Consider the following 115,343-nt stretch of genomic DNA (forward strand, 5'->3'; position numbering starts at 1 on the left):
TCTGGCGAAGAGCGGGATGACGATGATCGTGGTCACGCACGAGCTGGGGTTTGCGCGCGAGGTGGCCGATCGCGTGGTGTTCATGGATGGCGGGCAGATCGTCGAGAGCGGTCCGCCCGAGCAGGTGCTGGCGCGGCCCCGGCACAAGCGCACGCAGGACTTCATCGCCGCCGTCATCGCGTGATGCGGATCGTCCGGTCCGCTCGCGCATTCGTTTCTTTCTACTGAGGTTTTCTTCATGCGCATCTCCGAACTCACGCGCGCGCTCGTCGCGCTGACCTGCGGCGTTGCCGCGTCCTGCGCATTCGCGCAGTCGTCCGCGCCGGTCAAGAACCCGATCATCGCGGCGATCGTGCCGAACTACCCGCCGTTCGAATACAAGGATCCGGCGACGGACAAGCTGTCCGGCTTCGACGTCGATCTCGGCGAAGCGCTCGCCGCGAAGCTCGGCGTGAAGCTGCAATGGGAGGAGACGAGCTTCGACCAGATGGTCAGCGCGGTCTCGACGAAGCGCGTCGACATGATCCTGTCCGGGATGACCGATACGGCGCCGCGCCACGAAACCGTGAGCTTCGTCGACTACATCACGACGGGCCCGCAGTTCTACACGCTGAAGACGAAGGCCGGCGACTTCCCGAACATGGACGCGCTGTGCGGCAAGCGCGTCGGCACGAGCCGCCGGACCACGTTCCCGACCGACATCGCGGCATGGAGCGACGCGCATTGCGTGAAGGCCGGCAAGCCGGCCGTCGTCGTGGTCGGCACCGACGGCTCGGCGGACGCGCGGCTGCAACTGAAGCAGAGCCGGATCGACGCGGCGGTGCAGGGCGGCGAGACGCTGCCGTACCAGAACAGCGTCGAGCAGAATGCGTACGCGCCGATCGGCAAGCCGTTCATCGCGCAGTACACGGGCATCGGCGTCGGCAAGGACAATCACGCGCTGCAGGGCGCGATGCAGCACGCGCTGGAGCAGATCATCGCCGACGGCACCTACGAGAAGATCCTGAAGAAGTGGGGGCTGCAGGAACATGCGGTGCAAAAGGCGATGCTCAATGCGGGCAACTGAGCATCGCGCGGCGCCGGCGGGCTCGCCCCGCTGGCCCGACGGCCGGCGTTCGTGCGTCGCGCTCGCGTTCGACCTCGACGGGCCGACCGGCGACGCGATGCTCGACGGCTCGATCTGGCGGAACCCCGCGTACTTCACGCTCGGCAGCTACGGGCCGTGGCGGGCACTCGGCCGGCTGCTCGACGTGCTCGACGCGCGCGGCGTGCCGGCGACGTTCTTCGTGCCGACGTGGGTCGTCGAGAACTGGCCCGAGCAGTGCGCGGCGATCGTCGAGCGCGGGCACGAGGTCGGCTATCACGGCGACCGGCACGAAGCGTTCTGGACGCTCAGCACGTCGCAGCAGCGCGACGTGATGGCGCGCTCGACCGAAGTGTTCGAGCGCCGTCTCGGCGTGCGGCCGGTCGGTTTTCGCACGCCGTCCGGCGACTGGGGCGAGGACACGATCCGCGTGCTGATCGAGGCGGGCGTCCGCTATTCGAGCTCGATGCGCGGCGACGACCGGCCGTATCTGCTGCACGCGGAACGCGTCGGCACGTTGGTCGAGATCCCGGGGCGCTGGGAGCTCGACGACTATGCGTCGCTCGCGTATCACCGCAATCCCGATTTTCCGGCGAGCCTCGACCGGATCGCGAGCTACGAGACGACGCTCGACAACTGGCGCCGCGAATTCGACGGTTCGCATCGCGAAGGGCTGTGCATGACGACGCTGTTCCATCCGAAGGTGTCGGGCAAGCCCGGGCGGATCGCGCTGCTCGAACGTCTGCTCGATCACATGTGCGCGCAGCGCGACGTGTGGTTCGCGACCTGCCGCGACGTCGCCGAATGGTGGATCGATCAGCATGGCGAAGCCAATGTGCTTCGCGGGGAGCACGCATGAGCATGACGTCACGCTGGCCGGACGGCGCGCGCTGCGCGGTCGCGATCACGGTCGACTTCAACGATGTGCACGGCATTCTCGCGCAGGAGCCGAGCATCGCCGGGCGCGAGAAATCGCTGTCGGTCTGGCGCTACGGCGCGAAGCGCGGCGTCGATCGCGTGCTGGACGCACTCGACGAATTCGACGTGCGTGCGAGCTGGTTCGTGCCCGGCATCGTCGCGGGCACGCATCGTGAATGGCTGCTGCGTATCGACGCGCAACGGCACGAGATCGGCAACATCGGCAATCGTTGCGAGAACTTCGACACGCTGTCGCTCGGCGAGCAGCAGCACGCGTTTCGCACCGCGCAGGCGGCGCTCGAGGACGCGATCGGCAAGCGCGCGGTCGGCTTCCGCTCGCACGCAGGCAACTGGGCGCCCGGCTTCGCGGATTTTCTGCGCGGCGAGGGCGTTACGTGGTCGTCGTCGTGGCGCGGCGATGATTTGCCGTACTTTCACGTCGCGGACGGCGAATCGACGAGTCGCGGCGCGCGGGCGAGCGAGCCTCGGCTCGTCGAGCTGCCGCTGCATTACGAGCTCGAGGACGAGCCGTACTTCGTGTACAACCTGTCGCCGGCGGTGCCGGTCGGGCAGCCGCGGATTCCGTCGTATCGCGAGGTGCTGAACAACTGGAAGCTCGATTTCGACGCGTTCCATCGCTTCGGCCTCTGCTACGTGATGCGGCTGCATCCGGAGATCATCGGTACCGCCGCGCGCATCGACCTGCTGCGCGAATTGCTCGACGAGATGCGCACGCGCGGCGGCGTCTGGTTCGCGACCGGCACGCAGATCGCGCAGTGGTGGCGCGACAGCGTTGCGCGCAACGAGGCCGGGCATCCGGTCGAGGTCTACGCGCGGCATTGGCGGGAGGCGCGATGAACGGGCCGAACGTGCTGGAGCGATCGCTGTCGTTGCGGCTCGCAACGTTCGTCGCCGACACGCGCGACGACGCGCTGCCGGCCGACGTCGTCGACAAGGCGAAGCGCCACGTGCTCGACACGCTCGGCGCGGCGCTCGCGGGCGCGGTCGCGACGGAGACGCGCGCGGCGCTCGATATCGCGCGCGCGGGCGGCGGCCACGGCGCGTCGTCCGCATGGGGCACCGCAACCACGCTCGGCGCGCGCGACGCGGCGTTCGTGAATGGCGTCGCCGCGCACGCGTTCGAGCTCGACGATTCGGGCGGCTGCGATCACTCGGGCGCGGTCGTGCTGCCCGCCGCGTTCGCGGCGCTCGCGTGCACAACGCGGCCAGTGTCGGGACGCGAATTTCTGCTCGCGGTCGTGCTCGGCTACGACGTCGGGCGCCGCGTGCTCGAGGCGTGCGGCGGCTACTCGGCGCACAACGGGCGCGGCTGGCATTCGACGATGACGTGCGGCGTGTTCGGCGCGGCCGCGACCGCCGCGCGGCTGCTCGGCCTCGACGCGCAGCGGACCGCCGCCGCGATCGGCCACGCGGGCAGCTTCAGCGGCGGGCTGTGGAACTTCATCCACGACGCGTCGCAAACGAAGCGGATGCACACCGGCCGCGCGGCCGAAGGCGGGTTGCTCGCGGCGCTGCTCGCGGAGCGCGGCGTGACCGGGCCGTCGCAACTGTTCGCGGACGTCTGGGGCGGCTTCTTCAACGCGTTCGCGCCGGAGACCAGCGAGCCCGACGCACTGCTCGCGGGCCTCGGCGACGCGTGGAAGATCATGCGCTGCTCGATCAAGCCGCATGCGTCGTGCCGCAGCACGCACGCGGCGGTCGACGCGACGCTCGCGCTCGCCGGCGACGCGCGCGGCACGCCGGAGCGCGTGCAGTCGGTGCGCGTGCGGCTCAGCGCATTCGTCGACGGGATGTGCGGCGGCCGCGACGTGAGCCGGCTCGCGTCCGCGCAGATGAGCCTGCCGTATGCGATCGCGTCGGTGCTCGTGCACGGCGACGCGTCGCTCGGCGCGTATCTCGACGCGCGCCGGCACGATCCGCGGATCGCGGAGGTGATGGCGCGCATCGCGCTCGACGTCGATCCGTCGATGTCGGATCTCGACGAGCCCGAAGTCACATTGACGCTGACGAACGGCGACACGCGCGCGGCCCAGGTGCAGGTGCCGCTCGGCGATCCGCACAATCCGGTGTCCGACGCCGCGCTGCTCGACAAGTATCGGCAACTGGCCGGCATCGCGATCGATGCCGCGCAGGCGGACGCGCTCGCGGACGCGGTGCTGCGCATCGACGCGCTGCCCGACGTGCGCGGCCTCGAACGGCTGCTTGCCGGCGACGCGGATGGCCGCGCGCTGCTCCGATAGCGGACAATCTCGTGCAATCGCGAGCGGGCCGGCGCCCGGCTCGCCGCTTCGACCTTCAACGACGGATGGGAACCATGAAGATTTTCCAGGCGGTAGCGGGCTTGACGGCATTGTGCGCGGCGATCGGCGCGTTCGGCACTTCGGCGCGTGCGGACACGCTGCCGGACGCGATCGCGAAGACGCGCGTGATCAAGGTTGCGGTCAATTCGATCTATCCGCCGATGGAGTACAAGGATCCGGACAGCGGCCAGCTCGTCGGCTTCGACGTCGATCTCGGCAATGCGCTCGCGAAGGTGCTCGGTGTGAAGCTCGAATGGCAGGAGTCCGCGTTCGAGCAGCTGTTGCCGTCGCTCGCGACCGGGCGCGCGGACATGATCCTCAGCGGGATGAGCGACGTGCCCGGGCGCCGCGACGCGGCCGACTTCATCGACTACCTGAATTCGGGCGCGCAGTTCTACGTGCTCGCATCGGCCGCGAAGGACGTGAGGCAGCCGGCCGATCTGTGCGGAAAGGCGGTCGGCACGAGCCGTAGCACGTCGTTCCCGTCGGACGTCGCGACGTGGAGCGCGCACAACTGCGCGGCCGCGGGCAAGCCGGCGATCTCGGTCGTCGGCACCGAGGACACGGCCGCCGCGCGGATGCAATTGAAGCAAGGGCGGATCGTCGCCGGCGTGCAGGGCAGCGAGACGCTGCCGTACGCGATGAAGCTCGAGCCGAACACGTATCGGCCGGTCGGTGCGCCGTTCGCGGCATCGCCGGAAGGGATCGCGATCGCGAAGTCGAATCCGAAGCTGCGTGACGCGGTGCTCGGCGCGCTCGAAAAGCTGATGCAGGACGGCACCTACAGCGCGATCGTCGCGAAGTGGGGGCTGCAGAGCAGCGCGGTCAGGCAGGTTACGCTGAACGGCGGCGCGGCCGCGCACTGACGGTCGCGGCGGCGCGATGCGGGCCGGACGGGCCCGGCGGGTCGCGTCGCGCTGATCGATAGAAAATCGCCCGGCGTCCCGGGCGATCTCATCTCCTCTCCCCACTCCCTCCACTCACGCACTCGCGCGGCGTCATCCGCTATCGGATCTGCCGGCCAATCCCTTCAAGCCTTCGATCACGACAAGCAGCGCGCGCCCGTGCTCGTCCGAGCCGTCCCACGCCTGGACGATCGCGTTCCGCAGCCGGTCGTTATAGCTGCCCCCACCGCACCCGCGCACCGGACGCAAGTCGACACCATAGAAACTGCATAGCTTATTGAATGGTGCGCTGCGCCGCATTCGCCGTCCATCGGACAGGCGAAGGCGCGAGACCGTCGGCTGACTGACCCCGGTGAGCCTTGCTATTTCGCTGGATGAGCGCGTGTCTGCCCGCAATCGGCGCAACAGGTCTTGAACGGGAAAATCGGTGTCTGGGGCTTCCATGTCATGCATTATACCTATACAGTAACGACTATTGCATGACTCGCCGAAATGGGCGAACAGCAGCACCCGAGAAAGTTGATGACACTGAAACACCTGCCGCCCACGTTTTGCTGGACCAAGATCGGTCACGAGTCCGGCGAAGAATTGCCGACCGTCGTGCTTCGCAAGGAATGGGAGCGCAGGCTGGGCGGCGGGCGGTTCCTGTGGGGAATCGGCCAGTCGCTCGGCGGCAGCGCGCAGGTTGCCGCGCATCGCACCGGCTCGCTGCTCGCGCTGTTCTCGCCGGCCGCCGGCCGCGCGCGGCCCGCCGATCGCAAGCGCGAGGACATGCTGCTCTGGCATGCGTGGATCGACGCGAGCGGGCAGGTGCGCCAGCTTCCGCAGCATGCGTTCATCACGAGCCGCGCGACGCTGCCGTCGGGCCGGCCGCGGCAGCAGCATTACGCGCTCGTCTGCGCGTCGCCGACCGAGCTCGCGATCGGCACGCGGCTGCGCGTGTATCCCGAGCATCTGCGCAGTGTGAGCACCGGCAAGCCGCTCGGCGCCGCGCAGCGCGCGGTCGTCGTCGATTGCGTCGCGCGCGCGGCGCAGCAGTCGGGCAAGAGCTATCCGCTCGCGTTGTCGGTCGAGCTCGAGGCGCCGTATGTCGTGCGGCTCGCGCAGCCGAGCGTGCTGAAGGCGCGCGATCTCGCGGCGGTCAACAAGGCGGCGCGCGAAGGCGACTTCGGCACGTTCGTCGAGCTCGTCGCGCGTCTGCGGCATCGGCCGTCGGCCGAGCAGGCGCGAGGCTTCACGCGTGACCTGTTCGACGTGCCACCCGGTGAAGCGGCCACCGCGTATGCGGGCGCGGCGCAGGCGGCGCGGCTGCGCCACCGCGCGTCGATGGAGCATCTGCGCGGGCGCACGCTCGACATGTTCGAGCTTGCGCCCGGCGAAACGGCGTCGCTGTTCGGTGGCGCGACGTTCGGGCTGCCGTCGCGCGCGTGCTGATCGCATCGGGCGACATGGGCGAGCGCGCGGTTGGTCGGCGCAATGAATTGTTGCAATCTCGTCGTCGCGGACCGTCGGGTCGCGCGCGACAATCGGCATAAAGCGGACACTAAGCGAGCTCACAGCGGGCTCAAAGCGCGGCAGCCGATCGATGGGCAGGCGGTGATCGCGCCGATGCCGTTCGCGCGAGATGTGCGCACGGCGTCGGTTGGCTTCGGACGGCTACCAGAAGGAGAAGTGTCGATGTCGACTCATATCGGTTCGCGTGAGGCTCAGGCCGCGCAGCGCTTCGTCGAGGCGACGCGCAACGTCGATCAGGCATTTCGCGCGGTGCGCGGCGATGCGGACGACGAAGCGTCGACGGCTGAATATGCGGCCGCGATGTCGCGGCTCGATCGCGCGCTCGACGAGCTTGCGCGCGCGCAGGAAGTCTTCGATCGGATCACCAGCCGCGACGCCCGCCGCCGCAACTGAACACGGAATACCGAAGCGCCGGCTCAGCCCGCGCGCGCGCCGTCGCCCGGATGGCTCGCGATGTCGGTGCGCTTGCGGAACGCGTTCGAGAAGAACCGCACCTGGCGCAGGATCGCGTTGCGCCAATAATCCCACGTATGGCCGCCGGGGCGCTCGGTGTACGCGTGCGGCACGCCGAGCTGCATGAGCCGGTCGTGCAGCGTGCGGTTCGATCGCACGAACGGGTCGTCGGCGCCGCAATCGATCGTCAGCGCGATGTGCTCGCGCTCGAACGTGTCCGCATCCGCGACGATCGCGTTGCGATTCCAGAACGACGGATGGCGGACCGGATCGCCGAACACGTGATCGATCCCGGGTTCGTCCTCGCACGTGCGCGGATCGACGGCGCCGCTGATGCTGCCGACCGCGCCGAACGTGCCGGGCCGGTCGAGCGCGATGCGCAGCGCGCCGAAGCCGCCCATGCTGAGCCCAGTGATCGCGCGGTCCTGCTTCGCGGCGATCGTGCGGAAATGCGCGTCGACATACGACACCACTTCGTTCCCAACATAGGTTTCATAGCGGCTGCCCGAGTCGAACGGGCTGTCGATGTACCAGCTTTCGTGCCCGCCGTCGGGCATCACGAGAATCACGCGATAGCGATCGGCGAGCGCGCCGATCCGCGTGTTCGCGGTCCAGTCCGCGTAGCTGCCGCCGGAACCGTGCAGCACGTAGACGACCGGATAGCGCGCCGCGCGATCGTCGCGCGCGTAGTCGTCGGGCAGCACGACGGTCGCGTCGAACGATTCGCGCATCGCCGCGCTCGGGATCGTGACGACCCGCGACTGGAACGACCAGGCCGGGCTCGCGAAAAGCAGCAGCCAGATGAGCGGGAGGGCGCGCACGGGTTTCATCGATTGTCGTTGTCGTGTTCATTGCGCGCGCGGCGGGCGGCTGCCCGCGCGTCATGCGTCGGACGACTCTAGCAACGCGGACTTACAGCCAAATTTCGGCGAAGCCTACGGGATGTCAGCTTCGCCGGCGCGATCGCCGGGTGGCGATCGACACGGACGCCCTGCAGTTCTGGCTTATTTTCACCTTTCCGTGTCCCGGCCGATATGAAAAGATTTTCCCGATATCGGCGCGGCAGTCGCCGTTCAATTCACGGGAGAAGCGCACCTTGAGCACCTCGTCAGATCGAATCGTCGTCCTGAGCCTCGGGCGCGAATCCCGCGTCCTGTCCGTCGCGCCCGACGGCAGCGATGTGAAAGTCCTCATCGGCGGCCTCGAGTCGAAGCCGGACGGCGTGACCGTCGACGAGGCAAACGGCCATCTGTATCTGTCGTTCATGGGCGCGATCCGCGACGGCGACGACTTCTGGGCGACCGATGGCCATATCGAGCGCACGAATCTCGACGGCAGCGATCGCCGGGTGATCGTTCCGGTCGGCACGTTCTACACCGGCAAGCAGATCACGTTCGATGCGGCGAGCGGCCGGCTCTACTGGTGCGACCGCGAAGGGCTGGGCGTGCTGAGCTGCCGCACCGACGGCTCGGACCTGACCGTTCACGTGCGGACCGGCACGACCGCCGAGCATCGGAAGGAGCCTCGCAGGCATTGCGTAGGCGTTACTGTCGATCGGGACGGTGGGTATTTGTATTGGACGCAGAAGGGCAAGCCGAAGGGCGGCGAGGGGATGATCTTGCGTGCGCCGCTTGATGTCGTGCCGGCGGATCCGGCGGTGCGCGATGATATTGAGATGTTGTTCGATGGGCTGCCGGAGCCGATCGATCTTGAGTGGGATGGTGAGTCGGGGACGCTCTATTGGACTGATCGTGGCGCGGAGCCGGACGGCAACACGCTGAACCGCGCGAAGATCCGCGACGGCCGGGCGGTCGATCACGAGATCCTGCTGCATGGCCTCGACGAGGGGATTGGCCTGACTTACGACCGTGATCGCAGGCGCGTGTTCGTTAGCGATCTTGGCGGGAATCTGCGTGTCGTGAGCTTGGATCGGCCGGGGGTTGGCGAGATCGTGTTTCAGGGCCAGGGGAAGCTGACGGGGATCGCGTATTTGCACGGGGATTGAGTCGCGGTTGTTATCCGGATTTGGTATGGGGCGCTGGGTGATCGGCGAGCGGTCGCGTCGGGGCGATCGCATTGATCGTTGGCCGAGGCTTCGCGAGGTCGGTCTCGTCGTATGCGGCGCGGGCGCAAGGAAACGGAATCAGTGGGACTGCGATCCGCCAAGAATCAAGGACCTGACTATCACTTCGTCGCATTGCGCTCGGGCCTTGATGCGGAAGTCGCGAGATGTGCCGACTTGTGGAGCTATGGAATCGTGAGGCTGACGGGGCTGGCGGCGTTTCAGTTCGACTAGGAGCGGCCGATCGTTTCAGTAGATCGGGACGCCCGATACGTCCGTTCAACCCTTCATGGCGTCCAACCAACTGCCGTTATTATGTTGACATTCTGTAACCCGACGGGGTCAATTCATGAGCGCGACAGTTATTCCTAATGAGCCTCGCGTTGCCGTACTTGTTGATTGCGATAACACTCGTCCTGAGATACTGGAATACGCACTACGAGTCGTTGCTCAGTTTGGCCGAGTTGTTCTCCGTCGCGGCTATGGTAATCACAGCACGCTCAGCAAGACGTGGCAGGAGGCGCTGGTTCGTCAGGCTTTTACACCATGTCTTCAATATCAATACGCTCCCGGTAAGAATACCTCCGATATTGCGTTGGCGCTCGATGCTCTCGAAGCAATGTTTGATCATCGGGCCGAGAAGTTTTGCCTCGTAACCAGCGACTCTGACTTTGCCTATCTTTGTCGGAAGCTACGGGAGCGCGGAGCGACAGTGTGTATTGTCGGAGAATCAAAGACGCCGGAAGCGCTTCGCAATTCCAGTGATCAATTTTTTGAGTGGGCACCAGTTTCTACTGCGAATGATGAGATTCCAACTGATACGCCGGCGCAGGCGAAAGTAGAGAATTCAAAGCAACCGGCGATCAAGCGACGACCGAAATTCGTGGTGGACGCGGTGGCATTGCTTGCGAGTAACACACCCGAAGGTCAAGTACACCTGGGTGCGTTAGGGCAATACCTCAAGCGAACCGATCCCGGCTTTTCACCAGCTGACTATGGACATTCTGGGCTATTGGACATGTTAAAGGCATATGATCTTCTGGCTCTAAAAAAAGAGAACGGTGGTCATTACACGGTGGGGCTAGCTCATTCTGGACTGCGTGAATGCAGCGCTTCAAGTGCTGCTCCGACGACCGGCGTAAGCTCCGAATTGCCTGTATAGCCGTTTCACACATTCCGTCGCAGTCCGCTCCCAGGCGAACATCAGTCATTGCGGATGGCCGAGGCGGAACGGCAGCTCACGGTCAACGACTGCGGCCGACCGCATGGGGCAGCAATCGGCCAGCGGCCGACATTCGCCGATGCAGTCTCGCGGTCATTCGAACGTCGCCTCAGCACCGGAAAGCTGCCGCTAGACTCGTGAATACGTGAGCTCGCCACCAGCTACCTCAGTAAAAACATCGACTTGCAATATAAGCCGAACCTTATGTTTTCCTATAGATATCTAGCGCGCGCAACACCCGTAACGCCTTCGTCAGCTTCCCGAGCGAATTTGCGGCGTCGTCGGATTGTCTTATATACGCCTCTGCGTTCTTCTTGATGTCCGTTAGTGCTTCTCGCAACTCCACCAACTCATCGACGAAATCCTCGTCAATTTCTGCGGTCAGGAACTGGTGGTTGCAGGTCAGACACTCCCTGCCCCGTCGGAACCAATTGATATCACTGTGGACGGTTCTGGTCCAACGTTGACCTGACTCGTCGGCGATAAGTCTAGGGTCAACAGCCATACAAACGGTAATCGATCGGCAGGCTGGACACCACATTTTCGTACCGCCCTGATTTGCGCGCATCGCGCCTACCCCCTGTCAGTGCACCTGTCAGCATGCAGTTGCTGTTAGTAAAACACATGGCCGGGAAGCCCCACGCTCCCGGTCATGGAGCTCCGGCCCGCAATTGGCGAACTGGACGCCCGATGGGTCATTCCGCGACTTAATCGATCGATTGGCTCGTACGCGATAAAATCCGGCACAGTAACCAGCGAATCTCTTGGACACTGATCCACAACGCCTTCAAGAGTTTTTGCTCGCCGGATTGAAATCCTCACCCCAGAGTGTGCGCAAACGGAATTATTTTTCATTTTCAATAATGACGTTCGGTGCGTCTCTCACATCAGGACGACTATATGCTGGATCATCAGTCGAGAGACAACGGAAAGTCACGTTCGTTGTAGTGTCGATGCCCATTCTGGTGCGAGCCGTACTCTCATTGACTAATATGAAGTGCTTGCCTTCAGCATTACACTTCGCCGCGCCAGCCTGAAATGCGTGTTCCCGCGCAGCGGCGGCACTGCGGTATCTATCGGACGTCGAGGAAACAGAGTAGGTATCGCGTCCAACTTCCAGCACATCTGACGTGCTAACGCACCCAGCCAGTGTCACCACGCAAGCACTAGTTGCGCCCCATTTTTTCATTGCCGCCACTTTCCTTTTGATTGTTTGCCCGAAAAGACGCTGCTTATGGCCCAGAAAGTTTAGCGCATTGATCGGCTTCCTGCCACGGGATTCACGGCAGGCGTTTCGGCTATCAGCCTCGCTGCCTTCGCGTCGAGCAGGAGAGCTGGCAAGTACCGGTACTGCACCCACATTCCGAGCCATTTTGAGAGGTCTGCGGGGACTGTTGATGCATGGGGAGGCCTTTCCCTCTCTCTCGCCCAGCCAATACTAGTCGCCAACGCCTTGGCCGCAAGTTCAGCCGTTGGATAGCTTCCATAGTACATTTCGCCCCAAGCCAAATGGCTTGCGCCGTGGTATACGTAAATGCTGAAGATGCCACTTGGCGTTTCAAAGATGTATTTCAGCATTCCCGGAACCTCGGTGAAAACAGGGAGCCTATGCCCGGTCAAGTACGGTCAACACGAGCATACCGGTAAAGACGGTGCGAAGTTAATCGGATCGGCCCCTAGCCTGATTCGGTCAAGCCACCTAGCCCTGCAGAGGAAGACAAACGGCCCGTGCCGGCCATACACTAGGTCACTGCCGGCTCCGTCTCGGACCGGCCTGCACCCCGGGGCCGGATTCGTACTGTACGCTGGGCAAACGCAATCGACGCGAGCAGGATGGAGCGGACATGGATGAATCTACAATGAGCAATGGGAACTTCGAAGCGCGTGAGGGGCGACCGCCTCTTGAACGAGACGTACAGGAATTTTTGGCTGATTCGTTATCGGAGTCTATTGGTGAACCACTCACTCTTATTCAAACGGAATATCCGGTCTCGTTTGGAAGAATTGATATCCTTGCTAAGGACAAATTGGATCGATTTGTGGTTATCGAGTTAAAGCTGGGAACAGCAAGCCGTGATGCGGTTGGTCAATTGCAAAGTTACATGGGTGCCCTGGTCCAGGAAAATCCAGAGTCTTTTGTCCGGGGAATTCTCGTAGGCTCCGCGTTGGATGCGGGCGCTCAGGCGGCTCTTCTGGTGGCCAACGACATCCAGTTTGTTTCCTTCTCAATTGCTTTCACGTTTTCGCACGCACTAGCTTCTAAAAATACATACGACGAATGGATTGCGAGGAAGACGAAGAACGCAGTTACGTCCAAGAAGAATGTAGTCTCATCTGCGCCAGATAAGACTACCCCTGCAATATGGTTGCCCCCCGGCTTTAGGAAATGAACGGTCGGATGTCTCAAGTGTGGTCCCTGAGGACAGTAGGTGTCAGCCAATTTGGCTGAGAACTGGCCGCTACTTACAGATGAGGCGTCATTGATGTCAGCTGGCTCGAATGACAGCAACGGGTCGGGTTCGGCCGGTCGCGATCGTCGCAGACCGGCCAATTTTTGCCACTCGCCTCGAGTATAACGCTGCCATTCGAGCGGCCGTTTTAGCCCGAAATAGGCCGGATGCTCAGCTCGCGTCTATTGACCATAGGATGCGTTCGGCGTAAGAGCGGTGCTGCAGTTGTCGGATATCTCGCTGCCATTCGCAAACCGGCGTCGGCGAATGCGCGAAGACCCGAAGACCTGCGGTCACGGTCCGTTGCATTCAAGTCAATCGTGACGCGCACGGGGTTAAAGAGCAGGCACACTCGTGCCTCGTCTGTTCGTCCATAACCTACTCCATGTCCCATTCGAAGCGGTGCGACGGTATCCGACCGTGGAGGCCACGACAACCTATCGCGATTTTGATACCTAGTAAAAAGTTGTCACTCGCATAGGATAGCGGCAACTTCTCTTCAAGGAAAAACATGCGGCCCGCTATAAACCAGCTGCCGACCCTAGGCTACCTGCACAAAGTCGTCTGCGACTGCCTGGGACTATGGAACAGCGATAACGAAGACATAAACTTCCACGTGGCTGCCACGGAGAAAGATCGGCGCATCGCGTTGCGGCAGGCTTTCGAGGCAATCAAAAGAGATGATGGAGTGTATGGAACTCTAGACGATCTGATCGTCGTGGCTGCCCAGTTGGCTCCAAAGGACACACAGAAGGTAAAAAAAAGCAGAACAATCCAGGCCTATGTCAATCACCTGTCCAAAACCGACTTTGAATCCGTCCATGAGTACAACGAGTTACGCCAGTACATTGAGACGTTGCTCGCTGAGCGTTACTCCCGCTGGGGCGTATCGGGACTGGCGGTAAAATTTTACACGTCGGCGCTCGCCCACTACCGGGAATTTGTTAGAGAGCACGCCTGCAATGCTCAGAGTCAGACGTACAGCTATCAGTGTTTTCTCAGTCAAGATCTTCGCTTACTGACGAGGACTCTGATCCGCGAGTTGCTACCAGACGACACGTGGCCGGATGCCGCACCGGATGCGCCGTGGCCTTTGAGGGGGTTCGCTGATGCGGCTAGCCAGATCAGCGGCATCTCGCTGCATAAGCTTCACCAGTACCACGAGTTTCAGCAGGAGGGGCCACTCAACGAGCAAGCATGGTCTCGCGACTTCACTTCCCAGCAAGTCAATACTCGGTCCAAACAGGTGATCGAACGACTACGTAAGCCCGGCCGGATGAAGTGGGAAACCTTTTATCCAACCCTTCAACCGCTGGCGTACCACCTGCCGAAGGCTACCCGTGAAAACGCATTTGCGATTCACGCGTTTTCGGCCATGATCGCTCACAACCTCAATGGCCATGTGGCTGATTGCGGGCCATTCGAGCCTCCAACGCGGGAGAGCCTGGCGGCCGCTCAAGTTGCGCACAGTCATTCAGTACCCAGTAGCGACCTGCTTGATCGGCTGGTCAACGACTACTCCATCAATCATGAAGCCTTCGCTCAGCAGGTACGCTACTGCTATCGAGCTCTGCTCGACGGGATCAGGAGCTTACCCGGCTCACTGAACCTCGCTGTAGCCATTCCGGGTAGCCTAGACCTGGTTTACGGGGATGAACATAGGCAGTTCATCGAAGGGGCCTGGCCAGAAACGTTACTAAACGGCCCCAACTGGCTCAACGAATGGGCTCGCGCCCGGGATGCCATGTTCGCCGGTGACGGCCTGCTGGCTCTCACGCACTTCAATTCAGCACTTGAACAGGCAAAGTACGCCGCGGGTTCACTATTCGTCCCGTTTTACATCCAGGTCTGTGCCTTCTGTAAGTCGCAGTATCGGCTGCATTCAGCGCGAAACGAGGAGGAATTGTTCGAGCGGTTCTATGAAGGCTTGGGCGAGAATGCCGCGACCTATGCGGCAATGCTCGGCTATATCCCACAGCACGTCCGGGACCCCGTGACTCTGATGCCCCGCGTGACGGCACCCCGGAAGTTTGAATCTATTACCCGCGCTATCGACGCACTTGCAAAAGCCTTGCGAAGCTGAGCCGTCCAGACTTTCATCGGCACGTCCTATGTAGGCCAAGCTTTCAAACGCATCACTAAGCCGGAGAGTGATGCAACCCCAAGTGATCCGGCAAGGAGATAAAAATGAGCAAAAGTAGCGGTAGTGGCGGCCGTAGTGGTGGTTCCCACGGCGGTGGCGGTAATGGTGGCGGGGCTACCGGTGGTGGACGTGGCCAGGGGAATGGCGGTGGATGGCCAAGTGGAACGGGTAAGCCATCCGGCGGAGGGCGCAGCAATGCACCAGTCGGCGGTGGCAAAAAGTAGGTTTGGCGCTGGTTTGGCCTTTTGATTCCGTCGAGAGGGCCCGCAAACAGCTTGTGGGCTCTCTTCGCGGCTTCGCCGCTACGGCGGTCCTTCACGTCAAACGTTGGCTAGCAAGGAGGTTGCATGGCCTATCACTATCAATGTGCAGCGTGTTATTGCACTCTGCACCTAGAGGCAGCAGAAAACGACGAGCCCGTGTACAGCGTCGTAACCGGCGAGCTTTGTTTATCATGTCAATCTCAAAAAGATGCGCAGCGCTACGACGACGATGATGATTGAAGTTCGGCAGCCCAGCTAGCTAAACACTTCACTTTCGTCAAACGTTGATCGCCAAAATTGGCCGCTGATTAGCAACGCTCCGAGGCCGCCAAGGTCGATCATACTGGCTGACTGCTGCACTTAAATAGCGGCCATCGAACGAACGCTGCCCTGAACGGCGGTAGTGGGTCGTCTACAGCCGGCCGCGTCGGGCGAAAGTAGCCGTCGCATTTGGCTAAACGCTAGCGCCACGGCCGAAACCCAGAAAAGTCGTGTGTCGAAAACTGTAGTGCAATCAGACAAAGCAGTAATGAAACGATGGCCTGCTTCAACGCAATAGCTGCGATGGTATTGTCGGAGCTTTCATGTTTGGCAATACTCTAAAGCCAAAGCCTGAAGCTGCGCGAGAATCCAACTAGTATAGGCCCGGAGATGAGCGATCGAGGTCAATCGACCGACGATAAGAAACGGTGCGAGATAAGGACGGGATTTCTATAGCAGATCAAGTGATGCGGGCTTTTTTGTCGATGAACCTCGATACACGCGGCCGGTCCCATCAGGGAACTGGCCGCGTGCGCCTATCGGCACCCACCCGCCGCGCTAGAACGAGTCGGGTGCGCTGATGCTGTTGCGGAAGTTCTGGTTGTCCCAGAACCGCACGCCGTACGCGTTCCTGTCGCGCAACTGCACGAGCCGGAACGTGCCCGTGGACGTATTGGCCGCCTGGAATGTACTGCCCGACGGCGCGTTGACCGTCACCGACGTTGCGCCGGCCGGCACCGACGCAGTATTGAGCAACGCGCCGCTGTTCGTGCCCGTCTCGACCAGTGCTACAGACACGGGCGGCTGCCCCACCGCAGGCGTGAAGTCCACTGGCACCGACGCGACCGCGCCGGCTTCCGAGCCGTTCGCGCTCAGGAAGTTCGACACGACGTCCGAGCCAAGCGTCGCCCATGGCGCCTGCGCACCCAATGTCGCGTCGGCGGGCGGCGTCACGTTGACAACGCTCACCTGGTCGAGCTGATTCCCGCTGCTGTCGTATAGCGTGAACGTGTAGGTCGAATCCGCGGGCAACGTGCTCACGTCGAGCGGCGCCGCGCTCCAGTAGCCTCGCCTCGGCGGCGTGAACGTCGCCGACGGCGACACCGTCGCCCACGACCAGCGAAACTCATTCGTATCGTCGCCGGCGAGCGCCGGGCTCTTCGGCGGCGACGACGGCTGCGTGCCGGGAATCGTCAGCGAGTCGTCGCCGACGACGCTCGAGCGCATCATGTACAGGCCGCCAGCCGGCAGCCCCGGACCGGTCACGAGCGCCGAGTAGATATTCGTGCCGTTCGGGCCATTCAGGTTCACGTTCAGGTTCACGCCCGCATCATAGAAGTTCACGTCCGGATTGCCGGTGCTGTTCACGAATGAGTCATAGAATATCCGCCGCGTGACGCGCGTCTGCGCGGAGATGTCGTACTTCAGCTGGTTGCCGATCACGTCCCATGCGACCTGCGTGCCGCCCGGCAGCGTGATCGTCGTCGGCACCGCCTGCACACGCGTCGCGAACATGTACTGCGCGACGCTCGAGCCGCTGCCGATCGAATACGGAACGCGGATCGTCGCACTCGATCCGTCGGCGGCGATCGAAACGATCTGCGGCGTGCCGAGCGCGAGCGACGTCGACTTCAGGTCGGTATCGAACTGCTGGATGTTCGTGTAGCCGTTGTCCATGTACGCGGCATCGAACACCTCGGAGCAGGCCGCGCTGTTCGAGCCGGTCAGGCACGCGGTCATCGCCGGTGCGAGCGCGCTCAGGTATGCGGACAGGTTCGAGAAGTTCGTCGCGAACGCGCTGGATGGCGCTGGAATCGGCGGCGGTGGGCTGTTTGCGCCGGCGGTGCTGAGTGTCAGGAAGCCGGCGCCCTGCGTCGTGCCGGCGGGCAGCGGCAGCTTGCTCGCGAGATAAGTCGCCGCGCCCTGCTGCTCGATCTGCACGAGATCGATCACCGCGTCGGCACCGGTGTGGTTCGCGGTGAACGGCGTCGACACTGCGTCGAACGTGCCCGTCACGCCGTTCGCGGAGAGCAGTTTCCCGAGATACGTGTCGAGCGTCGCCGATGCCTTCTGCGCACTCGCCGACGTGACCGAAGACAGCGACACCGGCGCGCCCGGCGTCACAAAATCGAGCGCGTTACCGTCGGGCGTCTGCAGCGCGGCGATCGCGGTCGTCAGCGTCGTCACGTTCGCGACCGACGTGCTGCCGCCCGCCGGCAAACTCGGCAAGGCGGTGACGAGCTGGCTCACCTGCCCGGTCGGATCGGTCGCGACGAGCGCGACGGGCGCGGTCAGCTTCGTCGTGTCGAGCGTGTAGTTTCCGTTCGCGTCGGCAGTGGCGGAGGCGGTCGCGCCGTTGACGTCGGTCGCCGCGACGAGCGCGTTCGCGACCGGATTGCCGCTCGCGACCGTTCCCTGGATCGATGCGTTTTGCGCGGGCGTCGAGCCGCCGCCGCTGTTGCTGCCCCCGCCGCACGCGACGAGCATGCAGGCGGCCGCGATCGCGGTCAGAGTGCCGCGTGACTGGTTGGTGTAAGACATGACTCCCCCTGTTCATCAGGCAAATACAGACGTGATGTGCAATGCGCGTAGTTCTGAATCTAGTCGCCGCATCGAAGGGGAGTCATGCCTCATTTGCGGGGGGGAAAAGTCCTGATGCGGCGTGATATCCGGTTCTGTTTGCGTGGGCTCGCCAACATGGCGTCGGTTGTTTGAAATACAGCCGTCAGGGATTCGCATGATATGCGCTCCCGCACGCGTCGTGCCGATGCGGTGCGGTGTTAACGCGAATTGTCGACCTGATTTCGATGCGCGATGTACCGCCCAATGACGGCACCGCTCGCAAGGCGCTGCGCGACCTCACGATGAGGTCTTTGGGACCGACACACTCAGGGCGGCGGCACCATCGCGTACCTGAGCACGAGCGAGACGAGCTCGCCCTGGCGATGCGTGCTGGTCTTCAGCATCACTGTCTTCAACATGCTTCGGATCGTGTGCTTGCTGACACCCTTGCGAAACGCGATTGTGTCAAGATCGTCGCCGTTCGCAAGCTCGCTTGCGAGCCTCGCCTCGGCCGGCGTCAAGCCGAACAACGCCTGCAATGACTCGACCTGTGCGCTGCCTTGTTCCCCATCGGACACGAGTAGCATCGCCATCGGGACGCTCGCGATGGCGCCTAGCTCGCCGGCTTGCACGGGCGCAACGCGCACCGAGAGCGGTCGGCCGCCGGCTCGCGGCACTGCAAGCGCCCACAACTCGCTTGGGCGCCTGAAGATGATCTCGCGACGGGAATTCTCACCAATCCGCGCGAGCAACTTATGCGTCATTTCGGGCGACTCGCAGCACAGCCGCCCCTGACGTTCGAGCAGGCCTTGGTCTCTGCGCAGCAACTCGACGGCTGGCCGGTTCGCATACAACACCTTGCCACTCGCGTCAGTCAACAGCAGTGGCGTGACGAGGCTGTCGAGCGCTGCGAGTGCCATGTCGCGCCGGATCGCCTGTGTGAGAAACGTCGAGCGCATTTGCAGCGCGCGCTGCAGATGCGGAATCAACCGTTGCAGATGTCGCCTCTCGGGTTCGCCGAACTCGCCTGCCGTGCCGTTGTGATGAACGCCGATCAGCGCGACTTCGTTCTCGCCGACCGACATCGAAGACGCCACGACATGAACGATATCGGCCTTTCTGAAGAACGCATAGTGCTCAGTGCGATTGAGCGCGCGGGCCGTCATCAGCTCGTGCGAAATCCAGGCCTGACCGAACGGTCTCGTGAGCGCATAATTCGACCAGATATCGACACTCCGATAATGCTCACGATATTCGTCAACCATCGAGGGTTCGACATTATCAGTGATCCCAATGACACGAACGTCCCTGCCGTTCCTGACCTGTAGCGTGCAACTGTGTGTCGAGAAGGATTCTGCGATCAGGCGGCTGACATCGTTCCACCGCGTGTCATCCATCGCGGCACCGTAAAGCTCAGTTAAGAGTCGGCTGAATTCATCAAGCGCCATCATGTGGACACCCCGGGCTCAATCATTCCGACGTGCTCGATTTTTTGGATGCGGTCTGCCTCGTTCGACGGAGGCCTAACTCACTTGGATCATGCGACCCTTACGCATCGAGCCTAGCATGAAACTGGCTCGCGCTGCCGAACATGACTTTCCTGATGAGCGATGCGCACACCACATCTCGGATCTCGGGGCAGGCCATGAACGGCATCGACGCAAACGCGCTGTCGACGTTGATTCATCTGGTTTATGTGGTGGCATGGGCCCCGACGAAATGGCGGGTCTTTCTCGACCGGTTCGCGACGGCGGCCGGAGCCGAGGGTAGCGTGCTGTTTACTCACGATTTTTGCGACTCGTCGGTCGTGCTCGACGACGCTGCGCCGATGGAATACATGCGCTTTGATCCGGCCTTCAGCGAGCGGGAGCCGCGCGTCGGCACCGGGCTCTAGGTCGGGCGGCTGTGCTCGGTCACGCGGACTTCGGCGAGGGCCACGCTGGTGCACGAGGCAACCGGCCTCGCTGACGAGACGGCGGCGGATTCTATCGCAACAATTGGCTAGCCGAAACCGGTCGCGCGCATCGACGGAGTTCGGCCAGTTTGAAACATTCGACGACCCCGACCAGATTGCCAGCAATCGTTGGCATATAGTTGCAGCCGAACATCAGCGTAAGCCATCGGCCACCATTACTGCGCGAGCATCAGGTTCAGGTTCTGAACCGCAGCGCCGGCTGCGCCTTTGCCGAGATTATCGAAAACCGCGGATAGGAGAACGTGCCCGTGTTCCATATTAGGAAACACGCTTAAGCGCATATCGTCCGTACCGTTCAGTGCCTGCGGATCCAGCTGCTTTAAACCGCACGATTCGTGCAGCGGCAAGACATCTACATGGGCCGCCCCGGCATAGTGGCGTGCGAGGCACGCGTGTAACGTGGCGCCGTCTACATTGGGTGCCAGCAGCCGCGCATCCAAGGGCACCGTTAGCACGATACCCTGGCGGAACCCACCATACGCAGGGACGAAGATCGGACGCCGCGCGAGTCCGGCGTGCTGCTGGATCTCCGGGGTGTGCTTGTGCGCGAGCTCCAGACCATACACCTGGTACGACGGTGCGTTGACAGCACCCGGCCCCTCGTGTTCTTCCACGCCGGCACGCCCGCGTCCGGAGTAACCAGACACCGCGTAAATGCTGACCGAGTAGTTCCCTGGAATGAGCCCGGCGTGCAGCAGGGGACGCAGCAGGCCAATTGCACCGGTCGGATAGCAACCTGGATTGGTGACCCGACGTGCGGTCGCAATGCGCTCAGCCTGTCCCGGAGTCATTTCCGGAAAGCCGTATGTCCAGTCCGGCTGTGTACGATGGGCGGAACTTGCGTCGATTACTCTGACGGCAGGGTTCACAATGGCGTCCACCGCCTCGCGCGCGGCGTCATCGGGCAGGCAGAGGATGGCGATGTCGCAGGCGTTGATGGCTTCGGCGCGACGCCTGGAATCCTTGCGTTCCGCCGCGGGAAGCGTGACCAGTTTCAGATCGGTCCGGCCGCGAAGCCGTTCGTGAATTTGCAACCCGGTGGTGCCTTGGTCGCCGTCGATGAAAACAAGGGGAGAGCTCATGCGCGCGATACTCCGGTGACTGGTAACGGGTGGAACGAGCCTGTCATCTTCCGCACACCGCTAGAATAGCGAAAGTTGAATTTCATAACCTGAACATTCAGTTTTTCTGAATCGGGATGTCGACATGCGAGAGATCAGCCTGGACCGCTTGCGCACCCTGGTCGCTATTGCCGACCGTGGCTCATTCGCCGATGCGGCGCGTGCGTTGCATCTGGCGCCACCAACGGTCAGCCTCCACATCGCTGAACTGGAAGAGCGCATCGGGGCTCCACTCCTGTCGCGCAAGCGTGGACATGTTCGGCCGTCGGCAACAGGCGAGTTGTTGGTCGAGCGCGCACGTCGACTGTTGGCCGACGCGGAACAGGCGTTAGACGATGTTCACCGCCAGGTTCAAGGGCTTGTCGGCCGCGTTCGGCTCGGAGCATCGACGGGCGCGATTGCGCATCTTTTGCCGCAAGCGCTTGAAGTGCTGCGTCAGCACCATCCCGCTATCGATATTCAGATCGCGGTACTCACCTCGCATGAAACGCTAACCCGATTGGCGGATGGGACGCTGGATATTGGGCTGGTCGCACTGCCTCAGCCTCCGGTGGCTGGACTCGTGATAAAGCCTTGGCGCCGCGATCCCGTGATGGCCTTTGTGCCGGCGCATTGGCAGTGTCCGGCTCGCATTACGCCTGAATGGCTCGCCGCTCAACCTCTCATTCTCAATGATGCGACCACGCGTCTCTCGCGTCTGACTGCAGAGTGGTTTGCGACCGGAGGGCACCATCCCGCGCCGCGCATTCAGCTCAATTACAACGACGCGATCAAGAGTCTGGTAGCGGCAGGTTATGGCGCGGCGCTATTGCCTCATGAGGCCACTACGCCATTACCCGACAGGCGCATTGTCATGCGTCCACTGCGTCCGGCGCTGTGGCGTCGGCTCGGCATTGCGCATCGTGCGGGGCACGTCGAGCGTTCCACGCAACATGTACTCGATGCATTGTGGGATCTGCGATTAGTGTAGGAGTTTGCCCTTCGCGCTTGAGAGCGGCCAGGAGCGGCCAGTCGACATCACCGCGTAGATCGTCGACACCCATTAGCGGGCCTCTACGTTATGTGCGTCATGCCACATATCCGATTTCCGCGATCAGCGTACAATGAAAATGGCAGAAGGCCGTAGTCCACGTCTGACGCGAGGCTGTCGCACTCGCGTCCGAGCACTTCCGTCGTACCGACCTAAAAAGAAAATAAATCGGCACATCAGGAGCCTGACCATGAACAAACTGCTTGCCATCCTGCTCTTCATCCCCGCAGCCGTTTTTGCACAGGGAACGACGTTTCCCGAAGGTTCCACCGCGCCGAGCGCGTCCGACATCCAACAACACCTTTCCGGCAAGACATTCGACATCAAACTTGCCGATGGCACCATGTGGCATGTCCAATATGGTGCAAGCGGAGACTACGACTTCAAGTCGAGCAAGGGATTTTCCGATCACGGCGACTGGACGGCCAAGGACGGCAAGATCTGTAGCAAAGGCAACAAGATTCCCTACTCCTGTAACGACGTTCGCATGAAAGGCGACGACCTGTTTCTCAAACGCGACAGCGGCGAGATAATCCAGTTCGTCGAATCGCACTGAATCCCGCCGGGAGGAAGGCCACGGATCGGGCGGCTACAGTTCTGTACGCGTATCCCTACGGTGACCACGCTGACGAAGAGGGTCTGCCACATTCCAGTCGGCAGCGTCGGGTTGCCTGGTACAGCTTTGATTCGGCCGTGGCCGCCACCACATGATTGATCCCGTCATGAGCTCACGTCCCTGGTTTCTTTGCTTCCGTGTTGCCGCTGCGCGGACGCGATGCGCGGGTGCGTGGCTCCTCGCGATCGTGCTGGCACTGTACTGTTATCCGGCTTGCGCACAAAACCTCCCGAAGATAGTCGACCTCCCTACTCGTCCCGGTGTCACCCAGCGGATTCTTTTCATTTCGCCCGAAGCGCCAAAGGCGGCAGCAATTCTCTACGCCGGAGGGCATGGTGGCCTGCAACTGGACCGGGATGGAAAGTTTGGTTGGGGGGAAGACAACTTCCTCGTGCGTACCAGAATGCTGTTCGTCAACAATGGCATTGCCGTAGCAGTCATCGACGCGCCGAGTGACAGGCAGTCGGCGCCATATCTCAACGGCTTTCGACTCACGCGGGAACATGCCGACGATGCGCGCGCCGTCATCGCGTGGTTGAGGGAGCAGATGCACGTACCAGTCTGGCTTGTCGGAACCAGCCGCGGCACACAATCTGTAGCTTCCATCGCCATTGCGCTAGCCGACGGCGGCGGCGTAGACGGCATCGTATTGACCTCCACCATCCTTCGAGACGATAGGGGCGGCGATCCGGTCACGAACATGAATCTCGCTGACATCAAGATTCCGGTGCTGGTCGTGCATCACGAGGAAGACGGTTGTAAGTATTGTCCCGTGTCTGAAACGGATTCCCTCATGCGCAAGTTGACCCAATCGCCCAGAGCGAACTTGATGATCGTGTCCGGAGGCATGTCTCAAGGGGACCCATGCGAAGCGTTTGGCTATCACGGCTTCAATGGCATAGAGGGGGCCGTCGTCAATGCGATCTCCGCGTGGATGCTCGCGCGTTGAGCACACTGGGAGTGACACCGCACGTGTCCTGATTGCGGGGACTGTCAGCTTCTTCGCGACAACTCACTGAAATGGGTTAGCGATGATTTTCGGCCACCTGACTGTTCTCGCCGCGCTCGCGTATCAGGTCGTGACGGTCCACGGCTGACCGTCCGGTCTTCGGCCGGGCATGGCGGCGGGCCCCGCCGGTCGGCGCGAGCGCCGCCTCGTCTTGCTGCCGGCTGATACGGCGCCTAATGTTTAAAGCGCAGGTATCAGGCAAAGGATGGGGCCATATGCGCTGCGCAATCTGCGGATCCGACAATCCGGCCGGAGCCGGCTCGTGCGAGTCGTGCGGCGCGGCGCTGCCGCGCGCGTGCCCGCGCTGTGGCCACGCGGCGGACGCGTCGGCCAAGTTCTGCAGCGAATGCGGCGCGCCGCTGACCGATGCAAACGCCACGCGCCCCCCGAACCCGGCGTTCGTCACGCGGCCGTCTCCCGCGCCGGTCCACTACACGCCGCGCCACCTCGCCGACCGGATCCGCGCCGAGCAGGCGGCGATGCAGGCGCGCGGCGAACCCGCGGGCGAACGCAAGACGATCACCGCGCTGTTCGCCGACATGGCCGGCTCCACCGCGCTGATTCACAACCTGGATCCGGAAGAGGCGCAGCATCTGATCGAGCCCGTCGTCGCGCTGATGATGGACGCGGTGCACTACTACGACGGCTACGTCGCGAAGTCGCTCGGCGACGGCATCCTCGCGCTGTTCGGCGCGCCGATCGCGCATGAGGACCACGCGCAGCGCGCGCTGTACGCGGCGCTGCGGATGCAGGACGCGATGCGCCGCCACGGCGACCGGATCCGTCTGGAGAAAGGCATTCCGCTGCAGATTCGCGTCGGGGTCCACACGGGTGAGGTCGTCGTGCGCTCGATCCGCACCGACGACCTGCACACCGATTACGATCCGGTCGGCCACACGATCCACATCGCGTCGCGGATGGAGGGCATCGCCGCGCCGTCGTCGATTCTGGTCAGCGAGCCGACGTACCGGCTCGCCGACGGCTATTTCGAGTTCAAGGCGCTCGGCGCCGCGCAGGTCAAAGGCATTCCGGAGCCGCTCGTCGTGCACGAGGTGCTCGGCCCGGGCCCGCTGCGCACGCGCCTTCAGCTCGCCGCGCGTCGCGGCCTCGCGCGGTTCGTCGGCCGCGAGACCGAGCTCGAGCACCTGCACCGCGCGCTGGGCGAGACGGCGGCGGGGCGCGGACAGGTCGTCGGCGTCGTCGGCGAGGCGGGCATCGGCAAGTCGCGGCTCTTTCACGAGTTCGTCGAGCGGTCGCGGCGCGGTTGCCTGGTGCTGGAAACGTTCTCCGTGTCGCACGGCAAGGCGTTCGCGTATCTGCCGCTGATCGAGCTGTTGAGAAACTACTTCCTGATCGGCGCGCACGACGACGCGCGCCGCTGCCGCGAAAAAGTGATGGGCAAGGTGCTGGCGCTTGATCGCGCGTTCGAGGGGCTGCTGCCTTACCTGCTCTATCTGCTCGGCGTCGGCGCCGGCGCCGGCGCTGCGGGTGGCGCAGAGGCCGGCGCAGAGGCCGGCGCAGGCGCCAGTGCAGGCGCCAGTGCAGGGGCCAGCGCAGGAGCCAGTGCAGGAGCCAGTGCAGGAGCCAGTGAAGCGGCGCTCGCGGACATGGACCCGCAGATCCGCCGTGACCGGACGTTCGACGCGATCGCTCAGTTGCTCGCGCGCGAGAGTCGCGATCAGCCGGTCGAGCTGCTGTTCGAGGATCTGCAATGGCTGGACCGCGAGACCGAGGCGTTTCTCGCGTACCTGATCGAGCGCGTCGCCGACACGCGGATTCTGCTGCTCGTGAACTACCGGCCGGAGTATGCGCCCGCATGGGCGCAACTCGGCGCGCATGCGCCGCTGCGGCTCGAGCCGCTCGGCGCCGGCGATGCGCAGGGCCTGCTCGCGGCGCTGCTCGGCGACGACCGCACGCTCGCGCCGCTCACGCGTCTGATCCTCGAGAAGACCGAGGGCAATCCGTTCTTCATCGAGGAGGTGGTCCGGACGCTGGCCGAGGAGCAGGCGCTGCTCGGCGAGCCCGGCCGCTACCGGATCGAGCGCACGCCGGCCGCGCTGCACATTCCGGCGACCGTGCAGGGCGTGCTCGCCGCGCGGATCGACCGGCTGCCGATCGCCGAAAAGGAGCTGCTGCAGACTCTCGCGGTGATCGGCAAGGCGTTTCCGTTCAGTCTGGTTCAGCGCATTTGCGGCGGCCGGCTCGCGCGCACCGACGACGAGCTGCGCGGCCGGCTCGCGTATCTGGAGACCGCGGAGTTCATCGACGAGCGGCCCGCGTTTCCGGACGTCGAGTACACGTTCAAGCACGCGCTGACGCAGGAAGTCGCCGGCCACTCGCTGCTGTCGGAGCGGCGCGCGGCGCTGCACGAACTCACCGCGCAGGCGATCGAGACGCTGTTCGCGAATCGGATCGCCGACTATTGCAGCGAGCTCGCGCACCACTACAGTCTGAGCGGCAATATCCCGAAGGCCGTCGAATATCTGCATCGCAGCGCGGAGCAGGCGCTTCGGCATTCCGCGCATCTCGACGCGATGCGGCATCTCGGCGTGGCGGTCGATCTGCTCAAGCGCTTGCCGGACACGCCCGAGCGCGCGCGTCAGGAGTTGCCGCTGCTGCTGGCGCTCGGGCCGGCGTTGATGGTGTTGCGCGGTTTTGCGTCGTCGGAGGTCGAGGCGACCTACACGCGCGCGCTTGCGCTGTGCGAGCAGATCGGCGAGACGTCGCAGGTCTTTCCGGTGCAGCTCGGGCTCAGAACCTACTATCAACTGCGCGCCGAATACGTGACCGCGCGCGAGATCAGCAGGCGCTTGCTCCGCATCGCCGAGCAGGCGAACGATCCGGAACTGCTCGTCGAGGCGCACGGCGCGCTCGGCACGAACCTGTTCTTCCTCGGCGATCTCGGCGCCGCCCGCGCGCATCTGGAGCAGGCGCTAGCGCTCTACGATCCCGATGAGCACCAGACGCATATCTACGTGTCCGGCGTGGATCCGGGCATTCGCGCGATGAACTGTCTGAGCGGCCTGCTGTGGCAACTCGGCTACCCCGATCAGGGCGCGCGGCAGTGCGACGCGATGCTCGCGCTGGCGCGACGAATCGCGTATGCGCCGACGCTCGCGCTGGTGCTGACGTTCTCGGCTCTGATGCGTGTGCTGAGAGGCGAGGCGGCGCCGGCCCGCGAGAGCGCGGAGGCCGTGATCACGCTCGCGACCGAGCAGGGATTTCCGGTCTGGCTCGCATTGGGAAAGACGCTGCGTGGCTGGGCGCTGACCGAGCAAGGCAGCCTGCAGGACGGGATCGCGCAGATGCGCGACGGGCTCGACGCTTACCACGCGACCGGCGCCGAGATGCAGCGCACGCTGTATCTGGCGATACTCGCCGATCGCTACCTGAAAGCGGGCGACATCGACGCCGGACTCGGCGCGATCGACGAAGCGATGTCGATGGTGGGGCGATCCGGCGAGCATTGCTACGAGTCCGAGCTGCATCGTGTCAAGGGATGCCTGCTGCTGCGCGCATCCGCGCGCGACGAAGAGGCGGAGCGCTGTTTCGGCAACGCGATCGCGATCGCCCGCGATCAGCGCGCGCGGTCGTTCGAGTTGCGTGCGACGTCGAACCTCGCGCATTTGTGGCAGCGCAAAGGCAAGACCGCCGAAGCGCGGCAGAGGTTGACCGACGTCTATCGCACATTCACGGAAGGCTTCGACACCGCCGACCTACGGGAAGCGAAAGCATTGCTCGACACATTGCAGGCGCTCGCCTGACGCCGATCCGCACCGACGAGGAGAATGAAGATGGCAACGAACCCGACCGGACATCGGAGCCGTGAAGAACACAAGCCGGTCGCGCTCGCGTTGCAGGGCGGCGGGATGCACGGCGCGTTCACGTGGGGCGTGCTCGACCGGCTGCTCGAGGACGGCCGGCTCGACGTCGAAGGCGTGAGCGCGACGAGCGCCGGCGCGATGAATGCGGTCGTGCTCGCGTACGGGTTGCAGCAGGGCGGCGCGGACGGCGCGCGCGGCGCGCTGCACGATTTCTGGCTGGCCGTCGCGGAATCGGCCGAGCGCTACAACCCGCTGCGCTGGATACCGTGGCTGAAAGGCACGCACAGCTTCGGGCTCGACCATTCGCCGATGTACGCGTTCGCGGACATGATGCTGCGCATTTTCTCGCCGTATCAGTTCAACCCGGGCAACCTGAATCCGCTGCGCGAGGTGCTGGAGAGCAAGGTCGATTTCGCCGCGTTGCGCAAGCGTTGCCCGATCGGCCTCTATCTGTGCGCGACGAACGTCGAGACCGGCAAGATCCGGATCTTCACGGGCGACGACGTCAGCGCGGACGCGGTGCTCGCGTCCGCGTGCGTGCCGACGCTGTTCCAGGCGGTGACGATCGACGGCGAGCACTACTGGGACGGCGGCTTCATGGGCAACCCGGCGATCTTCCCGCTGATTTACCACTGCGATACGCACGACGTGGTGATCGTCCACATCAATCCGGTCGTGCGGCGCGGCGTGCCGACCACCGCGGCCGACATTCTGAACCGGATCAACGAGGTGAGCTTCAATTCGTCGCTGATGCGCGAGTTGCGCGCGATCGCGTTCGTGACGACGCTGATCCAGCAGGGCAAGGTCGATCGCGGCGAGATGAAGGAGATGCTGATTCATTCGATCCGGTCCGACGACACGATGAGCGCGCTCAGCGTGTCGAGCAAGTACAACGCGGATTGGGATTTCCTCTGCAAGCTGCGCGACAGCGGGCGGCGCGAGGCCGATGCGTGGCTCGCGAAGCACTACCATGACGTCGGCCAGCGATCGAGCGTCGATATCCGGCAAGCGTTTCTCTGAATCGATCCGCCTATTCCTCCCACGTTTTCCCCTATGGCCGGGGGCCCGTGCCCGTCGATAAATTCGGATCGGAACCCGATGCGGGGTCCGGTATCGATAACGACAGTCGGGAGACAAACAATTGAGAGCGACGTGGGCCAAAGCGTGGATTGCATCCGCGATGTTCGTCATGCTGGGTAGCGTGCTGACCGCGTGCGGCGACGGCACGAGCGACAACCGGACCGAGATCCGGTCCGTCACGGTGTTCGGCGACAGCCTGAGCGACGTGGGCACGTATCACGCGGCGACCGGAGATCCCGCGAATCCGGGCAAGTTCACCGTGAATCCGGGCAACGTGTGGGTCGAGAACGTCGCCGCGTTCTACGGCCTGACGGTCACGCCGAACCGTTCGCTGACGATGGACAAGGACGCCAGCGGCGGCGCGACCACGCAAGTGGGTACGGCCACCGTGATCGGCGGAAACGGTTATGCGGAAGGCGGCGCACGCGTGTCGCAACTCCCGAGCGAAAGCGGCGTCGGCAACAATCAGCTGGTCTCGCCGGTGACGCAGCAGGTCGCGCGTTACCTGGCCGCGCACGGATCGTTTTCGCCGAACGCGCTCGTGATCGTCGACGGCGGCGCGAACGACACGTATGCGCAGTTCAGCGCGATGTGCTGGGGGACCGACGACAACGGTATCGGCGCCGGCAACACGACGCTCGACGTCGCGACGGCCGCGATCGCGAAGGCCGCGAACGACGAGGTCGCGCTGGTCAGGCAGATCGTGAACAACGGTGCGCGCGCCGTGCTGGTCGCGTCCGCCGGCGACTGGAGCGTGAACCCGTTCGGCCGCCAGTATCTGTCGAGCGCGTACCAGAGCACCGGGTGCTACACGCCGGTGCCGGCGTCGCAGATCTCCGCGTGGACGACGCAGTTCGATCAGATCCTGTCCGCCGGCGTGGCGAACCTGCCGGGCGTGATCTACCTGGATACGTCGGCCGTATTCGGCGACGTGATCGCGAATCCGGCAAACTACGGCTTCGTCAACGTCACCGATCCGGCCTGCAACAACACGACGCCGACGAACAGCGCGGTATTCTGCACGGACGCGACGCTCGTGTCGCCGAATGCCACGCAGACGTACTTCTGGTCCGATGCGTTCCATCCGACGCCGCACGGGCACGCGATCCTGTCGGATCGGGCGCTGGCGTTGCTGATGCAGTACACGAGGCAGCCGGACTAATGTGAACCGCCACGGAATCCGCTCGATGAAAATCCTGATCGCCCGCATGTGTCACGAGACCAACACGTTCTCTCCGGTCGCGACGCCGCTCGCGTCGTTCGGCCTCGACGGCCCGGACTACGGCGAGCAAGCGTATCGCGCGAACAAGGGGATGCGCACCGCGATGAGCGCGTTCATCGACGCGGCGGAGCGCGAAGGCGCCGAGATCGTGACGCCGATCTCGGCGGTTGCGTATCCGAGCGGACCGGTCGCGGCCGATGCGTACGACGCGATCTGCGACACGATCGTCGCGGCCGCGCCGGGCTGCGACGCGGTGATGCTCGATCTGCACGGCGCGATGGTCGCCGAGCAGACGCCGGACGGCGAAGGCGATCTGCTCGCGCGCGTGCGGGCGGCATTGCCCGATGCGCCGATCGCGGTCGCGCTCGATCTGCACGGCAACGTCACGCAAAAGATGATCGATCACGCGGACGTGATCGTCAGCTTCAAGACCTATCCGCACATCGACATGTACGAGACCGGCGAGCACGCGGCGCGGCTGCTGCTCGAGCGCATTCACGGCCGCGCGCGGCCGGTGCTCGCATGGCGCCGGCCGCCGCTGATGACGTCGACGCTCCACAGCGCGACGGCCGAGGGCGCGATGCGGCGTGCGGTCGACGCCGCGCGCGCGGCCGAGGCCGACGGGATGCTCGCGGTGTCGATCCTCGCGGGGTTCTCGCTCGCGGACATCCCGGCGCCGTGCATCAGCGTCGTGGTGGTCGGCGACGGCGATGCGGCCGCGGCCGATGCGGTCGCCGAGCGGATCGCGCGGCAGATCTGGGACGATCGCGGCGACTTCGTCTATCCCAGCGCGCCGCTCGCCGAATCGGTCGCGCAAGCGGCGGCGCTCGCGCGCGGCGCGGACAAGCCGGTGCTGATGCTCGATCACGGCGACAACTGCATGTCCGGCGGCACATGCGACACGATGGATCTGCTCGAGGAAGCGCTCGCGCAGGGGCTAGACGGGATCGTCGGCGGGCCGCTGTGCGATCCGGAGGCAGTCGCCGCGCTGATCGCGGCGGGCGTCGGCGCGACGGCGACCGTGAAGCTCGGCAACAAGCAGCCGTCGCACGGCGGCGCGCAGCGTGCACCGTTCGACGCGACCGGCATCGTGCGCGCGATCACCGACGGCGAATACGTGATCAGCGGGCCGACCTACACGGGCGAGCGCGTCGGCATGGGGCGCGCGGCGGTGCTCGACATCGGACGCGCGACGCTCGTCGTCACCGAGCGCACGCACGAGCCGTGGGATCTGGGCGTGTTCGAGAGCGTCGGCATCGATCCGCGGCGCGCGCGCTTTCTGTGGCTGAAGTCGCGGATGTACTGCCGCCCGGTGTTCGTGCCGATCGCGTCGGCGCTCGTCGAATGCGACAGCCGAGGCATGACTGGCTCCGACTACGCGCTGTTCCATTTCGAGCGCGTCGCGCGGCCGGTCTATCCGCTCGACGCGCAGACGACCTGGAGCGCGTGACGCGCGGCGGCGATGCGCGATCGATCGGCGGTCGCGTGACGCATGCCCGATAAGCGAATCGGGCGCGATTCGAGATCAATGCGTGATCAATGCGCGATCAATGCGCGATCAATGCGCGCTGGCGGTGAGCCAACCGTGAATCGCATCGAGCACGTGCTGCTCGATGCCGAGATAGCCGTGCGGCGACTGCGCGCCGCATTCGGCGCGCGCGGTGCCGCCGCCGGCTGTGCTCGACACCGCGATGAAATCGAAATGGTTCGCGTCGGCGACCCGCTTCGCCGCATCGAACGGCGCGACGGCGCAGCCGTCGTGCTCGTTCGACAGCACGAGCACGCGCGCGCTATTACCGTCCCAGCTCAGCCCGGACAGGCCGGCCTGCCCGCCTTTCGCGATCGTGACGGGCGACGTCAGCACGTACGCGTCGGCGAGCGCGGGCGTGCGCTTCAGCACGTTGCCGACCGTGATCGTGCCGCGGCTCGTGCCGACGAGCACGATCTTCGACGACGGATAGCGCTTGCGCAGCTCGGCGACCGTCGCGGCGACGTCCTGCTGCGCGGCCTCGCTGAGGCGGAACACGTCGTTCATGCCGCCGGACTGGTCGGACGGCGCATCGAACAGCACGGCGGCATCGCCGGTGTTCGTCCAGTACGGGGCGGTGCGCACGAGGAAATTGCCGCCCATCCGGACGGCGCCGCCGCCGTTGATCCCGAGCGCGCCGTCGCCGCCGGCGAACAGCACGACGACCCACGGCGGGTTCTGCGACGCCGCGTCGACGTAGATATTTTCGGTGATGCCGTCGCGGCTCGGGATCGTCAGCAGTCCGGCCGCGTGCGCGGCTGCCGGTAGCGAAAGGGCGGCGAGCAGCGTCGCGGCTGCGGCAAGCGTGGCGGTTTTCATCGTGGTCTCTTCGTCGTGGGCGGTTTTCTGGCGGCGGGGCAAAGCGGTGCCGCTGAAATTATAGGCATGCTGAATTCGGCGGTGGACTGCTCTATGCTGTATTCAATCGCCGCATTCATTCACGACCGACGGGAGATCGCATGGAATCGACCGACAGGAAAATCTGGTTCCGGGCCAAGCGCTACGGTTGGGGATGGGGGCTGCCGGTTGCGTGGCAGGGGTGGGTGGTCCTGTTCGTGTACGCGCTTGGCATCGCCGCGATTGTCACGTGGCTGCCGCCCGAGAAATCACCGGGCGCGTTTGGGATCGGCGTGCTCGCGTTGTCCGTGGTTCTCGTCGCGATTTGCTGGATGAAAGGCGAAAAGCCGAAGTGGCGGTGGGGCGGCGACGAGTAGAAGCGACTCATGCTGCCTATTCCCATCAGAAACCCCGACTCGCGTGCGCGTCTTCCTTTTCCTTGATCCTCCTTGTCACCCGCATCCGACCCGGCGGCTCGAAGTACGTGCCGAATCGCACGAGCCCGGCCTTCTTCAGATGGCACGTCATCTCGAAGCTCACGAGCACGCCCGGGTCGTCGTTCTCGAGGATCTCGACGTCGATCGAATGGATGCGCGGCTCGTATTTCAGCAGCGTCGCTTCCATCTGCTCCTTGAGCATGTGCGCGGAGGCCGGCAGCGCCTTGTAGATGTTCGTCAGGTCCGGCAGGCCGTAGTCGGGCAGATGCTTGAGCGCGCCGGCGCGCGCGTTCAGAATGCGCCGCACGTTCTGCTGCACGCTCAGGCATTCCAGTGTCCGGTCGTCGTACGCATCGAGCGGTTCGCCGCCGATCTGCCCGAGCAGCATGTCGTAAAGGGAAGGGCCTGCCGGCACGGTGTCGCTCCAGTTACGCGGTGATTGGCGCAGGCGCCTGATTGCCGGCGACCGCCTCGTCGCGATCGACGAAGTCGATCGTCAGGTTGCCTTCGGCGGAACTCGCGAGCGAGATCCTGGCCGGTGCGTGGCCGGCCGCCATGCGCGCCAGCAGTTCGCGGGACACGGTGGGCAGGATACGCTGATCGAGGAACGCATCGACATTGCGTGCGCCGGATTCGCGGGCGAGGCAAAGCTCGGCCATCGCGCCGATCAGCGAGTCGTCGCATGTGAGCTCGACGTCATGCTGCCTGCGCAGGCGGTCAGCGACCTTCGCGAGCTTGAGACGCACGATCGACGCCAGCGCGGTTGCGTCGAGCGGCCGGTAGACCAGCGTCCGGAAGCGCGCGAGCAGGGCAGGCTGGAAGTGCGACACCAGTTGCGGATGAATGGCCCGGAGCAGGTCGGCTTGCGACATTTCGGCATCGTTGGCCGTCGCTTCGTCGATCCGGACGCTACCGAGGTTGGACGTCATCAGGATCACGCAATGGCGGAAATCGATCTTGCGCCCCTCGCCGTCGCGCATCATCCCGCGGTCGAACACCTGATAGAACAGGTCGAGTACGTCGCGGTGCGCCTTTTCGACTTCGTCGAGCAGCACGACGCCGTACGGTCGTTGCCGCACGGCTTCGGTCAGGATGCCGCCGCGGCCGTAGCCGACGTAGCCTGGCGGCGACCCCTTCAATTGTGAGACCGTGTGCGCTTCCTGATACTCCGACATGTTGATCGTCGTGAGCGCGGCTTCACCGCCGAAAAGCAGGTCGGCCAGCGCCAGCGCGGTTTCGGTCTTGCCGACCCCCGATGGTCCCGCGAGCAGGAAGACGCCGAGCGGTGCATGCTCGTTCTTCAGACCGGCCTTCGCGGTGCGCAGACTCTCGGCGAGCGAAGCGAGCGCATCGTCCTGTGCGACCACGCGCGTGGCGAGCCGGGCTTCGAGTGCGAGCAAGCTCTGCAGTTCATCCTCAACCAGATTGCCGACCGGCACGCCGGTCCACTCGGCAACCACGCGCGCGACCGCTTGTGCATCGACGTCGGCGAAGATCAGCGGCGTCTTGCCCTGCGCGCTGGCGAGCGCGTGGCGCGCGCGCGCCAGCGAGGCGTCGTCGCGCGCGGATGGATCGATGCAGCGTTGTTCATGCAGCGCCTGAACGAGCTTGAGTTCATGCTCGTAGCGCGTCCGCAGATCGGCCAGCGCTGCCTTCGCGTTCGCGAGCGCTGCGTCAAGTTCGGCACGGCGCGCTGCTGCGTCCTCGATACCGGCTTGCTGATCGTCTTCAAGCGTTTCGACCTCCAGTTCCAGCGCGCAGACCTCGGCCCGGGCGCGCTGCAGCTCCGCCGGCGGCGATTCCAGGCCCATGCGCACGCGTGCCGCGGCCGTGTCGATCAGGTCGACCGCCTTGTCCGGCAACTGCCGTGCGGGAATATAGCGGCGCGAGAGCCTGACGGCGGCGACGAGCGCCTCGTCCCGGATGTGGACGTCGTGGTATGTCGCATACCGGCTCTTGAGCCCGCGCAACATCAGGCACGCCGCGTCGTCGTCGGGCTCGTCGACCTTGATGATCTGGAAGCGGCGCTCGAGCGCGGCGTCGCGCTCGAAGAATTCCTTGTACTCGGACCAGGTAGTGGCCGCGATCGTGCGCAACTCGCCGCGCGCGAGCGCGGGCTTGAGCAGGTTGGCGGCGTCGGCGCCACCGGCGGTGTTGCCCGCGCCGATCAGCGTGTGGGCTTCGTCGATGAACAGCAGGATCGGCACGGGCGAAGCCTGTACCTCGTCGATGACGTTCTTCAGGCGCTGCTCGAATTCGCCCTTGACGCCGGCGCCGGCCTGCAGCAAACCCAGGTCCAGCGTGAGGATGCGCACATCGCGAATCACATTCGGCACGCTCCGTTCGGCGACGCGCAGCGCGAGACCCTCGACGAGCGCGGTTTTGCCGACACCGGGCTCGCCAACCAGGATCGGATTGTTCTTGCGCCGCCGGGCGAGCACGTCGACCATCTGCTGGATCTCGCGATCGCGGCCGAACACAGGATCGATGTCGCCACGACGGGCCTTGTCGGTCAGATCGATCGCGAAGGGGGCCAGCGCGTCGCCCGCGGTCGTCCGTCGGGGCGCTTGCGATTCCAAAGCCGTGGGCGCGGCCGCCGGCGCATCGCCCGGCGTCAACACGACTGACTTGCCGGCATCCGCTTCGGGTTCTTCGGAGGCGTTTTCGCAGGAGCGATGAGCGAGACGCGGCAGGAGCCGCTCGATCTGTGCGCTGCTGATCGACAGCAGCGACCATGCATGCTGCGCGCGCAGCACGTGCGGAGCATCGACGATTGCCTGCAACAGATTGCCCGACCGGATGGACGCGTCCTTCCCGTCCGGCGACGCGCGAAACCACGCATCCTGAAGCACGGTCGCCAGTTGTGGCGAGAGAGCCGGCTTGCCGCGCAGATTGCGGGGCAGGTGCTCGATCACGGCGATCAGCGCATCCCAGGCCGCGTCGACGTCGATCCCGTAGTGCCGCAGGATCGCCGGAATATCGCCGTCGCCCGCTTCGATCAGCTTCAACAGCCAGTGCTCGACGGTGATCTCGTCCGAAAGTCGTCCGTGGCATAGGCTCGCGGCCGCCTCGAGCGTTTTCGCGCAGTGCGGATCGAGCCGACGGAGCAGGTGGGTGGTGTTTCGAAGAGTCATGATGGAGTGGTCTGGATATCACGAGCGCTCGTTCCACGTATCCTTGTGGATGATGTTGCCGTCCTTGTAGGACCAGGTGATCGTCTCGTAGCGCAGTTCGATGTTCTCGAGATGGTTGTGCTTCTCGTAGTCCGGATTCTTGATGTCGTGCATCACCGGATTCACCGCGACAATCTTGACGTTGTCGAGCCGCGTGTTGAAGTATTCCTTTTCCTTGCCCGCGTCGTCGATCTTGTACCACTTGATTTCGACGCACTTGAGGGTCTGGCCGGTCGTTACCGCTTTATAGAGGTACGGCGTCGATGCATCGGTTTCCTTCGTCAGCGTGATCGGCTTGTGAATGCGCGTGCCGGTCAGCTTGCCGGTGTTGCCATCGGTCGGGATGTGCACGCCGTGACCGAATTCGACGAGCTCGACGCTGCCTTCACGGCCCTGAACGGTCACCGAACCCTTGATGTCGGCGCCGCCATCGTCCTTGAGCCACATGTAAGCCGGAATGGCCATCTTTCACTCCATTTTCGTACTACGACAATCGCCCGGAGCCAGCCGCCGAGCTTCAGAATCCCGAAGCGGATGGCTTCGGGGGTTAAAACCGTTCGTTACTTCCTCGCGTCAGGAACCAGCGTGATCTCCACTCGCCGGTTTCTGGCGCGCCCGTCGGGTGTGTCGTTACGCGCGATCGCCCGGGTATCGCCGTATCCCTGAATCGCAAACCGCGTCGCCGGCATACCGGACGCCTCGATCAGCCAGTCGCGCACGGCTTCCGCGCGCGCCGTCGAAAGCGCGAGGTTGCTATCGGGATGGCCGACGTTGTCGGTGTATCCCGCGACGAGAATCCGCTTGTCCGGATGCGCGTTGATCATGTCGAGCGCATCGACCATCGCACGCGTCGAGCCGGGCTTCAGCTGCGCGCGGCCGCTGTCGAACAGCGACATGCTGTCGAGCGTGACGACCGCGGGCGGTAGGGGCGGCGGCACATAGGACGCAATCGCGTCGTTGAGCGCCGGCATCAGCCGCACGCCCCGGTACATGCCGAACGACAGGCGCAGCGGAACACCCGTGCGCGCATACCGGTCGAGCTGGTCGCGATCGGCGACGAGCGCCTGCAACGCGTCGCGCTTGGCGGCATCGTGCGCGGCGGGGATCATCGAGTAGCGGCTGAGATCCGCGCCGATACGCGTGAGCAGCGCCTCGTTGTTCTTCGCGGCGCCCCAGAATGCAACGGCGGCCGCACAGGCCAGCAAGGCCAGAGCATGGGCAAGGGCAGTCCGGCGCGCGGACATCCAGTGCCGGCGGGGCATCGCTTCGATCAACGGCTGTGGCAGCGGCCACGGCAACGGCGAGGCGCTGGCATCCGCGCGCATCACTCGGGTCTGCATCTCGACATCACGCTCCCACGGGCTTCCTGATCCGCTCGCGGGGCCGCAATCGATCCAGCCGGTGCCGAACAGCGCCCAGGGCGTAGCCGGATGCCGCCGGTCCGAGAGCGCGCCGAGCACGACCCGCTGCGTCCATCCGATGATCGACGCGAGGGCCGCGGCACGGACCGCCGTGATCTGATCCCCGGCCGCGCGCTGCACCTCGTTCTGGGCAGCACGGATCATCGGTTTGAAACGGTCAGCGTCTGCCAGGCGAGTCGCGGAGGACACGCCGTACCATTGCGGCACGGCGAGACCGACAGGGCCGGTCGTGAGCCGCTGGTAGACCGCGACATACCCCGGCAGTCGCGCGCCAAGCAGGCGGGCGCCATCGGCGACCGCCTGTCGCACGAAGCGCAGTTGCTGCGTCAGCATGTCCGTTCCCGTGTGCAGGGCGGGCGCGACCGTTAGCACGACGCCGTCCGGCGCACGTCCATCGTGCCACTGCGTGACCGCCACGGCGAGTCGCGGCAGATCCTGTACCCGATCGACGCGCAGCCAGATCCCGCCGTCGCCGACGTGCGCATGCCGTACTTCCCCAGCCCGGTCGAACAGCGCAGACAGGCCGTCGCCGGTTACCAGCACGAGCGGCATTCGCGTGCGCAGCTTCACGGGGATGTCGGCCGTCGCCGCGCCCAGTGCAGTCAGCGCGTGCGCGCTCTGCTCACGCGCGCGGAAAAGTTGGCGAGTGCGCCACCCGACGAGCGCGATGGCCACGATTCCGACGCTCGCCGTGAGCGTCCAGACCGCGACACGGCCGAACGGCAGCACGAGCCAGATCACCGCGAGCGCCAGCGCGGTCGCGAACACGGTCATGACGGGATATGGGTGGCCCAACGCCTCGTGAGCATGATCGGGCATCGGCGCTGACGCAGTAGAAAGGACGGGGACGTCGGACTTCACGGTTGAACGACCTTTGCCGGCACGAGATGCTCGACCTGCATGTCGAGCCCAGCGGCCCAGGCACCCCATACGATCGCTGCGGCAACGCAGCCGATACCTGCGATCGCCCAAGGCGAAAGACGATAAAACCAGTCGGAAAGCCGACGTTCGGCACGATCGGCGTTGAACGGCTGCTCCCGCGACGGACGCAGCCTGTCCAACTGGGCATCCAGCGAGCGGATCAGTGCGGCGCGCTTCGCTTCGCCCTCGCGCGCGTAACGGGCGTATCGGCCGACGAAGCCGCACCCGAGGACGGCCGAATAGCACTCGAGCAGGTCGACCTGCGGCGGCGTCTCACGCATGCGTGCTTCGAGCCGGTCGAACACGCGCTCGCCGGCGTCGTGCAGGTTGAATTGCTCGACCTGCAACGGCTTCAGGGCCCATCCGGACCGGCTGTCAGTCGGCAGATACCGCAGCGCCGTTTCGTCCAGCAGGCCGCACTGTGCGACCAGCGCCTCGTTGCGCACGTCTTCCGGATAACCCCGTCGCTCCAGCGCGAGCGAGAAACTGTCGATGAGCTGCCGGCAGTGCTTGCGCAATGCGCCCGCATCACGCGTCTGCCCACCCGGCGCAAGCGTCGTGACGAGCAGCGCCGTGTTGCTCAGCAGGTCGCGAATACCGTCGCCAGATACGCGGCCGGCGCCCGTCGCCCCCTGCAAGAGGGCAGCTTCGTGTCGGTTGGGAGTCACGGCGTTCATGCGCGCAGCACCGCGTAGAGTTCGAGCGATGCGTCGGGCACTGACGCCGGCAGGTAGATCTGACAGGCGCGCGAGGCGAGCATCCGGGCGTGCGCCGGATCGTTCGAATCGAGCGCGAAATACTGGTTGTCGAGCCGCACCGGAATCGCGGCCGGCACGCGCTGCACCGCATTGAGCGGAATGCCTGGCAGCGCGGAATTGACGATGTGCTCGACGTCGTCCGGCGCGCCGATCTTGCAGAGCTTGGGGAACTGCTCGACGAGCTCGAAGGCGGACATCGGCGCATTGACCGACAGGTACCAGTCGACCGCATCGTCGACGATACGGGTGTCGAGGAACTGCCCGGTCCACGTTGTCGGCGTCTGGCGCGTGAGGCCGATCGACACGACCCGCGATGGAATGATCGCGTCGAGCAGATCGCGGATCGTCGACTCGAGTTTCGCGAACACCTCGTCGGCTCGACCATGGTCGTAGGCTGGAATGTCCGTGAGCTGCGCGGCAGTCGAGAAGGTCATTAGCGCGCTGGCCAACTGCGCGAGCGTGGCGTACAGATGCTCCGGCGAACGGCTCGGGTGCGTGGCAAACAGTCGCAGTTGCGGCCACGCCGCATGGATGCAGTGAAGCAGCCAAAACAGCTGCACGTCGGCCACACCGTATTCGACGACCCGCTCGATGCGCTCGCTGCGGCACGCGCCGAGCGCGAGGCTCTTTGCATGCAGGATGTCGGCCAGGCGATTGATCCGCTCAAGGTGGAGTGGGTGGCTGCCAAGCGTCAGGCACGGCGGCACGAACCGGTGATCGATCTGGAACTGGCCGCTGGTCGCACGGGTGAGCCGTGCGATCACGCAGTCCGTGTCGTCCGCATGCGACTCGAAGTCGAGCAGCAGTCGCACCGCGTGGCGTTCGGCCGCGATCTCGGTCTCGCCGGTTCCGTTCAGGTCCGTAACCGTAACGAATTCGCGGTATGAGCGGCGAGGGCGCGCACGCGTGGCCTCGTCGAAGCGGCAGTTGTTGCCGTTGGCATCCGGCAGCGCGAGCGCGGCGAGCACGACGACGCTCTGCCGATCGGCCGGCACGCCTTGCGTCAGATCGCGAGCGGGCGGCAGCGCATCGGCGATGGACGTATCGATCGGGGTGCCGTCCGGAAATCGCAACTTGAGTCGGGTGAGCTTCAAGCGTCCCGTTACCAGTGCTTCCTCGTCGATCTCAACGCCAAGTGTGCCCCACGGCTGAGCGAGTGCCGCCGAGGCGAGTTGATGTAGCGCAAATTCGCCCCAGCGCTGCTGCTGCTGGAAATGCTGCTGCGTCAGGATGAGCCCCTCGTGGAACAGCGGTTTGTCGATCCGCATAAGTGTGGTCTGTTTGTTCGTTATCGGTGCAAGGTCGTAAACCTATACACGATATTCATCGGTCGGCGCAATAAAAAAGTAATTTGGATTGCTAAATTAAATATTAATAATGGATGTTGATATCAAATTTATATTGACGAATTTCTTGATATTTGGATTGTTGAGATTGTGGCGTGGGGAGGATTTTCGAGATAGCGGAGAAGTCGCACATCAACCCCGCCGACAGTACCTAAGGGACGGGGTTGGAGATGATCTCAAGGCAAGATCTCCTGCTACGTGACGACAAAGCGTGTAAAAGTAGAAATAAGAAGACAGCAAATCTCAAAATAAATAATTATGAAATTTAACATTTGATTAACTTTCTAATGTGATTCGGATGTGCAACACGCTTTGACGAGTGTCGGGTTTACCATGTATAAGTGCCGTTCGCTTTCGCCGTACGAACGGAGGCCACCCGATGAAATATCGATCGGGATGCGCTGCGAATCATGTGTTTCGCCCACATGCGCAATGTGTCGAATGGGTTGGAATCGTGCCGGATGCGTTGTGCGCGTGCTCCGTGATTGGCTTTAAAAAAAGGATTACGAATGGATAGCTTTCAGAGAGAAATTCCGAAAAGTCGCGTTTCGATCACGCTGGATCTGCATACGGGTGGCGCCCAGAAGAAGGTCGAACTGCCGTTGAAGCTGCTCGTTGCGGGCGACTTCAGCGCGGGCCGGGAACAGGCGCCGCTGGCCGAGCGCAAGAAGATCAACATCGACAAGAACAACTTCGATGCGGTCCTGGCGGACTATGCGCCCGATCTGAAGGTCGCCGCGGAAAATATGCTGGCGGGCGATGGCTCGGAGCTGCCGGTGAACCTCTCGTTCCGCTCGATGAAGGACTTCGAGCCGGAACAGGTCGCCCGCCAGATTCCGGAACTGCAGGCGATGCTGGCGATGCGCAATCTGATGCGCGATTTGAAGAGCAACCTGCTCGACAACGGCACGTTCCGCCGTGAGTTCGAGAAGGTTCTGAAGGATAAGCGCCTGTCCGACAAGCTGCGCGGCGAACTGGCGCAGATCGCCACCGCGGCGACGCAGCAGGAAGGCCACGCCTGAGCGCGGCGGGCCCGAGCGTGCCTTTACCGCATTCCGCAACCAGATAGCGTTACAAACGCAGACAGGATAAGAAATGAAACAGAACGAATCCCGTCAGGGCGCAGCCGAGACCGTTGTGCTCGAGAACGAAAGCGTCTACGCCGCGCTGTGCAACAAGATCAACCTGAAGCCGGTCGCCGAGGCGCGGCCACTTGCAGCGTTTCGCGATAACGATACGCTGTCGGAGGCATCGGCCGACGAACGCGTCGCCCGTGGCATGGACGCGCTGCTCAACCTGATCGCGAAGGAAAGCAAACCGGTCGACCGCCTGGACAAGTCGCTGCTCGACTTCCATATCGGCCAGCTCGACCGGCAGATCAGCCGTCAGCTCGACGCCGTCATGCACACGCCGGAGTTTCAGGCGCTCGAAGGCCGTTGGCGCGGTCTGAAGATGCTTGTCTCGCGCACGGACTTCCGCAAGAACGCGAGGATCGAGGTGCTCGACGTGTCGAAAGACGCGCTGCAGCGCGACTTCGAGGATTCGCCCGAGCTGATCCAGAGCGGGCTGTACCGCCTCACGTACATCGAGGAGTACGACACGCCAGGCGGTCAGCCGATCAGCGCAATGATCAGCGACTTCGAATTCGCGAATTCGCCGCACGACGTCGCGTTGTTGCGCAACATCTCGAAGGTCGCGGCCGCCGCGCACATGCCGTTCATCGGTTCGGTGGGCGCCGCGTTCTTCGGCAAGCACTCGATGGAGGAAGTCGCCGCGATCCAGGACATCGGCAACTACTTCGACCGCGCCGAATACATCAAATGGAAGAGCTTCCGCGACACGGACGATGCGCGCTACGTCGGCCTGACGATGCCGCGCGTGCTGGGTCGCCTGCCTTACGGCAAGGACACGACGCCCGTGCGCGCCTTCAACTACGAAGAAGCGGTGAAGGGTCCGGACCACGACAAGTACCTGTGGGTCAACGCGTCGTTCGCCTTTGCGGCCAACATGGTGCGCAGCTTCGTGCAAAACGGCTGGTGCGTGCAGATCCGTGGCCCGCAGGCGGGCGGCAGGGTCGAGGACCTGCCGGTGCATCTGTATGACCTCGGCACCGGCGTGCAGCCGAAGATCCCGACCGAGGTGCTGATTCCGGAGACGCGCGAATTCGAATTCGCGAATCTCGGCTTCATCCCGTTGTCGTTCTACAAGAACCACGACTTCGCGTGCTTCTTCTCGGCCAGCTCGACACAGAAGCCGGCGCTGTACGAAACCAGGGAAGCGACGGCCAATAGCCGCATCAACGCGCGCCTGCCGTACATCTTCCTGCTGTCGCGCATCGCACACTACCTGAAGCTGATCCAGCGCGAGAACATCGGCACGACCAAGGACCGGCGACTGCTCGAGCTCGAGCTGAATAGCTGGATCAAGGCTCTGGTGACCGAAATGAAGGATCCAGGTGACGAGCTGCAGGCCTCGCACCCGCTACGCGACGCCAAGGTGACCGTCGAGGACATCGAAGACAACCCGGGCTTCTTCCGCATCAAGCTCTTCATCATTCCGCACTTCCAGGTCGAAGGGATGGACATCGGGCTGTCTCTGGTGTCGCAGATGCCCAAGGCGAAGAACTGATCCGACATCGGTTCAGCGCATCCGCCGGGGTCATGGAGGCCCCGGCGTCGCCATTCGTTTTCCTCGCTCGCTCAACGGAGTTTTCCGCATGTCGTCGATCCTGCCTACCCAGGCCTACGAGTTGAAGCTCGCGCCGCATCCGGCGCCGTTCTCCGTGCTCAAGTTCAGCGGCCGGGATGCCGTGAGCGAGCTGTATCACCACGACATCGAGTTCACCAGTCCGACGGCCGGTATCCCGATGGACCAGGTGGTCGGCCGACCCGCGAAATTCATCATTACCCCGGTTGATCCAAACATGGACTATCTGCGCCGGATGTTTGGCGAGAACGCGGAAAAGTTCAGCAAGATGCCGCCCACGCACACGATCCACGGCATCATCACGGCATTCGACGAGTTCGCAACGTCGGCCGACCAGACGCGCTACCGGGTCCGGCTCGAGCCGGTACTTGCCGACCTGAACCGGGGCGTCACGAGCCGGCTGTTCCAGAAACAGTCGGTCGAGGAGATCATCACCGACACGCTGCGGCACTATGGCTATCGGGCGGGTGTCGACTTTGTGTTCCAGTTGCGCGGCCAATACAAGCGACACGAATACGTTACTCAATATCATGAGACAACGTTTGCCTTCATCCAGCGCCTCTGTGCGCAGGAGGGCATCTGGTTCCGCTGGGAGCAGAGGAAGGATCACGCCGTGATCGTGTTCGGCGACGATCTCGATGCGTACGCGCGCAAGCAGCGCACGGTCCCGTACCGGCGTGACTCGGGGCTTGAGAGTTCCGGTACCGATTCGATCAAGACGCTCGAGAAGCGGACCCGGCGCGTGCCTGAAGCGGTGCGCTTGCACGACTACAACCACCGTCAGGCGGGCGTATCGCTCCTCGTCGAGGAAAACGCCGCGCGCGCCGACAAGTCGACGAACGGGGTCGACTACTGCTGGGGGGAGCATTACGAGACGCCCGAGGAGGGCAAGCAGATCGCCCGTCGGCGCCACGAGGCATATCTGGCGAACCAGATCACCTTCGAGGGCACCGGCAATCCGTTCTGGCTGGAGGCGGGCGAGGTCATGCGCGTCGACCCGAACCCGTCCGACGCGAAGCACGGGATCTTTGTCACCGCGGTTGAATCGAGTGGTGGCCGTGGCGAATCGTATTGGGTGACCTTCGAGGGGATTCCGTCGGACCGGGTCTGGCGTACGCCGATCGCCTCGATCAAGCGACCGGCCATCGACGGCATCCTGCCGGCACGCATTATGTCGCCGGGCGACTACCAATACGCGTACTTGACCGAGCAGGGCTGGTACGTGATCAAGCTGCCGTTCGACCTCGATGAGTGGAGTCCGGGCGGCACGAGCCGGCCGGTGCGGTTTGCAAAGCCGTACAGCGGCGACAACTACGGTCACCACTTCCCCCTGATCGACGGGGCGGAAGTCGCCATCATCTTTACCGATGGTCATCCGGACAGGCCCGTGATCATCGGGGCCATGCATGACAGCCTGCATCCGGACCTCGTCAACAACCTGAATCACACACGAAATCTCATCGTAACGGCTGCGGGCAATACGCAGCGGATGGAGGACAAGGGAGGCGTCGAGCACGTCCACCTGATGACGCCGTTTCAGGGCAGCGAGCTCAATCTCGGGCACATGGTCGATGAGAACCGCAAGGAACGAGGGCAAGGCGCCGAATTGCGCACCGACGGTCACCTGGCTGCGCGCGGGCCAAAGGGCATGTTGCTCAGCACCGAAGCCCGGATCGGCGCGTCGGGCCACCAACTCGACATGAAGGGGGCCCAGGAGCAGTTGCAGCGGGCGATTGATCGCATGGATTCTTTGACCAAGGCTGTGCAGGCAGCGGAAGCCACGGTAGCCGAATTGAAAAAGCAGAAAGCGCTTTATGCGGAAGCACTCGACGGTCTGAAGCGGGCCGCAATTCTCATGAGTGCTCCGTCTGGTATCGGACTTACGTCGGGTGAGCATCTGCAGGTCAACGCCGACCAGAACCTCATTGCCACTGCGGGTGGAAACTTCGACGTCGGGATCATGCGGAACTTTACCGTCGCGGCCGGTCGACAGGTGTCACTCTTCGCACAGGCGCAAGGAGTGAGGGTCATTGCGGCCAAGCAGGATGTTGTCGTCCAGGCTCGGACGGGCGCGGTGGCCCTGTCGGCATCGAAGGACATGCACTTGCGCAGTGTCGAAGGCTCGATCGTCGCGGCGTCGCGCGGCGCGCTGACGCTGACCAGCGGCGGAGCCTATATCAAGATCGACGGCGGTAACATCGAACTGGGTTGCCCGGGCGATATCACGCTTAAGTGCGGTAACTTTCACTGGACCGGCCCCGGCAATCTGTCGATTCCCTTGCCGGCGATGCCGATTGGACCGTGCAAGGAATGCCTGCTGGATGCCCACCGAGGTGTGGAAGCGATGACGGAGGTCGCGTAATGCCTGACCTGGTCAGACCGGCTTCGGCTCAGGACGTTGAGTCTGCCTGGGAACAGTGGCGCGAGCGTCTGCTGGCGCAGTTTGAAATACTGTCCGACGAGGAACAGCGAGTACAACTCTACGTCCTTGTTGATTCTCGGGCCAATCCCGGCGTAGACAAGCTTTTGCTTCAGGTGCCGGGTCTTGCATGGGTTTCTCTTTGGCAGGACTCGGTACTTGAATCCTATACGGATATTGCGCCGTATCTGATTCAGATCGATCGGACCTCCCTCAGCGATCCGCGCGATCTCCAGAGCCGGCTGGTCAGGCGCCTCTGGAAAGAAGCACGCGATTTGCACATGCTGACGTGGATCTGGTCACCGCTGACACTGGAGTCTTTGGGTTCGCACTTTCGGCACTACTGCAGATACACAACCCAAGACAAGCGCGCGTTCTTTCTGCACTTCTATGACAATCGCATCCTGGAGCGCTTGCGCGCGGTCTGGGCCGCGGAGCAGGCACGTGCGTTCCTGTCGCCGTGTGTAGAGGCCTGGTACCGCAATCGAGACCTGAACGAGGTCGTCTGGCGAGACGACGCTGCTGCCGGGGTTGCCGCTATCCCTGACGAGCAATGTCTGACGGTCGAACAACATACGAACCTGCTCCAGCTCGGCCGGGCCGATAAGCTGGCGATGCAGTTGCGAGAAATGTATGGCGCGATCCTCGACAGCGTATCGGACACGACACTGTTTCACCGCGTGTCTGAACAGCTTGGACGTGCCGCACGATACCGCATTGCCGACGACGAGGATCTCTTGAACTATGTTTCCAAGGGACTTGTAATTTCGCCGTGGTTTGACGAACACCCGCTCATCCAGGAGCGACTAACACGCGCGATGCAAGGTGAGACGACTTACCGCGATGCCTTGACCGGTATCGATCGTGAGGTACTGCACCAAGCTTCTCGCATGCATGAACAACCCAATTCACAAGCGAGCTAGACATGATGTTCGTGACCAAACGGATACTCCTCCTGCTAACGGTGTTGGCACTGGTTGGCTGCGACGCGTTTTCCTCTGAGCCGACCTATAGCGGAATTAGCGTGGAAGGGATGAATTACACCCCGTTCAATCTCACCCGATTCGTGATTCACGACAAGTACGGCAACACCGCCAGTGGTGGCGGGGATCTCATGCCCGGTGCTGGCGAGGGCCGGCTCAGCTGTTGCTACAAGTTGAAAGGGACAGACTTCACTGTCGATTGGGAAATTTACGATGCTGATGAAGCTGTCAAAAATATTTATGCGCCCATCAAGAAAATTCGCAAAACAACACAGGTGCATTTCCCCAAGACGAAAGTATCCGGTGGTGCCGGGGATGTGGTGTTGGCCGTGCACTTCTACCCGGATTATCACATTGAGTTTGAATTTAGGAATGACCTGAGCGGTAGCCGAATCGATTACTCGGCGGTCGATTACTGGTTCCAAACCAAATATGGGAAGGTGGCCAACCCTGACGTTTCCGAGGAGTTCGCGGCGTTCAGGAGAACCGCGCGCGTCGCGGCGCAAGGCTGGCTGAAATACCGGCTGACTGACTCGGCAGACCTGGAGCAATACGTGTACTACACGCTGCTCATCAACCCGGAGTTTGACGAGCATGCGGCCGTGCAACGCATCCTCCAGGAAACGAAGGGGACGCCCGGTGCATTCGGCGCAGCGATGCGGAAACTGCCCGATACCGTGGTTCAGGAAATTAAGAGTAACCGTTTTGACCATCAGCGGATAGGAGCCGAACATGGCTGATCCGATTCAACTCGATCCTGCTGACCAAACGCCCCGTGGGGTGCTGGCTGCAATCGGCGAAAACCGCAAGGCGTATCCCAGCGACACATGCATTCCATGCGGAGCAGTGGTCCATATCGGTTTCTTCTTCGACGGTTTTGGTCGTCACCGCGATCATGATGATCCTGCAACGTCGCGATACTCGAATATCTGCCGCCTGTGGGAAGCGCATCGAGACAACAAAGATAAGTGGCGAGAGAAAACACCAAACCAGTTCTGGTATCCGTTCTATTACTCTGGCCTTGGTACCGACCTGAACAAAGACGCTAGGGAAGGAGTGGTGACGTCGGCGATCCTGAAGGTCGGCAAGGAGGCCACCAAGGCTGCAGGGAAAAAGGCGGTCGATATTGGGAAGAAAGTGGCCGGCGTCGACCGTCTTTCAGTCAAACCGGAAAGCGCTCTTACTGATGGTGTGAAGAAGGGGCTTGAGGACTTTTCCTATCGTCCGGTCGTCAAGTCCTTTAATGACTTGGTCGATAAGGTCACGTCCGCGCCGAAGAATGTCGGCCGCGTCCTGACATTGGAAAGCGATGATCGCTGGGTGCGACGGGGGCGGGCAGCGGCGCGCGCGATTCTTTACGACGCGAAAAAGAACCCGCTGAAAGTGGGTTGGGATGTTGCCAAGGAGGTATTTGTCGGCGTCGCACTCGATTCAATTCCGTGGTGCCGCGACAACCGCGCGGTGGCGCGCCTGTTTGGAACCGGCGTGGAGGATCGCGTCGCCGCTGCGAAGACGCAGTTCGAAAAGGCCATCGAAGACACGAAGTTGAAGATGCCGAAGATCCAGCGGATTCAGGTCTCCATCTTCGGCGCTGACCGAGGTGGCGTGCTTGCGCGGGCGCTGGCAAACGAACTGACGGAGAAGTACAAGCATCCGAGTGGAGCGAAGCTCGCCCATGTCGATCCGAAGGATCCGAACCACACGGCCGTACCGATCGAGATCAAGTTCCTTGGCCTGCTCGATGCCGTGTCGTCGCTGATGGACGAGAACAAGGTGCTGGGCATGGTGCCGGTTCTCAACATGTTCAAGCAGAACTACGGCGACCAGAAACTCGCCGTGCCGGAGTCGGTCGAGCGGTGTGTGCATTTCGCCGCCGCTCACGAACTGCGCTTCTACCAGCGCCTCGACAACCTTGAGCAAACACGGGGCGTTCAGTACCTCTATCCGGGGACCAGCGAGGACATTACCGGCGGAGCGCCGGCCGGTACGCTGGGCGCCCGTGCCGAATTGCAGCGGGTGGTGCTGCGGGACATGTTGAATGAAGCGATCTCGCACGGGGTGAAGCTCGACACGATGGAAGATATGGCGGTCCCTAAGCCCGATACTTTCCAAAAATTCACGTTGGCCCACCCGATCTCCGACGGCAAAACGACGTACAAGATTGGAGAGTTGATCGAAGCGTATCGGGAGATCGTTCCCTACGTTGCCCGACTGAATTTCCTCGAGCACATGCAGGTGTTCCTGCGCTGGATGGCGGTGCGATATCGGTCTCCCGAGTTCCGTTCAACCGTGACAAGCCGCTTCAATACCCTGGATGCACAGCATCGCGCACTGTTGAAGGAAAGCAAAGACGCCGAGGCCGCTTACATCGCCGTCAGAAATCAGACCCCACCTGCGGACAGTGCAACACTCGCCAAGGCACAGGCACGTTGGCAGAACTCGATCATGCCCGAGATGGCTTCCGGTCGCGACGCGGGCATCGAAAAGCGCCGCCCTTCCGAGGGAATATGGGAGCGCATCCAGCGCGAATCTCAGGACATGATGAGCCGCGCGTCCAAACAGGCTGGTTTGCGGGAGTCTGCCAACAAGATGCAGGGCATGGCTCAGAGCAGTGATCTGCCTTGGGATGCGGACCCGGACTTCAGCGCCGGCGTGATACAGGCAATGATGATGTCGCCCGATCAGGAGACGCTCACCGAGGCATGGAAAATGGGCATGAACGGATCCAATCCGCTCCCGCCCAAGGTCATGGCGCTGTTCGATATGCTGGTTCACGACACGATGCTGACGAGCTGGCACGACCATTTGCTGTCGTCGAACCTCTACTTCCAGAAACGCGCAACCGATACGTTCGGCGTGAGCGACTACGTCAAGGAGGAAAAGCGGAGCAAACGCGACGAAAAAGCCGCGGAGCGCAGCAGGCAGATTGGCGATGCCATGACGCCAGCCCCCCGGATACCGGGTCGTCTTTGAGCGCATCTGAACTACGCACCTTCATCGAAGGCGCGGTGGCAGTTCAACACGGGAAACAATATGGCAGGCATCATTCGAGTAGGTGACGGACACACTGGTGGGGGCATTGTCTCGGCCGGCTCAGCGAAACGCTTTTTCATGGGGCGCACAATTGCGCGCCTTTACGATCCCGTCACTTGCCCGAAGCATGGGGACAACCGGATCGCTACCGCCACGTCCGGCGCATTCGACGATGGTGTGGAGGTCGCCCAGCATGGCGATCTGTGCGAATGCGGATGCCGACTGATTTCCTCGCTCCCGAACAGCGGACGCCGCTGAACGATGGCGCTTGATTTCGACAATCTTCCACCGGAAGATCCAGTTCCCGCTACACCGCCGTCTCGATTTGTGTGGACAGCGGTGTTCCTGGTGCTGACGCTGATCGGTATTTTTGCTGTTCTCATGCTCTGGCCGGCCGGCGAATCGACACACTCGCCGTGGTTCTGGATCTGCATCACTGTCTATCCGGCGGGTATCGCTGGATTCGTTGTCTCGCGCGTCTTCAGCGTCTACGAGGGGCGTCGTCTCGATGTACTCGCGTGGAATGCGGCGTGCAAACAATTTGCCGAGCAGGCGTTCACGAAGGAAAGCATTCCGCTCCGCATCCTGGGGGCGGCGATACGCGTGACGGAAGCCGACGCCGACAACCGCGTTGAGAAAATTGCCGATCAAACGTTAACGCTCGACGCCAAGTCGTCCGACCATGAGGCCGATGAATCGATTGCCGCACGCTGGTTTCAGCCGCTAGACGCACGCCTGGCCGTGGACGAAGCCGAACGCCACACGCTGATTCTCGAATGGCTTTACGACAAGCTGCTGGTTGATCTGACCGAGTCACTCACTAAGCTGCCAACTGAGGTTCCGCTTCGCGTTCTACTCGACGTGTCCGGCTATGTAGGGGACGCTGACCTCGTTGATCTCTGGCAAGCGCAATGGCGCAATCATGAGTTTAGGGACGCGCGCGCTCAGCGGGTTCCAGCGTTGCTCGATCTGATGAGCATCGATGCATGGCTCGACGGCCGGGACGGGGCGCCATCGTTAGATCGGTCCGCCGTCCTGCTCATCTCCGCGTCGCTCAGCGCCGTGCTCGACGAAGACCCGCCGCGAGGCGAGGCCGAGGCCGGTGTCGGCTTGCTCATTGCTTCGACCGTGCTCACAGACCGGTACGAGTTGTGCCCTGTTGCCTCGCTCCACCGTCCGTTGCGATCAAGCAGTGAGAATCTGAACCAGGCGCTGACCTATGCCCTTCGCTGGGGCCACGTCACCCTCAATTCTCTGGCATCGGTATGGATGACCGGGTTTGACGGAGAAACGGTCGGACCGCTGCATACCGCGATGAGTCATGTCGCGGCCGGCAAACCGGGAAATGACGCACTTCCTGAATTCGACCTCGACCGGACCGTTGGGCGAGCAGGTCAATCGGCCGGATGGCTCGCAGCGACTTGTGCCGTGCTTCACGCAGCCACGTCGACGTCTCCTCAGCTCGTCGCACAGCGTAACGATGAACAGACCATTGTTGCCGTGGCGACGACAGGCGATTACGAACTGAATGACATACGCGCTTTGGCATGAACAGGAAATTCAAGATCGACTTTTTCGGCACAATTGTTTGTGTCGTCCTGCCCGGCCTGATTATCTGGGCGAGGCCACAGTGGCTGGGAATCTCGGCGGCGCATCGTGGGCCTGCAATTGCCATCCTGTGTATCGTGTTCGTTGTGCTGTTACTCGCATTCAGCTTCAGCGACTCCTCACGTCCCGCGATTGCGTGGCGAGCCGTCAGGCAATGGGCACGTGACCGTGGACCTCATGATCGTTCCGCGTCGATGGCCGCAGAGCCTGACGAGGCGCGGTCGCGGGCGGCGGCGCTCAAGCAGTTGCTTGTCGACCGTCACGGTTGGCGCTGGCAATATCGCGAGCGATGGGTGCTGGTGACCGGCGACGAGCCTACGGTAATACGCCTGGCACCCGGCCTCATCGATTCCGGTTACGCTATCACTGACCATGCCGTTCTGCTGTACGCGAAGCAAACCCGCGACACGCTCGAGACCGAATGGCTCGACCAGATCCGCCGCCTGCGCCGCCGTCGCCCGGTCGATGCGATTGTGGCGGTGACGCGCGACCGCAGCTCGACCCATACGCCATTCGACACCGACGGGCTCGCTCAACGTCTCTCGCGCCATGCCCGTGCCCTGCGCTGGGCCGCGCCCGCGTATCTGCTCAACGTGACCGACTTTGGCGGCGAAGCGTCGAGTCCCGACGAGGCGATCGGCTTCACGTGGTCCAACGCGCGCGTCAGCGCGGACGAGATCGACACGTCGCTGCAAGACCTCACCTACAACCTGGCGGATGCCGGTGTCGTGCGCCTGACGAAAAATGCAGACGATCGCTATCCCGCCGAGCTGTCGCAGCATATTTCGAACCTTCGTCATGCGCTGTCGGGTCTGGTCGTGCAAACTGCCCAATCCCGTGTCTGGCGGCACGCAGTCCACGGGCTTCTTTTCGCACCGCTGTTCAAGGAACGGGATCTGGCGCCGCCGCCAGCCGACGCGAACGACGGCGAGCCGCCGGCCGGCCCGCAACACCGGACGATCTGGCAGATGGTCGCCGAGCACAGCCGCAAGATCCATGGCCGCCGAGTCGGCTTCTCGCTGTCGACGACGGCTGCGTGGCTGACCACGACCCTGATCGGTTTGTGGATCATCGGCACGATGGTATCGGGATTCACGAACCGTGCGACGATCCAGACTGCCGGGGATACGCTCACGAAACTGGCGGGAACGCAGGACCGCACGCAGGCCATGCTGACGCTGGACGGTCTCGACAAACAGATCGACACGCTCGAGGTCCATCAGCACGACGGCGCGCCCTGGCTGACGCGCTTCGGCCTGAACCGCGACGGCGCGCTGCTCGCCGCGCTGTGGCCAGGCTACGCGCACGCCGTGCGCCGCATTCTCGTCGATCCGATTCACCACAAATTCGAAGACCGTCTGCACCAGCTCGCGTCCCTGTCGGACGCCGAAATCGCCATCGGCGGTAATGCGCGGGTGCAGGCCGCCTACGACACGCTGAAGGCCTACCTGATGCTCGCAAGGCCCGAACGCGCGGTCGCCGCCTTCCTGACCCCGCAACTCGTCGCAACGGCGGCACCCACGCGGCCGGCCAACTCGCCGCTGCCGTCGGGCGCGTGGGAAGACCTGCGCCAGCACACGATCGCCTTCTTTGCGGACCATCTGGGCCGCGGTGCGTTGCCGGCGATCGCCCCGGATCTCGGGCTCGTTGCCTCGACGCGTCAGACGGTCATCAGCGTACGCGGCATCCAGAACTCGACCGACGCGGTCTATCAGCAGATTCTCGATGACGCGAAAGCCAAGTATCCGCCCGTCCTGCTCGCGACCCTGCTGGGCGACACGACGAGCCGCGGCCTGTTCAATACGTCCGCGGCCGTGCCGGGCGTGTTCACGCGTGCGGCGTGGGACGAGCGCATCTCGAAGGCGATCGACGACGCAAGCGAGCAGCACAACGTCGCGGGAGACTGGGTGCTGTCCGATGACAAAGCGACGCAGACCGCACCGTCAACGCTGAAGGCCGAGCTGCGCCAGCGCTACTTCGACGATTACGCGCGTGCCTGGGCGCTGTTCCTCAACAGCCTGCGCTGGCAGCCGGCGCCGACGCTGTCGGCCACGGCCGACCAGTTGACGCTGCTGGGCGATCCGCAGCGCTCGCCGCTCGTCGCGCTGATGAATGCGATCGTCTACCAGGCCGGCGCGGGCGCGACCGGCCAGTCGCTGTCGGACACCCTGATCAACAAGGCGCAGCAGCTCGTCGGCGCCGGCGGGAAGGATCCGTCGAAGCAGGCCCGGCCGCAGTCTGCACCGCTTGCCGCGGCCTTCGGCCCGATCCTGCGCCTGACCGGCAGCGATCTGGTCTCCGGCGTCCCCGCCAACGGCACGGCCGCCGCGCAGCTCGCTGCCACGGGCGATCTGAGTCTCGCGCGCTACCTCGAACGGGTCACGGCGATGCGCCTCAAAGCGTCGCAGATCGCCTCCAGCGCCGACCCGGACGCGATGGCGCGTCTGGCGGCGCAATCGGTCCTGCAGGGCAAGACGTCCGATATCGCCGACAGCCGCGACTACGCGAGCCGCTTGGCCGCGAGCCTGGGTGAGCAGTGGTCGGGCTTCGGCGAGCTGTTTCGCGCGCCGTTCGCCCAGGCGTGGCAGGTCGTCGTGCAGCCGGCCGCCTCGAGCCTGAACGAGATCTGGCGCACCGCGATCGTGGCCGACTGGAACGAGGCGTTCGGCGGCCGCTATCCGTTCGCGGACTCCGACAACGACGCCTCACTCCCGGAAATGGCGCGCTTCATGCGGCCGGACAACGGTGTGATCACGCAGTTCGTCACGACGCAGCTCGCCGGCGTCGTCGAGCGGCACGGCGACCGGTGGGTAGCCGCGCAGGGCGCCGACCACGGCGCGCTGACGATCGATCCGGGGTTCCTGAGCAGCCTGAACACGCTCACGCGCGTCTCGACGGTGCTGTTCCCGTCCGGCGACGCGCGCGTGCGGTATGAGCTGCAGGCCGTGCCGACACCGGGCGTCACCGACATGAAATTCGTGCTGTCCGGACGCGAGCTGCACTATTTCAACCAGAAGCAGGAATGGATGCCGTTCGAGTGGCCCGGCCAGTCGCTGGAAAACCTGTCGCACATCGAGTGGCGGACCGAGCAGGGCGGCCTGCGCACGGCGCTCGACTCGCCGGGCCGGCTCGGCCTGATTCGTCTGCTCGAGCGTGCGAAGGTGTCGCGGCAGGACGGCGCGCGCTATCTGCTGACCTGGACGCCGGACACGAGCCAGGAGATTCCGCTCAGGGTGCAACTGCGCAGCGAGGCGGGCGCGGGGCCGCTCGACGTGCTGCAGTTGCGTCACTTCGCGCTGCCCGCGCGGATTTTCCTGACCGGTTCGGCGCGGTCGGGGCCGATGCTCTCGGCCAGCAATCCGCCGCCGTTGCCGGCGTCGATGATCGCGGCGGCGAAGCACGCCGCAGTGCCGCTTCCGCGTGGCGCATTGCCGGAGGTCGAGTAATGCTGGGCGGACTGTTCAAGAGCCTCTTTCCGGCGCGCGACGACGCCGAGCAGCTGGTGCGTGCACGGCTCGACGCGTGGAATGCATGGCTGTTACCGCTTGCCGGCGACGGCGGTGTCGGCCGCGATCCCGGCTACGAGGACGTGTTCTTCGCGCTTCGGGAGGAAACGCAGAAGCTTTCCGGCATCGATGACGGACTGATCGTCAGGTTCTGCGAACAGCTGACCAAGGAAATCGGCAAGGATCTGCGTCTGGCGGGCTACTTCGCGTTCGCCCGGCTGCGTCAGGATGGTCCGGCCGGCTTCGCGGACGGACTCGAGCTGGCGGCCGCGCTCGTCGACCGGTTCGGCGAGGCGGTGCTGCCCGTGCGCGCCGAAGCGAAGAAGGGCGCACTCGAAATGCTGGCGACCTCGCGCGTTCTCGAGTTGCTCGACGACCGAGGTGAGTTCGCGTCCGCCGATCTCGAGCGGGTGCTCACCGCGCTCGATGTGCTGGTGGCCGTCACCGGCGCGTGGCCGGAAGCGGCTCGCCCGAACCTGCGGCCGCTCATTTCCCGTTTCGAGCGCAAAGATGAGCCGACCTGCGGGAGCGAACCCGAGGTTGCAATGCCCTCTTCGTTCGCATCGGCATCGGGTGCGTCCGGTGCGATCGCTTCCACGCGCGATCTGCTGGACCAGGCGCGCACGATGGCAGTCTGGCTTCGCGATCAGGAAAACGGCTATCTGCCGTCGGTGCGGCTCGTGCGCAGCGTCCGCTGGGATACGCTGCATGAGGTGCCGCCGGCGGACGCAGCATCGCATACCCGCCTCGCGCCACCTCGAAGTGAACTGCGTCAGCAGATGAAACGGCTCGTGCTTCAGAAGCAGTGGCACGAACTGCTCGAACGCGTCGAAGGCGCGTTCATGGAAGGCGTCAATCACCTGTGGTTCGACCTGCAGTATTTCCAGCACGTCGCCCTCGACCACGTCGGTGCGCCGTACACGACATGGCGCGGACTGCTGCGCGCGGACTTCGCGCTGCTCGTCGAACGGTTGCCGGGCATCGAGCGACTGGCGTTCAACGACGGTACGCCATTCGCCGATGACACGACGCTCGAATGGATCGCGCGGTACGCGGTCGTGCGCGACCTCGAAGCCGGCGAGGCCGTCGCACCGCTGCCGGTGTCGGCCGAGCGCGGTGGCGACGCCGCCGGCGACTGGCCGGAAATCGAGGCGCAGGCGCGGGATCTGGCCGCACGCGAAGGCGTCGAGGCCGCCTTCGCGTGGCTCGACGTGCTGCCCGGTATCAAGACCGACCGCCACCGCTACCTGCAACGGCTCGTGATGGTGCGCGTTGCCGATCATACCAACCGCCCGGATACCGCGCTGGCGCTCCTTGCCGAGCTCGATACGTCATCCCGATCGCTGCCGCTGATGCGCTGGGAGCCGGCACTGGTATTCGAGGTCAAGCAACAACTGGTTCGCGCGCTGAAGGCGATGAGCAACCGCAAGGATGCCGACAAGCCGGCGCTTGCACGCCGCATCGGCGAATTGCAGGCGGAACTGACCGTGCTCGATCCGGCGCGCGCGCTGACCCTGTCATAACAACGAAGAACAATGGAAAAAGACGATCCGATCCTGCGCTACTACGAAGCGGAAATGCGCTACCTGCGCGAGTCCGGCAAGGAATTCGCGAAGGCGCATCCCGACCGGGCGCGCATGCTCAACCTCGATCGCGTCGGCGATCGCGATCCCTATGTCGAGCGGCTGTTCGAAGGCTTTGCGTTCCTGACTGGCCGGCTTCGGCAGAAGCTCGACGACGAACTGCCGGAACTCACCGAAGGGCTCGTGAGCCTGCTATGGCCGCACTACCTGCGGATGATTCCGTCGCTGTCGGTGGTCGAGCTGATTCCGCTCGCGGAAAAACTGCAGAAGACCGAAGTGGTACCGGCCAGCGTGCCGGTGCGTTCCGCGCCGATTTCCGTGCCGATTTCCGTGCCACCAGCGGCGACCGGCGCCGAAGGCACGACACCGAAGACCGTGCGGTGCCTGTACCGGACCACGCAGGCCGTGACACTGCAACCGCTCTCGATCACCCATGCCGGGCCGGCCGTGCGTCACGATGGTCGCTCGGTGATCCGGCTCGGCTTCGCGTTGGACGGATCGGCGCTCCGCAAGGAAACGAATCTGTCGCGGCTGCGTCTGCACCTGAGCGCGGATCTGCCGACCGCATTCGCGATGCATCTCGCGCTTACGCGTCAGGTCGATGCCATCCACTGGCGCATTCCGCACATCCGCGACGGCGAAGCAGTGCCACTCGCCGGCGTGACGTTCGAGCCGGCGGGCTTCTCGACCGAAGAGCGACTGTGGCCAAAGGCCGATGCGGCATTCTCGGGCTACCAGTTGCTGCTCGAGTACTTCACGTTCCGCGAGAAATTCCTGTTCGTCGACCTGTGCGGACTGGATATCACGAGGCTGCCCGAAAGCGCCACTCGCTTTGAGCTGGAAATCATGCTGAAGCATGCTTATCCGTCGGACCAGCGGTTCAGCGCCGAGAACGTACGGCTGTTTTGCAGCCCGGTGATCAACCTGTTCGAGCTGGATGCCGAACCGATCGAGATCGACCACCACGAAACCGAGTATCGCGTGGTGCCGGCCGGCCATCAGGGCGAGCACGTCGAAACCTATTCGGTCGACGCGATCGCGACGTTCGACCACGACACGGCGCAGCGATACGAATATGTGCCGTTCGCGACCTTCCGGCACCGCGGCGGCATGCTGCGGCACGAGGCGCCGGAGCGCTATTTCCATACGCGCGTGCGACCGGGTGCGACGGGGCTGCACGAAACCTGGGTGGTTCTCGGCGGTCATGCATGGGAGACGATGGACACGCTGCCCGAGGAAAGTCTGTCGCTGCGCGTGACGGGAACCAACGGCCTGCTGCCGCGCAAGGGGCTGCGTGAAGTCAGTCTCGATGAGCTCGCGGCCAGCACGCCGAACGTCGCGGGCGTGCGTAATCTGGTGTCGCCAACATTGCCACTGTATCCGCCGACAGAAGACCGCTTCCAGTGGCGCGTGCTGTCGCACCTGGCACCGAACTTCCTGTCGATGATGAATGCGGAGGTGCTGCGGGGGGCGCTCGCGCTGTACGACTGGACCGACGACGAGCTGAACCGCCGGCGGCTCGAGGGCATCCTGTGGGTGTCGCAGGAACTGCTCGAGGAGGTGTCGGGTGGTTCGGTCGAGCGGGGCGTATTGATCGAGGTGACGCTCGATTCGCATGCGTTTGCGGGCGAGGGGGACGTGATGCTGTTCGGCGAGTTGCTGCATCGTTTCTTCGCGCAGTACGCGGAGATCAACCTGTTCACGAAGCTGTCGATCGTGAGCCTGCCGTTGCAGACCCGCACGACCTGGCCACGCAGCAAGGCACAACGGGGACCGCTATGACGCCGCGAGCGTTACCGAATCTCGAGCCGCTCGTCGCGTCGCTGCTTGCCCGTGCGCCCCGCATGAACTTCATGCAGCTGTGCCGGTTGCTCGAGGCGCGTGTGCCGGAAGCCCCCGGTTTCGGCACGCGCGACACGCTCGAGCATGAACGGGTGCGCTTTCGGCCACGGCCCCGCATGGGCTTTCCGGCGGGAGAAATCTCGGCGGTGGAGTTTGACGACGGGTCTGGCGCATTCGGCCCCGATGCGCCACCGACTGTGCGCACGACTTTCATGGGTTTGTATGGCGTCGACGCGGCGCTACCGTCGCACATGATCGACGAGATTGCGCTGCGCGAGGAGGGGCACGAGGTCGTCGAAGCGTTTCTCGACCAGTTCAATCACCGTTTCGTCACGTTGCTGTACCGCGCGTGGAAGAAGTACCGCTACCCTGAAAGCTTCCTTCCGGCCGGCAGCGACGCGCATTCTCGCAATCTGTTGTGTCTGGCGGGGTTCGGCTGGGGCGACAAACCTCGGCGCGCCGGTCTGCCGGATTCGCGGTTGCTCGCGCTGCTGGGGCTGCTGATTCAGCATACGCGCACGCCCGAAGGGCTCGCCGGCGTCGTCGCGCTTGCCGTGCCTGGTATCGGGGTACGCGTCGACGAGTTCTTTCCGGTCGCCACGCGCGCCGGACAGCCACAGCCGCTGACGTCATCCGGCCAGTGCGCCGCTTTATCGGAAGTGGGGGCGCGTCGGGGCCTCGGATGTGGCTACGTGCTTGGCCGGCGACTCGCCTATCGCGGCCGTGCGGTGCGCGTGACGCTGCGGCCGACGGATGTGCGGCAGGCTCACGATCTTTTGCCTGGCGCATGGCTGCATCGCGAACTGATGGCATTCGTGCAGCTGTATGTCGGTGTCAAGGCCGACGTGCACCTGCGCATGGAAGTGTCGTCACGACTCGCGCCGCGACCGGCGATTGGTCTGGCGAATTCCGGTCCGGTGCCGCGCCTCGGCTGGACGATCGTGCTGCCCGCCGACGAGGAGCGCCTGATCAATATTGCGCTGGGTATCTACGAAGCGTTCCCCACGCCGGGGCCCAATCCGCACCTGACTCAACCTGCCTGACCAGGGAAGATCCATGACTATCCGCTTCGCCATTTCAACCATTGTGTCCGTCCTGCTGCTGTCGGCCTGCGGCGTCTGGCAGACAGTCTCCGATGCGTCGTCGAGCGCCTATCACGCGGTCTTTTTCAAGCAGGTCAAGAGGCTCAACGTCGATCTTGCGGCGCGCGAAGCGTTGAATCCGGACGACGCTGGCCGCCCGACGTCGGTCGCGGTGCGCGTGTATCAGTTGAAGGGCCGCAAGATGTTCGATGGCGCCTCCTATGACGACCTGCTGAAAAACGACCGGACCGTGCTCGCGCAGGATCTGCAGGCCAATATGGCAACCGTCTTGAACCCGGGCGCGTCCGCGAGCCTCACGCAGCCGATGCAGCCCGACACGAAGTATGTCGCGATCGTTGCTTTCTACCGCAACCCGGGTAACGGTGATGGCTGGAAGTACGTGACCGAGAGAAAAAAGCTCGACGCGAACGATCCGTTGCAGCTCGAACTGGTCGACCAGCTCCTGCTTGCGGCCGGTCGTGCATCCACGAATGCATCTCGATGATGCTTCACCGTGCGGCCGAAATCATCGCGACGCGTCTTTGACCGCAGGCGGTACCACCGGCTCGACGGAATCGAAAACCTGATCCAGCGCATAGACCAGCACAAACGTGCAGCCGGTCGCGCTGCTGAACCCGGCATCGACCGTCCCGCTTTCCGCCACGCCCGCATATCCCGACCGTAGCCGTCGTCCATTCTGGACGACTTCGCCGTCCAGCACGTAAACGAATTCCGGACCGGTGTGAAAGTGATCCGGAAAGACGGCGCCCGGCGCGAACCTGACGAGCTGCATCCCACGTCCGTCGGCTTTACCGAGGTTTTTCACGTCGACACCCGGCGCGAAGCGAGACGGCGTCCACGGGATGCTCGCGGAATCGCAGCACGAAAAACATGGAGCGCACGGAGCCGGTGATCGATCGTTCGTCATACTGAATATCTCCTTGCGGTTTCTCCCCGCCGCAAGCATGCGAGCGCGGCGCCGCTCAAGCAGGCGGACCTTCGTTCTCCTTCCCAAGTCCGCCATCCCCATATCGATGGAATGCGTCGTCGTACTGACCGGCCCGAAAAATAAAGGTGAAAGCATACATGGGGCGGTTATTCCGGTTTTTCCTCGGCCCGCGCGAGCATCGCATCGCCGATCTCGACCTGCTCGCGCGCCAGCAGCGCTTCGCCGGCGCCGCGAATATCCCGCGCGTCCTTGTTCTGGCTCAGCTTGCTTTTGCCGACCAGCCGCGTGATGTCGATCTGCAGACCGACGATCGACTCGAGCATCTTGTCGATGTAATCCTTCGGCGCGTCGGCCATCTTCCACGGCTGCGGTTGCGATGCTTCGTGCGTGCGGGTCAGCCGGGCGACCACGCCGCGCACGTAGCGCTCGTCGTCGAGAATCGCGATGCGGCCGTGCGCGTGGACGACGACGTAATTCCAGGTCGGCACCTGCCGGTGGGTCTCATGCTTGCTCGGATACCAGTTCGGCGAGATGTACGCATCGCCCGCGCGAAAGATCACGAGCACGTCGTCGCCATTCGCGACGTCCCGCCAGACCGGGTTGGCCCGCGCGACGTGCGCGCGCAGCACGCCGAACTCGCCTTCGTCCGCCGCCAGCTCGAACGGCAGGTGATTCGCGTCCAGCCCGCTCTTCCCATGCGTGATCAGCGTGCCGAACGGATGCTGCGCGATGCACGCATGCAGCGCGTCGATGCGGGGTTCGTTGAAATGGGCGGGTATGTACATGTCGATTCCGCGAGTGGGGCGGGGCGCAGGCCCGCCGGCTCGAACGTCATCCGGGGGCGTTGCTCCGCATTGCTGCATATTGCTACGCATCGTTGCAAATTATCGCGAAAAACCGGTTCATTCAACAGATCCACTTTGGATCATTTTTACTGAACCGGAAGCCGCCTTCCCGCTAGATCGTGCCGAACAGCGCGCGCGGCCGGTCGCGCAGCGTATGCGCGAGGATCTGCAGCGCCCGCGTCAGCTGTTCGCGCGACTCGGCGCACGCGAGGTTGATCCGGACGCCGTGCTCGACCGTCGAGCGATCGACCGCAAACGCCGACGCCGGCATCGTGTTGACGCCGCGCGCGAGCGCGTTGGCCGCGAAATCGTCCGAGCGCCACGGCGCCGGCACCCTCAGCCAGACGAACATGCATGCCGGATCGCTCGCCAGGTGCTCCGCCGGCAGCAGTTCGCGCGCGAGCGCCTGGCGCGCGTCGAGCTCGGTGCGCTGCGCGTCGAGGATCGTCTGCGCGGTGCCGTCCTCGATCCAGCGCGTGACGATCAGCGTCGACAGCGGCGCGGGCATCCAGGCGGTCGTGCGCACGGCCTCCGCCGCGAGCGCGGCGCCGTGCGGCGGCGTCAGCAGATAGCCGATGCGCAGCCCCGGCGCGAGGATCTTCGACGTCGACGTGACGTGGAACGTCAGCTCCGGGCACAGGCTCGCGATCGTCGGCAGGCGCGCGCGCACGAGCGGGCCGTACACGTCGTCCTCGATGATCGCGATGTGATGGCGCCGCGCGATGTCGACGAGCGCCGCGCGCCGCGCGAGGCTCATCGTGACCACGGTCGGATTCTGCAGGTTCGGCACCGTGAAGATCGCCTTCACGCGCATGCGCCGGCACGCGTCCTCGAGCCGGTCCGGCAGCAGCCCCTCGTGATCGCTCGGAATGCCGACGAGCTCGAACTGGAACACCGGCGCGAGCGCCTTCAGCCCGTAATAGGTCAGCTGATCGGACAGAATCACGCCCTCGTGCCCCATCAGGCTGCTCAGCACCGCATAGAGGCCATGCTGCGCGCCGCTCGTGACGACCACGTTGTCCGGCGTCGGCGCGAAACCCGGCGCGGCGATCCATTGCGCGCCGGCGGCGCGCGCCCAGTCGGGCCCTTGCGGCGGCTGGTACTCCTGCGTCTGCGCATAGCGCGGGTCGCGCGCGAGGTTCGCCATCGTGCGCGTCAGCTGCGCGAGGAATTCGCCGGTGGCCGGGCGATTGACGGTCAGATCGATGACCGCGTTCGCGCCGCCGGCCGCGAGCGCGAGCGCGCCGCCGTCGGCCCGCGCGTGAACCGGCGGCATCGCGCCGCCGGTGACGATCGACCCGCGCCGCTTGCTCGCGACGATCAGCCCGCGGGCCTGCAGCTCCTTGTACGCGCGGGACACCGTCGACACGTTGATCCCGAGCTCCAGCGCCAGATCGCGTTGCGGCGGCAGACGGCTGCCCGGCGGGTAAAACCCGTTGCGCACCTTTTCCTCGAGGCTGCGCGACACTTCGAGATAGGTCGCCTGGCGTCCCTTTGTCTGGAGATTGTCTTCACCGCTTGCGCGGTTTGCTTCGATCTTCATTCAAGTAATAACTCCATACAAAAACTCGTCAGGCCACACAAACCGCTACGCGCGATGCAACACGAACGGGTATCGGTCAGATACTAAACCCTTTATGCAGCAAAGCGCCACGGGTATGTGCGCGCGGGCGCGCCATTGCGCCGCAACAGCGCCGCCGCCGCGCCGGGGAAAATACCTAGACTCACACAAAGACAAACTCATTGCACACAAAAAAACTTTGTGTGAGTATGTCTTCAATGTTTGTGTGGTGGCGCGCCGGTGGCGCGCCGCACGTTCCCGGCACCCGCTGCCGACTGGAAGAAATGATGGCCGAAGTCGCTGTTATCGGCGCCGGATTCGTCGGCTTGTCCAGCGCGTACTGGCTGATGCGCGACGGGCATCGCGTGACGCTGTTCGATCCGCTCGGCCCCGGCGAAGGCGCGTCCTACGGCAACGCGGGCACGTTCGCGAACTACGGGTGCATCCCGGTCAACAATCCGGACGTGTTCCGCAGCCTGCCGCGTCTGCTGTTCTCGGCCACGAGCCCGTTCAGGATTCGCTGGCGCTACCTGCCGCAACTCGCGCCGTGGCTCGCGCGCTTTCTGCTCGCGGCGACGCCTGGGCGCTACGAGCTCAGCGCGAAGGCGCTGGCCGGCATGCTGTCGCGCGCGTTCGACGGCTATCGGGAGATGCTCGCGAGCGACGCGCTGTCGCGCTTCGTTCGGCAGCGCGAGTGCGTGTACCTGTATTCGAACGCGGTTTCGTTCGACGCGGCGCAGCCATCGCTGGCGCTGCGTCGCTCGCTCGGCGTGCGGTTCGAGAACGTCGATCGCGACGGCATTCGCGCGCTCGAACCGAATCTCGCGCCGATCTTCGCGCACGGCACGCTGTTCCGTGACAGCTGGTTCCTCAGCGATCCATGCGGCTTCCTGTGCGCGCTGCATGCGTCGCTGATCGGCCAGGGCCTGCGGCACGAGCGCACCGCGATCCGCATGCTCGAGCCGCGGCCGGCCGGCGTGCGCATCGTCGACGAAGCCGGGCGCACGCACGGCGCCGAGCACGTGGTGGTCTGCGCGGGCGCGCTGTCCGGCCGCTTCGCGCGCCAGTGCGGCGATCGCGTGCCGCTCGACACCGAGCGCGGCTATCACGTGCGTTTTCCGGGCACGTCGTCGCTGATTTCGCGCCCTTGCGGCTGGGCCGAGCGCGGCTTCTACATGGTGCCGATGGACGGCGGCATCCGCGCGGCCGGCACGGTCGAGCTGGGCGGATATGGGCTACAAAAGAATCAGGCGCTGCTGAACCTGATCACGACTTCCGCGCGGCAGGCGCTGCCGGGCCTGCCGGAACCGGACAGCACGTGGCTCGGCTTCCGGCCGAGCCTGCCCGACGGGCTGCCGGTCGTCGGCGCGTCGAGCGCGTCGCCGCGCGTCGTCTACGCGTTCGGGCATCAACATCTGGGCGTCACGCTGGGCGGCGTGACGGGCAGCGTCGTCGCCGACCTCGTCGCCGGCCGTCCTTCCCCCATCGATCTCGAGCCCTACAGCCCGCGTCGTTTTTAGTCATCGCAACACTCTGCACGAATGAGGACGGACATCATGAAACGCCGAAACCTGGTTGTCGCACTTGCAGTTGGAGTTCTGTGTGCGCATGCGCCGTCGTACGGTGCGGAGCCCCAGACCGTCTTGATCGGCTTCGTCGGGCCGCTGACGGGGCCGGTCGCCCGCGTCGGCAAGGATCTGGAGAACGGCGCGCAGCTCGCGATCGACGAGGAAAACGCGCGGCACCCGACGATCGGCGGCAAGCCGGTCAAGTACGTGCTCGACGTGCAGGACGATCAGGCCGATCCGCGCACCGCGATGCAGGTCGCGCAGAAGATGATCGACGACGGCGTGGTCGGCGTGATCGGCCACTACAACTCCGGCTGCAGCATTCCGGCGTCGGCCGTCTACCACAAGGCCGGCGTCGCGATGATCACGCCGGGCTCGACCAATCCGGTGCTGACCCACCAGGGCTTCGAGAACGTGTTCCGCACGATGGGGCACGACGGTGTCGGCGGCGTGATCGCCGGCCAGTTCGCGGTGCAGCAGTTGAAGGCGAAGCGGATCGGCATCATCGACGACCGCACCGCGTTCGGCCAGGGCCTCGCGGATGCGTTCGAGAAGGGCGCGAAGCAGGCGAACGGCAACATCGTCGATCGCGAATTCACGAACGACAAGGCCGTTGACTTCCGCGCGATCCTGACTACGCTCAAGGAGAAGAACGTCGACGTGATCTTCTTCGGCGGGCTCGACGAGCAGGGCGCGATGCTCGTCAAGCAGATGCGCTCGCTCGGCATGCAGTCGCTGCTGTTCGGCGCGGGCGCGTTGAAGAGCAATGCATTCCTGCAGATCGCGGGGCCGGCGGGCAACGGCACGCAGGATCTCGAGCCGGGCCCGGCGCTCGACAAGCTGCCGGCCGCGCAGGCGTTCGCGACGCGCTACAAGGCGCATTTCAACCAGGACGTCGAGCTGTACGCGCCGTTCGCGTATGACGCCGCGCTCGCGATGCTGAAGGCGATTCACGACGCCGACTCGCTCGACCGCGCGAAGATCGTGGCCGCGTTCCCGAAGGTCGTCGTGTCGGGCGTGACGGGCAAGATCGCGTTCGACGCGAACGGCGACCTGATCAAGCCGCCGTACACGCTGTTCGAAGTGCAGCAGGGGCAGTGGAAGAGTCTGCGGACGGTCGGCGGCAACGGCGTCTGACGCGCTCCGCGCGACGTTCGCGGCAGGCTGAAGGTCGGCGCCCGATCCACGATCCACGATCCTCGAGCGAGAACGACAATGCATGAACGCGAAGTGAAGACGGTGGAGGATGCGATCGCGCTGGTCGAGGCCAGCGCGCTCACGCACATCAAGGTCGGGCTGTCGGACATCGATGGCGTGATGCGCGGCAAGTATCTGCGCCGCGACAAGTTCCTGTCCGCGCTGAAGTCGGGGTTCGCGTTCTGCAACGTGGTGCTCGGCTGGGACCTCGACGATCACCTGTACGACAACGTTCGGTACACCGGCTGGCATACCGCGTATCCGGACGCGCAGGTCCGGATCGTGCCGCAGAGCTGCCGCCGGCTGCCGCTCGAAACCGGGCCGGGCGGCGAGCGGATGCTGTTCTTCCTCGCGGAATTCGACGGCGACGCGGCGGCCGTGTGCCCGAGGCGCCTGCTGCACCGCGTGCTGCAGCACGCCGACGCGCTCGGCTTCGATGCGTACGCGGCGCTCGAATACGAGTTCTTCATGTTCAACGAGACGCCGCAATCGGTGCGCGAGAAGGGCTATCGCAACCTGCAGACGTGGACGCCGGGCAACTTCGGCTACTCGGTGCTGCGCAGCACCGTCGCGTCGGACTTCTACCGGCAGCTCAACGCGTTGTGCGAGACGATGGACATGCCGATCGAAGGGCTGCACACGGAGACCGGGCCGGGCGTGATCGAGGCGGCGATCGCGGTGGACCGGGCGGCCGACGCCGCCGACAAGGGCTTCCTGTTCAAGACGTTCGTGAAGGCGCTCGCGCAGCAGAACGGCCTGATGGCGACGTTCATGGCGAAATGGTCGCACGAGCATTCCGGGCAGAGCGGGCACATCCACGTGTCGCTGCGCGAGCGCAAGACCGGCAAGTCGGCGTTCTTCGACGCGAGCCAGCCGCATGGGATGAGCCGCGTCCAGGCGAACTTCATGGCCGGCGTGCAGCGCTATCTGCCGGAGTTCATGGCGATGTACGCGCAGACGATCAACAGCTACTCGCGGCTCGTGCCGGGCTACTGGGCGCCGCTCGACGCGACGTGGGGCATCGAGAACCGCACGACCGCGCTGCGGCTGATTCCGGGCACCGACAAGTCGCAGCGGGTCGAGGTGCGCATCGGCTCGGCCGACGCGAATCCGTACATCGCGCTGTCGGCCGCGCTCGGCGCCGGCCTGTACGGGATCGAAACGGGCCTGGAGCCGGCGCCGATGGTCGAGGGCAATGCGTATGCGCAGCAGTTCGAGCCCGCGCTGAAGCTGCCGAATACGCTGTGGGACGCGGCGCAGCGGCTGCGCGAATCGAGCACCGCGCGCACGCTGTTCGGCGATGCGTTCGTCGAGCATTTCGCGGCCACGCGCGAATGGGAGGAGCGCGAGTTCCGGCGTCACGTGACCGACTGGGAGCTCGCGCGCTATTTCGAAATCATCTGAGTCCCGAAGGCCTTCATGACACAGGAACTCGTCACCCTCAGCCCCATCGACGGCCGCGAGATCGTACGGCGTCCTTATGCAACCGAAACCCAGTTGGTGGCCACGCTCGCGAAAGCCCGGGCCGCGCAGCGCGCATGGGGCGTGCGCCCGCTGGCCGAGCGGCAGGCGCTGCTCGGCGCGGCGGTCGACCGGTTCGTCGCGATGCGCGCGCAAGCCGCGGAAGCGATCACGCGCCAGATGGGCCGGCCGCTGCGCTACACGCCCGGCGAAGTCGACGGCTTCGCGGCGCGCGCGCGCCACATGATCGGGATCGCCGACGCGGCATTGCGCCCGGTCGAGGTCGAGCCGCAGCCGGGTTTCACCCGATACGTGCGGCGCGAGCCGATCGGCGTGGTGCTGACGATCGCGCCGTGGAACTATCCGCTGCTGACTGCCGTGAACAGCATCGTGCCGGCGCTGATGGCCGGCAACGCGGTGATCCTGAAGCATTCGGAGCAGACGCCGCTGTGCGCGGAGCAGATCCATCTCGCGTTCACGGAAGCGGGCCTGCCCGACGGGGTGTTCCAGTTCGTGCACGCGAACCACGACACGACGCAGCGGCTGATCCGCGCGCCGGAGATCGGCTTCGTGTCGTTCACGGGATCGGTCGCCGGCGGCCGCATGGTCGAGCAGACGGCGGCGGGGCGGTTCATCGGCGTCGGCCTCGAGCTCGGCGGCAACGATCCGGCCTACGTGCGGGCCGACGCGAACCTCGAGCACGCGGTCGAGACGCTCGTCGACGGCGCGTTCTTCAATTCCGGGCAGTCGTGCTGCGGCATCCAGCGCATCTACGTCGCGCAGCCGCTGTTCGACGCGTTCGTCGAGCAGGCGGTCGCGCTCACGCATCGCTATGTGCTGGGCAACCCGCTGGACGACGAGACCACGCTCGGGCCGCTCGTGCGGACCTCGGCCGCCGACGGCGTGCGCGGCGTCGTCGCCGACGCGCTCGCGCGCGGCGCGCGCGACCTGATCGACGCCGGCCGTTTTCCGGCGAGCCGCGCGGGCACGCCGTACGTGGCGCCGGCGCTGATGGTCGACGTCGATCACGGCATGACGCTGATGAACGACGAGTGCTTCGGGCCGGTCGTCGGCATCATGCCCGTGCGCGGCGACGACGCGGCGGTGACGCTGATGAACGACAGTCCGTACGGCTTGAGCGCGGCGGTGTTCACGCGCGACGAAGCGGCCGCGGTGGCGATCGGCGAGCGCGTCGCGACCGGCACGTTCTTCATGAACCGCTGCGACTATCTTGATCCGGCGCTTGCGTGGACCGGCGTGAAGCATACCGGGCGCGGCGCGTCGCTATCGGTGATCGGCTACGAGCATCTGACCCAGCCCAAATCGTTCTATCTGCGCGCGCTGTGACGCGCGGTTCCGTCTCGAGGATGACGCTATGACTCCCGCTTCCGTCAACTGGAACTACCCGACCGCCGTCAAGGTCGGGCCGGGGCGCGTGCGCGAATTGCCCGAATGGTGCAAGAGCGTCGGCATGACGCGGCCGCTCGTCGTGACCGATCCGGGGCTCGCGGGCCTGCCGATGGTGTCGGCCGTGCGCGCCGCGTGCGAAGCGGCGGGCCTGCCGTGCGGGTTGTTCCGCGACATCAAGGGCAATCCGACCGGCGGCAACGTCGACGACGGCGTGCGCGCGTTGCGCGCGGGCGGCCACGACGGCGTGATCGCGTTCGGCGGCGGCTCCGCGCTCGATGCGGCGAAGGCGGTTGCGATGATGGCCGGGCAAACGCGCCCGCTGTGGGATTTCGAGGATGTCGGCGACAACCATCTGCGCGTGAACGTCGCCGGCATGGTGCCGGTCGTGGCCGTGCCGACCACGGCGGGAACCGGCTCGGAGGTCGGGCGCGCGTCGGTGATCACCGACGAGGCCGCGCACGTAAAGCGCATCATCTTTCACGCGCGCATGCTGCCGTCCGTCGTGATTCTCGACGCGGAGCTGACCGTCGGCCTGCCGCCGCGCCTGACGGCCGCGACCGGCATGGACGCGCTGTCGCACAACCTCGAGGCGTATTGCTCGCCGTTCTACCATCCGATGGCCGCGGGCATCGCGGTGGAGGGGATGCGCATGATCGGCGAATATCTGCCGCGGGCCGTCGCCGACGGCGGCGATCTCGACGCGCGCCAGCAGATGCTGGTCGCGTCGGCGATGGGCGCGACCGCGTTCCAGCGCGGACTGGGCGCGATGCATGCGCTCGCGCATCCGCTCGGCGCGCTGTACGACGCGCATCACGGCATGCTGAACGCGATCCTGATGCCGTACGTGCTGCGCGCGAACGCGGCGGCGATCGACGAGCGCATCGGCGCGCTCGCGCGCTATCTCGGCCTGCCGTCGGCCGGTTTCGCGGGCTTCCTCGACTGGGTGCTGAGCCTGCGCGCGTCGCTCGGCATTCCGCATACGCTCGCCGAGATCGGTATCGACGCCGGCGACGCGCGGCGCATCGGCGAGATGGCCGTGGCCGACGGGTCGGCCGCCACCAATCCGATCGCGTTCGACGCCGCGCAATACGCACGCCTGTTCGAAGCGGCGGTGCGCGGCACGCTCTGAGTCCGGTCATGGCGCGACACGCGCCCCTTCGGCAAATTACATCATATTGTGATATATATACGCTCCAGGTGCTACCGATCGTTGGCTGCCGAACAAGGGGAATCATGAGCGAGCACAAGGGCGATTTCGCGACGGACGTTCGACTCCTGCGCATCAGTGCGATCGCGGCGGTCGGCGGCGTATTGAGCACCGTCGCGGCCGATTTTTTGCTGCACCTGATCCGCTTCTTCACGAACCTGTTCTTCTTCCAGACGCTATCCGTCGCGAACCATTCGCCGTCGCGGAACGCGCTCGGGCTGCTCGTCGTCGTGGCGCCCGTGATCGGCGGCCTGCTGGTCGGATTGATCGCCCGGTTCGGCTCGGAGCAGATTCGCGGCCACGGGATACCCGAGGCGATCGAGGCGATCCTGTTCGGGAAAAGCCGGATGTCGCCGAAAGTGGCGGTGCTCAAGCCGCTCGCGTCGGCGATCGCGATCGGCAGCGGCGGGCCGTTCGGCGCCGAGGGTCCGATCATCATGACGGGCGGCGCGATCGGCTCGCTCGTCGCGCAGTATTTTCATCTGACGAGCGCCGAACGGAAGGCGCTGCTGGTCGCGGGCGCGGTGGCCGGCATGACCGCGGTGTTCGGCACGCCGGTCGCCGCCGTGCTGCTCGCGATCGAGCTGCTGCTGTTCGAGCTGCGGCCGCGCAGCCTGTTGCCGGTCGCGATCGCCTGCGTCGTCGCGGGCTTCACGCGGCCGCTGCTGCTCGGCAGCGGCCCGCTGTTTCCGCTGCAGACGGCGTCGCTCGGTCCGATCGGCATCGTGTCGTCGGCGATCGCGGGCGTGATCGCCGGTGCGCTGTCGTGGGGGTTGTCGACGTGGCTCTACAAGGTCGAGGACGCATTCGGCAAGCTGCCGATCCACTGGATGTGGTGGCCGGCGCTGGGTGCGGTCGCGGTCGGCATCGGCGGATATTTTCAGCCGCGCACGCTCGGCGTCGGTTACGACGTGATCGGCGATCTGCTGCAAAACCATCTTGCGCTGCACGCGGTGATCTCGATCGTCGTGATCAAGGCGATCATCTGGGTCATCGCGCTCGCGTCCGGCACGTCCGGCGGCGTGCTGGCGCCGTTGCTGATGATGGGCGCGGGCGTGGGCGCGATCGTCGCGCCGTACATGCCCGGCGGCGATCCGGCGGTCTGGCCGCTGATCTTCATGGCCGCCGCGCTCGGCGGGATGATGCGCGCGCCGGTGATGGCGGCAGTGTTCGCGTTCGAGCTGACGGGCGACGCGAATGCGTTGCTGCCGCTGCTGGCGTCCGCCGCGGTCGCATACGGCTTCACGGTGCTGCTGATGCGCCGCTCGATTCTGACGGAGAAGATTGCGCGGCGCGGCTATCACATCTACCGCGAGTACAGCATCGATCCGCTCGAACGACATTATGTCGACGAGGTGATGAGCCGCTCGGTCGAGGCGATCGATGCGCAGACCACGGTGGCCGACGTGCTCCGCGATTATTTCGGATCACGACAGAAATTTCGCGCGTATCCGGTGGTCTCGTCCGGGGCGCTGGTGGGCATGGTCGACCGGGCGCTGCTCGATCGGATTCCTCCCGAGAAAAGCGATGCGCCGCTCGGCACGTTCTTCGCGGCGCGGCCCGAATTCGCGCTGCCGGGAGAAACGTGCCGAAGCGTCGCGGCCCGGCTGGCGATCACGGGGCTCGACCGCGTGCCGGTGGTCGACGACGAGCACACGTATCGCCTGCTCGGCATCGTGTCGCGGCACGATCTGGTCAAGCCGTCGATGGCGGTGTTTGCCGAAGAGCACGAGCTCGAGCAGTTCCGCCGCGTGTGGAGCCCGGCGAGCGCGCGCTTCGCGCCGACCAGGAAGCGCGAGGCGGCGCCGGACAAGCACGCTGATGCGGATCTGTAGCGATGCGGGCCCGAGCCGGTCGTGGCGCCGGCATAGCGCGTTTTTGGGTGTCGCGGAGTATTATCATCAACTCAACCCGTCGATTTGCCCTGCGCTACATGGACCCGTTAAGCGAGTTTTTATCTGACTTTCATACGAATGCGGTGGTCACGGGGCATTTCACGCTGCATGAACCGTGGGGCATCGACAAGGAAGCGGTGAACGGCGTGCCTTTTAGAATCTGCGAGGGCGCTCCGTACTACCTGCAACCGGAAGGCCTTGAACCCGTCTGGGTCGAACCTGGCGATGTCGTGTTGCTTCCACACGGTACGCGGCATCGCATGGGCTCGGATCTTGAATGTCCCGTCAAGCCGTTCTTCGAACTCGTCGCCGAAAAGGGTGTGCAGCCTCGCTATGACACGCCTCTGGAGTTCGAAGCCGGTGGCAGCGGCAGGGTATGCGAAATGCATACGGCCATTGTCGGGTTTCCCGATCAGGAGCGCCACCCGCTGTTTTCGATTCTGCCTCAACTGATTCACATTCGCGACAACGATCCCGCCATTTCGCCGTGGCTCAAATTGACGCTTCGGGCCTTCATCGAGGAATCGATGTCTTGCCGGTCCGGTTGGCACATTACGGCAACGCGAGTATCCGAGGTGTTGTTGATACAGATGATCCGGGCCCACATTCAAATGCATATGGGCAACGATGCCAATTGGATCGCCGGACTCTTCGATCCACAAATTGGCACTGTGCTTCTCGCGATCTTGCGCGCGCCTGGAGAGGACTGGAGCCTGGAACGACTTGCGGATTTGGCGGCGATGTCGCGCTCGAGGTTCGCGAGCCGCTTTACGACGATCGTCGGTACTGCGCCCATGACGCACGTGACCCATGTTCGCATGCACGCGGCGGTCAAGGCCTTGACGACCCCCGGGGCGCGCGTTTCCGCGGTCGCCGCTCAGATCGGCTACGAATCCGAAAAGGCCTTCGCGCGCGCATTCAAGCGCTGGGCGGGCGTCGCGCCCCGCACCTATGTGCAGCGGCCGCTGAGCCGGCAGGAGCCCCACGCCAGCTGAACCCTGTCGCCAGCTTTTTCTGGCCGTACCGTCAAAGGTCCAGAACCAGTTTGCCGCCATTCCGGGATCCCGAAACACAGATCATCATCGTCTTGCCGGCCGCTTTCTCCGATTCGCTGAGCACGCAATCGCGATGCTCCGGAACACCGTCGAGCACGACCGTCTCACAAGCTCCACACAGACCCTCGCGACAGCTATATTCGCAGTCGATGTCCGCGGCGAGCAGCGCATCCAGCAGAGGGCTGCCGTCCGGCACTTCGATCGTTCGATCGCTGCGTTTCAGGTAAACCCGATACCCTCCCGCCGGAGCGCTGGTCGTCGCAGGGACGGCGGCGAACCGTTCCAGATGCACGTGCGCGATGCCGCACGCGGCACAGGCTGCCTCGTACGCAGACAACATCGGCAGTGGACCGCAGCAGTATGCGTGGATGTCCTTGGGTTGCGCGGCAAAGAATTGCCGAAGATCGAAAGGCTGGCCACCATGCTCGTCATCGAACCAGAGCTCGACATCGCCGCCCAGCGCGGCGAACTCGTCGAGAAACGCGGCCTGGTTGCGTGACCGAGCACAGTAGACCACGCGCGCGGACTTGCCTCGTGCACGTAGATGCCGGTACATGCACAGGATCGGCGTCACGCCGATGCCGCCTGCAATGAGCACCGTCTCATCGGCCGTTTCGTCGAGCTCGAAGTGGTTGCGTGGCGTGCTGATCGTCAGCACGCTACCGCAGCGCAGTTCTTCATGCACGAAACGCGATCCTCCCCGGCTATTCGGATCGAATAGCACGCCGAGCACGTACCGGTTGGAATCGCTCGTCGAATTGAGCAGCGAGTAGCTTCGCGATATGCCATTCGGCAAATGCAGATCCACGTGCGAACCCGCGGTAAATTCGGGAAAAGTGCTTCCGGCTACCGGCACGAGTTCAATACTGACGACCCGCTCCGACTCGTAACGGAGGGTACGTACGCGGGCTTGCAACATCGGTGAATGTTTCATGACGATCTATTCCAGGGGGACACCTGTACGGCGTGTCCGGACGTTTTCCCGCCGCGTTCGTTCAGAATTTGTGAATGATGGCGACACGCATCGAGGCCTGCTCGTGATTCGACGATGGTGTGTACCAGTAAAAGTCCTGCCCCTGCTGAGCGACGACCGGCCCCGACGCGATTTGATACGAGGCAGCGGCATAGAGGCTCGTACGTTTGCTCAGGAAATAGTACGCGCCGACAGTCGGCTGGTTCCAGTGAACGTCGTTGGTCTTTTCATATTCGTAGGCCGCGATGCCCTGAAGCTCCGGCGTGAACGAATAGATCAAACCACCTTCATAAATCCAAAGTGTCTGGGATTTGTCGTATCCCTTGAACGTCGTCGCCGTGACGTTGCCCGCTACAGTAAGCTGTCCGAATTTATACGATGCGCCGAGTTCGGCCGAAGACTGGCGATCGAGTGCGAAATTGCCTTCCCAATACGCATCCTGACCGTTCTGGGTCGTTGCCTGACCGAGAAAGGTCGAGACGCCCAATTGCCCATACGGATCGAAGAATGCCGGGTTATTGACGCTCGTATAGATGGCGGCCAGGTGCAGGTTGTCGCCGTCGTACTTGGCTCCCACGCTATACGCGCTACTCTTCGTGAACTGTCCAGGCACGCCGCCGAAGGAATAGAGCGCGCCGATCTGCACGCCGCCGAACGAAGGGCTCGTGTATTTGATCGCGTTGTTCAGGCGATCGCCGCCTTGCCGGTCGACGTCGCCGATGTGCCCGCCCGTGGCAAGGGCATAGGCCGCCGGGCTGAAGTAGCCGAGCGTCATGTAATCCCACGCAAAATCGTACTGACGACCTAGGGTAATCGTACCGTACGGGCTCGCGATTCCGACGTAGGCCTGACGTCCGAACAATGCAGGACCGATGCCTGCCACCGATGATCCCGTGTTGAGGTCGAAATCGCTTTCCAGATCGAAAATGGCCTTGTATCCATTTCCGAGATCCTCCGTGCCGCGCAATCCCCAGCGATTGCCGAAGTTTTCGCCCGCCACCAGACCGACGAAGCGTTTGCCGGCTTCGTTGCTGACGTAGGTCACCCCTTCGTCCAGCAAACCATACAGTGTTATCGAACTCTGCGCATAGCTCGACGTGTTCGCACATACCAGTGCCGCAGCCAGCATAATTTTGTATTTCATGGGACGGATTTCCATTTCCACACGCTTGATGACCATTGGGATCAGTGCTCGAGTGATACTTAGTCGTCGGTTTCGGCACCGTGAACCACGAAAAATTTTGCGCGCTGGGTCTTCTGGCCGATCGCTTTTTCATAGCTGCTCCGAACTTCTTCCGGCTGCCCCGCCTGACCGATGAAGTCGCGCAGGTATGGCCCGAGCAGCGGGTGCTTGTCCTGCTCCGCGCGCGGCAGGCCGTTCAGCATTTCTTCCCGGCAAGCGGAAGGCAGGCGCACGTTCTTGTTGGCGGCCTTGTCGGTAATCAGCCCTTTGGGCTGCGCGCCGCCCGCGACCGCGTCGAGTTCGTCGAAAAAGCGTTTGCGCATCATCACGATGCCGCGATCGCTCGCGCCCAGCGTCTCTTTGCTACGGTCGGCGATGGGCCCCTGACCGACCCAGGCAGCGAAATCCTGGTTCGCCACGTGGCTCGTGATCCAGTTGCCGTTCTCGTCGTGCAGCGGGCCGTACCATGACGGAATCCGGTCCTGCACATAAGGCTCCTGCTCTTTCGGTACGCGGCTGAATACCCACAGCACGCTCAATGTGTTTTCGTCGTCAATGGGCACGCGCCATTCAAAGTGGTGGCCGAGATAGAACGCGTTCGGCCAAAGCGTCACGCGGCCGACCGTCCACATCGGGTTTTGCTCGCTCTCCGACGCGCGCAGCCGCTTGTAGACGAAGCCGTACTCGAACTCCTCGTACAGTGTTTTCAGATGAGTCGGGACGTATTCCGCGTTGTCGTCCTGCTGGCGTGCCGTCCAGTTGTTGTGCGTCCACTCGAAGTGGATCGGATCGATCGAGTTCTCCTGGCATTGGAACCAGTTACACGGCAGTTCGGCGAAAACCGCTTGCGCGAAACCGTTGCTGTAGTTGAACAGATCCCAGTCCGGCAGCTCGGGAGCCGGCGCCGGCCCCATGTACGCCCACAACATGCCGGCCTTCTCGCGCACTTCGTATGCTTTTACCGCTGTCTTCTTGCGAAGGCGGGCCTCCGGGTCGACGATCTCCTCGTAGGGCTGGTGCACGCACTGGCCGCCCGACGCGAATTCCCAGCCGTGGTACGCGCAGCGCAGGCCTTCCTTTTCGACATAACCGAACGCGAGATCCGCACCGCGATGCGGGCAGCGGCGTTGAATCAGGCCGTACTTGCCGGACAGATCCTTGAACAGAACGAGATCCTCGCCGAACAAACGAATCGGACGCACCGCTTTGTCGTCGAATTCGGTGACGCCGGCAATCGGATGCCAGTAACGGCGAAGGTATTCGCCCATCGGGGTACCCGATCCCACTTGCGTCAGCGTCTGGTTCTTTTCGGGACTCAACATCTCTTTTCTCCTTGTTGCATCAACAGTGCTAGAGCCGGTTGCGCATTTTTTGTCGCCCAAATTCCCGGATCAACCTCCGAAATCATCAAAAAGGTAGCCGATCATCCCAAATGAAAGCACTGTTTCTCGATTTGATCGCAATGAATTGGGACGATCGGATCCCTTTTCGGGATGAGCGATCACTGACGCGACATGTGGGGGACGAGGCGCGCCTGCGCGAGATCAATGACTGGGTACGAATCGACGCCGACGGCCGGACGATCTTCGGCTTGTCGCAGGCGGAAGTAGGGTAGGTGGGCTACACCGGATTGCCGCCGGTGCTCGCCGATGAAATAGATGAGGATTGGCGCAATGCGTCGGTCGAATTCATCCCGGGCCGGGACGCGTACTGGATCAGCGCCGAGAACGAGGCGGCGAAGCAGTTCGTCGGCGCGTACGGCCAGACGTTCGGCCAGACGTTCGGCCTACAGACGATGGATGTGTTGCGTTGGCTCGCCTCGTCCACGCTGGGACGAGGCTCAATCGCGCGTCACGACACCTTGTCCGCCGCCACCGCATAGCCGGAGCCGCCGCGCCCGTCGTCGTCCGACGCCAGCGCTTCGAGCGCGAGCCCCTTCGTCTCGATCCCGAGCACCGCCACAGCGAGCGCGGCCGCCACGAACGACAGCGCGCCGAGCGTGAACACGCCGCCCTGGCCGAACACCGGCAGCACGACGCCGACCGCATAAGGCCCGATCAGCGACCCGATGCGCCCGATCGCCGACGCGAAGCCGGAGCCGGTCGCGCGTGCGCCGGTGTCGTAGAGCTCCGGCGTATACGTGTAGAGCGCTGCCCACATGCCGAACAGGAAGAACTGCATCACGAGGCCGGTGCCGACGAGCAGCGCGACGCTGCCGCCGTGCAGCGCGCTCTGGCCGTACAGATAGGCCATCACTCCGCCGCCGACCAGCGACGCGATGCAGGTCGGCTTGCGTCCCCAGCGCTCGACGAGCCACGCGGCGCACAGGAAGCCGGGCACGCCGCCGAGCGAGATCAGCACCGTATAGAACACCGATTGCGTGACCGCGAAGCCGGCCTGCTGCAGCAGCGCGCCGAGCCACGACGTGAGCCCGTAGAAGCCGAGCAGCGCGAAGAACCACAGCAGCCAGACCATCGTCGTACGGCGGCGATACGCGCCGCTCCAGATCTCGCGCAACGCGCCGCGGCCGCGCACGGGCGTGGCGGCGGCGATTGACGGCGAAGGCAAAGGCAGCGTCGCGACGCCCGCCGAGCGCATCACCTTCGCTTCGATGTCGCGCATCACCGTGTCGGCTTGCGCGAGCCGGCCCGCGTGCTCGAGCCAGCGCGGCGATTCCGGCACGAGGCGCCGCACGAACAGCACGAACACGGCCGGAATCGCGAGCAGCGCGAACACGGTGCGCCAGCCGAACTGCGGCAGCACGAAGTACGACACGAGGCCTGCCGTGATGAAGCCGAGCGGCCAGAAGCCGTCCATCAGCGCGATCAGCCGGCCGCGGTTCGCGGTCGGCACGAATTCGGACAGCAGCGTCTGCGCGACCGGAAACTCCATCCCCATCCCGATCCCGAGCAGCACGCGCCAGACGATCAGCGCGTCGACGCTCTGCGCGGTCGAGCACAGATACGATACCGTGCCCCACAGCACCATGCTCCACTGAAAAACCGGGCGGCGCCCGAACCGATCGGCGAGCAGCCCGGCGAGTGCGGCGCCGATTACCATCCCGAAGAAGCTTGCGCTCGCAACGAGTCCGGCGGCCGCGGTCGACAGGCCGAACTCCTTCCGGATCGAGCCGAGCACGAACGTCATCGTGCCAAGGTCGACCGAATCGAAGAAGAACGCGATCGCGACGATCACGAAGATCAGCCGGTGATAGCCGGAGAACGGCAGGCGTTCCAGGCGGGCGGCCGCGCTGGCGTGCGCGGGGGAGGCGGTGGCGGGCATGGCGTTCCCTGAATGAAAAAGGGGCCTCGAAGCGACATGCTTCGAGGCCCCGGTGCTTCAGTAGACGCGATCAGAATGGGCCGTATCGGAGAAAACCCGCCATCGATTAGATCAAATGCGCCATCGCCCGCGCGTCGGTTCGTCAGTTCTTCAGCCGATAGCCGGTGCGGAAGATCCACGCGACGATCGCGAGGAACAGCATCACGATGCGCCACGCGGGCGGAAGCATGTCGATCGGGTAGATGCTGCCGCCGAGGAACGTCAGCGGCGTGATGATCAGGAGCAGCACGAACTGCAGCTTCTCGAAGCTGTTGGACCAGATGCCGATCACGAAGTCGAACAGGCTGAACGTGACCGACGCGAGCACGAGAAACAGCACCACGCGGAGTTGACGAGTGGTGTGGGCAATTGCGTGGAAGCACGAGTTTTCGTTAGTAGATGGGGTGCGAATCTCGTCGGAAATTGATCTGGAACAAAGAGTGATCAAATTAAATCTTTCATTTTAATTAAATGAAGATTAATTTTTTATTTCGAGTGTGAGGTGCATTGTATCTCATATATCGATTTTTTGATGCGATGCGATATTAGGGCAGAGGATAACCGTCTGCTTTTTTGGAGAGCCGCACTAAGCATATTTCCCAACTGCTCGGAGATATACCTTGCGTGAATTGACAATCAAGGATTTGGAACTCGTTGCCGGTGCAGCCGGCGGATGGGCTGGCGAAATGATGCAATGGGGTCTTTCATGGGCTCCTAGCATGGGCGCTGGAGGAATTGCTGGAACGGTTGGATTTGCCGTCGGCGGCCCTCTTGGCGGGTTGGCCGGTGCGGCCGCGGGCGCTGCGGCTGGATATGCCACCGGAAAGATGTTTGATGCATCTGGCGGCTCGTTTGGGCGCATTGAACCAACTGGTGTTGATTATTGCGGTTGCAGTTACCAATAACCGTAGGCGTCCTATGAATATTCGTTTCAGCGTCCCATCTGGTGATTTCATCGAGCATATCCAAGAGCGAAAACCTTTGCTGATGAAGAGTGCTGCATTCACAGCGGGTTTCTCGTGGTGCGATGTCAATGAAATTATCGCGAGAAGTGATCCTGCATCCGAGGATTTTAAATTGACCTATGATGGGGTGCGCCCGAAAGCAGAATATGTCGAGAGTTATTTGGACGTTGGAATGCTTCGGCATCGTCTGATTAAACCGGTCGTGTACGATTATCTACGGAAGGGCGGGACGTTGATCGCGAACAAGATCAGTAACGAGGCCAAGGTTCATGCTTTCTCGAAATGCGTTGCGGATTATACGCATCGACGCGTGGTAAGCAGTCTCTATGTGGCGTTTGGGACAAAGAGCTCACATCGTTGTCATTGGGATACTCGTGACGTCTTCGCGGTTCAGCTAATCGGCCGCAAGCGCTGGACGTTGTACGAGCCGTCACTCGAAGCCCCACTCTACACGCAACAAAGCAAAGACTACGAACATCTGTATCCATGCCCGCCGGATTCCAAAATGGATGTCGTCCTGGAGGCGGGGGACGTCCTCTATGTTCCGCGCGGCTGGTGGCACAATCCGCTGCCGCTCGGCGAGGCCAGTGTTCATTTGGCACTTGGGACGTTCCCCGCGTATGCCGTTGACTATCTCGGTTGGACGCTAAGTAAGATGTCGGCCTTCCTTCCCGCAAGAAAAGCACTTCTCGATTGGCGGCAGGACGAAGATACGGTTTCCATGCTCGCGAGGCGGATCGCTGAATCCTTGCGCGATCGGGAGAACTACGATCGATTTATGGATTCGTTTATCGGGGCGGCACGTGTCGAGTCGCCATTAGCCATTGAAATATTCGCGGATGCGTCTATCGATGGCGTCGGCGAGCATGTTGGGTTGCGTATAGCATCGGATGCTTCTCCTTTTCGGCGCTCACTAGATTGCATCATCGCTAATGGTACGAAAGTGAATCTGGATGAACAAGGGCGGCGAATCATCCAAAGTATTGCGTCGACTCCGGGCATTACCTCTGCTGACCTGGTTGAGCAGCATCCGGATCTGGATGCCGATAAATTGCGTTGCGTCATCACGGAGCTCTGTCGCCAAGATGTATTGGAATTGATTCGTTAAATATGTGACAAGGAGCCCAGATGCTTGTCCCGTTCAAATTCGCGCTTGCATGGGTTATTCCGGAAATTCGAGGGCTTTCTCGCGCGCAGCTCGATTCGCTGATCGAGTTGGCTCGCCAACAATCCATCATTCGGATCAGGCGCTATGGCGGCTATGCATTCGTTGCGGCATTGGTTGGTCCGTTTCTCTTGTTCGGAGGAATGCCTGTTTTTGTCAGCGTTAAATGGAATGACGGAAATATTGTTCCTTCCTCGATCGGCCTCGCTGCGCTGCTTACGATCTTGTCAAGCTTTGTGCTCACTTCAGTTTTCAATGGCTTGATCCTGAAGCCTGCCATCTACGATCTGCTTCAATCGAAAAAAAAGAGCACAAAATCGTTATAAAGGTGGCGAAGCAGTCCTGAAGTCAGTTCTTCAGCCGATAGCCGGTGCGGAAGATCCACGCGACGATCGCGAGCAGGATCGCGAGGAACAGCAGCGTGGCGGCGAGGCTGATGCCGACGTGCACGTCGGCGAGCCCGTAGAACGACCAGCGAAAGCCGCTGATCAGATAGACGATCGGGTTGAACAGCGTCGCGATGCGCCACGCGGGCGGCAGCATGTCGACCGAGTAGAAGCTGCCGCCGAGGAACGTCAGCGGCGTGATGATCAGGAGCGGCACGAGCTGCAGCTTCTCGAAGCTGTCGGCCCAGATGCCGATCACGAAGCCGAACAGACTGAACGTGACCGACGTGAGCACGAGAAACAGCATCATCCACAGCGGATGCAGGATGTGCAGCGGTACGAACAGCCCGGCGGTCCCGAGGATGATGAGCCCGAGCAGCATCGATTTCGTCGCGGCCGCGCCGACGTACGCAACGACGATCTCCCAGTACGAGATCGGCGCCGACAGGATCTCGTAGATCGTGCCGGTGAAGCGCGGGAAATAGATGCCGAACGACGCGTTCGAGATGCTCTGCGACAGCAGCGACAGCATCACGAGGCCGGGCACGATGAACGAGCCGTAGCCGATGCCGTTCACCGCGCTGATCCGCGAGCCGATCGCCGAGCCGAACACGACGAAGTACAGCGATGTCGAGATCACCGGCGCGATGATGCTCTGCATCAGCGTGCGCCGCGTACGGTGCATTTCCGAGCGGTAGATCGCGCGGATCGCGTGAAAATTCACGATGCTCATGACGTTGCGCCTCGCTTGTCGTCGTTGCGGCGGTTGTCGATCAGGCTGACGAAGATGTCCTCGAGCGAGCTCTGCGTCGTCTGCAGATCGCGGAACCCGACGCCCGCCGCGCCGAGCGCCTGCAGCAGCGTGACGATGCTCGCGTCGTCGCGTTGCGAATCGTACGTGTAGACGAGCGCGTTGCCGCCGTCCGCGAGCTCGAGCCCGTACGGCGCGAGCGCGGGCGGCAGCGTCGCGACCGCATGCTCGAGCTGCAGCGTCAGCTGCTTCTTGCCGAGCTTGCGCATCAGCTCGCGCTTTTCCTCGACGAGCACGAGCTCGCCGCCGAGGATGATGCCGATCCGGTCGGCCATCTCCTCGGCTTCCTCGATGTAGTGCGTGGTCAGCACGATCGTCACGCCGCTCGCGCGCAGCGCGTCGACGAGCTTCCACATGTCGCGGCGCAACTCGACGTCGACGCCGGCGGTCGGCTCGTCGAGGAACAGGATGCGCGGCTCGTGCGACAGCGCCTTCGCGATCATCACGCGGCGCTTCATCCCGCCCGACAGCGTGATCAGCTTGTTGTCGCGCTTGTCCCACAGTGACAGGGCCTTCAGCGTCTTCTCGATGTGCGCGGGATTCGGCGCTTTGCCGAACAGCCCGCGGCTGAACGATACCGTCGCCCAGACGGTCTCGAACGCGTCGGTCGTCAGCTCCTGCGGGACGAGGCCGATCATCTCGCGCGCCGCGCGGAAATCGCGGCGGATGTCGTGTCCGCCGACCGTGACGCGGCCCTCGGTCGGCGTGACGATCCCGCAGATCGCGCTGATCAGCGTCGTCTTGCCGGCGCCGTTCGGCCCGAGCAGCGCGAAGAGCTCGCCCGCGCGGATGTCGAGGTCGATCTGCTTCAGCGCGCGGAAGCCGGAGGCGTACGTCTTGGACAGGTTCGAAACGGACAGGATCGGTGGCGGGCTCACTGGCGAGGTCCGGAATGGGCGGACCGCTATCTTAGCAATGGCTGGTGGAGTTTGCTGGCGCGTCCAACAGACGCCCGGAAAGCACGCGGATTAGACGGCGCAGATGAACAAACGCCGCCGATTGTGCAGATCGGCGGCGTTCTCGGGCAGCGTGCGGCGTGGGGACCGCGTTTTTCAGGCCGCTTATCAGACCGTCTCCGGCTGCCGCAACGCCTTCGCGACGTTGCGCGCCAGCGCGCCGTTCGCGACGTAGTACCGCGCGTTCGAACGCGCGAGCGGCTTGCGGCCGCGGATCCTGTCCGCGATCTTCTCGGCGATCATGATCGTCGGCGCGTTCAGGTTGCCGGTCGTGATGATCGGCATGATCGACGCATCGACGACGCGCAGGCCGTCGACCCCATGCACGCGCCCTTCGTTGTCGACGACGGCCATGTCGTCGTAGCCCATCTTGCACGAGCACGACGGATGGAACGCGGTCTCCGCGCGCGCACGCACGAACGCGTCGAGTTCGGCGTCGCTCTTCAGGTCCGCGCCCGGATTCAGCTCGCGGCCGCGATAGCGGTCGAGCGCGGGCTGGCGCATGATCTCGCGTGTCGCGCGGATCCCGTCGCGGAACTCGCGCCAGTCGAGCGCCTCGGCCATGTAGTTGAACAGGATGCTCGGATGCGCGTTCGGGTCGCGCGACGTCAGCTTCACGCGGCCGCGGCTCGGCGAACGCATCGAGCCGACGTGCGCCTGGAAGCCGTGCATTTCGATCGCGTTCGAGCCGTTGTAATTGATCGCGACCGGCAGGAAGTGGTACTGAATGTTCGGCCACAGGTCGTCGTCGCGCGTGCGGATGAAGCCGCCCGCCTCGAAGTGGTTGCTCGCGCCGAGGCCGGTGCCGTTGAGCATCCATTCGAGACCGATCTTCGGCTGGTTCCACCACTTGAGCGCCGGATACAGCGACACCGGCTCCTTGCATTCGTACTGGATGTACATCTCCAGGTGGTCCTGCAGGTTGTTGCCGACACCGGGCAGATCGAGCACGACCGGAATGTCGAGCGCCTTCAGCCACGCGCCGGGGCCGACCCCCGAGCGCTGCAGCAGTTGCGGCGACGCGATCGCGCCGCTGCACACGAGCACTTCGCGGCGCGCGTGCGCGTTCGCGCGCTCGCTGCCGCGCAGATACGTGACGCCCGACGCACGCTTGCCGTCGAACAGCACGCGGTCCGCCATCGCATGCGTGACGATCGTCAGGTTCGGCCGCGCGCGCGCCTGGTCGAGATAGCCGCGCGCGGTGCTCGCGCGGCGGCCACGCGGCGTGACGGTGCGGTCCATCGGGCCGAAGCCTTCCTGCTGATAGCCGTTCAGGTCGTCCGTGCGCGGATAGCCGGCCTGCACGCCGGCCTCGACCATCGCCTCGAACAGCGGGTTCGCGCCGGGCTTGCTGGTCGTGACCGACACCGGGCCGTCGCCGCCGTGATAGTCGTTCGGGCCGACGTCGCGCGTCTCCGCCTTCCTGAAGTACGGCAGGCAGTCGAGATACGTCCAGTCGTCGAGGCCCTTGTGCGTCGACCAGTTGTCGTAGTCGAGCGCGTTGCCGCGGATGTAGCACATCCCGTTGATCAGCGACGAGCCGCCGAGCCCCTTGCCGCGTCCGCATTCCATCCGGCGGTTGTTCATGTGCGGCTCGGGATCGGTTTCGTAGGCCCAGTTGTAGCGGCGGCCCTGCAGCGGATACGCGAGCGCCGCCGGCATTTGCGTGCGGAAGTCGAAGCGATAGTCGGGGCCGCCCGCTTCGAGCAGCAGCACGGTGACGTCCGGGTCTTCCGTCAGGCGCGTCGCAAGCACGTTGCCCGCGGAGCCTGCGCCGCAGATGATGTAGTCGTATTCGCGCGTCGTCATGACGGTACGCTCCTTTAGAACACCGGGTTGTAGCGGCCGAGCTCGACCTGCACCGATTTGATTCGAGTGTAGTGCTCGAGCGTCGTGATGCCGTTCTCGCGTCCGACGCCGGATTGCTTGTATCCGCCAACCGGCATTTCCGCGGCGGATTCGCCCCAGGTGTTGATCCAGCAGATGCCCGCCTCGAGGCGATGGATCGTGCGGTGCGCGCGCGACAGGTTTTCGGTGACGACGCCGGCCGCGAGCCCGAAGTGCGTGGCGTTCGCGCGCGCGATCGCCTCGTCCTCGGTCTCGAACGCGAGGATGCTCATCACCGGCCCGAAGATTTCCTCGCGGACGATGGTCATGTCGTCGCGGCAGTCGCCGAACACGGTCGGCGCGACGTACTGGCCGCGCGCGAAATGCCCGTCGGTCAGGCGCGTGCCGCCGGCGAGCAGCTTCGCGCCTTCCTTCTTGCCGCTCTCGATGAAGCCGAGCACCTTGTCGAGCTGCGCGGCGCTCGCGAGCGGGCCGAAATTCGTGTCGGGGGCCGAAGGCTGGCCGACGCGGATCCGCTTCACGCGTTCGAGCACCTTCGCGACGAAGGCCGCCTCGACCGCCTTCTGCACGAACACGCGCGTGGCGTTCGTGCAGACCTGGCCCGCGCTGAAGAAGTTCGCGGTGACCGCGATGTCGGCCGCGCGGTCGAGATCGGCGTCATCGAACACGATCAGCGGCGACTTGCCGCCGAGCTCCATCGTCACTTCCTTCAGCGACGACGCGCCCGCGAGCGACATCACCTTCTTGCCGGTCTCGACGCCGCCGGTGAACGACACCTTCGCGATCTCCGGATGGCCGGTGAGCAGCGCGCCGACCGAGCCGTCGCCCTGCACGACGTTGAACACGCCGGCGGGCAGGCCGGCTTCGGTGTAGATCTCCGCGAGCTTCAGCGCGGACAGCGGCGTGACCTCGCTCGGCTTGAAGATCATCGCGTTGCCGGCCGCGAGCGCGGGCGCGGTCTTCCAGCACGCGATCTGGATCGGGTAGTTCCATGCGCCGATGCCCGCGCAGATGCCGAGCGGCTCGCGGCGCGTATAGACGAACGAGTCGGCGCGCAGCGGCACTTGTAGCCCCTCGATCGCGGTCGCGAGGCCCGCGTAGTATTCGATCACGTCGGCGCCGGTCACGATGTCGACTGCGATCGTCTCGGCGATCGGCTTGCCGGTGTCGCGCATCTCGAGCTCGGCGAGCGCGTCGTTGCGCTCGCGCAGCAGATCGACCGCGCGGCGCAGGATGCGCGAGCGCTGCATCGCGGTCATCGCCGCCCATTCGCGCTGGCCTTCGCGCGCGGATGCGACCGCGCGCTCGACGTCGTCGGCGCTCGCCTGCTGCACCTGCGCGAGCAGTTCGCCCGTCGCCGGATCGAAGGTGTCGAAAGTCTTGCCGCTCGTGGCGTCGACGTAACCGCCGCCGATGTAGAGGCGCTGCAAACCGTATACGGACATGATGATCTCCTGAGGGGCCGCCGCGATGCGCGTCAAGGGTGCGACGCGAGCAGCAGGTCGATGTAATCGTTCGCGAGCTTCAGCGCCGCGCGCGTGTCGAACGGGCCGCCGGCGAGCGCGCCGCGCAGCCACAGGCCGTCGATCAGCGCGGCGAGGCCGCTCGCCGACTGGCGCGCTTTCGCGGGCGGCATCGCCTTCGCGAATTCGGCGCTGAGATTCGAAAAGAGCCGGCGCGTGTTCACGCGCTGCAGCCGCTTCAGCGCGGGCTCGTGCATGCTTTGCGACCAGAACGCGAGCCAGGTCTTCATCACCGGCGCGCTCGTCTGCGTATCGTCGAAGTTCGCGGCGACGATCGCGCGCAACCGCGCGCGCGGATCCTTGCGCGCGGCGACCCGGCGGCGCGTCGTCGCGCTGCGCAGATCGCGCAGCACGTGGCGCATCGTCGCTTCGAGCAGCCCGTCCTTGTCGCCGAAGTAGTGGCTCACGATACCCGTCGAGATGTTCGCGCGCTGCGCGACCGATGCGAGCGTCGTGCCGGGCAGGCCGGCCGCGTCGATCGTGCGCAGCGTCGCGTCGATCAGCTGCGCACGGCGGACTTCGCGCATTCCGACTTTCGGCATCACGGCTCCTTCGCGCCCGGCGGGTGAGGTGAACGGAAGCCCGAAGCTTATCTTTTTTTTATTGACCGTTCAATCAATAAAAAATGGGTTCGATTCGGACGCCGGACCGGCGGCGAACGGGCGGCGAACGGGCGGCGAGCGGGCGATGTCGGCGCCGATCAAGCGCGTGTCGGGTTTTGAACGCCGGGGGCACCGCGTTGCGGACTACTCTCGATGACGCCGCTGAGGCCTTGCGCCACGCCGTTCGGCGCGGCCGGCAGCACCATCCAACGAGACATGGAGACAGAGCGATGAGCAGCAATCGAGGTGTCGTATACATGGGGCCGGGCAAGGTCGAGGTTCAGAAGATCGACTATCCGAAGATGGTCGATCCGACTGGGCGTTCGATCGGTCACGGCGTGATTCTGAAGGTCGTCACCACGAACATCTGCGGGTCCGATCAACATATGGTGCGCGGCCGCACGACGGCGCCGGTCGGCCTCGTGCTCGGGCACGAGATCACCGGCGAGGTGATCGAGGTCGGCGGCGACGTCGAGACGATGAAGGTCGGCGATCTCGTGTCGGTGCCGTTCAACGTCGCGTGCGGACGCTGCGCGATGTGCAAGGACCAGAACACCGGCGTGTGCCTGACCGTGAACCCGTCGCGTGCGGGCGGCGCGTACGGCTACGTCGACATGGGCGGCTGGATCGGCGGCCAGGCCGAGTACGTGATGGTGCCGTACGCGGACTTCAACCTGCTGAAGTTCCCGGACCGCGATCAGGCGATGGCGAAGATCCGCGATCTGACGTGCCTGTCCGACATTCTGCCGACCGGTTATCACGGCGCGGTGACCGCGGGCGTGAAGCCGGGCTCGACTGTCTACATCGCGGGCGCGGGCCCGGTCGGGATGGCGGCCGCCGCGTCGGCGCGCCTGCTCGGCGCCGCGTGCACGATCGTCGGCGACATGAACGCGGAACGTCTCGCGCATGCGAAGGCGATGGGCTTCGAGGTCGTCGACCTGTCGAAGGATGCGACGCTCGGCGAACAGATCGCTGAAATTCTCGGCACGCCGGAGATCGATTGCGCGGTCGACTGCGTCGGCTTCGAGGCACACGGGCACGGCGCGTCGGGTCACGCGGAGGAAGCGCCGGCGACGGTGCTGAACTCGCTGATGGAGATCGTGCGGCCGGCGGGCGCGATCGGCATTCCGGGGCTCTACGTGACCGACGATCCGGGCGCGAAGGACGTCGCCGCGCAGCACGGTAGCCTGAGCATCCGCTTCGGGCTCGGCTGGGCGAAGTCGCATTCGTTCCATACCGGCCAGACGCCGGTGCTGAAGTACAACCGCAATCTGATGCAGGCGATCCTGCATGGCCGCCTGCCCATCGCAGATATCGTCAACGTGTCGGTGATCTCGCTCGATCAGGCGCCGGATGGGTACAAGAAGTTCGATGGCGGCGCACCGCGCAAGTTCGTCATCGATCCGCACGGGATGTTGAAGGCGGCGTAACCTGGCGGGAAGGTGACGGGAAGTGGCCAGCCCTTCGGGGGCTGGCCGCACACGCCTATGCGTGCATCATCAACGACGAGACCGGCGGCGAGCCCCCGGGCCCTGCCGCCAGCGGCGCGACCTGCTGCCGCCGCTCGCGCGTCGGCGCCACACCGAACGAATCCCGATAGCTCTTGCTGAAATGGCACGCCGACTGGAATCCGCACGCCATCGTGATGTGCATGATCGACATGTCGGTCTGCAGCAACAGTTCGCGCGCGCGGCGCAGCCTGAGCGTCAGGTAGTAATGCGTCGGCGTCATCCCGAGGTGTTCGCGGAACAGCCGCTGAAGCTGCCGCTGCGACATGCCCGCCAGCCGCGCGAGCTCTTCGCGCGACAGCGGCTCCTCGATGTTGTTCTCCATCAGCGAAATCACCTCGAACAGCGACTTGTTCGCCGAGCCGAGGCGCGCGACGAGCGGCATCCGCTGCTGTGCGCTCGTGTCCCGCACGTGCTCGACGATGAACTGCTCGGCGATCTGCGTGACACGCGCGGTGCCGACGCGCGCGGCGATCAGGTTCAGCATCATGTCGAGCGGCGCGACGCCGCCGGTGCACGTGATCCGGTCGCGGTCGACCACGAACAGTTCCTTCAGGAAGCGCGTGTCCGGGAACTCTTCCTTCAGCGCCGACATGTTTTCCCAATGGATCGCGCACGCATAGCCGGCGAGCAGGCCCGACTTCGCGAGCGCGTACGTGCCGGTGCACAGGCTGCCGAGCGGAATGCCGGAGCGCGCGAAGCGGCGCAGCGCCGACAGATGCTCCGCCTGGGTCGCGCGCTGCACGTCGACGCCGCCGCACACGAACACGATGTCGGGCTGCCCGATGCTGTCGGCGGGGCTCGTGTCGACGGTGAGGCCGTTGCTCGCGGTGATCGGCCCGCCGTCGGGGCTGACGACCGACCAGCGGTACAGTGTTTGCCCGCTCAGATAGTTCGCCATCCGTAACACTTCGATCGCATTCGTGAACGCGATCATCGTGAAATTCGGCAACGGCATGAACGCGAAGTGAGACAGCGACGCTGTGCGGTCGGGCGACATGGGGGAGTGATCCTTGAATCTAATAGCTTCTGCGCCCAGGGGCACGGACTGGGCTGCCGTATTGTGGGAGCGGGCGCAACAAGCGTGCCATACGGCTAAACCCTAGCTGTTACCGTTGTCACACCGTGCTCCGCGCCTGGAGACCGCACCGCGCGCGTGCGCCGGCGCCAGTTCCCCGGGCAGTCCCCGCACCGTGAAAGTGCCGCCACGCGGCGCGCACGGCGGGGTCGTATCCTCTGCCGAGCCGGATCCGGATCGAAAGCGCACGATCGTTCACTTGTATAAAACGGACGCGCATGGCGGAAAAGGCAAAGAACGCGTCTAAATTCATCAATCGACCGGAAATCCGAACGACAAGAATAGAGCCGTCGGGAGCCCTTGACCGGCAAGGCTTCACCAGCCGGGCGGGGCGGCCCTTCCGCCTTGTAAGCAGCCATTTCATTCAGCCACGGACGCTCTATGTCGAACACCCAGCCTTTCTTCTCGCAGCCTCTGGCCGAGCGCGACGCGCCGGTTCGCAGCGCACTCCTGAAAGAACTCGAGCGGCAGCAGTCGCAGGTCGAGCTGATCGCGTCGGAAAACATCGTGTCGCGCGCGGTGCTCGAAGCGCAGGGCTCGGTGCTGACGAACAAGTACGCGGAAGGGTATCCGGGCAAGCGTTACTACGGCGGCTGCGAATTCGCGGATGAAGTGGAGTCGCTCGCGATCGAGCGCGTGAAGGAGATCTTCAACGCCGGCTACGCGAACGTGCAGCCGCACTCGGGCGCGCAGGCGAACGGCTCGGTGATGCTCGCGCTGGCGAAGCCGGGCGACACGGTGCTCGGCATGTCGCTCGACGCGGGCGGCCACCTGACGCACGGCGCGAAGCCCGCGCTGTCCGGCAAGTGGTTCAACGCGGTCCAGTACGGCGTGAACCGCGACACGATGCTGATCGACTACGACCAGGTCGAGGAGCTCGCGCACCAGCACAAGCCGAGCCTGCTCATCGCCGGTTTCTCCGCGTATCCGCGCAAGCTCGACTTCGCGCGCTTCCGCGCGATCGCCGACAGCGTCGGCGCGAAGCTGATGGTCGACATGGCGCACATCGCCGGCGTGATCGCCGCGGGCCGTCACGACAATCCGGTCCAGCACGCGCACGTCGTCACGTCGACCACGCACAAGACGCTGCGCGGCCCGCGCGGCGGCTTCGTGCTGACGAACGACGAGGACATCGCGAAGAAGATCAACTCGGCGGTGTTCCCGGGCCTGCAGGGTGGCCCGCTGATGCACGTGATCGCCGGCAAGGCGGTCGCGTTCGGCGAAGTGCTGACGCAGGACTTCAAGACGTACATCGACAACGTGCTCGCGAACGCGCAGGCGCTCGGCGAAGTGCTGAAGGCCGGCGGCGTCGATCTGGTGACGGGCGGCACCGACAACCATCTGCTGCTCGTCGATCTGCGCCCGAAGGGGCTGAAGGGCGCACCGGTCGAGCAGGCGCTCGAGCGCGCCGGCATCACCTGCAACAAGAACGGCATTCCGTTCGACACCGAGAAGCCGACGATCACGTCGGGCATCCGTCTCGGCACGCCGGCCGGCACGACTCGCGGCTTCGGCGTCGCGGAGTTCCGCGAGATCGGCCGCCTGATCCTCGAAGTGTTCGACGCGCTGCGCACGAATCCCGAAGGCGACCACGCGACCGAGCAGCGCGTGCGCCGCGAGATCTTCGCGCTCTGCGAACGCTTCCCGATCTATTGAACGACGACCCGACAAGAATCATTGGAGCACACAGCCATGAGCACGCTGCACCAGGACAGCATCATCATCGACGGCCTGAACATCTCGAAGTTCGAGCGGCCGGTGTTCGAGGACATGCGCAAGGGAGGCATCACCGCCTCGAACTGCACGGTGTCGGTCTGGGAAAACTTCACGAAGACCGTCGACAACATCGGCGTGATGAAGAAGAAGATCCGCGACAACAGCGAGCTGCTGACGCTCGTGCGCACGACGGACGACATCTTCCGCGCGAAGAAGGAAGGCAAGACCGGCGTGATCCTCGGCTTCCAGAACGCGCATGCGTTCGAGGACAACATCGGCTACATCGAGGCGTTCGCCGACATGGGCGTGCGCATCGTGCAGCTCTGCTACAACACGCAGAACCTGGTCGGCACCGGCTGCTACGAGCGTGACGGCGGGCTGTCGGACTTCGGCCGCGAAGTGATCACCGAGATGAACCGCGTCGGGATCATGGTCGACCTGTCGCACGTGGGCGGCAACACGTCGTCGGAAGCGATCGCCTTCTCGAAGAAGCCGGTGTGCTACTCGCACATCCTGCCGTCGGGCCTGAAGGACCATCCGCGCAACAAGAGCGATGCGCAGATCAAGGAGATCGCGGACGCGGGCGGCTTCGTCGGTGTGACGATGTTCGCGCCGTTCCTGAAGCGCGGGATCGAATCGACGATCGACGACTACATCGAGGCGATCGATTATGTCGTGAACATCGCCGGCGAAGACACGGTGGGGATCGGCACGGACTTCACGCAGGATTACGCGAAGGAGTTCTTCGACATGCTGACGCATGACAAGGGCCGTTATCGCCAACTGACGAACTTCGGCAAGATCATCAATCCGGAAGGCATCCGGACGATCGGCGAATTCCCGAATCTGACCGCCGCGATGGAGCGCGCAGGCTGGTCGGAGTCGCGCATCCGCAAGCTGATGGGCGAGAACTGGGTGCGCGTGTACAAGGACGTCTGGGGCGCGTAAGCCGCCAGCCGCTCCCGCACGCCTGGACACTTAGACACTTAAACACGAACGAAACACCGGACGTGCCCGCGAGAACCGCGCGGGCACGCGGGCGATGCCGCGCCTCTCGCGAAGACGCAAGCGGCCCACTTTCCTCACGGAGTCACCACGATGCAACCGCAACTGCCGATCGACGTCGATCCCGATACCGGCGTCTGGACCACCGACGCACTGCCGATGCTGTACGTGCCGCGCCATTTCTTCACGAACAACCACGTTGCGGTCGAGGAAGCGCTCGGCGTCGACACGTATGCCGAGATCCTGTACAAGGCCGGCTACAAGTCCGCGTACCACTGGTGCGACAAGGAGGCGAAGCTGCACGGCCTCACCGGGATGGCGGTGTTCGAGCACTACCTGAAGCGCCTGTCGCAGCGCGGCTGGGGGCTGTTCTCGATCATCGAGGCCGATCCGGCCACCGCGCACGCGAAGATCGAACTGCGCCATTCGTCGTTCGTGCTCCAGCAGCCGGGCAAGGTTGGCAAGCTCTGCTACATGTTCGCCGGCTGGTTCGCCGGCGCGATGGACTGGGTCAACGACACGACGCCGGAAGGCAAGGGCGCGCCGCGCGCGTTTTCGAAGGAAGTGCAGTGCGCGGCGGAAGGCCACGACCACTGCGTCTTCGAAGTGTCGCCGATCGCCCACTGACCCCGAATCACACCGCAATACCAGACATACGAACGCCAGAGGTCGCCTGCGATGCGCTATCCCCACTTGTTCAAACCCTTGCAGCTCAACCAGCTGACGCTGCGCAACCGGATCGTCAGCACCGCGCACGCGGAGGTGTATGCGGAGCCGGGCGGCCTGCCGGGCGACCGCTACATCCGTTACTACGAGGAGAAGGCGAAGGGCGGCGTCGGCCTCGCGATCTGCGGCGGGTCGAGCCCGGTGTCGATGGACAGCCCGCAGAGCTGGTGGAAGTCGGTGAACCTGACGACGGACAAGGTGATCGATCCGCTGTCGCGCCTGGCCGAAGCGATGCACCGTCACGGCGCGAAGATCATGATTCAGGCGACGCACATGGGGCGCCGCAATGCGTACCACGGCGAGCACTGGCCGCACCTCGTGACGCCGTCGGGCGTGCGCGAGCCGGTGCACCGCGGCAACGCGAAGGTCATCGAAGTCGAGGACATCAAGCGGATCATCAAGGACTTCGCGGCCGCCGCGATCCGCGTGAAGAGCGCGGGGATGGACGGCATCGAAATCTCGGCCGCGCACCAGCAACTGGTCGACCAGTTCTGGAGCCCGCGCACGAACTTCCGTACCGACGAATGGGGCGGCAGCTTCGAGAACCGTCTGCGCTTCGGCATCGAAGTGCTGAAGTCGGTGCGCGAAGCCGTGGGCAAGGACTTCTGTGTCGGCCTGCGGATGTGCGGCGACGAATTCCATGAAAACGGCATCGATCACGAGCACGCGAAGGAAATCGCGCATGCGATGGAAGCGACCGGGCTGATCGACTACATCAGCGTGGTGGGTTCGGGTGCGGACACGCACAACACGCTGGTGAACTGCATGCCGCCGATGGCGCTGCCGCCGGAGCCGTTCGTGCACCTGGCCGCGGGCATCAAGTCGGTGGTGAAGCTGCCGGTGATGCACGCGCAGAGCATCCGTGACGCGGGCCAGGCCGAGCGCCTGCTGGCGAACGGGATGATCGACCTGGTCGGGATGACGCGCGCGCAGATCGCCGATCCGCACATGGTGATCAAGATCCGCGACGGGCGCGAGGACGAAATCAAGCAGTGCGTCGGCGCGAACTACTGTATCGATCGCCAGTACAACGGTCTCGACGTGCTGTGCGTGCAGAACGCGGCGACGTCGCGCGAGGCGACGATGCCGCACGTGATCGAGAAGTCGCGCGGGCCGAAGCGCAAGGTGGTGGTGGTCGGCGCGGGCCCGGCGGGCCTGGAAGCGGCGCGCGTCGCGCGCTCGCGCGGCCATGACGTCGTGCTGTTCGAGAAGAACACCGAAGTCGGCGGCCAGATCATGATCGCGGCGAAAGCGCCGCAGCGCGAGCAGATGGCCGGCATCGTGCGCTGGTTCGACATGGAGACGAAGCGGCTCGGTGTGGATCGGCGCCTCGGCGTCGCGGCGGACGAGAAGATGATCATGGCCGAGAAGCCGGACATCGTCGTGCTGGCGACGGGCGGCCACAGCTACACGGAGGAGGTGCCGGGCTGGGGCGTGGCGGAAGGCCTCGCGGTCAGCGCGTGGGACATCCTGACGGGCAAGGTCGAGCCGAAGCAGAACGTGCTGGTCTATGACGGCATCAGCACGCATGCGGGCTCGGGCGTGGCGGACTTCATCGCGAGCCGCGGCTCGAAGGTCGAGATCGTGACGCCGGACGTGAAGGTGGCCGACGACGTCGGCGGCACGACGTTCCCGATCTTCTATCGGCGCCTCTACGCGGTGGGCGCGGTCCTGACGCCGAACTACTGGCTCGATCGCGTCTATGAAGAGGACGGCAAGAAGATCGCGGTGCTGCGCAACGAGTACACGGAAGAGCTCGAGGAGCGCGTGGTCGACCAGGTGGTGGTCGAAAACGGCACGCGGCCGAACGACGAGCTGTACTGGAAGCTGAAGCCGGAGTCGGTGAACCACGGGCAAGTGGATGTGAACAAGCTGTTCGCGTCCGAGGCGCAGCCGTGCCTGTCCGAAGAACTCGGCAACGGCCGCTTCCTGCTGTTCCGCGTTGGCGACTGCATCTCGATGCACAACATCCACGGCGCGATCTACGATGCGCTGCGTCTCGTGAAGGATTTCTGATCCATGAATCCGGCCTTTCTGATTACCGCGTTGCTGTGGCTGTCGGTGGCGGGCCTCGCGTTCGCGGTCGCGAAGCGTTCGTCGTACTGGCGTCTCGGGCGCGCCGCCGCGCCCGGCACGGTCAGCCTGTCGAACCTGTTTGCGATTCCGAAGCGTTATTTCGTCGATCTGCACCACGTCGTCGCGCGCGATCCGTACATCGCGAAGACGCACGTCGCGACCGCCGGCGGCGCAATCGCCGCGCTCGTGCTCGTGTTCATCAACTACGGTCTCGCGATCTATTCGCCGTGGCTCGACAAGCTGATCTTTCTCGCGGCGCTCGCGATGCTGGTCGGCGCGGTGTTCGTGTGGCGCCGCCGTCACGCGAAGGACGTGCCCGCGCGACTGTCGAAGGGCCCGTGGAATACGCTGCCGTGGCTGCTCGGCTCGTTCGCGCTCGGCCTCGTGCTGTACATGCTCGTGCCGGCGTCCGCGATGTCGGGCGCGTTCGCGGTGTTCTGCGCGGTGCTGATCGGCGCCGGCGCGTTCGCGATGACGGTCGGCGCCGCGAAGGGCGGCCCGATGAAGCATGCGATCGCGGGCCTGCTGCATCTCGCGTTCCATCCGCGCCAGGAGCGTTTCGCGGCGACGCGTGCGTCGTACACCGGTGAAGGCACCGCCACGCCGCCGACCGCGCTGAAGCTGCCCGACATCGAGCATCAGCAGGAATACGGCGTCGCGAAGCCGGTCGAGTTCCGCTGGAACCAGCTGCTGAGCTTCGACGCGTGCGTGCAGTGCGGCAAGTGCGAAGCCGCGTGCCCCGCGTTCGCGTCCGGCCAGCCGCTGAACCCGAAGAAACTGATTCAGGATCTCGTCGTCGGCATGGCGGGCGGCACCGATGCCGCTTACGCGGGCAGCCCGACGCCGGGCATCGCGGTCGGCCAGCATCGCGGCGAGCCGAACGACCCGATCGTGTCGGGTTTGATCGAAGCGCAGACGCTGTGGTCGTGCACGACCTGCCGTGCCTGCGTGCAGGAATGCCCGATGCTGATCGAGCACGTCGACGCGATCGTCGACATGCGCCGCAACCAGACGCTCGTGCACGGCACCGTGCCAGGCAAGGGCGCCGAAGTGCTCGCGAACCTGCGTGAGACCGGCACGATGGGCGGCTACGACACGGCCGCGCGCTACGACTGGTCGGTCGACCTGAGCGCGCCGGTCGCGCAGCCGGGCAAGCAGGTCGACGTGCTGTTCGTCGCGGGTGAAGGCGCGTTCGACATGCGCTATCAGCGTACGCTGCGCGCGTTCGTGAAGGTGCTGAACAAGGCCGGCGTCAACTATGCGGTGCTCGGCGCATCGGAAACCGATACCGGCGACGTCGCGCGCCGTCTCGGCGACGAAGCGACGTTCCAGCAGCTCGCGAAGCGCCTGATCGGCACGCTCGACAAGCTGTCGTTCAGCCAGATCGTGACCGCCGATCCGCACGTGATGCACAGCCTGCGCAACGAATACCGCGCGCTGGGCCTGCGCGTGACGGTCAAGCATCACACGACGTATCTCGCGGAGCTCGCGTCGGACGGCCGCATTGCGCCGAAGGCGGTCGAAGCGCTGCGCGAGAAGAAGACCACGTATCACGATCCGTGCTACCTCGGCCGCTACAACGGCGAGACGGAAGCGCCGCGCCAGTTGCTGAAGACGATCGGCATCCAGGTCGTCGAGATGGAACGCAACGGCATGCGCGGCCGCTGCTGCGGCGGTGGAGGCGGCGCGCCGCTGACCGACATCCCGGGCAAGCAACGGATTCCGGATATCCGCATCGCCGATGCGCGCGCGATCGGCGCGGAAGTCGTCGCGGTCGCGTGCCCGAACTGCACGGCGATGCTCGAAGGCGTCGTGGGCCCGCGCCCCGATGTGCTCGATGTCGCCGAACTCGTCGCCGCGTCGCTGGAGTGAACCGATGAACACGATCAAACGAATCGATCCGCGCCGGCCGTTCGTCATCACGGCCGAGGGCCTGAAGCGCATCACGCTCGGCGAAATCGGCAGCGCCGACTCGAGCGCGGCGAACTGGGCCGCGCACGGCCACGCGGCTGCGGCCGCGAAGCCGCGCCGCACGCTCAGCGATCCGAAACATACGCTGCTCGTCGCCGCGCACAGCGACCGCGGCTCGCTCGACGATCACGCGCGCCAGGCGATCGCCGCCGCCGCGTTGCTCGCCGACGCGCACACCGAAGTCGCGCTGCTCGTGTTCGGCGAGCTGAAGGACGACGCGGCCGCGCTCGGCGTCGACAAGGTGATCGAGCTCGCCGAATTCGACCGCCGTACGTTCGCACCCGAAAGCGAGTTGCAAGCCTTGCAGGCATGCATGGCCGCGTTGTCCCCGAAGCACCTGTTCGTGCCGGACAACGCGACCGGCGATGGCGATCTCGGCCGCCGCTATGCGGCCTTGGCCGATGCGAGCGTCGCGACGCACGTCGTCGAGCTCGATGCGCGCCACGTCGGCGCGTACGTGCAAGCGAAGCGCGCGTTCGCGACGCGCGCGCTGCCGGACGTGATCCTGCTCGCGCTGAACGCGGTCGACGCGAAGCTGCCGTTCGTCGGCGCGGGCGAGCCGCTGTCGGCCGATTTCATCCGGCCGGCCGGCGGCGCGACGCAGACATATCGCGATCTCGGCCTCGAGGAACTCGACGCCGCGCAGGTTGCGCTCGAGGAAGCGGACTTCATCGTGTCGGCCGGCAACGGCGTGGCCGACATCGGCGCGTTCGAGCGGCTCGCGGGCACGTTCGGCGCGGCGATCGCCGCGAGCCGCGTCGCGGTCGACAACGGCCATTTCACGCGCGACAAGCAGGTCGGCGCGACCGGCAAGACGGTCGAGGCGAGCGTCTACATCGCGTTCGGCATCTCCGGCGCGGTCCAGCATCTGCAGGGGATCAAGGACTGCCGCCATGTGATCGCGGTGAACCTCGACGGCAGCGCGCCGATCGCGAAGCGCGCGAACCTGACCGTCGTCGGCGACGCGCAGGCGACGATCGCCGCGCTGATCGACGAAGTGCAGGCCGCGCGCGCGGCCCGCGGACAACAGCCCGCCCAGAGCGCGCGGGAACCGGAAGGAGTCGCAGCATGAACGCCCCCCGCCAGTTGCAACGCATCGCGGTGCTCGTGTCCGTCGGCCGGCACCCGGTCAGCGGCGTGCCGCGCTACAGCCGCAACGACGCGGCCGCGCTCGAGCTCGCGCGCGGCCTCGCCGAGCAGCATCACGCGAAGCTCGACGTGATTCACGCGGGCGCGCCCGGCGATCAGGCGCTCACCGAATATCTGGCGCTCGGCGCGCGCGAAGTCGAAGTGCTCGCGTGCCGGGACGGCGAGGACGCGGCCGCGATGCTCGCCGCGCGCGTCGAAGGCTACGACCTCGTGTTGACCGGCACCCGCGCGGAAGGCGCGTTCGATACCGGCATGCTGCCGTATCGGGTGGCGGCGGCGCTCGGCTATCCGCTCGTCGGCTCGGCCGTCGACGTCACGGCGGCCGGCGGGCGTGTCGCGGTTCGGCAATTTTTGCCGAAAGGCGTGCGCCGGCGCGTGGACGCGTCGCTGCCGGCCGTCGTCGCCGTGCATCCGCTCGCGAACGCGCAGCCGCAATACGCGTACGCGCGGCAGCGCGCCGGCACGATCCGGCCGGTGCTCGTGCCGCACGCGATCGACCGCGACGCCGACGCGTGGACGGTCGGCCCGATCGAGCGCAAGCCCGTGAAGCTGGTCGCTGCCGAGAAGCGCTCCGGGCATGCCCGGATGCTGTCGGCGGTGACGACCGAGAGCCGCGGCGGAAACGTCGTAATTGACGGGAGTTCGGTCGAAAAAGCACAAGTGATCCTCGCGTATTTGCGCGAGCATCAACTCATCGATTATTGATTTTCAGTTCAATGCCTGTCGGCAAGAACCCAGGGACGCAAGGAATCCGGAGCAAACGATGAAAGTATCGGCAGACGTTCGTGCGCTGATCGAACGGCGCAAAGAGGGCCACAGCCTCGAGGCGCCTTTCTACCTGAGCGAGGAGATCTTCGCGCTCGACATGGAGGCGATTTTCCGCCAGCACTGGATTCAGGTGGCGATCGAGCCGGACGTGCCGGAACCCGGCGACTACGTGACCGTCGAGCTCGGCAGCGATTCGATCCTGATCGTGCGCGACGACGACATGCAGGTGCGCGCGTTCCACAACGTGTGCCGCCACCGCGGCGCGCGCCTGTGCAACGAGGACAAGGGCACGGTCGGCAACATCGTGTGCCCGTACCACAGCTGGACCTACAACCTGAACGGCGACCTGATGTTCGCCGAGCACATGGGCGAGAAGTTCGATCGCTGCAAGCACAGCCTGAAGAGCGTGCACGTCGAGAACCTCGCGGGCCTGATCTTCGTGTGCGCCGCGGAAAAAGCGCCCGATTTCTCGGCGATCCGCGCGGCGATGGAACCGTACCTGCTGCCGCACGATCTGCCGAACACGAAGATCGCCGCGCAGATCGACATCATCGAGAAGGGCAACTGGAAGCTCACGATGGAGAACAACCGCGAGTGCTATCACTGCGTCGCGAACCATCCGGAGCTGACCATTTCGCTGTACGAATACGGCTTCGGCTACCAGCGCTCGCCGGCGAACGCCGACGGCATGGACGCATTCGCCGAGACCTGCATCAAGCGCGGCAAGGAGTGGGCGGAGATCGGCCTGCCGTCGGCCGAGATCGACCAGCTGCTCGACACGACCGGCTTCCGCACGCAGCGCCTGCCGCTCGACCGCAGCGGCGAATCGCAGACGCTCGACGCGAAGGTCGCATCGAAGAAGCTGCTCGGCGGGTTCGAGCAGGCTGACCTCGGCGGGCTGTCGTTCTGGACGCAGCCGAACTCGTGGCATCACTTCATGAGCGACCACATCGTCACGTTCTCGGTGATCCCGCTGTCGGCCGGCGAGACGCTCGTGCGCACGAAGTGGCTCGTGCACAAGGATGCGGTCGAAGGCGTCGACTACGACGTGAAGAACCTGACCGCCGTGTGGAACGCGACCAACGACCAGGATCGCGCGCTCGTCGAGTTTTCGCAGCGCGGCGCGTCGAGCAGTGCGTACGAGCCGGGCCCGTACTCGCCGTTCACCGAGGGCCTCGTCGAAAAATTCACGGCCTGGTATGTCGGCCGGCTCGCCGACAAGATCGGCGCATAGCGATAGTGCAAGTGGAGCGGAGTAAGAGATGATGCGAGATGCGGCCCAATTCGAGCCGACCGACAGCCGGGTCACGCGCCCGTCTTTCTGGAACGGACTCTCCGAGCGCTGGACCAGCGACGTCGAGGAAACGCTGACGTGCTGCCACGTGCGGCAGGAAACGCACGACGTGAAGAGCTTCTTCTTCCGTTCGCCCGAGGGCCGCACGTTCTCGTTCGAGCCGGGGCAGTTCATCACGCTCGAGCTCGACATCGACGGCGAGACGATCAATCGCTGCTACACGATCTCGTCGTCGCCCGCGCGGCCGCACACGATCTCGATCACGGTCAAGCGCGTGCCGGGCGGCAAGGTGTCGAACTGGCTGCACGACAACCTGCAGCCCGGCGCGTCGATCCGCGTGCTCGGGCCGGCCGGCGAATTCACGTGCGCGCGGCATCCGGCGCGCAAGTATCTGTTCCTGTCCGCGGGCTCGGGCGTCACGCCGCTGATGTCGATGAGCCGCGCGCATCACGATCTCGCCGAGGATCGCGACATCGTGTTCGTGCACAGCGCGCGCACGCCGGACGACATCATCTTCGCGCGCGAGCTCGACCTGATCGCGTCGAACCACACGAACTTCCGCACGTCGTTCGTCGTCGAGCGCGTCGGCGCGCGCACGAACTGGCCGGGCGTCACGGGCTTCCTGACGCTGCCGCTGCTGAAGCTGATCGCACCGGACTTCATGGAGCGCGAGGTCTTCACGTGCGGGCCGGCGCCGTACATGAAGGCGGTGCGCGACCTGCTCGACGAAGCCGGCTTCGATCGCAAGCACTATCACGAAGAGAGCTTCTCGTTCGAGACGCTCGCGGAAACCGCGTCGGCCGAACTGGCCGGCGAGCTCGCGCCCGTGGCCGACACGAACGGCGACGCGTCGGTCGGCACGCAGTTCACGGTCAGCTTCGCGAAGAGCAATCGCGAGATCGTCTGCGGTCCCGAGCAGCACGTGCTCGACGCGGCGCGCCAGTCCGGTGTGCGGCTGCCCGCATCGTGCACGCAGGGGATGTGCGGCACCTGCAAGGTGAAGCTCGTGTCCGGCGAGGTCGAGATGAAGCACAACGGCGGCATCCGCCAGCGCGAGATCGATCAGGGGATGGTGCTGCTGTGTTGCAGCAAGCCGCGCTCGGATCTCGTGATCGACAAGTGACCACGGCAACGCCGCGACGCAATGCCGTCGCGGCTGAACAAGCGTTTGTCGGAAATCCGCCAGACCGGCGAATTGTGGCTGATCAATCTTAAAGCGTCGCGTATCGATACGCGCTTACCCACCCAGGAGACCGATCATGAAGCCCGTTGGAAAACTCAGCAAACTGTTGTTGACCGGCGCGCTGTCCGCGCTGCTGACGCTCGGTGTGTCGTCCGCGTTCGCGGATGCGGCGAAACCCACGCTGAAGATCGGCTACGTCGAAGGCTGGGACGACAGCGTCGCGACGTCGAACGTCGCGGCGCGCGTGATCGAGAAGCGTCTCGGCTATCAGGTGCAGCTCGTGCCGGTCGCGGCGGGCATCATGTGGCAGGGCGTCGCGCGCGGCGATCTCGACGCGACGCTGTCCGCCTGGCTGCCGGTCACGCACGGCGCGTACTGGGACCAGTACAAGACGAAGGTCGTCGATCTCGGCGCGAACTTCAACGATGCGAAGATCGGCCTGATCGTGCCCACCTACACGAGCGCGAAGAGCATCGACGACCTGAATGCGCAGAAGAGTGCGTTCGAAGGCCGGATCGTCGGCATCGACGCGGGCGCGGGCGTGATGCGCAAGACCGGCGACGCCATCAAGGCGTACGGTCTCGACTACACGCTGATGCCGAGTTCGGGCAGCGCGATGACGGCGGAGCTCGCGCGCGACATCCATGCGAACAAGCCGGTGATCGTGACCGGCTGGGCGCCGCACTGGATGTTCGCGAAGTTCAAGCTGCGCTTCCTCGACGATCCGAAGAAAGTGTTCGGCGGCTCGGAGCACGTGGATAGCGTCGCGAACCCGACCCTCGAAACGAAGGCGAAGCCGGTCGCCGAGTTCCTGAAGAAATTCCAGTGGAAGCCGGGCGAGATCGACAGCGTGATGCTCGCGATCCAGAGCGGCGAGAAGCCCGACGCGGCCGCCGACGCGTGGATCGCCGCGCACGGCGATCGCGTGAACACGTGGGTCGACGGCGCGCAGTAATTAATCGGACGAAAACGCGCGCACACGGATTCGGGGCACGTTCGGTGGCATTCCGAAGCATCTTCGGAATGCACCGGGCGTGCCCCGAATTTTTTTGCGCTGCGAAAAAAAATCGTCCGTTGTTAAACTACCGCCCTCGTGCGGCACCGTTGAAGGAGGATCCGTAGGATGAGTCAAGCAGGACTGCGCACGCGCAGCACCGGCCAAGTCGGAACCACGATCTCACATGATACGAACGGCCACTCGCTGCAGCGTGGCCTGACCTGGAAGGACGCCTTCTAGGTGACGAGCGGCGTGCCCGCGGGCGTGCTGTTCACGATCGGCGGCGTGTGCGCGACGATCGGCCAACCCGCGTGGGCGATCTGGATCGCCGCGATCACGATGGGCCTGATTCAGAGCGCGACTTATGCGGAAATATCGGGGCTGTTTCCGCATAAGTCGGGCGGCGCGTCGGTGTACGGCGCGATCGGCTGGGTGCGCTACAGCAAGCTCATCGCGCCGGTCTCCGTGTGGTGCAACTGGCTCGCGTGGTCGCCGATGCTCGCGCTCGGCTGCGGGCTCGCGGCGAGCTATGCGCTGACGAGCCTCTTTCCCGCCAACGCGGCGGTGCTGCACTGGCAGTTCACGGTCGCGGATCTCGGTTTCATCAAGCCCGGCTTGTCGCTGCGGATCAACGCGACGTTCATCGTCGCGACGATCCTGCTGCTCGTCACGTTCCGGCTGCAGCACAGCGGCGCGTCGAAGGCCGCGCGCACGCAGCGCATTCTCGGCATCGCGTCGCTGACGCCGCTCGTGATCGTCGGCATCGTGCCGTTCGTGACCGGCGACGTGCCGATGTCGCATCTGCTGCCGTTGCTGCCGCTCGGCCACGACGCGCACGGCAACCCGACCGCTTCGGTGTTCGGCCACTGGAACGGGCAGGGCGCCGTGATGGCGATGGGCGCGATGTTCATGGCGGGCTGGGCCGCGTACGGGTTCGAGACGGCCGTCTGCTACACGCGCGAATTCCGCGATCCGCGCCGCGACACCGCGAAGGCGATCTTCTGGTCCGGCGCGCTGTGCCTCGTCGTGATGACGATCGTGCCGCTCGCGTTCCAGGGCGCGCTCGGCACGAACGCGATGCTCGATCCGGCGATCGGCGACGGCACCGGCGTCGGTGCCGCGATGGCGAAGATCGTCGGCGGCGGCGCGTGGGTCGCGAACGCGATCATCGTGATGCTGATGCTGTCGATCCTGCTCGTCGTGATGACGTCGATGATGGGCTCGTCGCGCACGCTGTACCAGGCGTCGGTCGACGGCTGGCTGCCGAAGTATCTGTCGCACGTGAACGAGCACGGCGCGCCGACGCGTGCGATGTGGACCGATCTCGGCTTCAATCTCGTGCTGCTGATGATGTCGGACTACATGACGGTGCTGTCGATCTCGAACGTCTGCTACATGCTGTTCGTATTCCTGAATCTGCAGTCGGGCTGGATTCACCGGATGGATCGCCCGGGCTGGGAGCGGCCGTTCCGCTGCCCGACGTGGCTGCTCGTGCTCGGCTCGCTGTGCGGTTTTGCGAACCTCGTATACGTCGGCGCCGGCGCGGACCTGCAGGGCGCGGGCACGCTGCGCAACGGGCTGATCGCGATGCTGCTGATCGTGCCGGTGTTCGTATATCGGCACTACTGGCAGGATCGCGGCCGGTTCCCGGGGCAGATGCAGCGCGACATGGAGCTCGAGGTGCCGAAGCGCGGCCCTTGGCTCGCGTTCGCGCCGTATGCGACGCTCGTCGCGGCGGCGCTCGCGATCGGGGTGCCGTATTACCTCGCGTGGGTGCGGTAGCATTAGCGGATGGACACCCAACCCACCGATCTTGCAGGACTGGCCGGCTACCTGCGCCGAACACAGGGCGCGGCGCGCAGAATCGTTGCAATCGCCGGCCCGCCGGGGGCCGGCAAGAGCACGTTCGTCGAACCGTTGTGCGCGCAACTGAACGGCGACGCGCACGGGTTCGCGCATCTGCTCGCGATGGACGGCTTTCACTACGACGACCGGGTGCTGGATGCGCGCGGCTGGCGCGCGCGCAAGGGCGCGCCGCATACGTTCGACGTCGGCGGCCTCGCCGCGATGCTCGACCGGCTACGCGCGGACGACGGCAGCGAGATCGCGGTGCCGGTGTTCGATCGCTCGATCGAGATCGCGCGGGCCGGTGCGGACATCGTGCCCGCGTCGGCGCGGCTGATCGTCGTTGAAGGCAACTACCTGCTGCTCGACGATCCCGCGTGGGCGCCGCTGCGTGCGCGCTTCGACGTGACCGTGATGCTCGACGTGCCGCGCGACGTGCTGGTCGAGCGGCTGACCGCTCGCTGGCGCGGCTACGGAATGGACGGTGCGGCGTTGCGCGAGAAGATGGAAGGCAACGATCTGCCGAACGTCGATCTCGTGCTGTCGCACTGCGTGCCCGCGGACTTCCGGGCACGAAACTTCTGACTTACTGAAACACCACCGTCCGATCCCCGTTCAGGAACACGCGCCGCTCGATGAACGCCTTCACCGCGCGCGCGAGGGTGATGCACTCGACGTCGCGCCCGGCGGCGAGCAGTTGCTCGGGTCGATACGAATGATCGACGCGCTCCACGACTTGCTCGATGATCGGACCTTCGTCGAGATCGTCGGTCACGAAGTGCGCGGTCGCGCCGATCAGCTTCACGCCGCGCGCGTGCGCCTGATGGTACGGCTTCGCGCCCTTGAAGCCGGGCAGGAACGAGTGGTGGATGTTGATCGCGCGATTGACGAGTTTTGCGCTCGTCTCCGGCGACAGCACCTGCATATAGCGCGCGAGAATCACGAGTTCCGCGCCGCTCGATTCGAACAGGTCGAGCCACTGCGCTTCCTGCTGCGCCTTCGTGTCGGCCGTGATCGGGAAGTGCTTGAACGGCAGCCCGTGCTGCTGCGCGAGCGGTTCGAAGTCCGGATGGTTCGACGCGATCGCGACGATGTCCATTTTCAGCTCGCCCATCCGCCAGCGGAACAGCAGGTCCGCAAGGCAATGCTCGAGCTTCGACACCATGATCAGCACCTTCGGCCGCGCGTTCACGTCGTGGATCGCCCACTGCATCGAGAAGCCGGCCGCGATCGGCGCGAACTCCTGCCGCAGCGCGTCGACGTTCACGCGTTCCGCGTCGGTCGCATGAAACACGCAGCGCACGAAGAAGTGGCCGCTCAGATCGTCGTCGAACACGGTCAGCTCGTCGACGTAGCAGCGGTGCCGGTCGAGAAAGCCGACGACGGAAGCGACCTGGCCCGCCGCGCTCGGGCACGACAGCGTCAGGACGAATTGTTCGGGATGGTGGGCGGCGGTCATGGGGCTCCTCGGGTCTTGGTGGGCGGGTCGCGGCATGAGGTATGCGGCGGCGTGATGTTGACGCCGCGCGCGGCCGGGCGACGCGCGATGCTGAAGTAAATCAGGCCAGATTCGGCGCGGATAGAACTTACCCGCCGTGTGGCTGGTATCGGCGCGTCAGCGCGCCGTCGGCGGAACACCGGCGGCGCGCTCGTCCCGCATGGGTCGGTCGCATCGAGCACAGTCGATGTCGCCTTAAGACGGGTCGCCTGAAATATGGGCCGTTATTTTTTCCGCTAATGGCTCGGTATTGCGGAAAACGAAATACCGAAGCCACACGGACGCGAGAATCGGGTGATGGCGGCGAATTCGCCGCTTCGAAGCCCGCGGTCCTTTTTCCAACGGATGGTCAGGGAGGGTGGTCGACAATGCAGAAATCGAAAGTTGCCGCAGCAGCCGCAATCATCGCGGGCGCATGTTTGCCCGCGGCGAGCCACGCGCAGAGCAGCGTGACGTTGTACGGGGTCCTCGATGCCGGCATCACGTACGTGAACAACACCGGCGGGTCGCACGTGATCAAGTTCGACGACGGCGTGTCGTACGGCAACCGCTGGGGCCTGAAGGGCACCGAGGACCTGGGCGGCGGCCTGAAGGCCGTGTTCGCGCTCGAGAGCGGCTTCCACCTCGGCAACGGCCAGCTCGGCTTCGGCGGCGCGCTGTTCGGTCGCCAGGCCTACGTCGGCCTGCAGAACGACTGGGGCACGCTGTCGCTCGGCGATCAGCTCGACATGACGAACGAGTTCATGACGAACTACAACATCTCCGGCTGGGCGAGCGGCTATGCGATCCACCAGGGCGACTTCGACCGTTTGAACGGCGACCGCCTGCCGAACGCGGTGAAGTACATGTCGAACGACATCTCGGGCTTCAAGTTCGGCGGCCTGTACTCGTTCGGCAACGTCGCCGGCAACTTCCACAAGAACAGCGCGTACAGCGTCGGCGCGAGCTACACGCACGGCGACCTGTCGCTCGCCACCGCATACACGCGCCTGAACAACCCGAACGGCATCTACGGGTTCGATCCGTACGCGATGATCGGCACGCGCACGTTCCTCGGCCAGGCGACCGTCAGCGTCGATCCGGCGACGGGCGCGGTGACGGACCTGTTCTCGAACACGTCGATGAACGTCGACAGCCAGGGCACCTTCGGCGTCGGCGGCAGCTACACGATCGACAAGCTGACGCTGTCGGGCAACTTCACGTACACGACGATCAAGGGCTTCGGTCAGTCGTCGCATATGCAGGTGTATGAAGGTGGCGGCTTGTACCAGTTCACGCCGGCGCTCAGCTTGATCGGCGGCTATCAGTACACGAACTTCGAAGGGCACCACTGGAACCAGGGCTCGGCGGGCGTGCACTATCTGCTGTCCAAGCGCACGGACGTGTACGTGTCCGCCGATTACCTGCGCGCGTCGCAGGGTGTCGATGCGGTGATCGGCTACAGCTTCACGCCGTCGACGACGCAGACGCAGGCCGACGTGCGGATCGGGATGCGGCATTCGTTCTGATCGCGACGGCGCAGGTTTCTCAGCGAGTCTCTGTTGGGCGCGGGCGAAAGCTCGCGCTTTTTTTATTTACGATTCGGCCAGACGGAGCGCATGAATCAGGTCGATGAGCGCGCGCAACCGCGCCGGCACGAAGCGGCGACCCGAGTAGTAGAGCCTCAGTCCGCCAAATGACGGGCACCATGGAACCAGCACGGGCTTCAGCGCACCGGACTTCAGTTCTTCCGTGATGAACCATTCGGTGATGAAGCCGATGCCCAGCCCCAGCAGGACCGCCTGCTTGATCGCCGGCAACTCGTTGAGCGCGATGCGCACGGGCAGATCCATCTGCAGCTTCTGACCGTTGCGCTCCAGCTCCCAGTGATAGATGCCGCCGTGCGCCATGCGCATGCCGATGCTCTGGTGCTCGAGCAGATCGCGCGGATGTCTGGGTGTGCCGTGGCGTTTCAGATACTCGGGCGTGGCCACGACGAGCATGCGGATGTCACGCGAGAGCGGCACGGCGATCATGTCCTGCGGCACCGATTCGGCCAGGCGGATGCCCGCATCGAAACCTTCGGCGACGATGTCGGTCAGGCGCGACTCGCTCACGATGTCGATGCGCACGTCGGGGTAGCGCTGCGCATACCGGCTGAACAGCGGCTCCAGCAGCAGCGATGCCGCGCCCTGCGGCACATTGATGCGCAACGTGCCGCTGGGCGTGTCGGGCCCGGTGCCGGCTTCTTCGCCGGCGCTCCTGATTTCGGCGAGCGCGGGCGCGATGCGCTCCACATAGCGCTGCCCGGCATCGGTCAACGCCACGCTGCGCGTCGAGCGGTTGAACAGCCGCACCTTCAGGCGCGCTTCCAGCCCGGCCACGGCGCTGCTCACGGCCGTGGTGGACATGCCCAGTTCCAGCGCCGCACCGCGAAAGCTGCTGCGGCGCGCGACGGCCAGAACCACTTCCAGTTCGGTCATTCCGGTGCGGTGCATCGATTATCCTGATTATCCGGATGCGTCATCATCAAAAAGACGGCTTATCAGAACAATAAACCATCCGTAGAGTGCATGGCATAGCGACCCCAAAGGAACTGTCATGCAACGCATTGAACACGTCTACATCAACGGCGAATTCGTCACGCCGCACGGCCAGGAATGGTTCGATCTTCACAACCCCAGCACCGAGGAAGTCATCGGCCAGGTTCGCCTGGGCGACGAGCACGATGCGCGGCGCGCGATCGCGGCGGCCAGCGCGGCGTTTCGAACCTGGTCATGTACGACGCGCGACGAGCGCATCGCCGCGCTCAAACGCATGCACAAGGCCGTTGCTGCGCGCGAGGACGAGTTGATGGACGCCATCGTCATGGAATACGGCGCGCCCTCGGAGCGCGGGCGCTGGATGGCGACCTATCCGGCCGACGTCATCGCGCAGGCGATCGACGCGCTGGAAGCGTTCGTGTTCGAGGAGCAGGCGGGCAGCGCGCGCGTGATCCTGACGCCCATGGGCGTGGCCGGCCTGATCACGCCCTGGAACAGCAACGCCGGCTTCATCTGCAACAAGCTCGCCACCGCGCTGGCGGCGGGCTGCACCGCCGTCGTCAAGCCCAGCGAGATGAGCGCGATGCAAACGCGGATCGTGACCGAAGCCTTGCACGAGGCGGGCCTGCCCGCCGGCGTGTTCAACATCGTCAATGGCCGCGGCGATGTGGTCGGCGAGGAGATCGCACGCCATCCCGACATTGCGAAGATTTCGTTCACCGGCTCGTCCGCGGTCGGCCAGCATCTGGTGACCGCCGGCGCCGCCACCATGAAGCGCGTGACGCTGGAGCTGGGCGGCAAGTCGCCTACCGTGGTGCTCGATGATGCGGATTTCGCCGGCATCATGCCGCTGGTGCTGCAGGCCGGGTTTATGAACAGCGGCCAGGCCTGCATCGCCGGCACGCGCATCCTGGTGCCGCGCCGGCGGCTGGCCGAGTTCGAACGGATCGCGAAGGACGCCGTCTCTCACGTCAAGTCCGGCGATCCGCGCGATGCGGACACCGCCATCGGTCCGATGGTGAGTGCCAGACAGTGGGAGCGCGTGCAGCACTACATCCGCATCGGCGTGGAGGAGGGCGCACGGCTGCTGGCGGGCGGCGAAGGCCGGCCCGATGGCTTGCGTGCGGGTTGGTTCGTGAAGCCGACGATCTTCACGGATGCCACCAACCAGATGCGCATTGCGCGTGAAGAAATCTTCGGCCCCGTGCTGACCGTCATCCCGTACGACGACGAGGCCGACGCGATTGCGATCGCCAACGACACGCGCTACGGCCTGAGCGCGGTGGTGCTCGGCCAGGACCTCGAGCGCTGCGAGCGCGTGGCACGCCGGATCGACGCGGGCCGCGTGCTGATCAATACGCTGGCCCATGAGCCACGTGCGCCGTTCGGCGGCTTCAAGCATTCGGGGCTCGGGCGCGAAATGGGCCGGTGGGGGATGAGCGCGTATCTGGAGCCGAAGACCGTGTTGATGGCACAGGGCTGACCGGACGTCGGCGCTGACGTGGATGCGGTTTGTCCGATGCGCTCAGGCGTCGCGTGTCACGCGTACCGCCGTGCCATAACAAATCACCTCGGTCACGCCGGCGCCGATCTCGGTCGAGTCGTAGCGCATCGCGACGATCCCGTTCGCGCCGAGCCGGCGCGCCTCTCCGACCATCTGCTCGTAAGCCTGCCGGCGCGCGCGTTCGCACATCGACGTATAGAGCGAGATGTTGCCGCCGAACAGCGTCTGCAGCGCGGCGCCGAACGAGCCGACGATCGAGCGCGAGCGGACGACGAGGCCCTGCACGACGCCGAGCGGGCGCACGATCGTATGACCGGGCAGGTCGAAGGCGGTCGTCACGCGATCGGGCGTGAGATCGTCGAGGGAGCGGGCAGTGTCGGTCATCGCGGGCAGCCGGTGGGTCAAGGGTGACAGCGATTCTATCCGTTACCGCGTCGCGCGCCGGTCGCCGCGCGGACTCACGCCGAACCGCGCGCGATACGTGCGCGAGAAATGCGACGGCGATTCGAACCCGCACGCGACGCATACCGACGCGACGCTCATGTCCGTCTGCTGCAGCAGCTCTCGCGCGCGGTCGAGCCGCAGGTTCAGATAGAAGCGCGTCGGCGTGTCGTCGAGCGTCGTGCTGAACAGCCGCTCGAGCTGGCGGCGCGTGATCGCGACTTCGGCCGCGAGCGCGTCGGGCCCGGGCGGGCTTTCCATGTTCCGCTCCATCGTGCCGATCACCTGGATCAGCTTGCGGTTGTGCACGCCGTAGCGCGCGGCGATCTCGAGCCGCTGGCTGTCCGAGCGCTGCCGGATCCGGCTCACGACGAACTGCTCGGAGATCGCGGCCGCGAGATCCGCGCCGTGGCGTCGGCCGATCAGGTCGAGCATCATGTCGATCGACGCGGTGCCGCCCGCGCACGTGATCCGCCGCTCGCCGGTCTCGAACAGCTCCTGCGTCGCGCTCAACCGCGGATAGCGCTCGCGGAACGCGGCGAGCGCCTCCCAGTGCAGCGTCAGCCGATGCGTCGGCGCGAACAGTCCGGCCTCCGCGAGCACGAAGCTGCCGGTGTCGATCCCGCCTAGCGTCGCGCCGTGCCGGTGCTGGCCGCGCAGCCAGTCGGCGAGCGCGCGCGTATAGCACGCGAGCGGATCGAAGCCCGCGACGACGAACACCGTGTCGACGCGCTCCACGTCCGCGCACGCGGCCTCCGCCGCGATCGGAATCCCGTTGCTCGCGGCGACCGGCGCGCCGTCGAGGCTCAGCACGTGCCAGCGGTACAACTGCGCGCGGAAGCGGTTCGCGACGCGCAGCGGCTCGACCGCGGACATGAAGCCGAGCGCGGAGAAGCCGGGCAGCAGCAGGAAGTGGAAATCCTCGGGCATCGGAACGGGCGGCGGGCGTGACGAACGCCACGAGCGTACCGCCGACACGGTTACGACGCAACGGGGCAAGCACGTGCGCGGCCCGATCGCGATCAAATCCGTTCTGCACAAGGCTCGGCGGCCATCTAGTGGTTTTTACGCATAGTCGCATCCAGTCAAGAAAGGGTCGCGCGCGGTCGTCTTGCGCGAAATATGGACCGTTACTTTTGAGTCCACGATGCAGGCCGGGACGCATTCCGCTGACCGCCTGTCCGAACCGTCGAACCGGAGGAATCATGAAGTCGAGAAAGATCGCGGTGCTCTGCGCGGCGCTGCTGGCTGCATCCACGTGGTCGACCGTGACGCGTGCGGGGCAGGACCCTGAGACCTGCCGCACCGTGCGCTTCGCGGACATCGGCTGGACCGATATCACGTCGACGACCGCGCTGGCGTCGACCGTGTTCGAAGGGCTCGGCTACAAGCCGACGACGACGATCTCGTCGGTGCCGATTTCATTCGCAGGCCTGAAGAGCAAGCAGATCGACGTGTCGCTCGGCTACTGGTGGCCGGTGCAGCAGAAGCAGCTTCAGCCGTTCCTCGACAGCAAGTCGATCGAGGTGCTCAATCCGCCGAACCTGTCCGGCGCGAAGGCGACGCTCGCGGTGCCGGGCTACGAGTACGACGCGGGCCTGAAGACGTTCGAAGACATCGCGAAGCACCGCGCGGAGCTCGACGGCAAGATCTACGGGATCGAGCCCGGCAGCAGCGCGAACGCGACGATCCAGAAGATGATCGCGACGAACCAGTACGGGCTCGGCGGCTTCAAGCTCGTCGAGTCGAGCGAGGCGGGCATGCTCGTGTCGGTCGACCGCGCGATCCGCGAGAAGAAGTGGATCGTGTTCCTCGGCTGGGAGCCGCATCCGATGAACATCGACATCAAGATGAACTACCTGTCGGGCGGCGACGCATCGTTCGGGCCGAACTACGGCGAAGCGCGCGTGTACACGCTGACGTCGCCCGACTTCATCGCGCGCTGTCCGAACGCGGGCAAGCTCGTCGGCAATCTGCGCTTCTCGACGCAGCTCGAGAACGAGCTGATGAAGGCGGTGATGAACAAGGAGAAGCCGGCCGAAGCCGCGCGCGCCTACCTGAAGCAGCATCCGCAGGTGCTCGATCCGTGGCTCGCGGGCGTGAAAACCTACGACGGCAAGGACGGCCTGCCGGCCGTAAAAGCATATCTCGGCCTGTGACGGCGCACGCCGATCGAATGGATAACTGAACGAATCGAGGCATTCCGCATGAATCACGAAATCATCATCACCTGCGCCGTCACCGGCGCGGGCGACACCGTCGGCAAGCATCCGGCGGTGCCGGTCACGCCGAAGGAAATCGCCGCGGCGGCGATCGAAGCCGCGAAGGCGGGCGCGACGGTCGCGCACTGCCACGTGCGCGATCCGCAAACCGGGCGCGGCAGCCGCGATCCGAACCTGTATCGCGAGGTCGTCGACCGGATCCGCTCGGCCGACGTCGACGTGATCATCAACCTGACGGCCGGCATGGGCGGCGATCTCGAGATCGGCCCGGGCGAGGATCCGATGCGCTTCGGCAAGGGCACCGATCTCGTCGGCGGGCTCACGCGGCTCGCGCACGTCGAGGAACTGCTGCCGGAGATCTGTACGCTCGACTGCGGTACGCTGAATTTCGGCGACGGCGACTACATCTACGTGTCGACGCCCGCGCAGCTGCGCGCGGGCGCGAAGCGGATCCAGGAGCTCGGCGTGAAGCCGGAGCTCGAGATCTTCGACACCGGGCATCTGTGGTTCGCGAAGCAACTGCTGAAGGAAGGGCTGCTCGACGATCCGCCGCTGTTCCAGATCTGCCTCGGGATTCCGTGGGGCGCGCCCGCCGACACGACGACGATGAAGGCGATGGTCGACAACCTGCCGCCCGGCGCGCACTGGGCCGGTTTCGGGATCGGCCGGATGCAGATGCCGATGGTCGCGCAGGCGATGCTGCTCGGCGGGCACGTGCGCGTCGGCCTCGAGGACAACCTGTGGCTTGATCGCGGCGTGCACGCGTCGAACGGCTCGCTCGTCGAGCGCGCGCGCGACATCGTCGAAAAGCTCGGCGGCCGTGTGCTGACGCCGGCCGAAGGGCGCCGCAAGCTCGGTCTGCCCGCGCGTGGCGAGCGTCCGCTCGAACGCCGCGTGCTGACCGAGTTCGCATGATCTTTTGTCGTACGACGGCGGCCGCGCACGTGCGCGGGCCGCATTCTCTCCCGATTTCAAGGAAGCATTTGTCATGGCAGTGACGACCGACATCAAAACGTTCGCCGCGATCGGCACCGGCGTGATCGGCAGCGGCTGGGTCTGCCGCGCGCTCGCGAACGGGCTCGACGTGGTGGTATGGGATCCGGCGCCCGGCGCCGAGCAGCAGCTGCGAGCGAACGTCGCGAACGCGTGGCCCGCGCTCGAGCGCGCCGGGCTCAAGCCGGGCGCCGATCCGGCGCGGCTGCGCTTCGTATCGACGATCGAGGCGTGCGTCGCCGACGCCGACTTCATCCAGGAAAGCGCGCCCGAGCGCGAGGCGCTGAAACTCGAGCTGCACGAGCAGATCAGTCGCGCCGCGCGGCCGGACGCGATCATCGCGTCGTCGACGTCGGGGCTGCTGCCGTCGGACTTCTATGCGCGCGCGACGCATCCGGAGCGCTGCGTGGTCGGGCATCCGTTCAATCCGGTCTATCTGCTGCCGCTCGTCGAGGTGCTCGGCGGCGAACGGACGTCGCCGGAAACGGTCGACGCGGCGATGCGGATTTACAGCGGCCTCGGCATGCGCCCGCTGCGGGTGCGCAAGGAGGTGCCGGGCTTCATCGCGGACCGGCTGCTCGAAGCGCTGTGGCGCGAGGCGCTGCATCTCGTCAACGAAGGCGTCGCGACGACGGGCGAGATCGACGACGCGATCCGCTTCGGCGCGGGGATCCGCTGGTCGTTCATGGGCACGTTCCTCACGTACACGCTCGCGGGCGGCGACGCCGGCATGCGGCACTTCATGCAGCAATTCGGCCCGGCGCTGGAACTGCCGTGGACGAAGCTCGTCGCGCCGCAGCTGACCGATGAGCTGATCGATCGGGTGGTCGAAGGCACGACCGAGCAGCAGGGCGCGCGCAGCATCAAGGCGCTGGAGCGTTATCGCGACGAATGCATTACCGAGGTGCTGCGCGCGATCGGCGACGTGAAGGCGCGGCACGGCATGCGATTCGAGGACTAGGGCGATGACCGACGCCACGCCGCTGACGATCTACCGCGACACCGTGCGGCCCGAATGGGTCGATTACAACGGGCACCTGCGCGACGCGTTCTATCTGCTGATCTTCAGCTTCGCGACCGATGCGCTGATCGACCGGATCGGTCTCGACGACGCGACGCGCCAGGCCCGTGGGCGCTCGGTCTACACGCTCGAGGCGCACGTGAACTATCTGCACGAGATCCGGGAGGGGACGCCCGTGCGGGTCGACGCGCGCGTGCTCGCGCACGATGCGAAGCGGATGCATCTGTATTTCGAAATGTTCGCGGACGGACACGATGGGCCGGTGTCGGCGAGCGAGCAGATGCTGATGCATGTCGCGACGCAGGACGGGCCGAAGTCGGCGGCGTTCGATCCGGACGTCGCGGAGCACGTCGCCGCACTGCATGCGCTGCAGCGCGACCATGCGCCGCCGGCTTTCGCGGGGCGCGTGATCGCGCTGCCCGCGCGGCGCTAGCGCGGGCGGGCGACCGATGATCGAACCCGAAATCGCGATGTTCGTCGCGGCGGTCGAAGCGTGGTATCCGGCCGATGCGGCGGCGCGCTCGCCCGACGAGCAGCGCCGGCTCTACGATCGTTTCGCGGCCGCGTGGACGCCGGCCGCGCTGCCGGCCGGCGTCGTGCGGGAGGACGGTTTTTTCGACGCGCGGGACGGCCGCCGGATTCGGCTGCGCATTTACCGGCCCGCGCACGCGCCGTCGCGCGGCACCGTGCTGTTTTTCCACGGCGGCGGCTTCGTCGTCGGCTCGCTCGACAGTCACGAGCTGATCACCGCGCGTCTCGCGGCGGAGTCGGGGCTGGCCGTGATCTCGGTCGACTACCGGCTCGCGCCCGAGCATCCGGCGCCGGCCGCGTTCGACGACGCGCTCGCGGTCGCCGAAGCCGCGCTCGACGCGCGGCTTCCGTTCGACGGGTTCACGCGGCCGGCGCGGCCGCTGACACTCGCCGGCGACAGCGCGGGCGGCATGCTCGCGGCCGCGGTCGCCACCGCGCTGCGCGACGCGTTGCGCGACGCGGGGCGCGATGGTATCGATGGTATCGACGGCGTCGCGCTCGTCTATCCGATGCTCGGCGTCGAGCCGCAGCGTCCGGCGCGCGACACCGAAGCGCATGCGCCGATGCTGACGCTCGACGACGTTTACCGATACCGCGCGCTGTACTGGGGCGACCGGCCGCCGCCGCGCGATACGGTGCCGCTCGACGCTGTGCGCTTCGACGGCCTGCCGCCGGTGCTCGCGATCGCGGCGGAGCACGATCCGCTGCGCGACGATGCGCGCGTGTACGTCGAGCGGATTCGCGCGGCGGGCGGCGCGGCGCGTTTCTGGCTTGGGGAGGGGCTGGTGCACGGCTGCTGGCGCGCGCTCGATTCGAGTCCGCAGGCCGCGCGGCTGCATCGGGAGGTCGCGATGTTCCTGCTGGCGCCGCACGCGTGAGGGGGCGGCTGGAAAACGCGATCGGACAGCGTGATCGGACGGCGCGACCGGAAAGCGTGACCGGAAAGCGTGTCGCCGATGCTGAAAAAGCACCCGGACGCGTGGCGCCCGGGCGAAGCCATCCCGGATGGGGTGGCGGAGGTATGTCGGACTTGTAAAGAAGAATGAGAAGCGAGACCGGTAAAACGGAGCGAGCCCGATGATCGGGCTCGTCTGTACTGCTTCTTGCTACGCGCGATGCGCGGCGCCCGCGAGGGCGCGGTCGGCCGGCTTAGTGACCGAAGAACAGCGAATCGCGTGCGTTGGGCGCGGCGGCC

Annotated in this window: 94 protein-coding genes and 3 pseudogenes (1 of these 97 running past the window's edge); 66 read left to right on the forward strand and 31 right to left on the reverse strand. The window is 64.7% G+C overall.

Features of this window, described 5'->3' with window-relative positions; all coding sequences use genetic code 11:
• The 6 genes and pseudogenes from HZI36_RS08550 to HZI36_RS08575 all read left to right on the forward strand — a co-directional run.
• Window positions 1-184, forward strand: a pseudogene (locus HZI36_RS08550) (amino acid ABC transporter ATP-binding protein); the annotation flags it as partial.
• A gap of 54 nt (window positions 185-238) precedes the next feature.
• The gene (locus HZI36_RS08555; protein ID WP_179402215.1) at window positions 239-1,066 is read left to right on the forward strand and encodes an ABC transporter substrate-binding protein; all 828 of its coding nucleotides are present in this window, start codon (window positions 239-241) and stop codon (window positions 1,064-1,066) included.
• Window positions 1,053-1,943: a polysaccharide deacetylase family protein gene (locus tag HZI36_RS08560; RefSeq protein ID WP_179402216.1), complete on the forward strand. Its 891-nt coding sequence runs from the start codon at window positions 1,053-1,055 to the stop codon at window positions 1,941-1,943. Before HZI36_RS08555 ends, HZI36_RS08560 begins: the two co-directional genes overlap by 14 nt.
• Window positions 1,940-2,860: a polysaccharide deacetylase family protein gene (locus HZI36_RS08565; protein ID WP_179402217.1), complete on the forward strand. Its 921-nt coding sequence runs from the start codon at window positions 1,940-1,942 to the stop codon at window positions 2,858-2,860. The genes HZI36_RS08560 and HZI36_RS08565 overlap by 4 nt, the downstream gene beginning before the upstream one ends.
• Complete coding sequence (locus tag HZI36_RS08570) at window positions 2,857-4,263, forward strand: MmgE/PrpD family protein (protein WP_179402218.1); 1,407 nt, start codon at window positions 2,857-2,859, stop codon at window positions 4,261-4,263. The genes HZI36_RS08565 and HZI36_RS08570 overlap by 4 nt, the downstream gene beginning before the upstream one ends.
• Window positions 4,264-4,337: 74 nt before the next feature.
• Window positions 4,338-5,189, forward strand: a complete 852-nt coding sequence (locus tag HZI36_RS08575; RefSeq protein WP_218883753.1) for an ABC transporter substrate-binding protein — start codon at window positions 4,338-4,340, stop codon at window positions 5,187-5,189.
• 132 nt (window positions 5,190-5,321) lie between these two features.
• On the opposite strand, the gene HZI36_RS08580 is transcribed toward HZI36_RS08575, so the two are convergent.
• Window positions 5,322-5,672, reverse strand: a complete 351-nt coding sequence (locus HZI36_RS08580) for a helix-turn-helix domain-containing protein (RefSeq protein WP_179402220.1) — start codon at window positions 5,670-5,672, stop codon at window positions 5,322-5,324.
• 78 nt (window positions 5,673-5,750) lie between these two features.
• Here HZI36_RS08580 and HZI36_RS08585 point away from each other — a divergent pair, with 78 nt between their 5' ends.
• Both HZI36_RS08585 and HZI36_RS08590 read left to right on the forward strand, forming a co-directional pair.
• Window positions 5,751-6,662 (forward strand): hypothetical protein, encoded by a 912-nt coding sequence (locus HZI36_RS08585; protein WP_179402221.1) that lies wholly within the window; start codon window positions 5,751-5,753, stop codon window positions 6,660-6,662.
• A 243-nt stretch (window positions 6,663-6,905) separates the two neighbouring features.
• Window positions 6,906-7,136, forward strand: a complete 231-nt coding sequence (locus HZI36_RS08590; RefSeq protein ID WP_179402222.1) for a hypothetical protein — start codon at window positions 6,906-6,908, stop codon at window positions 7,134-7,136.
• Between the two features lie 23 nt (window positions 7,137-7,159).
• On the opposite strand, the gene HZI36_RS08595 is transcribed toward HZI36_RS08590, so the two are convergent.
• Window positions 7,160-8,026 carry an alpha/beta hydrolase gene (locus HZI36_RS08595; protein ID WP_179402223.1) on the reverse strand — a complete coding sequence of 289 codons (867 nt, stop codon included), beginning with the start codon at window positions 8,024-8,026 and terminating at the stop codon, window positions 7,160-7,162.
• A 140-nt stretch (window positions 8,027-8,166) separates the two neighbouring features.
• Here HZI36_RS08595 and HZI36_RS08600 point away from each other — a divergent pair, with 140 nt between their 5' ends.
• The 5 genes from HZI36_RS08600 (at window position 8,167) to HZI36_RS08620 (ending at window position 15,576) form a co-directional block, all read left to right on the forward strand.
• A complete protein-coding gene (locus tag HZI36_RS08600) occupies window positions 8,167-9,201 on the forward strand; it encodes a 3-hydroxyacyl-CoA dehydrogenase (protein WP_179402224.1) in 1,035 nt (344 codons plus the stop codon).
• Window positions 9,202-9,607: 406 nt separating this feature from the next.
• Complete coding sequence (locus HZI36_RS08605; protein ID WP_179402225.1) at window positions 9,608-10,420, forward strand: NYN domain-containing protein; 813 nt, start codon at window positions 9,608-9,610, stop codon at window positions 10,418-10,420.
• A gap of 1,904 nt (window positions 10,421-12,324) precedes the next feature.
• Window positions 12,325-12,870, forward strand: coding sequence for an endonuclease NucS domain-containing protein (locus HZI36_RS08610; RefSeq protein ID WP_179402226.1), 546 nt, complete (start codon window positions 12,325-12,327; stop codon window positions 12,868-12,870).
• A gap of 571 nt (window positions 12,871-13,441) precedes the next feature.
• On the forward strand, window positions 13,442-15,013 hold the full coding sequence (locus HZI36_RS08615) for a hypothetical protein (RefSeq protein ID WP_179402227.1): 1,572 nt from the start codon (window positions 13,442-13,444) through the stop codon (window positions 15,011-15,013).
• Window positions 15,014-15,420: 407 nt separating this feature from the next.
• Entirely contained in the window at window positions 15,421-15,576 is a 156-nt protein-coding gene (locus HZI36_RS08620; protein ID WP_179402228.1) for a hypothetical protein, read from the forward strand.
• Window positions 15,577-16,155: 579 nt separating this feature from the next.
• On the opposite strand, the gene HZI36_RS08625 is transcribed toward HZI36_RS08620, so the two are convergent.
• Both HZI36_RS08625 and HZI36_RS08630 read right to left on the reverse strand, forming a co-directional pair.
• Window positions 16,156-18,138 carry a carboxypeptidase-like regulatory domain-containing protein gene (locus HZI36_RS08625; RefSeq protein ID WP_179402229.1) on the reverse strand — a complete coding sequence of 661 codons (1,983 nt, stop codon included), beginning with the start codon at window positions 18,136-18,138 and terminating at the stop codon, window positions 16,156-16,158.
• Window positions 18,139-18,485: 347 nt separating this feature from the next.
• Window positions 18,486-19,610 (reverse strand): helix-turn-helix transcriptional regulator, encoded by a 1,125-nt coding sequence (locus HZI36_RS08630; RefSeq protein WP_179402230.1) that lies wholly within the window; start codon window positions 19,608-19,610, stop codon window positions 18,486-18,488.
• Window positions 19,611-19,750: 140 nt separating this feature from the next.
• Here HZI36_RS08630 and HZI36_RS08635 point away from each other — a divergent pair, with 140 nt between their 5' ends.
• Window positions 19,751-20,053, forward strand: a complete 303-nt coding sequence (locus HZI36_RS08635) for a hypothetical protein (RefSeq protein WP_179402231.1) — start codon at window positions 19,751-19,753, stop codon at window positions 20,051-20,053.
• 236 nt (window positions 20,054-20,289) lie between these two features.
• Here the strand turns inward: HZI36_RS08635 and argC are convergent, their stop codons facing one another.
• Complete coding sequence (gene argC / locus HZI36_RS08640; protein ID WP_179402232.1) at window positions 20,290-21,216, reverse strand: N-acetyl-gamma-glutamyl-phosphate reductase; 927 nt, start codon at window positions 21,214-21,216, stop codon at window positions 20,290-20,292.
• A 124-nt stretch (window positions 21,217-21,340) separates the two neighbouring features.
• On the opposite strand from argC, the gene HZI36_RS08645 reads away from it, so the two are divergent.
• The 7 genes from HZI36_RS08645 to HZI36_RS08675 all read left to right on the forward strand — a co-directional run bounded on the left by HZI36_RS08645 (window position 21,341) and on the right by HZI36_RS08675 (window position 31,486).
• Window positions 21,341-22,225: a LysR family transcriptional regulator gene (locus tag HZI36_RS08645; protein ID WP_179402233.1), complete on the forward strand. Its 885-nt coding sequence runs from the start codon at window positions 21,341-21,343 to the stop codon at window positions 22,223-22,225.
• 250 nt (window positions 22,226-22,475) lie between these two features.
• Window positions 22,476-22,841, forward strand: coding sequence for a hypothetical protein (locus HZI36_RS08650; RefSeq protein ID WP_179402234.1), 366 nt, complete (start codon window positions 22,476-22,478; stop codon window positions 22,839-22,841).
• Window positions 22,842-23,007: 166 nt separating this feature from the next.
• Window positions 23,008-23,850: an alpha/beta hydrolase gene (locus HZI36_RS08655; protein WP_246327015.1), complete on the forward strand. Its 843-nt coding sequence runs from the start codon at window positions 23,008-23,010 to the stop codon at window positions 23,848-23,850.
• Between the two features lie 275 nt (window positions 23,851-24,125).
• Entirely contained in the window at window positions 24,126-27,674 is a 3,549-nt protein-coding gene (locus HZI36_RS26945) for an adenylate/guanylate cyclase domain-containing protein (RefSeq protein WP_246327016.1), read from the forward strand.
• Between the two features lie 30 nt (window positions 27,675-27,704).
• Window positions 27,705-28,754 (forward strand): patatin-like phospholipase family protein, encoded by a 1,050-nt coding sequence (locus tag HZI36_RS08665; RefSeq protein ID WP_179402235.1) that lies wholly within the window; start codon window positions 27,705-27,707, stop codon window positions 28,752-28,754.
• A gap of 160 nt (window positions 28,755-28,914) precedes the next feature.
• Window positions 28,915-29,976: an SGNH/GDSL hydrolase family protein gene (locus HZI36_RS08670; RefSeq protein ID WP_179402236.1), complete on the forward strand. Its 1,062-nt coding sequence runs from the start codon at window positions 28,915-28,917 to the stop codon at window positions 29,974-29,976.
• Window positions 29,977-30,001: 25 nt separating this feature from the next.
• Window positions 30,002-31,486, forward strand: coding sequence for a M81 family metallopeptidase (locus HZI36_RS08675; RefSeq protein ID WP_179402237.1), 1,485 nt, complete (start codon window positions 30,002-30,004; stop codon window positions 31,484-31,486).
• A gap of 108 nt (window positions 31,487-31,594) precedes the next feature.
• Here HZI36_RS08675 and HZI36_RS08680 read toward each other — a convergent pair whose 3' ends face one another.
• A complete protein-coding gene (locus HZI36_RS08680) occupies window positions 31,595-32,383 on the reverse strand; it encodes an alpha/beta hydrolase (protein ID WP_179402238.1) in 789 nt (262 codons plus the stop codon).
• Window positions 32,384-32,523: 140 nt separating this feature from the next.
• Here HZI36_RS08680 and HZI36_RS08685 point away from each other — a divergent pair, with 140 nt between their 5' ends.
• On the forward strand, window positions 32,524-32,778 hold the full coding sequence (locus tag HZI36_RS08685; protein ID WP_179402239.1) for a hypothetical protein: 255 nt from the start codon (window positions 32,524-32,526) through the stop codon (window positions 32,776-32,778).
• A gap of 25 nt (window positions 32,779-32,803) precedes the next feature.
• Here the strand turns inward: HZI36_RS08685 and tssE are convergent, their stop codons facing one another.
• The 6 genes from tssE to tssK all read right to left on the reverse strand — a co-directional run bounded on the left by tssE (window position 32,804) and on the right by tssK (window position 40,379).
• Window positions 32,804-33,253, reverse strand: a complete 450-nt coding sequence (gene tssE, locus HZI36_RS08690) for a type VI secretion system baseplate subunit TssE (RefSeq protein WP_179402240.1) — start codon at window positions 33,251-33,253, stop codon at window positions 32,804-32,806.
• Window positions 33,254-33,266: 13 nt separating this feature from the next.
• The gene (tssH, locus tag HZI36_RS08695; RefSeq protein WP_179402241.1) at window positions 33,267-35,972 is read right to left on the reverse strand and encodes a type VI secretion system ATPase TssH; all 2,706 of its coding nucleotides are present in this window, start codon (window positions 35,970-35,972) and stop codon (window positions 33,267-33,269) included.
• An 18-nt stretch (window positions 35,973-35,990) separates the two neighbouring features.
• Window positions 35,991-36,476, reverse strand: coding sequence for an Hcp family type VI secretion system effector (locus tag HZI36_RS08700; RefSeq protein WP_179402242.1), 486 nt, complete (start codon window positions 36,474-36,476; stop codon window positions 35,991-35,993).
• A 95-nt stretch (window positions 36,477-36,571) separates the two neighbouring features.
• Window positions 36,572-38,251 carry an OmpA family protein gene (locus HZI36_RS08705; RefSeq protein ID WP_425485209.1) on the reverse strand — a complete coding sequence of 560 codons (1,680 nt, stop codon included), beginning with the start codon at window positions 38,249-38,251 and terminating at the stop codon, window positions 36,572-36,574.
• 38 nt (window positions 38,252-38,289) lie between these two features.
• Window positions 38,290-39,030, reverse strand: coding sequence for a DotU family type IV/VI secretion system protein (locus HZI36_RS08710; RefSeq protein WP_179402244.1), 741 nt, complete (start codon window positions 39,028-39,030; stop codon window positions 38,290-38,292).
• Window positions 39,027-40,379: a type VI secretion system baseplate subunit TssK gene (gene tssK / locus HZI36_RS08715; RefSeq protein WP_179402245.1), complete on the reverse strand. Its 1,353-nt coding sequence runs from the start codon at window positions 40,377-40,379 to the stop codon at window positions 39,027-39,029. The genes HZI36_RS08710 and tssK overlap by 4 nt, the downstream gene beginning before the upstream one ends.
• A 587-nt stretch (window positions 40,380-40,966) precedes the next feature.
• On the opposite strand from tssK, the gene tssB reads away from it, so the two are divergent.
• The 13 genes from tssB to tssJ all read left to right on the forward strand — a co-directional run bounded on the left by tssB (window position 40,967) and on the right by tssJ (window position 59,724).
• Complete coding sequence (gene tssB / locus HZI36_RS08720; RefSeq protein WP_179402246.1) at window positions 40,967-41,479, forward strand: type VI secretion system contractile sheath small subunit; 513 nt, start codon at window positions 40,967-40,969, stop codon at window positions 41,477-41,479.
• Window positions 41,480-41,552: 73 nt separating this feature from the next.
• Entirely contained in the window at window positions 41,553-43,085 is a 1,533-nt protein-coding gene (tssC, locus tag HZI36_RS08725) for a type VI secretion system contractile sheath large subunit (protein WP_179402247.1), read from the forward strand.
• Window positions 43,086-43,173: 88 nt separating this feature from the next.
• On the forward strand, window positions 43,174-45,525 hold the full coding sequence (locus HZI36_RS08730; protein WP_179402248.1) for a type VI secretion system Vgr family protein: 2,352 nt from the start codon (window positions 43,174-43,176) through the stop codon (window positions 45,523-45,525).
• On the forward strand, window positions 45,525-46,505 hold the full coding sequence (locus HZI36_RS08735; protein WP_179402249.1) for a DUF4123 domain-containing protein: 981 nt from the start codon (window positions 45,525-45,527) through the stop codon (window positions 46,503-46,505). The genes HZI36_RS08730 and HZI36_RS08735 overlap by 1 nt, the downstream gene beginning before the upstream one ends.
• A gap of 2 nt (window positions 46,506-46,507) precedes the next feature.
• Window positions 46,508-47,305, forward strand: coding sequence for a DUF3304 domain-containing protein (locus HZI36_RS08740; RefSeq protein WP_179402250.1), 798 nt, complete (start codon window positions 46,508-46,510; stop codon window positions 47,303-47,305).
• A complete protein-coding gene (locus HZI36_RS08745; protein WP_179402251.1) occupies window positions 47,298-49,538 on the forward strand; it encodes a DUF2235 domain-containing protein in 2,241 nt (746 codons plus the stop codon). Before HZI36_RS08740 ends, HZI36_RS08745 begins: the two co-directional genes overlap by 8 nt.
• Before the next feature lie 60 nt (window positions 49,539-49,598).
• Window positions 49,599-49,856 (forward strand): PAAR domain-containing protein, encoded by a 258-nt coding sequence (locus tag HZI36_RS08750; RefSeq protein WP_179402252.1) that lies wholly within the window; start codon window positions 49,599-49,601, stop codon window positions 49,854-49,856.
• Between the two features lie 3 nt (window positions 49,857-49,859).
• Window positions 49,860-51,149, forward strand: a complete 1,290-nt coding sequence (locus HZI36_RS08755; RefSeq protein ID WP_179402253.1) for a hypothetical protein — start codon at window positions 49,860-49,862, stop codon at window positions 51,147-51,149.
• Window positions 51,146-54,652 carry an ImcF-related family protein gene (locus HZI36_RS08760; RefSeq protein ID WP_179402254.1) on the forward strand — a complete coding sequence of 1,169 codons (3,507 nt, stop codon included), beginning with the start codon at window positions 51,146-51,148 and terminating at the stop codon, window positions 54,650-54,652. The genes HZI36_RS08755 and HZI36_RS08760 overlap by 4 nt, the downstream gene beginning before the upstream one ends.
• Window positions 54,652-56,235 carry a type VI secretion system protein TssA gene (gene tssA / locus HZI36_RS08765; RefSeq protein ID WP_179402255.1) on the forward strand — a complete coding sequence of 528 codons (1,584 nt, stop codon included), beginning with the start codon at window positions 54,652-54,654 and terminating at the stop codon, window positions 56,233-56,235. The genes HZI36_RS08760 and tssA overlap by 1 nt, the downstream gene beginning before the upstream one ends.
• Window positions 56,236-56,247: 12 nt before the next feature.
• A complete protein-coding gene (gene tssF, locus HZI36_RS08770; protein WP_179402256.1) occupies window positions 56,248-58,077 on the forward strand; it encodes a type VI secretion system baseplate subunit TssF in 1,830 nt (609 codons plus the stop codon).
• Window positions 58,074-59,180, forward strand: a complete 1,107-nt coding sequence (tssG, locus tag HZI36_RS08775; RefSeq protein ID WP_179402257.1) for a type VI secretion system baseplate subunit TssG — start codon at window positions 58,074-58,076, stop codon at window positions 59,178-59,180. Before tssF ends, tssG begins: the two co-directional genes overlap by 4 nt.
• A 13-nt stretch (window positions 59,181-59,193) precedes the next feature.
• On the forward strand, window positions 59,194-59,724 hold the full coding sequence (tssJ, locus tag HZI36_RS08780) for a type VI secretion system lipoprotein TssJ (RefSeq protein WP_179402258.1): 531 nt from the start codon (window positions 59,194-59,196) through the stop codon (window positions 59,722-59,724).
• Between the two features lie 21 nt (window positions 59,725-59,745).
• Here tssJ and HZI36_RS08785 read toward each other — a convergent pair whose 3' ends face one another.
• From HZI36_RS08785 to HZI36_RS08795, 3 genes are all read right to left on the reverse strand, one after another.
• Window positions 59,746-60,147 carry a cupin domain-containing protein gene (locus tag HZI36_RS08785; RefSeq protein WP_179402259.1) on the reverse strand — a complete coding sequence of 134 codons (402 nt, stop codon included), beginning with the start codon at window positions 60,145-60,147 and terminating at the stop codon, window positions 59,746-59,748.
• A 167-nt stretch (window positions 60,148-60,314) separates the two neighbouring features.
• On the reverse strand, window positions 60,315-60,953 hold the full coding sequence (locus HZI36_RS08790) for an FMN-binding negative transcriptional regulator (protein WP_179402260.1): 639 nt from the start codon (window positions 60,951-60,953) through the stop codon (window positions 60,315-60,317).
• 172 nt (window positions 60,954-61,125) lie between these two features.
• The gene (locus HZI36_RS08795; RefSeq protein ID WP_179402261.1) at window positions 61,126-62,556 is read right to left on the reverse strand and encodes an aminotransferase-like domain-containing protein; all 1,431 of its coding nucleotides are present in this window, start codon (window positions 62,554-62,556) and stop codon (window positions 61,126-61,128) included.
• Window positions 62,557-62,861: 305 nt separating this feature from the next.
• On the opposite strand from HZI36_RS08795, the gene HZI36_RS08800 reads away from it, so the two are divergent.
• From HZI36_RS08800 to HZI36_RS08830, 7 genes are all read left to right on the forward strand, one after another.
• On the forward strand, window positions 62,862-64,094 hold the full coding sequence (locus HZI36_RS08800; RefSeq protein ID WP_179402262.1) for an NAD(P)/FAD-dependent oxidoreductase: 1,233 nt from the start codon (window positions 62,862-62,864) through the stop codon (window positions 64,092-64,094).
• Between the two features lie 36 nt (window positions 64,095-64,130).
• The gene (locus HZI36_RS08805; protein ID WP_179402263.1) at window positions 64,131-65,279 is read left to right on the forward strand and encodes a branched-chain amino acid ABC transporter substrate-binding protein; all 1,149 of its coding nucleotides are present in this window, start codon (window positions 64,131-64,133) and stop codon (window positions 65,277-65,279) included.
• Window positions 65,280-65,357: 78 nt separating this feature from the next.
• The gene (locus HZI36_RS08810) at window positions 65,358-66,743 is read left to right on the forward strand and encodes a glutamine synthetase family protein (protein ID WP_179402264.1); all 1,386 of its coding nucleotides are present in this window, start codon (window positions 65,358-65,360) and stop codon (window positions 66,741-66,743) included.
• Between the two features lie 15 nt (window positions 66,744-66,758).
• Window positions 66,759-68,147: an aldehyde dehydrogenase family protein gene (locus HZI36_RS08815; RefSeq protein WP_179402265.1), complete on the forward strand. Its 1,389-nt coding sequence runs from the start codon at window positions 66,759-66,761 to the stop codon at window positions 68,145-68,147.
• Between the two features lie 28 nt (window positions 68,148-68,175).
• Window positions 68,176-69,339 carry an iron-containing alcohol dehydrogenase gene (locus tag HZI36_RS08820; RefSeq protein ID WP_179402266.1) on the forward strand — a complete coding sequence of 388 codons (1,164 nt, stop codon included), beginning with the start codon at window positions 68,176-68,178 and terminating at the stop codon, window positions 69,337-69,339.
• 104 nt (window positions 69,340-69,443) lie between these two features.
• Entirely contained in the window at window positions 69,444-71,252 is a 1,809-nt protein-coding gene (locus tag HZI36_RS08825; protein WP_179402267.1) for a chloride channel protein, read from the forward strand.
• Window positions 71,253-71,254: 2 nt separating this feature from the next.
• A complete protein-coding gene (locus HZI36_RS08830; RefSeq protein ID WP_246327018.1) occupies window positions 71,255-72,307 on the forward strand; it encodes an AraC family transcriptional regulator in 1,053 nt (350 codons plus the stop codon).
• Between the two features lie 31 nt (window positions 72,308-72,338).
• Here the strand turns inward: HZI36_RS08830 and HZI36_RS08835 are convergent, their stop codons facing one another.
• The 3 genes from HZI36_RS08835 to HZI36_RS08845 form a co-directional block, all read right to left on the reverse strand.
• Complete coding sequence (locus HZI36_RS08835) at window positions 72,339-73,301, reverse strand: PDR/VanB family oxidoreductase (protein ID WP_179402268.1); 963 nt, start codon at window positions 73,299-73,301, stop codon at window positions 72,339-72,341.
• 61 nt (window positions 73,302-73,362) lie between these two features.
• A complete protein-coding gene (locus HZI36_RS08840; protein WP_179402269.1) occupies window positions 73,363-74,484 on the reverse strand; it encodes a porin in 1,122 nt (373 codons plus the stop codon).
• A gap of 59 nt (window positions 74,485-74,543) precedes the next feature.
• Window positions 74,544-75,905, reverse strand: a complete 1,362-nt coding sequence (locus HZI36_RS08845; RefSeq protein ID WP_246327019.1) for an aromatic ring-hydroxylating oxygenase subunit alpha — start codon at window positions 75,903-75,905, stop codon at window positions 74,544-74,546.
• 50 nt (window positions 75,906-75,955) lie between these two features.
• On the opposite strand from HZI36_RS08845, the gene HZI36_RS26950 reads away from it, so the two are divergent.
• Window positions 75,956-76,138, forward strand: coding sequence for a hypothetical protein (locus HZI36_RS26950; RefSeq protein WP_246327020.1), 183 nt, complete (start codon window positions 75,956-75,958; stop codon window positions 76,136-76,138).
• Window positions 76,139-76,405, forward strand: coding sequence for a hypothetical protein (locus HZI36_RS26955; protein ID WP_246327021.1), 267 nt, complete (start codon window positions 76,139-76,141; stop codon window positions 76,403-76,405).
• Here HZI36_RS26955 and HZI36_RS08855 read toward each other — a convergent pair.
• Both HZI36_RS08855 and HZI36_RS08860 read right to left on the reverse strand, forming a co-directional pair.
• Entirely contained in the window at window positions 76,375-77,805 is a 1,431-nt protein-coding gene (locus tag HZI36_RS08855) for an MFS transporter (RefSeq protein WP_179402270.1), read from the reverse strand. The two genes, HZI36_RS26955 and HZI36_RS08855, sit on opposite strands and share 31 nt — an antisense overlap.
• Before the next feature lie 142 nt (window positions 77,806-77,947).
• Window positions 77,948-78,208, reverse strand: a pseudogene (locus HZI36_RS08860) (ABC transporter permease); the annotation flags it as partial.
• Between the two features lie 371 nt (window positions 78,209-78,579).
• On the opposite strand from HZI36_RS08860, the gene HZI36_RS08865 reads away from it, so the two are divergent.
• Window positions 78,580-79,917, forward strand: coding sequence for a JmjC domain-containing protein (locus HZI36_RS08865; RefSeq protein ID WP_246327022.1), 1,338 nt, complete (start codon window positions 78,580-78,582; stop codon window positions 79,915-79,917).
• Window positions 79,918-79,937: 20 nt separating this feature from the next.
• Window positions 79,938-80,300: a hypothetical protein gene (locus HZI36_RS08870; protein ID WP_179402271.1), complete on the forward strand. Its 363-nt coding sequence runs from the start codon at window positions 79,938-79,940 to the stop codon at window positions 80,298-80,300.
• Between the two features lie 22 nt (window positions 80,301-80,322).
• Here HZI36_RS08870 and HZI36_RS08875 read toward each other — a convergent pair whose 3' ends face one another.
• The 5 genes from HZI36_RS08875 to betI all read right to left on the reverse strand — a co-directional run bounded on the left by HZI36_RS08875 (window position 80,323) and on the right by betI (window position 86,040).
• Window positions 80,323-81,093 carry an ABC transporter permease gene (locus HZI36_RS08875; RefSeq protein ID WP_179402272.1) on the reverse strand — a complete coding sequence of 257 codons (771 nt, stop codon included), beginning with the start codon at window positions 81,091-81,093 and terminating at the stop codon, window positions 80,323-80,325.
• The gene (locus tag HZI36_RS08880) at window positions 81,090-82,049 is read right to left on the reverse strand and encodes an ATP-binding cassette domain-containing protein (RefSeq protein ID WP_179402273.1); all 960 of its coding nucleotides are present in this window, start codon (window positions 82,047-82,049) and stop codon (window positions 81,090-81,092) included. The genes HZI36_RS08875 and HZI36_RS08880 overlap by 4 nt, the downstream gene beginning before the upstream one ends.
• Window positions 82,050-82,235: 186 nt before the next feature.
• Window positions 82,236-83,936 carry a choline dehydrogenase gene (betA, locus tag HZI36_RS08885; protein WP_179402274.1) on the reverse strand — a complete coding sequence of 567 codons (1,701 nt, stop codon included), beginning with the start codon at window positions 83,934-83,936 and terminating at the stop codon, window positions 82,236-82,238.
• Between the two features lie 14 nt (window positions 83,937-83,950).
• A complete protein-coding gene (gene betB, locus HZI36_RS08890; RefSeq protein ID WP_179402275.1) occupies window positions 83,951-85,420 on the reverse strand; it encodes a betaine-aldehyde dehydrogenase in 1,470 nt (489 codons plus the stop codon).
• A gap of 32 nt (window positions 85,421-85,452) precedes the next feature.
• Complete coding sequence (betI, locus tag HZI36_RS08895; protein ID WP_179402276.1) at window positions 85,453-86,040, reverse strand: transcriptional regulator BetI; 588 nt, start codon at window positions 86,038-86,040, stop codon at window positions 85,453-85,455.
• Window positions 86,041-86,330: 290 nt separating this feature from the next.
• Here betI and fdhA point away from each other — a divergent pair, with 290 nt between their 5' ends.
• The gene (gene fdhA, locus HZI36_RS08900; protein WP_179402277.1) at window positions 86,331-87,530 is read left to right on the forward strand and encodes a formaldehyde dehydrogenase, glutathione-independent; all 1,200 of its coding nucleotides are present in this window, start codon (window positions 86,331-86,333) and stop codon (window positions 87,528-87,530) included.
• Between the two features lie 55 nt (window positions 87,531-87,585).
• Here the strand turns inward: fdhA and HZI36_RS08905 are convergent, their stop codons facing one another.
• Entirely contained in the window at window positions 87,586-88,608 is a 1,023-nt protein-coding gene (locus HZI36_RS08905) for a GlxA family transcriptional regulator (RefSeq protein WP_179402278.1), read from the reverse strand.
• A gap of 459 nt (window positions 88,609-89,067) precedes the next feature.
• On the opposite strand from HZI36_RS08905, the gene HZI36_RS08910 reads away from it, so the two are divergent.
• The 12 genes and pseudogenes from HZI36_RS08910 (at window position 89,068) to HZI36_RS08965 (ending at window position 104,001) form a co-directional block, all read left to right on the forward strand.
• Window positions 89,068-90,342, forward strand: coding sequence for a serine hydroxymethyltransferase (locus tag HZI36_RS08910; protein WP_179402279.1), 1,275 nt, complete (start codon window positions 89,068-89,070; stop codon window positions 90,340-90,342).
• Between the two features lie 36 nt (window positions 90,343-90,378).
• Window positions 90,379-91,350, forward strand: coding sequence for a dipeptidase (locus tag HZI36_RS08915; RefSeq protein WP_179402280.1), 972 nt, complete (start codon window positions 90,379-90,381; stop codon window positions 91,348-91,350).
• Between the two features lie 150 nt (window positions 91,351-91,500).
• Complete coding sequence (locus tag HZI36_RS08920) at window positions 91,501-92,034, forward strand: DUF5943 domain-containing protein (protein ID WP_179402281.1); 534 nt, start codon at window positions 91,501-91,503, stop codon at window positions 92,032-92,034.
• 51 nt (window positions 92,035-92,085) lie between these two features.
• The gene (locus HZI36_RS08925) at window positions 92,086-94,149 is read left to right on the forward strand and encodes an NADH:flavin oxidoreductase (RefSeq protein ID WP_179402282.1); all 2,064 of its coding nucleotides are present in this window, start codon (window positions 92,086-92,088) and stop codon (window positions 94,147-94,149) included.
• 3 nt (window positions 94,150-94,152) lie between these two features.
• Window positions 94,153-96,081, forward strand: coding sequence for a (Fe-S)-binding protein (locus HZI36_RS08930; protein WP_179402283.1), 1,929 nt, complete (start codon window positions 94,153-94,155; stop codon window positions 96,079-96,081).
• 4 nt (window positions 96,082-96,085) lie between these two features.
• On the forward strand, window positions 96,086-97,252 hold the full coding sequence (locus HZI36_RS08935; RefSeq protein ID WP_179402284.1) for an electron transfer flavoprotein subunit alpha/FixB family protein: 1,167 nt from the start codon (window positions 96,086-96,088) through the stop codon (window positions 97,250-97,252).
• Window positions 97,249-98,034: an electron transfer flavoprotein subunit beta/FixA family protein gene (locus HZI36_RS08940; RefSeq protein WP_179402285.1), complete on the forward strand. Its 786-nt coding sequence runs from the start codon at window positions 97,249-97,251 to the stop codon at window positions 98,032-98,034. Before HZI36_RS08935 ends, HZI36_RS08940 begins: the two co-directional genes overlap by 4 nt.
• A 58-nt stretch (window positions 98,035-98,092) precedes the next feature.
• Window positions 98,093-99,331, forward strand: coding sequence for an aromatic ring-hydroxylating oxygenase subunit alpha (locus HZI36_RS08945; protein WP_179402286.1), 1,239 nt, complete (start codon window positions 98,093-98,095; stop codon window positions 99,329-99,331).
• Between the two features lie 28 nt (window positions 99,332-99,359).
• Window positions 99,360-100,514, forward strand: a complete 1,155-nt coding sequence (locus HZI36_RS08950) for an FAD-binding oxidoreductase (protein ID WP_179402287.1) — start codon at window positions 99,360-99,362, stop codon at window positions 100,512-100,514.
• Window positions 100,515-100,650: 136 nt separating this feature from the next.
• Window positions 100,651-101,529 carry a glycine betaine ABC transporter substrate-binding protein gene (locus HZI36_RS08955; protein ID WP_179402288.1) on the forward strand — a complete coding sequence of 293 codons (879 nt, stop codon included), beginning with the start codon at window positions 100,651-100,653 and terminating at the stop codon, window positions 101,527-101,529.
• A gap of 168 nt (window positions 101,530-101,697) precedes the next feature.
• Window positions 101,698-103,353, forward strand: a pseudogene (locus HZI36_RS08960) (trimethylamine N-oxide permease).
• 9 nt (window positions 103,354-103,362) lie between these two features.
• Window positions 103,363-104,001 carry a nucleoside triphosphate hydrolase gene (locus tag HZI36_RS08965; RefSeq protein ID WP_179402289.1) on the forward strand — a complete coding sequence of 213 codons (639 nt, stop codon included), beginning with the start codon at window positions 103,363-103,365 and terminating at the stop codon, window positions 103,999-104,001.
• A gap of 1 nt (window position 104,002) precedes the next feature.
• On the opposite strand, the gene purU is transcribed toward HZI36_RS08965, so the two are convergent.
• Window positions 104,003-104,875: a formyltetrahydrofolate deformylase gene (gene purU, locus HZI36_RS08970; protein WP_179402290.1), complete on the reverse strand. Its 873-nt coding sequence runs from the start codon at window positions 104,873-104,875 to the stop codon at window positions 104,003-104,005.
• Between the two features lie 407 nt (window positions 104,876-105,282).
• Here purU and HZI36_RS08975 point away from each other — a divergent pair, with 407 nt between their 5' ends.
• Window positions 105,283-106,422 (forward strand): porin, encoded by a 1,140-nt coding sequence (locus tag HZI36_RS08975; protein WP_179402291.1) that lies wholly within the window; start codon window positions 105,283-105,285, stop codon window positions 106,420-106,422.
• 66 nt (window positions 106,423-106,488) lie between these two features.
• Here HZI36_RS08975 and HZI36_RS08980 read toward each other — a convergent pair whose 3' ends face one another.
• On the reverse strand, window positions 106,489-107,391 hold the full coding sequence (locus HZI36_RS08980) for a LysR family transcriptional regulator (protein ID WP_179402292.1): 903 nt from the start codon (window positions 107,389-107,391) through the stop codon (window positions 106,489-106,491).
• A gap of 103 nt (window positions 107,392-107,494) precedes the next feature.
• Between HZI36_RS08980 and HZI36_RS08985 the strand changes: the two genes are divergently transcribed.
• Window positions 107,495-108,919, forward strand: coding sequence for an aldehyde dehydrogenase family protein (locus HZI36_RS08985; RefSeq protein ID WP_179402293.1), 1,425 nt, complete (start codon window positions 107,495-107,497; stop codon window positions 108,917-108,919).
• 42 nt (window positions 108,920-108,961) lie between these two features.
• Here the strand turns inward: HZI36_RS08985 and HZI36_RS08990 are convergent, their stop codons facing one another.
• Complete coding sequence (locus tag HZI36_RS08990) at window positions 108,962-109,324, reverse strand: YbjQ family protein (RefSeq protein ID WP_179402294.1); 363 nt, start codon at window positions 109,322-109,324, stop codon at window positions 108,962-108,964.
• Window positions 109,325-109,366: 42 nt separating this feature from the next.
• Complete coding sequence (locus HZI36_RS08995) at window positions 109,367-110,311, reverse strand: GlxA family transcriptional regulator (RefSeq protein ID WP_179402295.1); 945 nt, start codon at window positions 110,309-110,311, stop codon at window positions 109,367-109,369.
• Between the two features lie 275 nt (window positions 110,312-110,586).
• Between HZI36_RS08995 and HZI36_RS09000 the strand changes: the two genes are divergently transcribed.
• The 5 genes from HZI36_RS09000 (at window position 110,587) to HZI36_RS09020 (ending at window position 115,026) form a co-directional block, all read left to right on the forward strand.
• Window positions 110,587-111,540, forward strand: coding sequence for a choline ABC transporter substrate-binding protein (locus HZI36_RS09000; protein WP_179402296.1), 954 nt, complete (start codon window positions 110,587-110,589; stop codon window positions 111,538-111,540).
• Between the two features lie 48 nt (window positions 111,541-111,588).
• Window positions 111,589-112,518, forward strand: a complete 930-nt coding sequence (gene cdhC / locus HZI36_RS09005; protein WP_179402297.1) for a 3-dehydrocarnitine:acetyl-CoA trimethylamine transferase CdhC — start codon at window positions 111,589-111,591, stop codon at window positions 112,516-112,518.
• A gap of 73 nt (window positions 112,519-112,591) precedes the next feature.
• Entirely contained in the window at window positions 112,592-113,557 is a 966-nt protein-coding gene (locus HZI36_RS09010; RefSeq protein ID WP_179402298.1) for an L-carnitine dehydrogenase, read from the forward strand.
• Window positions 113,558-113,561: 4 nt separating this feature from the next.
• Window positions 113,562-114,050 (forward strand): thioesterase family protein, encoded by a 489-nt coding sequence (locus tag HZI36_RS09015; RefSeq protein ID WP_179402299.1) that lies wholly within the window; start codon window positions 113,562-113,564, stop codon window positions 114,048-114,050.
• 16 nt (window positions 114,051-114,066) lie between these two features.
• Window positions 114,067-115,026 carry an alpha/beta hydrolase gene (locus tag HZI36_RS09020; protein WP_179402300.1) on the forward strand — a complete coding sequence of 320 codons (960 nt, stop codon included), beginning with the start codon at window positions 114,067-114,069 and terminating at the stop codon, window positions 115,024-115,026.
• Window positions 115,027-115,297: 271 nt separating this feature from the next.
• Here HZI36_RS09020 and HZI36_RS09025 read toward each other — a convergent pair whose 3' ends face one another.
• Window positions 115,298-115,343, reverse strand: the end of a protein-coding gene (locus tag HZI36_RS09025) for a DUF4148 domain-containing protein (protein ID WP_179402301.1). It continues 266 nt past the right edge of the window; only the last 46 of its 312 coding nucleotides appear in the window; the start codon falls outside the window, past its right edge; its stop codon occupies window positions 115,298-115,300.

The organism is Burkholderia guangdongensis (genome assembly GCF_013403875.1).
Lineage (GTDB): Bacteria > Pseudomonadota > Gammaproteobacteria > Burkholderiales > Burkholderiaceae > Burkholderia > Burkholderia guangdongensis.

Bases quoted from the DNA above. Each gene is read 5' to 3' on its own strand.
- tssK (WP_179402245.1), bottom strand. From the start codon at position 40,379: ATGCGGATCGACAAACCGCTGTTCCACGAGGGGCTCATCCTGACGCAG.
- HZI36_RS08700 (WP_179402242.1), bottom strand. From the start codon at position 36,476: ATGGCCATTCCGGCTTACATGTGGCTCAAGGACGATGGCGGCGCCGAC.
- HZI36_RS08795 (WP_179402261.1), bottom strand. From the start codon at position 62,556: ATGAAGATCGAAGCAAACCGCGCAAGCGGTGAAGACAATCTCCAGACA.
- betI (WP_179402276.1), bottom strand. From the start codon at position 86,040: ATGCCGAAAGTCGGAATGCGCGAAGTCCGCCGTGCGCAGCTGATCGAC.
- HZI36_RS08990 (WP_179402294.1), bottom strand. From the start codon at position 109,324: ATGACCGACACTGCCCGCTCCCTCGACGATCTCACGCCCGATCGCGTG.
- HZI36_RS08555 (WP_179402215.1), top strand. From the start codon at position 239: ATGCGCATCTCCGAACTCACGCGCGCGCTCGTCGCGCTGACCTGCGGC.
- purU (WP_179402290.1), bottom strand. From the start codon at position 104,875: ATGACCGCCGCCCACCATCCCGAACAATTCGTCCTGACGCTGTCGTGC.
- HZI36_RS08815 (WP_179402265.1), top strand. From the start codon at position 66,759: ATGACACAGGAACTCGTCACCCTCAGCCCCATCGACGGCCGCGAGATC.
- HZI36_RS08630 (WP_179402230.1), bottom strand. From the start codon at position 19,610: ATGATGGCGCTTGATGAATTCAGCCGACTCTTAACTGAGCTTTACGGT.
- HZI36_RS08805 (WP_179402263.1), top strand. From the start codon at position 64,131: ATGAAACGCCGAAACCTGGTTGTCGCACTTGCAGTTGGAGTTCTGTGT.
- HZI36_RS09015 (WP_179402299.1), top strand. From the start codon at position 113,562: ATGACCGACGCCACGCCGCTGACGATCTACCGCGACACCGTGCGGCCC.
- HZI36_RS08575 (WP_218883753.1), top strand. From the start codon at position 4,338: ATGAAGATTTTCCAGGCGGTAGCGGGCTTGACGGCATTGTGCGCGGCG.
- HZI36_RS08820 (WP_179402266.1), top strand. From the start codon at position 68,176: ATGACTCCCGCTTCCGTCAACTGGAACTACCCGACCGCCGTCAAGGTC.
- HZI36_RS08830 (WP_246327018.1), top strand. From the start codon at position 71,255: ATGCGGGCCCGAGCCGGTCGTGGCGCCGGCATAGCGCGTTTTTGGGTG.
- HZI36_RS08810 (WP_179402264.1), top strand. From the start codon at position 65,358: ATGCATGAACGCGAAGTGAAGACGGTGGAGGATGCGATCGCGCTGGTC.
- HZI36_RS08675 (WP_179402237.1), top strand. From the start codon at position 30,002: ATGAAAATCCTGATCGCCCGCATGTGTCACGAGACCAACACGTTCTCT.
- tssJ (WP_179402258.1), top strand. From the start codon at position 59,194: ATGACTATCCGCTTCGCCATTTCAACCATTGTGTCCGTCCTGCTGCTG.
- HZI36_RS09020 (WP_179402300.1), top strand. From the start codon at position 114,067: ATGATCGAACCCGAAATCGCGATGTTCGTCGCGGCGGTCGAAGCGTGG.
- HZI36_RS08930 (WP_179402283.1), top strand. From the start codon at position 94,153: ATGAATCCGGCCTTTCTGATTACCGCGTTGCTGTGGCTGTCGGTGGCG.
- HZI36_RS08875 (WP_179402272.1), bottom strand. From the start codon at position 81,093: ATGAGCATCGTGAATTTTCACGCGATCCGCGCGATCTACCGCTCGGAA.
- HZI36_RS08785 (WP_179402259.1), bottom strand. From the start codon at position 60,147: ATGACGAACGATCGATCACCGGCTCCGTGCGCTCCATGTTTTTCGTGC.
- HZI36_RS08955 (WP_179402288.1), top strand. From the start codon at position 100,651: ATGAAGCCCGTTGGAAAACTCAGCAAACTGTTGTTGACCGGCGCGCTG.
- HZI36_RS08760 (WP_179402254.1), top strand. From the start codon at position 51,146: ATGAACAGGAAATTCAAGATCGACTTTTTCGGCACAATTGTTTGTGTC.
- HZI36_RS08620 (WP_179402228.1), top strand. From the start codon at position 15,421: ATGGCCTATCACTATCAATGTGCAGCGTGTTATTGCACTCTGCACCTA.
- tssC (WP_179402247.1), top strand. From the start codon at position 41,553: ATGAAACAGAACGAATCCCGTCAGGGCGCAGCCGAGACCGTTGTGCTC.
- HZI36_RS09010 (WP_179402298.1), top strand. From the start codon at position 112,592: ATGGCAGTGACGACCGACATCAAAACGTTCGCCGCGATCGGCACCGGC.
- cdhC (WP_179402297.1), top strand. From the start codon at position 111,589: ATGAATCACGAAATCATCATCACCTGCGCCGTCACCGGCGCGGGCGAC.
- HZI36_RS26945 (WP_246327016.1), top strand. From the start codon at position 24,126: ATGCGCTGCGCAATCTGCGGATCCGACAATCCGGCCGGAGCCGGCTCG.
- HZI36_RS08840 (WP_179402269.1), bottom strand. From the start codon at position 74,484: ATGAAATACAAAATTATGCTGGCTGCGGCACTGGTATGTGCGAACACG.
- HZI36_RS08920 (WP_179402281.1), top strand. From the start codon at position 91,501: ATGCAACCGCAACTGCCGATCGACGTCGATCCCGATACCGGCGTCTGG.
- HZI36_RS08980 (WP_179402292.1), bottom strand. From the start codon at position 107,391: ATGCACCGCACCGGAATGACCGAACTGGAAGTGGTTCTGGCCGTCGCG.
- HZI36_RS08650 (WP_179402234.1), top strand. From the start codon at position 22,476: ATGAACAAACTGCTTGCCATCCTGCTCTTCATCCCCGCAGCCGTTTTT.
- HZI36_RS09000 (WP_179402296.1), top strand. From the start codon at position 110,587: ATGAAGTCGAGAAAGATCGCGGTGCTCTGCGCGGCGCTGCTGGCTGCA.
- HZI36_RS08615 (WP_179402227.1), top strand. From the start codon at position 13,442: ATGCGGCCCGCTATAAACCAGCTGCCGACCCTAGGCTACCTGCACAAA.
- HZI36_RS08580 (WP_179402220.1), bottom strand. From the start codon at position 5,672: ATGGAAGCCCCAGACACCGATTTTCCCGTTCAAGACCTGTTGCGCCGA.
- HZI36_RS08915 (WP_179402280.1), top strand. From the start codon at position 90,379: ATGAGCACGCTGCACCAGGACAGCATCATCATCGACGGCCTGAACATC.
- HZI36_RS26950 (WP_246327020.1), top strand. From the start codon at position 75,956: ATGAAAGCACTGTTTCTCGATTTGATCGCAATGAATTGGGACGATCGG.
- HZI36_RS08735 (WP_179402249.1), top strand. From the start codon at position 45,525: ATGCCTGACCTGGTCAGACCGGCTTCGGCTCAGGACGTTGAGTCTGCC.
- HZI36_RS08965 (WP_179402289.1), top strand. From the start codon at position 103,363: ATGGACACCCAACCCACCGATCTTGCAGGACTGGCCGGCTACCTGCGC.
- HZI36_RS08750 (WP_179402252.1), top strand. From the start codon at position 49,599: ATGGCAGGCATCATTCGAGTAGGTGACGGACACACTGGTGGGGGCATT.
- tssH (WP_179402241.1), bottom strand. From the start codon at position 35,972: ATGACTCTTCGAAACACCACCCACCTGCTCCGTCGGCTCGATCCGCAC.
- HZI36_RS08740 (WP_179402250.1), top strand. From the start codon at position 46,508: ATGATGTTCGTGACCAAACGGATACTCCTCCTGCTAACGGTGTTGGCA.
- HZI36_RS08610 (WP_179402226.1), top strand. From the start codon at position 12,325: ATGGATGAATCTACAATGAGCAATGGGAACTTCGAAGCGCGTGAGGGG.
- argC (WP_179402232.1), bottom strand. From the start codon at position 21,216: ATGAGCTCTCCCCTTGTTTTCATCGACGGCGACCAAGGCACCACCGGG.
- HZI36_RS08655 (WP_246327015.1), top strand. From the start codon at position 23,008: ATGAGCTCACGTCCCTGGTTTCTTTGCTTCCGTGTTGCCGCTGCGCGG.
- HZI36_RS08825 (WP_179402267.1), top strand. From the start codon at position 69,444: ATGAGCGAGCACAAGGGCGATTTCGCGACGGACGTTCGACTCCTGCGC.
- HZI36_RS08645 (WP_179402233.1), top strand. From the start codon at position 21,341: ATGCGAGAGATCAGCCTGGACCGCTTGCGCACCCTGGTCGCTATTGCC.
- HZI36_RS08625 (WP_179402229.1), bottom strand. From the start codon at position 18,138: ATGTCTTACACCAACCAGTCACGCGGCACTCTGACCGCGATCGCGGCC.
- HZI36_RS08790 (WP_179402260.1), bottom strand. From the start codon at position 60,953: ATGTACATACCCGCCCATTTCAACGAACCCCGCATCGACGCGCTGCAT.
- HZI36_RS08940 (WP_179402285.1), top strand. From the start codon at position 97,249: ATGAACGCCCCCCGCCAGTTGCAACGCATCGCGGTGCTCGTGTCCGTC.
- HZI36_RS08985 (WP_179402293.1), top strand. From the start codon at position 107,495: ATGCAACGCATTGAACACGTCTACATCAACGGCGAATTCGTCACGCCG.
- HZI36_RS08905 (WP_179402278.1), bottom strand. From the start codon at position 88,608: ATGTCGCCCGACCGCACAGCGTCGCTGTCTCACTTCGCGTTCATGCCG.
- tssB (WP_179402246.1), top strand. From the start codon at position 40,967: ATGGATAGCTTTCAGAGAGAAATTCCGAAAAGTCGCGTTTCGATCACG.
- HZI36_RS08800 (WP_179402262.1), top strand. From the start codon at position 62,862: ATGGCCGAAGTCGCTGTTATCGGCGCCGGATTCGTCGGCTTGTCCAGC.
- HZI36_RS08685 (WP_179402239.1), top strand. From the start codon at position 32,524: ATGGAATCGACCGACAGGAAAATCTGGTTCCGGGCCAAGCGCTACGGT.
- HZI36_RS08945 (WP_179402286.1), top strand. From the start codon at position 98,093: ATGAAAGTATCGGCAGACGTTCGTGCGCTGATCGAACGGCGCAAAGAG.
- HZI36_RS08585 (WP_179402221.1), top strand. From the start codon at position 5,751: ATGACACTGAAACACCTGCCGCCCACGTTTTGCTGGACCAAGATCGGT.
- HZI36_RS08570 (WP_179402218.1), top strand. From the start codon at position 2,857: ATGAACGGGCCGAACGTGCTGGAGCGATCGCTGTCGTTGCGGCTCGCA.
- HZI36_RS08665 (WP_179402235.1), top strand. From the start codon at position 27,705: ATGGCAACGAACCCGACCGGACATCGGAGCCGTGAAGAACACAAGCCG.
- HZI36_RS08680 (WP_179402238.1), bottom strand. From the start codon at position 32,383: ATGAAAACCGCCACGCTTGCCGCAGCCGCGACGCTGCTCGCCGCCCTT.
- betA (WP_179402274.1), bottom strand. From the start codon at position 83,936: ATGACGACGCGCGAATACGACTACATCATCTGCGGCGCAGGCTCCGCG.
- HZI36_RS08935 (WP_179402284.1), top strand. From the start codon at position 96,086: ATGAACACGATCAAACGAATCGATCCGCGCCGGCCGTTCGTCATCACG.
- HZI36_RS08745 (WP_179402251.1), top strand. From the start codon at position 47,298: ATGGCTGATCCGATTCAACTCGATCCTGCTGACCAAACGCCCCGTGGG.
- HZI36_RS08950 (WP_179402287.1), top strand. From the start codon at position 99,360: ATGATGCGAGATGCGGCCCAATTCGAGCCGACCGACAGCCGGGTCACG.
- tssF (WP_179402256.1), top strand. From the start codon at position 56,248: ATGGAAAAAGACGATCCGATCCTGCGCTACTACGAAGCGGAAATGCGC.
- betB (WP_179402275.1), bottom strand. From the start codon at position 85,420: ATGTCCGTATACGGTTTGCAGCGCCTCTACATCGGCGGCGGTTACGTC.
- tssA (WP_179402255.1), top strand. From the start codon at position 54,652: ATGCTGGGCGGACTGTTCAAGAGCCTCTTTCCGGCGCGCGACGACGCC.
- HZI36_RS08855 (WP_179402270.1), bottom strand. From the start codon at position 77,805: ATGCCCGCCACCGCCTCCCCCGCGCACGCCAGCGCGGCCGCCCGCCTG.
- fdhA (WP_179402277.1), top strand. From the start codon at position 86,331: ATGAGCAGCAATCGAGGTGTCGTATACATGGGGCCGGGCAAGGTCGAG.
- HZI36_RS08605 (WP_179402225.1), top strand. From the start codon at position 9,608: ATGAGCGCGACAGTTATTCCTAATGAGCCTCGCGTTGCCGTACTTGTT.
- HZI36_RS08635 (WP_179402231.1), top strand. From the start codon at position 19,751: ATGACTTTCCTGATGAGCGATGCGCACACCACATCTCGGATCTCGGGG.
- HZI36_RS08925 (WP_179402282.1), top strand. From the start codon at position 92,086: ATGCGCTATCCCCACTTGTTCAAACCCTTGCAGCTCAACCAGCTGACG.
- HZI36_RS08995 (WP_179402295.1), bottom strand. From the start codon at position 110,311: ATGCCCGAGGATTTCCACTTCCTGCTGCTGCCCGGCTTCTCCGCGCTC.
- HZI36_RS08590 (WP_179402222.1), top strand. From the start codon at position 6,906: ATGTCGACTCATATCGGTTCGCGTGAGGCTCAGGCCGCGCAGCGCTTC.
- HZI36_RS08730 (WP_179402248.1), top strand. From the start codon at position 43,174: ATGTCGTCGATCCTGCCTACCCAGGCCTACGAGTTGAAGCTCGCGCCG.
- HZI36_RS08910 (WP_179402279.1), top strand. From the start codon at position 89,068: ATGTCGAACACCCAGCCTTTCTTCTCGCAGCCTCTGGCCGAGCGCGAC.
- HZI36_RS08835 (WP_179402268.1), bottom strand. From the start codon at position 73,301: ATGAAACATTCACCGATGTTGCAAGCCCGCGTACGTACCCTCCGTTAC.
- HZI36_RS08565 (WP_179402217.1), top strand. From the start codon at position 1,940: ATGAGCATGACGTCACGCTGGCCGGACGGCGCGCGCTGCGCGGTCGCG.
- HZI36_RS08710 (WP_179402244.1), bottom strand. From the start codon at position 39,030: ATGAACGCCGTGACTCCCAACCGACACGAAGCTGCCCTCTTGCAGGGG.
- HZI36_RS08560 (WP_179402216.1), top strand. From the start codon at position 1,053: ATGCGGGCAACTGAGCATCGCGCGGCGCCGGCGGGCTCGCCCCGCTGG.
- HZI36_RS08755 (WP_179402253.1), top strand. From the start codon at position 49,860: ATGGCGCTTGATTTCGACAATCTTCCACCGGAAGATCCAGTTCCCGCT.
- tssG (WP_179402257.1), top strand. From the start codon at position 58,074: ATGACGCCGCGAGCGTTACCGAATCTCGAGCCGCTCGTCGCGTCGCTG.
- HZI36_RS08670 (WP_179402236.1), top strand. From the start codon at position 28,915: ATGTTCGTCATGCTGGGTAGCGTGCTGACCGCGTGCGGCGACGGCACG.
- HZI36_RS08705 (WP_425485209.1), bottom strand. From the start codon at position 38,251: ATGCCCGATCATGCTCACGAGGCGTTGGGCCACCCATATCCCGTCATG.
- HZI36_RS08870 (WP_179402271.1), top strand. From the start codon at position 79,938: ATGCTTGTCCCGTTCAAATTCGCGCTTGCATGGGTTATTCCGGAAATT.
- HZI36_RS08595 (WP_179402223.1), bottom strand. From the start codon at position 8,026: ATGAAACCCGTGCGCGCCCTCCCGCTCATCTGGCTGCTGCTTTTCGCG.
- HZI36_RS08975 (WP_179402291.1), top strand. From the start codon at position 105,283: ATGCAGAAATCGAAAGTTGCCGCAGCAGCCGCAATCATCGCGGGCGCA.